Consider the following 104,320-nt stretch of genomic DNA (forward strand, 5'->3'; position numbering starts at 1 on the left):
ACTTTTCTTATCCTTTGGGGAAATCAAATCAGCAATATTAAACCTTTGTCTAACCTGACTAATTTGACTTCTCTTACCCTTTCGTTAAATCAAATCAGCGATATCAAACCTTTGTCTAATCTGACCAATTTGACTTATCTTGACCTTTGGGGAAATAAAATCAGCGATATCAAACCTTTGTCTAATCTGACCAATTTGACTTATCTTTACCTTTTGTCAAATAAAATCAGCGATATCAAACCTTTGTCTAATCTGACTAATTTGACTTTGCTTTTCCTTTCGTTAAATCAAATCAGCGATATCAAACCTTTGTCTAGTCTGACTAATTTGACTTTTCTTATCCTTTCAAAAAATCAAATCAGCGATATCAAACCTTTGTCTAACTTGACTAATTTGACTTCTCTTGGCCTTAGTGAAAATAAAATCAGCGACATAAAACCTTTGTCTAATCTGACTAATTTGACTTATCTTTCCCTTTGGGAAAATCCAATCAGCGATATCAAACCTTTGTCCAATCTGACTAATTTGACTGAACTTTACCTTTGGGAAAATCCATTTACCTTTAAATAATGTCCCCTGAAACCAGAGTCTATTTGAATTTATAGTCTGGTTATATTTTCGTGCGTTATGGACTTACTAACGCACCCTCAAAATACTCAATTTCACTGAATATTACCAGACTAAAAATGTAAATTTGGGCAAAAATCCTATTCCACTAAACCATGTTTAATCGCAAACCTAACTAATTCTGCGCGGTTGCTGGTTTCTGTTTTTCTCAATAAACTACTAACATATTTCTCCACCGTGCGCGGACTCAAATGTAAATGATTACCAATTTCCCCATTAGAAAAACCATGAGTTAATAAGTCTAAAACTTCCTGTTCTCTAACAGTTAACGGTGTCAATACTTGAGATTGTTGCACTTGAGTAGGGATAGAAATATGACCGTTTTTTGCTTTTGTATAAGTGGCAAAACTGATTTCTTCCTGATAAAGAAAACGACATTCTGATTGGATGATTTGCGATCGCTCTAATAAATTACGTATAGCAGCGGCTATTTCCTCTAATTCAAAAGGCTTAGGCAAATACAAATCACAACCAGACTGATATCCCAAAATTCGTTCTTGGGTTTTCGTTCTCTCTGTCAACAAAATCACAGGTAATAATCGAAACGCCGATAATTGACGCACACGACGCACCAACTCATAACCATTCATCTGTGGCATCATAATATCTGTCACCATCAAATCAGGATGACGCTTTTCAATCATATCCAAAGCATCAATACCATTATCAACGGTAATGACACTATACCCAGACAGATCAAGATAATCACTAATAGATAGACGGGTGCCTAAATCATCATCTGCGACAAGAATAGTCAAGGGCATGGATAATACACCCCTATAATTTTTTGACCGAGTAATTTACTGTAATCACAAATATTAATAGACACAAGCAAGAATACTAATTTGATCTTTAATACTATGACAAGATTACTTACTCATGATGACATCATCAATGATTTCTAAAGAAAATATTAAATTTTTAGGAATAGTTAACAAAACTTTACGTAATTTAGAGACTAAACAGGTTTACCTGTCACCTGTCTTTGTGAACTACAATCAATAAAAGAGTTAGTCTAAATAAATTTTTAGGCGTATTTATTAAAACTAAGAAGATTTTCGATGAGTGATAAACAGAGTGAAGGTTACAAAGTTATTTGTGATAATCGGCAAGCACGGTTTTTATATGAAATCATAGAAACCTATGAAGCGGGAGTTCAGTTGACAGGAACTGAAGTAAAATCAATTCGTGCGGGTAAAGCCAATTTGCAAGATGGTTATGCGTTGCTTCGTGACGGTGAAGCATGGTTAATCAACGTCCATATTTCTCCTTATGCCTCCAGTGGTGCATACTTTAATCACGAACCCAGACGAACCCGCAAATTATTACTTCATAAACAAGAACTGCGTAAACTCATTGGGAGGGTACAACAGGAAGGTTTAACCCTAGTCCCCTTAAAAATGTATCTGAAACGGGGTTGGGTAAAAATAGTCATTGCCCTGGGTAAAGGTAAAAAACTCCACGACAAACGCGAAAGTCTCAAACGTCGTGACGACCAGCGAGATATGCAAAGGGCAATGAAGAGGTATTAGGAGGCAGAGGGCAGGGGAAATTCCCACAACCGCCTCCGAATGAATTCGGAGTCTCATAGCAAAAGTCGTCTAAAGACGACTATTAAAGGCTTTGAGTCCACTTCAGTGGACTTGAACTATTAGACTGGGAATTCATTCCCAGGCGGGTTAGGAAACTCTTTTCTAAGCGTGATTATGATTATTGCGGGTTAAAGGTTGCCAATAACTGGCAATTAAAGCCATCATTAACCACCAGAGAGTATTAACTTCAGGACGATAGAAAACTGTATCAAATAAACCCTGAGTTAATAAACCTATTATGGCAGCTATTGCTCCCATTAGCCACAAGCCTTCCATATTCTTAGTTTTTCGTAACCGACTTAATTGCAAATATCCTGTATTTAATGCAACGACAATCAACCACATAAAACAAGTAAAACCCAAAAAGCCAGTTTCTACAATCGTTTCTAGAAACACCGAATAGGCACTTAATGCTGTAAATCTCGAATGTTGGTACAGAGGATAAACTTTATTAAAAGCACCATGTCCTGGTCCTATACCAATTATAGGGCGATCGCGGATCATTTGAAACACCGATTCCCAAACATTTTTCCGAAAGTTATTACTACTGTCTTTGCGGTCGGCAAATATACTCACGATTCGCACCCGGAAAGGTTCGACAAATATCAATCCAATTATCAATAACCCCACTACAGTTCCTAACAATATTGGTAAAGACCAAGTCCGCCAAAATGGGGGCATACTTATACTCCACCAATAAAACAGCAACACCGCTATTGTCAATAATTCCACTAATAAGGCAATCCAACCACCGCGACTAAAGGTCAAAATTAAAACAGTAGCGTTAACCACAAACATTGTTAATGCTAATGATTTCCTAATCCAACCCGGCCAAGCTACAATAGCAACTAAGCTCAAAATTACAGCGGGTAAAAGATATCCAGCTAATAGGTTAGGATTTCCTAAGTAACTGTAAACTCTCGTAGTTTTAGCTAAGGGAGATTCAGGGTCAACCCACGTAGCTAAGGCCTTCGCACCAAAAAACCATTGTCGCAACCCATAGACGCTGACGATTAGGGAAATATGCAAATAGAGGGTAATTAACCAAGACCGAAACCGCGCCACTCTCAACACTCTAGCACAAAGAACAAACAGCAATAAATAAAGTGTTAATGTTTGTAAATCACCTAATGCTGCTTTTTTCACCGGTGATAATGCTGTTGATATGGCAGCAATACTCCAATACAGCAATACTAGTAAATGAATGGGAGTGGCAGTAGGAGCATTAACTGATGTATAATCATCGGATAAGGTCAATAATAACCACAATCCCACACAAGCTACTAACAATAAACCCATTAAGGTGCTAGAAACAAAAGGTGCAAGTCCATAAACAAGGCTAAGTAAGCCAACAGCAATTATATCTCCCCACTGGATGAAAATACTACTTTGTCGCCAAGGTTTTAACAGTCCCACCAAAAACTTATGGAGGTAACTGCTAGACAAATATTCTTTCAGTGGTAAGGAAGATAAAGTTAATCTTTCCCAAACTAAGTTCATGAGGAAATACAGAGTACAGAAGTTATAAAGTATAGCTTATCGCCAGTCTAATTGTAAACCTATTTTAAAAGGAAGAATTGGCAAGGGTTAAGAAGCAAGAGGCAACGGAAAACAGGAAATAAAAACCAGTATTAGCAGATTGCTTAACAAAAGTATTGTCATAGCAACGAAATTTATGGGAATCTTAACGTTAAACATCAGATTGCTAAACAAAGCTATTGTTGTCTTATCCAATAGATTTGTCTGAAAATAAATGCTTTAAGATTAACAGCATTTACTTAAAGATTGCGTAAACGTTCAAGATTATCACGTACAATAATAGTATGAGGGTGATCTACTCCTAATCGTTGTTCACAAATATTTAAAGCTTGTTGGTAGAGAGGTTCTGCTTTATTATACTTACCTTGAGATTCGTAAAGAAATGCCAAATTGTTGAGACTGTAAGCAACATCAGGATGATCATTACCCAGCAGTTTTTGCCAGAGAGCTAAAGCTTGTTGGTAGAGAGATTCTGCTTCGTTGTACCTGCCTTGAGAATCGTAAAGTAATGCCAAATTGTTGAGACTGGTAGCAACAGCAGGATGATCATCACCCAGCCGTTTTTGCAGGAGAGCTAAAGCTTGTTGGTAGAGAGATTCTGCTTCCTTGTACTTGCCTTGAGATTGGTAAAGTACTGCCAAATTGTTGAGACTTTGAGCAACATCAGGATGATCATCACCCAGCAGTTTTTGTCTGAGAGCTAAAGATTGTTGGTAGAGAGGTTCTGCTTCCTTGTATTTGCCTTGAGAATAGTAAAGTGATGCCAAACCATTGAGACTTTCAGCAACATCAGGATGATCATTACCCAGCAGTTTTTCCCTGAGAGCTAAAGCTTGTTGGTAGAGAGGTTCTGCTTCGTTGTACCTGCCTTGAGATTCGTAAAGTTTTGCCAAATTGTTAAGACTGGTAGCAACATGAGGATGATCATCACCCAGCAGTTTTTGAGAGAGAGCTAAAGCTTGTTGGTAGAGAGGTTCTGCTTGATTGTACTTGCCTTGAAAATAGTAAAGTTCTGCCAAATTGTTGAGACTGGTAGCAACATGAGGATAATCATTACCCAGCAGTTTTTGAAAGAGAGCTAAAGCTTGTTGGTAGAGAGGTTCTGCTTCGTTGTACTTGCCTTGAGATTTGTAAAGTGATGCCAAATTGTTGAGACTGGTAGCAACAGCAGGATGATCATTACCCAGCCGTTTTTGAGAGAGAGCTAAAGCTTGTTCGTGGAGAGGTTTTGCTTCGTTGTACTTGCCTTGAGATTCGTAAAGTAATGCCAAATTGTTGAGACTGGCAGCAACAGCAAAATGATCATTACCTAACAGTTTTTGCATGAGAGCTAAAGCTTGTTGATAGAGAGGTTCTGCTTCGTTGTACCTGCCTTGAGATTCGTAAAGTGCTGCCAAATTGTTAAGACTGGTAGCAACATGAGGATGATCATTACCTAAACGCTGTTTTAGCAATAATACACATTTTTTTAGCCAAGGTTCTGCATCATTATATAATCCTTGTCCTTGATAAAATCTTTTTACTCCCACAAAAGGCCAAATTAAATTTTCATCACTCACGGTATCCAGTAAATTATCTGCTACTTCCTGTAAATGGGGTATAGCTAATTTGAATCTTTGAATATCTTTCTGTATTGGTTGGGCAGGAATTTCTTGAGCTATATTAACCATTGCTTGGCAGAAGTGAGATATTTGTTGTTGTCCAGAAGCTAAGTTGTTGTGCTTCTTTTTCAAAAACTCACGAATTAGTTGATGTAATTGATAATAATTATCTTCACTTTGTAAAAGATGTAATTGTTCTAATTCAATTCTGGCATCTTCTAAATCTTCTGTATCTTTTTCAGGTGCAGCACTTTCCACAAGTGACCAAGGAATAGAAGCTAGAGCAAACAAACTCAGTAAACAACCTAATTCTTGAGCAGCAGAACTGAGAACTTCCCAACTTAATGCAAAAGCAGCTTCAACACCACGAGTTATAGATAGAGTCCAGGTTGGGTCATTCATATCAACAACTAAAGCAGGATGACCTAAACCTTTAGCTTCTAATCTTTTCAGCATTTCTGCTAAAGATATCTTGCGTTTTTTAATATAACGGCTAACCAATTGTAAAGCTAGAGGTAAATAACCTAAACGCTGACAAAGTTCTTCTGCTTGTGCTGTTTTTGGAGTTAATTTATCAGCACCAATCAATTCAGATAATAATGCCAGTGCCTCGGATTCAGAAAGGATTTGCAAAGACAAAGAACCAGATAAATCTAGCTTGAGTCTTGTTGTGATCAAAACCCGAAATTGAGATGATTGTGGCGGCAAATAAGGCTGAATCGCCGGATAATTTTGGACATCATCAATAACTAACAAAACAGTACCTTCTTGCCAACGTTGCCAACACCACTTTACTTGTAGTAATACATCAAAATCATCTGGAGGATTTAAACCTAAATGTGTGCGACAAAATTGAATAATTTGTAAACCGAGATTTTGATTTGTAGCCGACAACCAACAAATACCTCCCGGATAAGAATTTAGGAATAAATGCAGAAGAGAATATTGGGTAGCTAATTCAGTTTTACCGATACCACCCATACCTTCAACAGCAGAAATTACAGCATGATTGCTAGTTTGTAAATGTTGATGAATTAAAACTAATTCATTTTCTCGACCAACAAACTTTTTAGTATTACTATTAGGGATATTGTGGGGAAAACTTAGAGGTTTATCCAAATCATTTAAATTATTGACATTTTGAAAAACTTGAGTAATATCTCCCACAGAGATATCACCCCCCGCTTGCACATTTTTGAAAAGCTCTTGAACAATTTGAGGGAGATGATTTGTATTCATGATTAGAACTTAAAGGATGTTTTAAAAGTTTTTAATATGTAAACAGACCCCTTTCTAAACCTTTCCCCTACCAAAAGAGAAGCATTAAAACCCTCATTTTCTTGTAAGGAAGGCTACGGTGTACACACAAGTTATCGAATCACCATTATTCCTCAAATTACCCCACCCTAACCCTCCCCTTACAAAGGGGAGGGAACTAATTTTTCTAGTTTCCCTCCTTTCTAAGGGGGGAGGGAACTAATTTTTCTAGTTTCCCTCCTTTCTAAGGGGGGATTAAGGGGGGTAATTTAACTTAGGTTTTTGGAGATAATGGATTTTATGCAATACTTTTCACACAATCTCTTAACCTTCTTGAGTTAAATCACCTATAATAATATTATTAGCTTTGATATTGGTGAGCATTGCTTGGTCAACAGAACCACTACTTCCTGAAGTTTTTTGAGTGATATTCTGAGCTTGTAAATCACCAGTTAATTGAATATCACTAAGAATAACCTGACGAATTTTAGGATCTTGTGTTTTGAGTTCTTCAACTAGTGACTTGAGTTCAAGAGCGAAAGTTTCATCATTATCAATGTGTGTTTGCAATTCATCTTGTAACTGAAGTTTATTTTTTTCATTTGGATCTTTTTCAGCCCGAATTAATAAACCTTCCATTCCTTCCGTAGTTAACTTTTGTCGAATAGTGCTAACCAACCTTGTAAAAGTATCTGCGACACCTTTAACTGCAAATTTTCCACCTTCCTTGATTGCTTCCGAGAAAAATAAAGAAACAATAACAGCGCCAGTGAGTGGTTCAACCATAAAAACTACCCCTTCTTAATTGTCAGCAGAACAATAACTACTCTAATTGTTTTATTTGTACCATAAATTGGGATAAATACGCGAGTATTATCCTAGATCAAATTAAAACTTCTGATTGAATTAAATATAATTTGCAGAAAAAATTATCTATAAACAGAGAGAACAAAAAAATCCGCGTTTATCTGCGTTTATCTGCGTTCGATGCTATCCTTCAAAATAGTAATTAAATGAGAACTGTTATATATCATTAACTTATTCCTTATTTCCTATTCCCAGTTCCCTAAAACTAAAAAACTTCGTACCTAAGTAGGTCGGCGTTAAAGAATCAATCTATGTAACGAAATATAAATTAACGAATACCTTATAAATAGGGTGTTTCACGGTTTTTACAAAACTAAACATATATCGATTTTATTGGGCCGACTTACTTAAGATCACAAGAACTGCTATATAATATTTGTATATTCTAGATGAGAATAGTCAGTAACCCAGCCCTAAAGGGACTGGGCTTGCAAGAGTAATCAAGCAAGCCGTACTGACCAGACCACCCTGAGTTTACTCTCATGGTAGCCGTTATTTGAGTCACGACACCCTGGAATGCGTAGCTAGTTCCCTGCTCTGTCGCTGGCAATTAAACAGTTTTAAGGTCACTGAAACAGTGTTGCCAGCCTAACAAGCTCTTATAACAGGTCGAAGCTAACATTACCCCGCAAGGGAGTTGGTTTCCAGATTCCAATCAAAAATCTGGTTTCAATTTTAAGATTCACAGCGGTTAAAACCGCTCGTGCCGTTTCCTTCTCAGGGCTAAAGCCACTGAGTTTCCCACTTACCGGGTATTCTTATGATTAAGAGGCAGAGCCTCTGTAATAGCATTCCCAGTCAGAGACTGGGAACGAGGTGATACTATCTTTTTTTGGAATTATGGGGGCGTTGTTGGGGATGATCTCCATTTTTGGGGACATTAGCAGAATTTAATTGTTTGCGGCCATTAGTAATAATTTTTAACATTTCCTGTATATCCTGTTCAATATTAGCCAGAACGTTATCGGCGTATTTATCAGCACCATCTTCAATTTCTTCAGCTTGAGAAATTGCAGTTTGACGCATTTCTTCTAATTCTTGCTGACAAGCGCGACGTTTACGGTCAATTTCTGCAAGAGTGTCTTGCATCATTGTTTCACAATCGTCCTGCACTTGTCGCCGCAGTTGGTCAGCTTCCCGCTGTGCTTGCCTGACAATATCACTTTCTGCCAAAATTTGCGCTCTTTTTGCTTGGGCTACATCTACAACCTGTTGTCCATATTCTTCCGCTTCTAGAAGAATTTCATTCTTTTGTGCCAAAATATCGAGTGCTTCCTGAAACACCGTTGGCAAAGACAGACGGATGAAATCAAGTTGTTCTAGTAATTTATCTTCATCTATTAAAGTTCGTCCTGTCAGGGGAATCCTCAAACTAGAGAGAACTATGTCCTCTAAGCGGTTGAGTTCCTGCTGAATATCTACCCCTGCTGTTGGTTCTGGATTACCAATGGAGGGGATACCATTCACATACTCTCTTGGGGGAGGATTGTTGCCGTTGTAGTTGGATTCGAGGCTAGGGATTTTTGGTTGTAGCATTGGTATATATCTAGGGCAATGTGTGGGGGAACAAGATGATCAACAGAGCCACCAAACCTGGCAATCTCTTTTACCACACTACTACTTAAAAAACTATACTCATTTGATGTTGCCAGAAAAACTGTCTCGATCTGAGTAGACAATGTTTTATTAGTGTGAGCCATTTGTAGCTCAATCTCAAAGTCAGAAACCGCTCTTAACCCCCGTAACAAAACTTGCGCTTGTTGCATTTGAGCATATTTTACAGTCAAACCGTCAAAGCTGTCTACTCCTACATTTGGTAAATGTTTTGTAGCTAGACGAATTTGCTCTAATCTTTGCTCTACTGTAAACAATGGCATTTTATGGGGATTGCGGAGGACGGCAACAATGACTCGTTCAAATAGGCGACTACTGCGCTGAATAAGGTCTAAATGTCCCAAGGTGATGGGATCAAAACTACCAGGATAAATAGCAATCACAAGGTTATTTTAAGTGATTATATTGACGGATTTTCCACAGAACTTTATTAAATCTAACACAGGAAGAAGGAGTCAGGAGTCAGGAGTCAGGAGTCAGGAGTCAGGAGTCAGGAGTCAGGAGTCAGAAGGAAGAAGGAAGGAGGAAGGAGGAAGGAGGAAGAAGGAAGTCAGGAAGTCAGGAAGGCGTACTATATTATTGTGTTTTATCTCCATAGATTTCATACTCCTATAGGTAATTTTGTATGATAGTGGATTTTTCTGTTTTGCCGTTGGGGTTTTTATTTACTTCCCCTGGTCCGATTGTGGTTAAATTGGGACCAATTGTTATTCGTTGGTATGGGTTGTTGATTGCTTCTGCTGTGTTAATTGGTGTTAGTCTTTCTCAATACCTAGCCAAGCGTCGTCATGTTAATCCCGATTTAATCAGTGATTTATCAATTTGGTTGGTGATTGCAGCTATTCCCGCCGCTAGGTTATATTATGTTTTGTTTCAATGGCCAGAATATTCTCAACATCCAGAACGGATAATTGCAATTTGGCAAGGGGGTATTGCGATTCATGGGGCAATTATTGGCGGGGCGATCGCGGCGTTAATTTTTGCTAGACTGAATAAGGTATCTTTTTGGCAATTGACTGATTTGGTTGCTCCTTCATTAATATTAGGGCAAGCAATTGGTCGGTGGGGAAATTTTTTCAACTCGGAAGCTTTTGGCAGACCAACTAGTTTACCTTGGAAGTTATATATTCCCTCAGATCGTCGTCCTTTGGATTTAGTGAATTTTGAATATTTCCATCCCACTTTTCTTTATGAATCGTTGTGGAATTTAATGGTGTTTGCATTGTTAATAACTTTGTTTTTTCGAGCTTTAGCTAAAAAACCCCGGTTGAAAGTAGGGACGTTATTTTTAGTTTACTGGGTTGCTTATAGCTTGGGACGGGTTTGGATTGAAGGTTTACGCACAGATAGCTTAATGCTAGGACCTTTACGGATGGCACAAATGGTAAGTTTAGGGGGAATGACTTTAGGATTATTTGGTTTAGCTTGGCTATATATATTCAAGCGTTCCTTACCTGATGTTGTTGCTGGGGGGAATGGAGAAAAAAATGCCCCAGAGTAATTAATCTCTAGGGCTTAACCAGGGTGCATCTACCATCTATTTCTACTAGGCAAAGTGGCTGAATCCGGAAGGGTACTAGGGAAATGGTAAAAGTTTTTTTGCAGGGTTTTGCAGGGGGAAATTAATGAGTGAATCTACTAATAATTTGAGTTTTTTCAAGTATCCAAATACCTTAGAGCCTGGGGTTTATATTGTTGGTGCTGGACCGGGAGATCCTGATTTATTAACGGTTAGGGCGCAAAAGTTGTTAGCTGCGGCTGATGTGATTTTATTTGCAGATTCTTTAATTCCCGAACAAATTCTAGATGTTTGTCGTCCAGATGCGGAAATTATCAAAACAGCAAATCGGACTTTGGAAGAAATTGTACCACTGATGATTGATGCCGTGCGATCGCATAAATCTGTGGTAAGATTACACTCTGGTGATCCTAGTCTGTATAGTGCTATTCATGAACAAATGCAGCTATTAGCCGATGCTAATATTCCTTTTGAAGTCATTCCTGGTATCAGTGCTTTTCAAGCTGCCGCAGCTAAACTCAAGATAGAGTTAACTGTGCCTGGTTTAGTGCAGACTATCATCCTGACTCGCATTAGTGGCCGTACCCATGTTCCAGATACGGAAGAGTTAGCAGCTTTAGCAGCACATCGTGCCAGTTTATGTTTATATCTCAGTGTGACTCATATCACTGAAGCCCAAGGGAAATTGTTAGAACATTATGATCCAGATACTCCAGTAGCAATTTGCTATCGCTTAGGCTGGCCAGATGAAAAAATCCGGGTTGTGAATTTAGCACAAATGGCAAATTGTACTCATGAAGAGAAATTACGCCGAACGACACTTTATGTGATTAGTCCTGCACTATTACCAGTAAGTGGGCGCTCGCGCTTGTATCATCCTGAACATAATCATTTATTCCGTTCATCACATAGCCTTGGTTCAGATACAACAGAATTGAGGATGTAGAGGCAAAGTTTATCTCGTTTAAATTGACGAATTTTAAATTAGCTCCACCAGCAATAAAACTCCTACTCTCCGTGCCTCTGCGCCTCTGCGTGCAAAAAAATTAACTCTGCATAACAGCATCCAATAGCAACCCAGCCCCAAACCGAACAGGATCTGTACAAGGTAACTTAGTTTCTGCTATAGTTTGAGCGATCGCATTTTTTGCCTCTACTTCCCCCAAATTCCGAGTATTCAAAGCAATTCCCACCACAGGAACAGGACGAAAAGCCCCCGCACCACTAGCAACAATTTCATACATCCGAATTACTTCCGGTAAAGCTGGAATCGGTATATGAGGATTATTACGGTTGTGAGTTTGTCCCGCTTGATGCACCAATATTAAATGTGTAGGCTGAGAACCCCGAATTAGCGGTAAAGTTGCCGTTGAACCAGGGTGTAAAAGAGAACCCTGCCCCTCAATTTGCAAAATGTCGTAATGTTGACCAAAACGCATTACCAACTGTTCCACCGCACCAGCCGCAAAATCTACCCGCACCGCGTCTAAAGCCACCCCTTCCCCTTCTAACATTAACCCAGTTTGACCAGTGGCCAAAAACTTAGAACGGATACCCCGTAACTTAGCCACCCGGTGTAATTCCAGACTGGTGGACATTTTGCCAATGGCCATATCTGTTCCCACGGTCAATACCCGTCTACAGGGTAAAGTTTGCGCCATTCCTGATGCTACCTCTAAATTAGCCGGCTCTTTGCGAACATCCCAAATTAATTGTCCTGGGTTCAGGAGAGCATTTAATTCCGGTATATTTGCCATTGGTGTATGTAATCCATTTACCAAAGACATTCCCGCTTTCAGGGCATCTTTGATATCCAGCCAATAATCATCAGGAACAGCACCACCTTTAGGCGCAATCCCAATTACCAAAACTTCCGGTTTATACTGTAATGCTGCCGTCACAGATGCCACAATTGGCACATCTCGCTGAATACCTGTTAACTCGACTAAAGATTTACCTACAGTTTCTCTGTCAATCACCGCTACAATGGGGGACTCGCTGTAGCGTAAAATTGATAACCCTGTTTTTCCCTGAACTCCAGTAATTCCCTCATGAAGAAGAATTGCTATTTTTTGATTAAGCGACAGACGCACAATGTTTCACTCCCAAACCAGGTAAATTATTCGGTAAAACTCGCCCATTTTCTACCACTGCACCAGTAAAAGGATCATCAATTAGATTTAAGTGACTATCTAAATCCAAATAATCAGCCAGTGGTGCAAGTTGTAAAGCGGCGGTATTAGCAAGACAACTATCAGAATAACAGCCAAACATGACTTGTAAATTATGGGCTTTGGCTGTATGCACCATCCGCATGGCTTCAGTGATTCCCCCAGATTTCATTAATTTGATATTAATGCCATCAACATAATTAGATAATTGGGGAATATCCGCACTGGTAAAGCAACTTTCATCTACAAAAATTGGTAACGGTGAATGTTTTTTTAATTCGGCTAAAATTGCTTCTTCACCTCTTACTAAAGGCTGTTCTACATACTTAATTCCCAAATCAGCTAACCAATTACACATATTAATAGCATCCGTTAAAATCCAGCCTCCATTAGCATCAACAAACACATCTTTTCCGGCGGCTTCTTCCCGGACTGCTAAGAGCATTTTTTGATCTGCTTCTATTCCCTCGGTTGAACCTAATTTTACCTTGAATAACTGCACATCCATAAATTGTAACCAATCTTGCGTCCTTGCCCTTGCACCTGCTGGAGAATTAATACCAATTGTTACCGATGTTGGCACTATAACATTTTTGTCCAGTCCCCACAGTTGCCACAATGGCAAATTCACACGCTTACCCAACCAATCATGTAATGCCATATCCACAGCCGCTTTGACTGCGGAGGAAATTTGCATTTGTTTTAATAGTGCCTCAATTTCCTGTCGTTGCCAAGGGCTATATTTTTGTAAAGCAGGTATGATTTGCTGTAAAGTTTCTTGGATTTTCTCGGTAGATTGCCTGTGGTTGCCTACACCAAAAGGTGATGCTTCTCCCCAACCTGTGATTCCTTCTGCGGTAATTTGTAACCAGATATTTGTTGTTTGTGCTGTTGTGCCGCGACTAATTGTGAGGGGAAATCGTTTGTTGACGGTAAAGGTTTGAAAGTTGATTTGCATAAATATATTCAATAGGGAATAGTAATGAATAAAAATACCATGATTCCAGACAAGAAGATATATAATTTAAAATATACTCTTAATTTGCCAAAAGGAAAATTTGAAATGTCTGAAGATATTAAAAGCTTATTACAAGAATCTCCGAAAGTAACTGAAGCTTATATTCTGTTGACCGAGATAAAAATTTACCTAAATTGTAAAAATGATTTTAGACCACGTATAAAAGTTAGAATTTACGAAAATACTTTTTTAGAATCAGAGCCTTACACCTATGAATTGAGTCATTATGTAAAGACACCTCTACAATTTGGATCATATGTTTCTAATTTGAACAGTCTTGAAACTGAATCTGCTGCTGTGGAAAAGGCTATTGAAGATGTGGTTTCCTACATTAATCGTGCTATTGATGCAGGACATGAGCCATCGGAGAATTGGCTGATTCCAAATGAAAACTGGTAAAATTCAAGAAATAAAGTTAGGTAAAAATTAAATTTTACTTGACTTTAGTTTAGATATACTAGAGGATATGATATTATGTCCATGATTGCGTCTTCTGTGGTAATTTCTTCCCATACATAGTTTTCCAATTTTCAAAACAAAAATACGTTGTTTAGCTTGATTCAATATCTCTTTATTTCTTTCTTTCTCTTCTTTTGTATTCTGTAAATCTACTAGATAACTATAAAGTTCTAAACATTTTTCACGATTCTCTAGCTTTTTCAACAAATCATCACCAGCCTTTAAAGTATCAAAAGCAAATTGATAATTTTCTTGCTCACAATGATGATAAAAAGCCTCAATATAATCTGTTAAATTATCTTCCCAATCCCAATTTTCCAGCCAATCACCTTCTATATCATCAACATAAAGATGAATATAATCAGAACCATAATTTTGTTTATCTAGCTGTAACTGTTGGGATGCTTCTAGATACTTTTCATCTACTTCGGAAGTTGACTGATTATAAATACTTACGTTCTTAGTCATAATACTATCCAGGGAAGGGTATAATCGCAATAAAACTGATGGGGCGTTAGCATCAATTGTATCAAAAACAGGTATTTCAGCTTAATATCCCATCAATACCGTATCTTCTGGAATAGGTTCATTTCTGTCTTGCAAAACTTCAATGTAGAGAGATATTGCCTCTTCTATATTAGCTAAAGCTTCTTCACGAGTTTTACCCTGACTAATACAACCGGGTAAACTGGGTACTTCGACAACAAAATACCCATCTTCACCATGAGATAATAGCACTTTCCGTTGAGATTTTATTGTTACCATAGTTCAATCAGTTTCTCCATAAAATAACAGACATAGTTGAAAATATTTGATTCTAGTAAATCATTTATATCATATAACTTTATTTGCCAGGTTGCTTGGTGTATTTTACATTGAGTTGGGTGTTTGAAACGCTATGTTGATTATGTAGATCACAAATTTTTGAGTATAAACCTCTTATTCAAAAAGGTATATCATCCGAATTTAAATGCTGCTGTATAGACTTAATTAACGGAGGAGTTTTAGAACAGTTGTAACTACAATAACCACATTTCTCACATATTAAACATCCACACTTTGGACAATTCTGATGTTTACCAATAACCAAATATCTAAATCCACACTTTCCGTTGTACTTACCGTTTTTTTTGATAGTTCCACCACAGTAAACCAAAATTGTTGTTTGAGTGTCTGATTCTGAACGTTGACCTTTCAACCATTCTTTACCAATGAATGTAAAAATTTTAAAATCAGTTAATTTGAAGATTGCTTGGGATATTTTTATGTCTTTGTCTCGATTATTCCAAAGAGTGTCTAAAGTTTCGCAAAAATCTTTGATCATATTCAAGGGGTCATATATTTTCAGTGGGTGTTCTTTAGATGAGGTTGTGCATATAATTTCTAAATATTTTTGAGGGTTGTAATCCGAACCTTGATAGGAAAGCATTGATAAAAAATGCTTCAATATAGACAAAAATAAGTATGGTAAAGTTATTTTTTGTGGTGGAAGTTCAATTAAACCTTTAATAAATTCTACCTGCCATTTAGGTAAATTAACAAGCCAACTCTTTGGTAATGGACGTTTTGCAGCTATGAATACAGGTAAAAAATTTTGAGCGACAGATGAGATATCTTCCCAGCTTGGAATATCCTGATCATGTAAGTTTTGTAATTCTGTTAAAATTTGATATTGCTGCTGATAAAAACGCTCATTATAGTCAAATACCCAAGGTGGTAAGTACCTATTTATATCATTATTTCTAGGCATATCTATCTTAATGAATCTGTCACTAAATATTTCTTCTATTTTTATGAGTTGAGTTTTATCAAAAGAACCTAATATCTTAGGATTATCAGCATCGTTTCGCAGGTAAGGTGATAAAACACCAACAATTGTGACATCATGATTACGAAATTCTTTAAAAGAGGGTACACAAAATTCTGAGTAAGAATGTGATTTATTAGATTTACGGCTATTTTTTACATCAAGTAACTCTGTTGAGTTTAATCTGATGTCTCCCTTTTTCCAGTCTTGACTTTGTTGAGTTACTTGATGAATTGAAATATCCTCTACTTCATAACCCAATTTTTGATAAAATTGCATGACTAACTTCTCAGCACCCCGCGCTGAAATCATTTTTTCAGATTTAAATTCGTTATCAATTACACTTGAATCCCACTTTATTATTAACATATTTTCTAATTCGTTCAGTTTATATAATTCATGCCGACTATCCGAAATATCTGCTGCATAAGGATATTCACTATCCTGAAAACGAGAGATAATCTCCAGTATTTTTTTGAAACGTTCTCGGATAATTATTATTTTTCGTTCTAGGGGTGCAATCTCCCAAAGAAAATTATTATATTCTAGATTTTTATTTAGATATTCAACTTTATTCCAATAAATAGAACGTTCATGATCATTGAGTCGTTGCAGTTTGTTAATTAACTCCTTGATTAATTGTTGTTGCAATGATTCTTCTACAATATCAATATATTGATTAATAAAATCAATATAACTTGTACAATCACATTGCATCAAGTTAAAATATGAACGTATTTTATAAGAAGATAATAGGATATTTGGAGCATTCCTGAATATTTCATCTATTAAATCATCTTGATCTTCATAATCTGAAGAATCCAGCTTATCTATGATATAATTCTCAGCTATATCTAATGGTATTAATAATAAGTATTTAGCAAGAAATTTTTTAGAAATTGAGAAAATTTTGCTATTAACACATTTTAAAATAATCTCTTCATCATTAATTTTATTAATATCTTCTAATAAGATAGGAATTTTTTTATTTCTTTCCTCTTTAATGCTAAAATAAATAACATTAGCATTTTTAAAATAGAGAATATCTGCTAGATTATTAAAGTAATCTATGATTCTAAACTCAATTTCACAATCATCATTATACTTAATCCGACAAATTCCCGTTTTAGACCTGTCAACAGTTCCAATAAACTTTGCAATCTTTAAATCAGTTGCTCTATTGCGTGTTGAATCAATCTCAAATTCCACATATACACCCTTGCCTTGTGGACTCTCTATAATAGTTTGTACATCCACTGGAACATTATCTCGATGCAAATAAATACCTTCTGTATTGTCTCCGTCCAATAGAGTAATAAAACCAAAGTCATTAACTCTATTTTCGTTTTTATTAAATCCACCAAACCAAACAATTTTTCCTAGCATAATCTCAAAATTATCTTTCTACTTTTCAGTCAGTTGAGCATAAAAATTTACCTATATATTATAATTATCCGGCTGCTTAGGTTATGAATATGTTATAAATGTTTACATCTTTAATCAAGTGCTTATTTCTCAAATTCTGATAATGTTTCTATATATAATTCAACAGCTTCCTTGATATTTGCTTGTACTGTTTCTAAAGAATCACCTTCAGATTGACATCCAGGAAGTTCAGGACAATAAGCATAATAGCCATGTTCATCTTTTTCAATGACAATACTAACTTTATAGGACATAAGTAACTTCTATTTAATGATTAATGATTGACTATTATATCATAGTTCATTATTTTGCATATCTAAAATCCTTTGTTCTGAACCATAATTTTGTTTATCTAGCTAATATCTAATTCGCTATCAGCATCAAAGACTTTAAATAAAGATTGATTTCCACAGATAGAAATTCACTAAACTGATCATGATTTTTGACAAAATAAGGCTCTTCTTGTCCTTCACAATATGAATAAGTTGGTGGGTTATCACCTTCTGAAAGTTTGAAAAAGCTGAACTGATATCCCTGGTGCATGAAAAATACAAAAGCATCCTCCGGTAAAGTTTGAGGAAAATCATTTTCTACTAAAAGCTGTTTAGCCCATTCTTGAATTTGTGGCAAATGCTGATAAAAGCAATCTGAACCACGTAAAAACTTACCTGCCCCATGCCCCATTATCTTCAAAAAGTCTTTGTAAGTTCTGGGTAGATTAATACCTTTTGTGGCAATGAACTCTAACCAATCCATCTTTTTTTAATTCTATACTATCGTGTATTAAAAAGGGGTATTCCAGATAAATACCCCATCAATATTGTCTAAAATTCCAACTTCCTAAAACACCTTAAACTGATTTTTGTATTGGTTCTAGTGCTGGTATTGGTTTTGCTTCCACTGTTGGTTCTGCTATTACTTCCGGTTCTGGATCTGGTAAACCATAGATAGAACGATAAAGTTTATCGTACTCTTTAGCGGATTCATACCAACTGAAGTTTTCACTCATCCCCCGTTTTTGTAATTCTTGCCATTGAGGTTTGAAACGGAAACCTTCCCAAGCGCGAATCATACAGGTAAATAAGTCCAGAGGTTCATAGCGGTCAAAGCAATAACCTGTACCTGCTTCATTGACTGGATCAAAGTGGCTGACAGTATCAACCAATCCCCCTGTCCGACGAACAATAGGCACAGAACCATAACGCAAAGCCATCATTTGGCTGATTCCGCAGGGTTCAAAGCGGCTAGGCATTAAGAAGGCATCTGTACCCGCGTAAATACGGCGGGAAAGGGCATCATTATACAGCAGGTAAGTGGCCATGCGTCCTGGATAGCGGGATGCGAGTTGCCACATTTGGGTTTCATAATAGCGATCGCCTGTTCCCAACAAGACAAACTGAGCATCTGTATAAGCCATGAAACGGTCAAGGATTTGTAATACTAAATCCATCCCTTTTTGTTCTACCAACCTTGTCACCATGCCGATGAGAAAGGCATTAGAATTAACTTCTAAACCTACTTCTTCTTGCAGAGCTATTTTATTAGCTTTGCGTTGATCAAGGGTATCTATGGTAAAGGTTTGGTTAATGTATTTATCATTGGCAGGATCATAAATTTCCGTATCTATGCCGTTGATTATTCCTGATAATTTGCCGCCAATAAAAGATAATAACCCTTCTATTTGTTCACCATAGGCAGGTGTTTTGATTTGCTCCGCATAGGTAGGAGAAACTGTATTTACCTTATTGGCAAACTGGACTGCGGCTGCCATTGTATTGTGTCCTTGCATATACCAGGGACACCAAGTAATTTTCTCTAAATACCACCGCCAAGGACCCTGATAAGCGAGGTTGTGAATGGTGAATACACTGGTAATATCTGGAGATTGATTCAACCACACAGGTAACATTCCTGTGTGCCAATCATGACAATGGACAATTTCCGGTTTCCAGTAATTCCAGCAAAATTCCGCCGCCCCATTGGAAAATAAAGTAAATCTCCAATCTTCATCTTCCCCACCATAAACCCGCCGAGGTGAAAAAGATGGATGTTGAAATAAATACAAAGGAACATCAGTTCCAGGCAGTACACTTTCGTAAACTGCAAACTCCTGGAACATGGCTGCTCCCTTCCAAATGGGTTCTTTGGGAACTGGCATTTTGTCGGGTACAAAGCCATAGTAAGGCATGAAAATCCGCACATCATGACCCATTGCTCTCAAGACCTTGGGTAATGCACCGACAACATCCCCCATACCGCCAACTTTGGCAATGGGAGCAGCTTCCGCTGCTACAAATAAAATTCTCATGGTAATTGGTAATTGGTAATTGGTAATTGGTAATTGGTAATTGGTAATTGGTGATTGGTAATTGGTAATTGGTAATTGGTGATTGGGTAATTAAACTCTCTTCTCTTGGCTGTTACCTGTAACCTGTCACCTGTCACCTATTACCCTATGATCCTCGTTGAATCTCGGTGAAGATTTTTTCTAAGATTTCTGTAGCGCCTTGTCCCCTGAGAATACTGGCTAGTTGTGCGCCTAACTTTTCAGCATCAGCAGCCGTACCGGTGACGGTATCTTTAACTATTTGTTGACCATCAACGCTGGCAACCAGACCTTTTAGAGTTAATTCGTCACCATTAATTACCGTATTTACACCAATGGGAACTTGACAACCACCTTCTAAAACTCGTAAAAATGATCTTTCTGCTAAACAGCGATCGCGTGTTTGCGGGTGTTCAATCGCTTTCAGTAAGCTAATTACCTCCGTATCATCTGCCCGGCATTCTATTCCTAAAGCGCCTTGTCCAACGGCATGGAGGGAGATTTCAGGAGTCAGAACTTGATGGATGCGATCGCTCATTTCCAATCTTTCTAAACCAGCTACTGCTAAAATTAAAGCATCATACTCACCAGCATCCAGTTTTGCCATGCGTGTGATCAAGTTTCCCCGCACATCTTTGAAGGTAAAATCAGGGAACTTATGGCGTAACTGTGCCAAACGTCGCAGGGAAGAAGTCCCAATTACCGCATTTGCGGGTAAAGTCTCGATTTGCAGACCTTTATGCTTTTCATGCAATACCACCGCGTCTGCGGGGTTTTCCCGTTCTGTAATCGCTGCCAGTGTCAACCCTTCTGGTAGATTGGTGGGAAGATCCTTGAGAGAATGCACAGCAAAATCAATCTCTTTATTGATCATGCCCAATTCCAGTTCCTTGGTAAATAGTCCTTTATCGCCAATTTTAGCCAATGCTACATCCAGGATTTTGTCCCCTTGGGTAGACATGGTATGGACTTCAAAAGTAATGTGGGGAAAGCTTTTCTGGAGTTCCGCTTGTACCCAGTATGTTTGAACTAAAGCTAGTTGGCTTTTACGTGAACCAATACGAATAACGCGTGCAGGACTGGAAACTGAAGTCATAAAACTATTTGTCAAACCAGGCGATAAATTAACATTTATCTAGACTACCGCAGGGAGTGACGTACCGGATTAGATTAACCTAATTCTGTGAAGATTTTATTTGCTAGTAGCTTTACATTTATTTACAATTTTTGAAATATATCCTTGACTTCTCAGAGAAGTCGGGGATCTGGAAATTAGAATATAATCAAGTTAGCAATAATTCGGTTTTAAGGAAATTATATGCTTTTACTTTCAGAATTATCTGAACTATTACAAGCCGAAGATCCAGAAGAACGGCAAACTATCAGTGGTGTTAATTGGAAAAATTATGAAGCTTTACTCAATGATTTGGGTGACAGTTTACAATATAGAGTTACATATTTAGATGGAGTCATAGAATTAATGTCACCAAGTCGCCGTCATGAAATTCGCAAAACAATTATTGGATCTTTGCTGGAAATTTACTTTCAAGAAAAACGCATTCGCTATTTTCCCCTTGGTTCTACCACCTTCCGTAAACAAGGGAAAAGAGGAGGAGTAGAACCAGATGAATCCTACTGTCTAGGCATAGAAAAAGAAATTCCTGATCTTGCCATTGAAGTCGTAGTCACCAGTGGGGGAATTGATAAATTAGAAGTTTACAAAAGATTAGGTGTAGCAGGAGTTTGGTTTTTTCAAAACAATCAATTTGCCGTTTATCATCTGCGCGGTGAAAGTTATGAATTGGTGGCAACAAGTGAATTATTGCCAAATTTAGATTTGTCAATTTTGGCGCAATATGTAGTAGCAGATGACCCTTTAGATGCGGCAATAGCCTTTCGAGATAAAATCAAAGAAATGGTAAATTAGATCATTCCTGGTCCTTTACCTCTTTTATCAAAATCCTCTGTTAATAAACCTGTTTTATCTGCATTTACTTCTCGCAATTCCTGTATTCGTTCAGCTTTTTCTTGTTCTGCTATTTCCCGCGCATCACCAGGAACTTCATAATACATTTCCGGTTCAACTGGATAATTATTCAATAGCCCCTCTTTATCCACAGTATAACCGTCCGTTGTCCGAATACTGTAAATATCAGTTTGGTCATCAGTGGCAGCACTGGCAAGATCCTCTTCCGTCGGCAAGTGTTTATAATTTACTCCCTCTCGTTTCATTCGGGCTGCTGTTTCAGCGGGAATTATGCCTCTATCATAAGTATCTGCGGTAATCTTCTCATTCATACAATTAACCCCTTGTACTTTTCTAGGATTACCAGGACTAGCTTAGAATTTTCTAGCAGATAAATACACTATCTTAGGATATAATTAATAAAAATACTTTGATTAAAATTCTCTATCTATAGATATATTTGACATCCTCCATGACAAAATAAAAAAATGTAAGCTAGTCTAGAACTAACCTACATTTTATTAGCTTGATAAAAAATCTTTAACCTAAAGATTGTTGTTTAAAAGAGTTAAATTTCTGGGATAATTCTTGCCGAGACTCAAATTTGAGGAGATAACGGAAAGCAAACCAGATAAAGTAAAATATGCCAATCAACTCGAAAATCGGTTGTAGCAAAGGTACACCATTCACAGCATCTAGTAATGCGATCGCTACCTTAACTGTGACCAAAGCTGATAAAATTAAAACTAGGGTGATTAAACCCTGTTTATTGTTGTTAAAAATACTGCCTAAATACTCTGGCAGTTGATTTAAGAATTCAAGAATTTGTCTACTAATTTGCTGCCATTGGGATTCAGATTCTTTAGCAGCAGGTAATTTTGGTAAACTGCGATTGTCTTCACCGGAAAAAGATAAACTATCTTGTGGTGAAGAATAATTTCCTTGTTCTGTTTGCTGTGCTTGAGTTTCCATCATAGTTATCATTTAACCTCTTTGTAACTTATCAATATTTTCTTCCCAATTTACACCATCAAAAGGCACAATTTCAAAATTGCCAATTATATTTCCGTCTAAACACCGCACATTAACATCAATACAATCAGGGTGACTACGGGGAATATAAAAGGAATGAATCCCACAAATACTGCAAAACTTATGTTGTGCTACTTCCGTATTAAATTTATAAGTTTTTAAGACATCTTCCCCTTGTAGCAAAGTAAACTTTTCTTGGGGAACAATCAAATGCAAAAATCCTTTTTTAGCACAAATTGAACAATTACAATCATCAACTTTGTGATTATTAACTACTACCCGAAACCGCACCGTACCACAATGACAACCACCCTCATACGTAACATATTTATCTTTACTTGACATTAAGTTCCTCCAGTTGATTAACTCTAATTGTAGGTTGGGTTGACAAAGGAAACCCAACAAATTCACTAATTATTTAAAGTTCTATTTATCAACTTGCAAAGAAGAAAATAACCGTTTCCAATCTAAATCATTAGCAATTACTTCACTTTCCTTAACCTCAAAAGTGAGATTACTGGCTTTTGGTTCTTTAATTGCTTGTACACAAATTTCCGCAACATCATCACGGCTAATTTTCCCTCTAATATTATCACCTTGTTCAAAGATTAATTCCTTCCCTCCTGCTGTTTCCGTCAAAGCACAAGGTCGAATAATTGTATAAGGAATTCCACTAGCTTTGACACTTTCTTCTCCTCGCAATTTCCAAGTTAAAATTCCTCCCAATTGGTCATTTAACCTTACCGCTGGAGGTTCTTCATCTAAATTAATTCCTGGTCTTCCTGGACGAGTTACCCCAGCAGAACTGATTAATACAAATTGAGGTAAAGTTTCCCCACCATAGGCTTGAATTGAGGCAACTTCCAGCGCAAAAATCCCCGGATTAAAAGCAGGATTTAAAGCACCATCATATTCAAACTTACTCAACATTAATTGCAAAGAACAAACTTTACTAACGTCCATTGGTGGACAATCTTTAACAATTTTGGCACGAAATACCGGAACTAAATCTGTAAAAGGAATCTGAATATCTAGCCAATTATTAGCAACAGTATCAAAAGAATAACTATAACCAACACCGTCCCAAGTTGATTCTGTGCGGATAAATATTTTATAACGTTGACCGTCACCTTTAACCCGCAATTTCACACCTTGATAACCAGATAAATCAACTAATGGTGAAAAATTCTTAGTCCTTACTGAAGCAAAACCCCCAGAATTAGCAGTTGAAACATTACCTGTGAATACTGCTGTATTTTCCCTAATTTGAAAACTACTGGAACTGACACCACCCATAACCACATCATCTAAAGCACCCCAGATATTTTTGATTTCATCTGATGGTTTAGTAAAATCAAATATCGGTTTTTCACCCACAGAAACTAGATACTTTGCAGCGGCTGTTACTAAATTTTTCACACCTTGATATTCAACATTTTCTGGTGTATCTCCCACAATTTCCGGTAGATAGAATTTCACCCCTTGATTATATTTTGCCCTATCTGGTGTATCTCCCTCCACAGGTTGAACACGCACCGACGTACAACAAATTACAGCTTGAATATTAGCCATAACTAGACTTGTCAAAGTCTCTGATTTCGTAATATCCCCAACTACCAAATCAATATCATCACCCAGAATTGTCCGCGCTTTTGCAATATCTCGAACTAAACAACGGACATTATAGCCTTGTGCTATCAATTTTTTGACAACTCGTTTACCCACACCACCCGTCGCCCCAGCTACCAGAATTACAGCCATATTTCCTCCTGCTTTTGATATATCTTGATGATCTTTTGGACTACCTTGAAAGAGTTTCTCTATCCAGTTAAGAACCGGAAATACTTCAAAGTAAGTTAGGGTTTTGATAAACCTGCATAAATCCCATTGAGAACGATCATTGTTACTCATAGTTACGATTTAATCATGTTATTTTAGTCTTATTGTATCAACTTTCGAGTATATAGTAGATAAAATATCAACTCCTGGATATAATTCATTTTCCTCTTTCTCTGCGCTCTCTGTGCCTCTGTGGTTGGTTAAAAAGAATATTCTTTAAACTCAAATAGTATTGCTATACAGCCTTTTTGATGTAACTTCAGAAATATCTCGTCTGCGGTTTAAAGGTAATTTATCTAACCACAGAGGCACAGAGGACACAGAGAGAAGAGGTTAAGGAGGAATTTTTATTGTTCTTAAAAATGGTATTATAATTTTTATAAATTAGGATAATTGCGATGAATCAATCTGAAAAAGCCCAAGCTGAATATGAGAAATTTCCCACAGAATTTACTAGCATTATCATTAGTACAGTAAATAAACAAGGAACTCCTAATGCTAGTTATGCTCCTTTTATTATGGACGATGATAAAAATATCTATATTTATGTAAGTGGACTAGCTACTCACACCCAAAATATTCAAAATCATCCTTTTGTGAGTGTTTTATTTATTGACGACGAAGTTAAAACTCAACAAATTTTTGCCCGTCGGCGGTTAAATTTTGATTGTACCGCAAGTTTGATAGCCAGGGAAACAGAGAAATGGCAGGAAGTTGTTGATAAATTTGAACTTCGGTTTGGAGAATTGATTACGACATTACGCAGTTTACCCGATTTTCGGATTTTGCAACTTACACCGAATACCGGACGGTTTGTCATTGGGTTTGGGGCTGCCTATAATATTAATAGTGATAATATCAATCAACTTGTACAAATTACCAAAGATTCACTTTCATAATTATGCTGCAATTTCAACCTCCTGGGTTTGGTAGTAAATTCATTCATACATCTTTAGGGGCAATGGTTTACTATACCCAAATTAGCGCCCCTTGGGAAAATAGCAAAGATCAAGATTTACCACCATTATTATTTTTACATAACTTTGGTGGGGGTGCGTCTGCTTATGAATGGTCGAAAATTTACCCGGCTTATGCGTCAAACTATCGAATTTTAGCCCCAGATTTAATTGGGTGGGGAAAATCTGCTCACCCCGTGCGAGATTATCAAATTCAAGATTATTTAACGACGATTCTTGAATTTATTACTCAAACCTGTAATCAACCTGTAACTGTAGTAGCATCTTCTTTAACAGCGGCTTTAACTATTCGTCTTGCTGTTACTTATCCAGACTTATTTAAAGCTTTGTTTTTAGTTTGTCCTTCCGGTTTTAACGATTTTGGAGAAGGTGCAGGAAGGAGATTACCACTTTCTTTAATTAATACACCGTTGGTAGATAATTTAATTTATGCTTTAGGTGCAGAAAATGAAATTGCAGTTAGGAACTTTTTGCAAAGTTTTCTGTTTGCTAAACCAGAAAGAGTTACCCAAGAAATGGTATCAGCTTATTTAAGTTCTGCACAACAATATCAAGCCAAGTTTGCGGCTTTGTCCTTCTTACGCGGAAATCTTTATTTTGATTTGAGTTTATATATTCAGCAACTTCAAGTTCCAACTGTCATGTTGTGGGGAGAAAAAGCCCAATTTACAAATATGCAATTAGGACGACGGTTAGCAAATTTAAATCCTGGTGCAATTATAGGTTTTCACGAAATACCCGATACAGGAATTCTTCCCCATTTAGAAATACCAGCGGTTGTCATGGGAATATTGCAAAAATACAACAAAACTGGAGAATTAAAAATTTAAATTAAACTTAAAAGGGCAGGGTTTCCCCTCCCCTACTGAATTATAACGATTTAGCGAACATTACAAGATTTGCGTTCATTATCATCTTGAGGATATTGCCAAGAATAAGCAAAATGACTAACACCCTTAATTTGAGGAGATAATTGCCGGAGAGCTTGCATTTGCACTTCCAAAGATGGACGATTACTAATTGATTCTCCCCACTTACCAGCTAAAGCCGGAATCACTTTTGTCCCTGGTTGTGCCATCTTCAAAACCTGTCGAACTTGTGCCACAATACAATCAACATTACCGCAATTTGCATAGGACATGGGATGCCATTGTAAGTTACTAGAAAACCTATCCCAAGGTTGCAAACGGGAATCATACCCTTGTCCTAAAGCTTGATTACCTTCGGGAAAAAATACCACTCCAGCGGGAATACCTTTTTGTTTAGCTGGGTAACTTGCTAAAGCCACAAAATCTAAGATACCTTGCATAGCATGAGCAACAGTGAATAACCATAAATCCAATTGCAAAACCCGCTGTTTTTCCGCTGGGGAAGGCAAAGATTTCTGTTTTTTTCGAGGAATACGCCCTTCCCATAATGGTTCATCTTCTTGAGGATAGCGTTTATCAATTTCTGTTATATCACCAGCACTCACATATCCTCTGGTGAGAAAACGGCGAATTAATTCTAATCCTTTGGAATTTTTGGCGCGACGAAATAAGATTTCTTGGGTAGCAGGGGTAAATAGCCATAAATCATGAACTTTGGTAGCAATAGAATCATTACCAATCTGACGAGGATAGCGAACATAATCGAAGAGAATACCATCTGGACGACGGCGTATAACCTGTTGTATCATGCGGTAGTAATCGTTTTTAGCCTGAGTGTTGTAAGGATCAATGAAGACTTGATAACTATCTTCTACTACGGATAAGCTGGTTTGATTTTTGCCATTACGAGCGATCGCATTTTGTCTATCTGCCCGTTGAGCATAAGTATAACCAAAGTTATTCGTAAACATCCAAGCATAAACTTTCAACCCGCGTTGTTGCCCTTTTTTAATTGCTAATGCCAATAAATCAAATTTTTCTGCACCAAGAATGCGAACCACAGCAGGCCAAACAGTTGGGTTAGCTGCGGCTGGTAATAGTACCCGGCCATCATAAAATACTTCTAAATAAACTTGGTTATAGCCTTGGTTGACAATGCGGTCCATAATTTGATCAACTACTCCCGGCTGGATATCGCAGGGATACAAGCGCAACCAAATAGCTTGAGTTTGTGGCCAAGTCTGACTACGACAGGTTTTTAATTCTTGTGTATGCTGTTTGAGTAATTTCTGATAGCGACTTTCTGCCTCTTTATTGCCTTTAAAAGCTAATAAACGTAATTTTTCTTTTTCTTGAGTTGCTTTTGATGATACCCGACAATCCTGTCCCTTTTGAGCAATAGCTGGTGCGGTAACTAAGTTGAGAATTAATAAGCAACTAGCAATAATTATAGTAAATACACCTTGCCAAGACAAAATTAGTCTTACAAATTTCCAGTTGTAATCAGACATATATAGCAATCAGTTTAAATTTGTAATAGCTTGCATGAAATAGCCTGCACTTAAAATATCCCCAGATTTGGAGAGACATACAACCATCAAAAGCAGTATTCCACACAAACAACTCAAACATTTACATTGAATGAGAAGAATGTGCCATGATTAAAGTTTCCATAAATCGGAACGTAGGGATTTGAACCCTAGACCTCCACTACCCCAAAGTGGCGCGCTACCAAGCTGCGCTACGTCCCGTAAATGTGAACTTGAGATTTTAGACTTTTGGAGTGGGGATGATTCCAAAATTGTCCATCTAAAACTTATTAAGTCACTCTTGTTAATATATCACAAGACTAAAGAAAATAGCAAGGGGTTTTTTGAAAAAATTTTAGAATCCCTGATCTGAAGATTGCTGGCGTTCCGTTGAAGTTAGATCTTCATCTGCGATAAACCTTCTGCCTCCTGCAAAATTACTAATTTTCTATCTTTGGGTTATTCGCGGTCAGATAAAAAATTAAGTAATTCACCGGAGAGATAGAAGTAAAAATTTTATTAATTAAGGATCTACCCAACGTCCGTCGGCTTTAATCAGATTAATCAATTCCTCTACACCTTGGGCTTCTGGAACTTTTTTAATTTCATCCCGACCACGATATAAAGAAATATAACCAGGGTTTTTACCAACATATCCATAGTCAGCATCGGCCATTTCGCCAGGTCCATTCACAATACAACCCATCACAGCAATATCCAGACCTGTTAAATGTTTAGTAGCTTCCCGGACTACGTGCAGCACTTCCTCTAGGTTAAATAAAGTCCGTCCGCAAGAAGGACAAGCCACATATTCAACCATTGTTTTCCGCAAACCCAAAGCTTGCAGAATGCTGTAACAAACCGGAATTTCCTTTTCTGGTGCTTCTGTCAAAGAGACGCGGATTGTGTCACCAATACCGTCAGCCAATAATGTGGCAATACCCGCAGTAGATTTAATTCTGCCATATTCCCCGTCACCTGCTTCTGTTACGCCCAGGTGAAGAGGATAATCCATGCCTAAATCATCCATGCGTTTAGCCATAAGCCGATATGCAGCCACCATGACAGGAACTCGTGAGGCTTTCATGGAAATTACGACATTATGAAAATCCAAAGATTCACAAATGCGAATAAATTCTAAGGCAGATTCCACCATCCCTTCCGGGGTGTCACCATAGGTAAATAGCATTCTTTCCGCCAAAGAACCATGATTTACGCCAATTCGCATAGCTTTACCTTGATCACGCAAGGAAATTACCAGCGGTGCCAAGGTTTCGCGGATTTTTTCGCCAATTTCGTCAAATTCAGTTTTTGTATATTCGGTGCGGCTGGTATTTGCTTTCTCAAATATATACAAACCTGGATTAATTCGCACTTTTTCGATATGTTTGGCAACTTCCAAGGCGATTTTCATGCCATTGTGATGTACGTCGGCTACAATTGGCACATCACGGTAAGTTTGAATTAATTTTTGTTTAATTTCCGCCAGTGCTTTAGCGTGTCCAATACTAGGAACAGTGACGCGGACAATTTCGCAGCCTATTTCATGGAGACGACGAATGCCAGCGACAGAACCATCAATATCCAGAGTATCTTCATTAATCATTGACTGTACCACCACTGGATATCCTCCCCCAACGGTGACATCTCCCACTTGTACAGCGCGGGTTTTGCGGCGTTTGATGGTGGTATCAAAGGTTGGTTGACTAGATGTAGTGTTGGTAATTTCCAAAGTCGGCAGAGTTTGCATAATCTAAATAGGTAGATTTTCTGTAGCTAAAATATCAGATTGCCAGCGGTTATACTTCTCAGATTGCCACAATTTGGGGTATTTTAGGTGCTAAATTGAAAAGTAAATCAAAAAATAACCAAGAGTTTTACAACTAACAACTGTACGGGCGAAGCATTTGGAGAATTATTTTTGGCAATGACCGATAATTTATCTTCCCAATGCTTCGCCCCTACTGACAATTGTACGGGCGAAGCATTTGGAGAATTATTTTTGGCAATGACCGATAATTTATCTTCCCAATGCTTCGCCCCTACTGACAATTGACTAATGACCAACTTAAATTTACTAAATTGATGCGTAAAACGATATGATATAAGACATCACTTCAGTCATCAAATAATGAACGCTCTATGAAAACAGAAACCGTTCGCACGACATTAACCATTCCCAGGGAACTGCTAGAAGCTACAGATAAGGCAGTTATGGAAGGGAAAGCTAAAAGTCGGAATGATTTTGTCGCTCAGGCTTTACGAAGGGAACTAGCCTTACAAAAGCGATCCGAAATTGATGCCGCATTGGCAGAAATGGCTAATGATCCAGATTATCAAGCAGAGGTCTTAAAACTAGAGGTAGAATTTGCTACCGCGCAGTGGGAGGCGTTGCAGTTAGGGGAATCGCCAAGATGAGAAGGGGTGAGGTTTATGATGCGCGTCTAGAAATGACTGAAGGCTCGGAGCAGGGAGGAACTCGCCCAGTGATTATTGTTAGTCGCGATGTAATTAATCTATCCAGCCCAGTCGTTTTAGCAGTACCCTGTACCACCTATCAAGACGGAAAGCGAGTTTACCCTACTCAAGTTTTAATTTTATCACCAGATGGCGGACTCAAGAAAGACTCAATCGCCATGGCAGATCAGGTGCGGGTGTTATCTAAAACCCGCTTTTTGCGTTTAAGAGGAATACTTTCTGAAGTTGTCATGGCACATTTGGAGCAAGCGTTATTAATTGCCTTAGATTTGCCAGGATATTAACTAGTACACAAGGGCGTAAATCAACCAACGTCTCAACTGAGCTACGCCAAACGTCCATTCTAAATCGCCCAAAAGCCTATACCGTCTTAGGCTTGACTTTTGACTTTCGCCTTGCGGTACTAGCTTTTAAGGGAGGGAATGAGGAACAGGAAATCAGGGTAGATAAGTAGGTCGTTTTGTCAGTCCTATCTCATTTCCTGAATTAACGTGACTTGGTATGAGGAAAACGTGGAAAACTTCAAAATTTATTATTGAAATATGTCTAAATCAATAAAAATATCAAATCATTTAACACAACAGTCTCAAGAGAAAGAGAAAGAGAAACAACTAATTAATGAACTTAGGTTATTAGTAAAAACTTTGATTTATCAGGAAGAAATTACAATTAAATCCATCATGGATTGTCTCTATGATGTTGGTTCAACTAATTTAGTAAATCAAAAATTTAAGTTTGGAACTCTCAATAAAACTCTAAAATTTATGACTAAAATATCTAAACCTGCATTTAAAATACTGGCTTGGCAATGGTTTAAGAAAAATTGCCCTGATTTGATTACTGGATGGCTGCAAGGTAAAGTTACATTTATAAGAGTAGAAGAAAAGAGATTGGAGGTGATGACAGAAAATGAAAATCTCAGTTTAGTTAGTATTTCTCAGATTCCAGAGGAAAATCAAATTGATCAGATAAAACGTCTGCATTTACAGGTGAAATTGTTAACAGGTATTTTAGTTATTACAGTAACTTTATTTAGTGGGAGTTTGATTTGGCTAAGTAATTCATTGCACCAATCCCATTTACAAACTTTAGAAAAACTCCAAAATCAAGTTAAAACTTTAGAATCTAGTACAGTACAGCGTAAGTAAGATAACCATTAAAAGTCCCTAAAAAGCTTATACAATCTGCTTTTTAATTTTTAATTGTTAATTTTTAATTCCGCCCTGCGGTACTAGTCAATGAACACAGAGAAACTGGTTAGTATTAGTTAAACTTAAACTGCTGGCTTCAATCCCATTTGTTTTAAATTGATATGTTGCGGGTTTTAATTATCGGTGGAATTGGTGATGCGGTAGAATTAGCTGCTAAGGTAGCAAATATTCCTGGTATTGAGGCTATCTCCTCTCTAGCCGGTCGTACCCGTGAACCTGCTACTCCTGTTGGTAATGTGCGAATAGGCGGTTTTGGTGGTGTAGCCGGATTGGTGACTTATCTGCGAGAAATGCAAATTGATATATTAATTGATGCTACTCATCCTTTCGCTAATCAAATTTCTGAGAATGCAGCCGCAGCGACTCAGGAAGTAGGTATTCCTCGATTAATGGTAATTCGTCCAGCTTGGGAAAAACTCAAGGATGATTATTGGTTAGAAGTAGAAAATAATTTGGCTGCTGCTGCTGTTTTAGCAAATCAAGCTAAACGAGTATTTTTAACAATTGGTAGACAAGAAATTGCGACTTTTGCACATTTACAGGAAATTTGGTTTTTAATGCGGATGATTGATCCACCAAATGCTGATGTTGTCGTTCCACCTGGATTGATTTTATGCGATCGCGGTCCCTTTAGTTTAGAAAACGAACAAGAAATTCTCCTCAAATACAATATAGATACCATTGTCAGCAAAAATAGCGGTGGTAGTGCCACATATCCCAAAATTATCGCCGCTAGGAAACTAGGGATAAAGGTGGTGATGGTAAATCGTCCACCTGTACCCCCAGGAGAACAAGTTGCAGATGTGGAAAGTGCTGTGCAATGGCTAAGAGGATGTTTGAAAAGTATCAGAATTAATCGAGATCCCCCCAACCCCCCTTACAAAGGGGGGCTAAATTCCTCAAAGTCCCCCTTGGAAAGGGGGATTTAGGGGGATCAGATCCCACACGAAAAAGTTTTCAAACAACCTCTAAAGGTTAAACATTAATAACTGAGAAAATCCTGAGGAATAGCCAAGGTTTCGCTGATAATTTCTGATGCTAATTTATCAGATTTGAGTAAGGGATAAGCCGGAAGACCATGATGTTGATGCCCATTGGAGGATGATTGAGATTGTAAATAAATTCCCATAGCTAAACTAGGCAAATAGGTAATATTGTAATTTGCCACATTTACAGAAGATACTGAAGCAAAAGACAGACTAAATAAACTGTGCAAAGGTAATTTGTACAAGTCCCGATGGGGAACTAAAATTATTGTATCTATCCCTGCCAATTCTTGAGTAATTGTGGAAATATTCAAGATATTTTGCAACTGCAATAGTTTTGATAGTGTTGATGATTCTTGCCAATCTGCTAACCAATGTTCAAATTCAATTAAGCGTTTTATTGCTTCGGGAATTCCTTCTGTCTCCTGAATGGGTGTAAACAGTAAAATCGGAGCTGGGGCTTGATCTTTGATAATGAATGTGTGCAAAGCGGCTGGGCTAAGATGCCAATAAATTATGGCTGTGGTGGGATTCAGTAATTGTTGAATAGAGCGATAATCTCCTGACTCAAGTTGATAATTCAAATCAGGCATTAACAACTGTAAACAGTTATTTCTCCCCTGTTCAGCAATTTCCCAAGCTTCTACTAAATCTCCTGTATTTACAGCTAAATCAACTGCTAGTTGTCCCAAACCTGCAAATTTTAGTACCAGTTGTTTTTTATTTTCATCAGTCCGATTCGGCTGAGTGAGTAATTGTTGTAATAATTCAATTCCCCATTTTTGTAATTCCTGTGCCGCTACTGTTTCCCCCAAACAGATAAGCACTTTCGTCAGAGATTGCAAAATATCCAAATGCAATTCTGGAAAATCTTCTGGTGTCAGCGTAGATAGTGCCAGTTGATATTCGGACATGGCATGATGCCAATAATCACGAGGTGTGGTGGCTTTTTTCGCTTGCTCGTAGTAAGTATTACCAATAGCTATACGTAATCTTCCCCAACCTTCTGGGTGAGTATCCGGGCGAAGATGTTTCAAACCTGTCTGATAACTTGCTAATTTACCTTCATAGCCGCCTAAGTTAAGGGCAGGATTGGATGCAGAAATGCTACTAACTACAATTAGTGATGATTGGTGGGGGGTGAGATGACCAGCCGCCGCACCCCTTCCTAGCCAAGCTTCCCAGTAGTCTAGTTTAATTTCTAAAGCCCTGTCATAGCCGGATATAGCTTGGGCAGAACGGTCTAGGTAAAATAGGGCTACGGCTTGGTTATACCAGGCTGGGTGGAAATCGGGTTTGATGGCGATCGCTTGTTGATAGGATGAGATTGCATCTTCCCGACGACCTAAGTGTTCAAAGGACACACCCCGGTTATACCAAGCTAGATAAAATTCTGGCTGAATGGCCAGGGCTTGATCCCATGATTCAATTGCTTCTAACCATTGTTTTAAATTAAATAGCACCACACCCCGATCAATCCACACTTCATGATAGTTGGGTTGGAGATTGAGGGCTTGATCATAACTAGCAATCGCTTCTGCATATTGCTCAACCACAGCCAAAGCTATCCCCCGGTAGTACCAAGTTTCAGAATCTTGGGGTTCTAAATTCAGGGCTTGATCATAACTATCAATAGCTTCCCCAATTAAACCTAACTTGAGTAATGCTAAACCTCTGCTAGACCAAGCTGCTTGGTAATCTGGTTTAATAGCGATCGCTTGATCAAAGGAAGCAATGGCCGCATCAAAGTCTCCCAACTCGCCCAGAATACCGCCTCGGCTATACCAAACCTGATAAAAATCCGGTCTGAGAGCCAGTGTTTGGTCATAAGCAGCGATCGCTTCGGAAAACCGTTGCAAGTAAAATAATACTAAACCCTGATTAAACCAATACTCATAAACATGAGGTTGGATTTGACTTGCCCGTTCATATAAAGCCAAAGCCGTCAACAAATCTCCAGCCTTAGCCTGCCGTAAACCCTGATAAAATAAACTTTCCGCCGGATTAGTAACAACTATTTGTGATGTTGATTGCTGGACAATTTGCCGATCACGAATTGCCAATTCCGACGCTAAATGCTGGACAAGATTGCTACTTTGCTCCAACCGCACCACCAACTCATCTAAAGTGGATGCTAACTGCGGTTCTATATTCATCAAAGACTCGTTCCAGCTTTTCTCCCTGGGAGATTCTGGATCGGCAATTATTTCCGCAGCATTCTGGGAAAATTCCTGAATTCTATACTCATAACTGTGATAGTCATTTTCTGTCTTAGCTGCATTCTCAGCTAAAGACCCATTACTTAACCCTACAGACTGACCAGTGAAGAGATCCTCAACCATTTGGGATACTGATGGATTAGTCACACTTTCCACATTCTGATCTTGCCAGATTTGTTCCTCAAATTGGCGGAGCAATTCCTGACCAGGAGTATCTAACTCCTCTGCTGTGGGGATGGAACTTTCCAACTCCTGTGACTCTTGCTTGCGCTCATACTCCTGATTGAGGTTGCGCCGCAATAGCTGCATCCCAATATCATAGGCCAGGTTGCTAACCTCACCAATACCTAACTCACCCAGTTTCACCATGCGCTTGGCTAAAGGAAGATTCGGTGCAGGAGAAGCTAATAATTTGTCCCCAAATATCAACAGCCAATCTATCCACCGATCAACTGTAATTCTTGGTTCCATCCGCTGCAAATACTTCAACGCCCACTGTTGTCCGCGCGCTTGATGCACACCTTCTAGTAGTTCATTAAATAACAACTCTAGATCCGCATTCGTGAGTTTTGGTGGTTGATCTGCCACCAGATTGCCTTGACTATCCTGGGAATCGGTGATTCCCAGGATAGTCAAGGGGGACTGTAAAAATTTGTTAAGCCACTGCAAGAGCCACCTGAACATCTGCCAATTTATGGGATTTTCTTTCTCCTAGATTGTAGCTATCCTTGTGTCAAAAAAAATTATTAATTACGGAATGGACTAGAAAACCAAATAGACCCACTTGACACTCTCAGCGTCTAAAGACGCGCTCGATTCTTTAATCAATGAGCCAACTTACAATTGCTGGATTACTCCAACAAAAACAGAGGTCGATTCTCCTAAAGCGTTAATGACCGTATCCCTACCGTACTCGTTTTTTGCATTTCATTTTTCACCAAATTTAGCTTTCCTAAACAGCAATACCGTTAGGTATGACTACGCACTCAACCAAATAAGTTAAGTTTTTACGTCGTTTAGTTATACTTAAATTCTAGAATTGTTTACATTGTATCACATCTACTGTTATTGAGTTAGGCTAAATATTTTCGCCCGTGTCGCTTATATCTCAGCACGCTTTGTGACTGAGCTTTACGCTTACCGGGTAATACTGTAAAAATATTGATAGCTACACCGCACAAATCAAACTTATTGACATACTCACCGACCTGAAGGTGCGGGGAAACACTTGACACTTCGCCAGAACCCGCCACAAGTGGTCTTATCGTCCCTCCATGTCCGTTTAAAGTCTCCCAATGCCCTATGGCGACTATGACAAAATTTTAACATAAAGCCGTCCTGGAAGGACCGGGCTTGTGTCCCGTCTTTTCGGTCACTGGGATTTATCCTTGTGATTCAGAAGACTCGTTCGCTTCATTATACTGACTAACTAATACCTGAATAATTTCTTCTGGATTATTTGTTTCCACTCCTAGTTGTTGGGAGATTTGCTCGCATAGGGTTTCATCCTGCTGCAACATTATCAACAATTCATCTAGGCTGACAGTTTTGTATTCCCCTTCTGGTAAATTTTCTTCCGTGTTGGCAGGTATTAAAAGATTGTTTTCTACTGCATCGGGACCTTCGTATTCCCAAACTGGTTCTCCTGGATTGACTGTTAAGACTTTCATGCCTATATCGTAGGACAGATTGCTGATTTCCCCAACCCCTAACTCACCAAGTTGAACTAATCTAGCTGCTAATTCATTATGGGGTTTAGAAGATGCTAATAATCTGTCACCAAAACGATTTAACCATTCTAGCCACTGTTGGGTGCTAACACGATGTTCAAGATTATTTAACCATTTTTGCGCCCAAGTTTGTCCCTTGACCTGATGAACTCCTTCTAGTAGTTCTGTAAAGAGAAATTCTAAATCTGTGTCAGTGAGGGGTGGAACTACTGCTTTGGGGACTTGTTCCCGACTGGGGGTAAAATTTTGTTTACCACCAAACAAGTGCCGAAAAAATTTTTTGAGCCATTGAATTAGCCGCTTAAACATTTGATGCACCATTGATGTTGCTTAATAAAATTTTAGCGGTGTGAGTGACTAGTAGTTCGTCAAATTTATTTTGACTGTATATTAGTTTTGACTTTTGACTTTTGACTTTTGACTTCCGCCCTGCGGTACTAGCGGCTATGTCTGAGGCAAAATTACCATGAGTTGTTAGAATGGTAAAACCCTAAAATTTACCTGGGATATACGGATTTAAACCTGTCTCCATGTCTTACGAACCCCTGCACCATAAGTATCGGCCAAAGAGTTTCGCTGAACTGGTGGGTCAAGAGGCGATCGCTACTACCCTAACTAATGCCATTCTCTCAGCGAAAATCGCCCCTGCCTATTTGTTCACTGGCCCTAGAGGTACAGGAAAAACTTCCAGTGCGAGAATTCTCGCTAAATCTCTCAATTGTCTCCAAGGCAACCAGCCAACCCCCCAACCCTGCGGTGTTTGTGAAATCTGTCAGGGTATTACTAAAGGCTATTCTACTGATGTGATTGAAATTGACGCTGCTAGTAATACGGGTGTTGATAATATCCGTGAACTGATTGAAAGGGCGCAGTTTGCCCCGATGCAGTGTCGTTATAAAGTTTATGTGATTGATGAATGCCTGACTGGAGACTCATTGATTCTCACAGATGCCGGAATTGTCCGCCTTGATAACCCGAATATTCAAGGTCAGAGAGTTCTTAGTTACAATGACTCCTCTGAAAAATGGGAGTTTAAAAAAGTTGTCCGTTGGTTAGATCAAGGGGAAAAGCAGACCTTAGTGATCAAAACAACTCACAGAGAAATTAAGTGTACAATTAATCATTTAATCAGGACTGACCAGGGATGGATAGCAGCCAAAGACGTAAAAGCAGGAATGAAGATACTATCCCCTGTGAATGTGGATGCGACACGCTCATTTACAAGTTTGGTGTTGACGGACGTACCCGAAGATTTGTTAGTGGACACCAGTTCAAAGGTAATACATACGGACAAAAATTATACGATTGGGAATCTATTCTTCAACAAGCGGAATTACTCCGACCTCTGTGTGCTTGCAGATGTGGAGAAAAGCTGGATATCCCAGACTTTTTACGAAAAAAAGGCAAAGGCATCAAAAGTATCCAGTCTCACTGGACAAAACATCCATACAAAAAAGGACACGGAAATTGGGAACTTAGAACGGAAAAATTTCTTGCCAAAGCCGGGTTTATCCAACCAGATCAACTGGGACTCATCTACGGAACATTATTGGGAGATTGCTCAATCACTTACCCCAATAAATGCAGCAGATTTCCTAGATTATGCTGGACACACGCAGACAGTCAAAAAGATTGGTTGGAATACAAAGCTTCCCGACTTTCAGAATTGCGTCCCAAACTACGGGTTACAGTTAATCAAGGCTACGGAAATATTTCTGTCACCTGTAACACAGCTTGTCATCCCCAACTCAAAGATGTTTTTAACATCGTTAAGCCAAGTCGGTCACAAAAAACCGTCTCTATGGACTGGCTTAATAGAATCACCCCAGAAGGGATTGCTTGGTGGTTTTGCGATGATGGTTCACTCAGTCTCAGTCCACAAGGAAGCCCACAAATTCAACTACATACAGAAGGATTCTCTTCCGCAGAAAATCACCTCATTGCTAACTGGCTTACAGCAATGGGATACCCAGCAGCCGCAAAGTTTTACACCAGAAGTAGCACCAGTAAGCAGTACTACTACATCTGGATGGGAGCAACCACTAGTAGAAAATGGGTGGCAGACTTCAAGCAATATTCCATACCCGCAATGGATTACAAATTTGGAGAAGGTCGAATCTGTTCACCTCGCTGGAGTTGAGCGAGTTTATGATCTTGAAGTTGAGGATAATCATAACTTTGTCGCTAATGGATTACTAGTACATAACTGTCATATGCTAAGTACCGCAGCGTTCAACGCGTTACTTAAAACCCTAGAAGAACCACCTAAGCACGTTGTTTTTGTCCTCGCTACAACAGACGCACAAAGGGTATTACCAACAATTATTTCTCGTTGTCAAAGGTTTGATTTTCGACGGATTCAGTTAGAGGCAATGGTAAAACATTTAACGTATATTGCCGCTAAGGAAAGTATTCATATTTCTCATGATTCTCTGACTCTGGTGGGACAAATTGCCCAAGGAGGATTAAGAGATGCAGAAAGTTTACTTGATCAATTAGCTTTAATTGCTGGGGAAGTGACACCGGATAAGGTTTGGGATTTGGTAGGTTCAGTCAGCGAAAAAGACCTATTTGGACTATTAGAAGCGATCGCTCAAGATCAAGCCGAAATAGTCCTAGACTCTACCCGGAAAATCCTAGATCGAGGTCGAGAACCCCTGATCATTCTCCAAAATCTCGCCGCTTTTTATCGAGATTTCCTCATAGCTAAAACCGCTCCCAATCGTCAAGATTTAGTTGCTTGTACTGAATCAACTTGGACATCATTAGTTGACTTTGCCCAAAAATTTGATATTAGTACCATCTTACGAGGACAACAACACCTGAGAACAGCAGAATTACAACTAAAAAACACCACTCAACCTCGTTTATGGTTAGAAGTAACATTATTAGGATTATTACCCAGCGCCAATATTCAAATCCAAACTGCAAATATTTCTCAGCAAGTTAATACAACTGCTGTCACTCCAGCTTATCCTCCCGCTGCTGCACCACCAGCATATCCGCCCACAAATCACAACTCATCTGTGAATTTTGCACCAGTACCCACGTCAGAACCTGTATATGCACCACCACCTACTAACCATCAACCAGAACCAATACAGCCAGTAGGAGAAGGTTCACAATACAATTTAACTCAACTTTGGCAACAAGTCCGTGGACATATTCAGCAGCTACCCACACAAGCATTATTGGGTCAAATGTGCCATTTAATGGAATTTAATGGTGTAGTTGCTCGTGTAGGTGTAAAAGCGGTTTGGTATGACAAAGTGAAATCTTATCTACCGATCATCACTACGGCCTTTAGACAAACCTTCCAGCAGGAAATTCAAGTTACCTTAGAAAAAGCTACCACTGCCAACGCCACATCAACTAAGCGAAATCCACCTCCACAAAATTCTACTCCCGTTCAACAACCACCCCAACCTACATCCTATCAACAACCACCCCAACCTACATCTAATTACCAACCTCCAGCCCCGCAACCCACACCACAGCCACCCTCAGCCGTACCACAGCCAGTAGCTACAGTATCCGCACCACCACCCGTACCAGTCCGAGTTGAGCCTGTTGTTACCAATGCAGCACCAGTGCAACCATCGCCATCAAGTTGGGATCATGATGGTGTGGTTAAAGCTGCGGAAAGTCTAGCAAAGTTCTTTTCTGGAGAAATCATCCGCATGACAGATGATAGTTTTCAATTATCTGATTCTGTTACTTCCACTGAAACGCCTGAAATATATGAATCTTATGTTGATGATGAATATAGTTGAGAAATTCAGAACTGTTGAGATTCTCCCCTTGTTTAAATATTTGACAGTTGCTAATAACGTCTGTAAGGATCAGAAGCAATTTTCATAAGACCTCGCGGTAAGCGGGAAACTCAGTCACTTTAGTGCTGAGAGGGAAGCGACACGGGCGGTTTTAACCGCCGTAATAATTAGACTTGTTGATCTTAGAATCAACTTAACTTTTTTAACAGTGCATTGTCCTAATCTTTTCCAATTAGCGTCACTAACAGAGACTGCTTTTTCAGTATCTCCGCTAACCCAACCAAAGAAAGTTTTACTTCCTTGAGTGGCTTCCACAAAGTCACCTTTTCTAAAGCCATGACGAGTTGTAGTGCCTCCATATTTCCGACGATTACCACCTTCACTAAAAGTCATTAAATGGAGTTGTCTACGACTAATTGGAGGACGACGCACAATGGTGAATTGAGACTCTGTGATATCAACCCCTCCTATCCAAGATGCGCCATGATTTTTAGCACCTTCCCACGTCTGGTATTTAACAAATTCAGAACTTGCTAAGGCAACCGCATCAACTGCGTGTGTTTCTGGTATTTGCAAAGATTTATCGGATTTTTCTTTATGCAATCCCAGGTACTTACGAAGGTTTGAGGTTTCCCAGCCCTTCTTTAAAACGACATTTGTAAGTTTTGATAGTCGGCTAATTTGGTATCTCTGTCCAACCATGACGGGACTAAAGCCTTTGTTACCTCGTGCTTCAACCTCTTCAATAACAACTGTTTTTATTGGGTAAAGTTGGAGGAGTAAACTAATTACTCGATATTCCAAGTCTTTGTTTGCTCTAATACTTGGAGGCAACTTTGAGCCACGACGATTATCAAATCTTGCTTGACGATGATTGCGTTTGTTGAAAGATAGCTTTCTATTAATTCGCCTTCCTCGCCTATTACGCCGCATCATTGATCGTTGATCCATTCGGTCTTTGACCGTTTTGAAAGGCAAAACTAAATGCAACATTTGCAAGGTGAACTTTTTGGACTGAACCGCTATACCTGAAAAGAGTTTACCAGGGTCTAAACCAAGAACTATTTCTTGCGTTTCAGTATTACTTGATTCGGCTAATAACTGGACATAGAAAATGCCAAGTTTATCGAATTTGCCGATTGCTTTACCGCATTTGATCCATCGTCTTGCTCGACTAGGTTTAGTTGGCATTAATGGCGTATTGTCTACTGAAATTACGGGTACTCGCATAAAGAGATAATCCTTCGAGTAAAGTTTAATGTCCCTTCGCTCAACGCAATCAAGATGTCTTGGCTTTAACCAACGCCATTACAAGATAGCTTGAAGATAATCCGAACTAGAGAAGTATTCGGAAGTTCGTACCAAATTGCGTCTCAATGAGCTAGTCAAACACGTAAGTCTTGATTTCTTACAAGCTCAGTCCCTTTAGGGCTGAGTTATTGACATTTGCATTTTCCCTGTTTCTTGATTAAGTGCAAGATATGAGGTAAGGTATAGGTTTACTGATTAAATCAAAAAATGTCTGAACAACAAACCATTAGTCCTTGGCAATCTAAACCTTGGTGGTGTCAACCTTGGTCAATTATCCTAACCAGTTTAACATTAATCAGCGGTAGTTGGTTAATCTTCAAAATTATTTGGTTAACAATTTTAGTTGCTATTCCATTATTGATTTGGATGGGATTTTTTCTGTTAATTTGGCCGCAGATGATGATTCGCAGTGGAGTTTTGCACAAAATCACAGAATAGTTAATTTAAATCTTTTTGTCAACATGAATGCTCAAATTTCTATTATTATTCCCACTCTCAATGAAGCGGGTAATATTAAAGAAGCAATTATTAGCAGTCAATCTAGTAGTAATGTAGAAATAATTGTAGTTGATGGTGGTTCAAAAGATGAAACATTATTAATCGCTAAATCATTGAATGTTAAGGTAATTATTTCTCCTCCCGGACGTGCTAATCAAATGAATACAGGTGCTATGGCTGCTAGTGGGGAAATTCTCCTATTTCTCCATGCTGATACCCGTTTACCGACTAATTTCGAGCAGATGATTCGCACAACCTTAGCAAAACCGGGAATTGTGGCTGGTGCGTTTGCTTTACGGATAAATGCCCCTAATTGGGGGTTGCGTTTGGTAGAATTTGGTGTAAAATGGCGATCGCATCTTTGGCAAATGCCCTATGGTGATCAAGCTATTTTTCTCACCAAAGATGTATTTCAGCAAGTTGGTAATTTCCCGCCAATATCAATTATGGAAGACTTTGCAATGATGAGAAAATTAAAACCTCTGGGCAAAATTCACCTATTACCAACACCCGTAATTACCTCACCTCGCAGATGGTTAAAAAAAGGAATTATCCAAACGACTATTTTGAATCAAATGATTGTCATTGCTTATTTACTCGGTATTTCTCCAACCCAAATTCGTAATTGGTACTCTTCCCCAAAATTATAGAGAATTTTTATGATTATTACCCTTTTATCAGCAATAGATTTTTCTGTAATTCAAGAATCTGTTAAAGTATCTTCTCCCAATCTTCAAGAATTTTTACAGAATGCTTTACAGTGGATTAATAGCCTTGGTGCTATAGGAGGAATAGTATTTATTGGTATCTATATTATAGCTACTCTAGCTTTTTTACCGGCTGCACTGCTGACATTGGGTGCTGGGGTAATTTTTGGTGTAATTTGGGGTTCTATATATGTCTTTATTGGGGCTACATTAGGTGCTATAGCAGCATTTTTAGGAGGACGTTATTTAGCGCAAGGTTGGGTAAAAGAAAAAATATCTAGTTACAAAAAATTTGCCATCATTGATAAAGCAGTTAGTAAAGAAGGATTAAAAATTGTCCTATTAGTTCGACTTTCTCCCCTCTTTCCCTTCAATTTATTAAACTATGCTTTCGGAATTACTAGTGTTTCTTTTCAAGACTATTTAATTGGTTCAGTGGGGATGATTCCTGGAACAATTATGTATGTTTATTTTGGATCTTTAGTAGGAGATATAGCCTTAATTGGCAGTAAAAATCAACCTGGAAACATCATTCTCCACTGGGTAATTCAAATCATGGGGTTGATAGCAACAATTGCTGTCACAGTTTATGTCACGAAGATAGCTAAGAAAGCTTTAGAAGATGAGAACTTATAAAAATTCTTTGTTTTTTATTTTTCAATAATTTTAGTAATTTTGTTAAATATAAAACCGATAAATTTCTGATGATAATGTATTTATAAATAACAGATCATATAATCAAAAACATAGTTTATACTTAACCATTCAGAGGTAATACTAATGTCAACTTCAGAATCTCCAAGAGTCACAATTCGTCCCATGGATGAGTATAATCAAAAACTCCTCAAAAATGTTCATCCAGATAATTGGGTAAATCCCCAAAGGGCTGATTGTTATGATTTAGTAGTAATTGGTGGGGGAACTGCGGGTTTGGTTGTCGCTGCGGGGGCTGCGGGATTAGATTTGGGTTTAAAAGTGGCATTAATTGAAAAAAATCTCATGGGAGGAGATTGTTTAAATTTTGGTTGTATTCCTTCTAAATGTTTAATTCGTTCTTCTCGTGTAGTTGAAGAAATCAGAAAAACCAAAGATTTAGGGATTAATATTTCTCAGAAATTTGATGTGGATTTTGCCACAGTTATGGAGAGAATGAGACGCATTCGGGCGAGTATTAGTCATCATGATTCTGTGGAAAGATTTAAAAGTTTAGGAATTGATGTTTTTTTAGGTGATGGTAAATTTATAAACAAGAATACTATAGAAGTTGATCAGCAAACATTAAAATTTAAAAAAGCTGTCATTGCTACTGGTGCTAGGGCTGTTAAACCGAAAATTCGGGGAATTGAAGCAGCAGGTTATTTAACTAATGAAACTGTTTTTTCCCTAACTCAGAAACCCGAAAAATTAGCCATAATTGGTGGTGGACCTGTTGGCTGTGAATTAGCACAAACATTTCAGCGTTTGGGTTGTGAAGTGACATTATTTCATCGAGGTTCACATATTTTAAATCAGGAAGATTCAGAAGCAGCGGAGATTTTGCAAAAAGTTTTAATTGATGAAGGTATTCGTTTAGTATTAAATTGTCAATTAGAAGAAGTTGTTACAGTTACGGAAGGAAAACGCCTATATTTTTCTGTGAATAGTGAACGAGATTCGGTGACAGTTGATGAAATATTAGTTGGTGCGGGACGGGCTCCCAATGTGGAAAATTTGAATTTAGAGGCAGTGGGTGTAGAATATGATCAAACCTGGGGTGTAAAAGTGAATGATTATTTACAAACCACAAATCCCAAAATTTACGCCGCTGGTGATATCTGCATGAATTGGAAATTTACTCATGCGGCAGATGCGGCAGCGCGAATTGTGATTAAAAATACCCTGTTTTCGCCTTTTGGTTGGGGACGATCTAAACTCAGTAGTTTAGTGATGCCTTGGGTGACATATACCAGCCCGGAAATTGCTCATGTGGGGATGTATGCAAATGAAGCGAAAAAATTAGGTATAGAAATAGAAACTATTAAGATTCCTTTTAAAAGTATAGACCGAGCGATCGCAGATCATGAAGAATCTGGTTTTTTAAAGATTCATCACAAAAAAGGATCAGATCAAATCCTCGGTGCAACCATAGTTGCTAATCATGCAGGGGAGATGATTTCGGAAATTACTACAGCTATTGTTAATAATATTGGTTTAAGTAAACTGAGTAGTGTAATTCATCCTTATCCCACTCAAGCGGAAGCCATTAAAAAAGCCGCAGACGCTTATCGTAAAACTCTACTAACACCAAGAACTAAGCAATTATTGGGATTTTTAACCAAGTTTTCTTAAATTTGAGAGTTTCAGATCCCCGACTTCTCTAAGAAGTCGGGGATCTTGTTCTTGAAGAAAATATTCATGGTAAAATTCATGAAGAAAGAGAAAAAATTGCCCCAGCTATGCCAGGATTATCAGGACATCAAACAAAATGGAATATAAATCTCTGGCTATTGTCAGCAGTATCGTTATATTTGGAATTCTGGAAACCTTAGTTCCTTTCTTTCAATATCGTCAAAATCCCATTAAAAGAGTTATTCACAATTTAATTTTGGGGTTAATAAATTTTTTTGTGGTTAATTTAACTGTTATTTTAATCTTAAATTCTCTCTGGAAACCAACTTTATGGCGGGGATTATTTTATGATATTAATTTACCCTGGTTACATTTTATTCTCTCTTTTTTATTGCTTGATTTGTATATGTATACGTGGCATAGATTAATCCACACTTGGGGTTTTGCTTGGCGTTTTCACAAAGTCCATCATACAGATAGATGGATGAATATATCCACAGCTTACCGCTTTCATACAGGAGAAGTTATTGTTGCCAATATTCCCAAAATTGGGTTAATTTATCTGTTGGGAATTACACCAAACGCTTGGATATTATATGAATCTTTATTTGCGGTATCATTAGTTTTTCATCACAGTAATTTTGCCTTACCTTTTAAAATAGATAAATTCCTGAGTTATTTTATTGTTACACCTAATTATCATCGCGCTCATCATTGTCAATTAACAAAATATTTAAATAGTAATTATACAAGTTTATTAACTATCTGGGATCTAATTTTTCAATCTCGTTATTATCCGCCCCAACCAGAAACTATCCAATTAGGTATATCGGAAGAAACCAGAGATCTTAATTTTATCAGTTTATTAAAATTACCGTTTGTGTCTGTTAATAAACACAATTGATAGGATCAGAGAACGGAATTCAAAAGTAAAACATTAAGAAACTTATCCAAAGATGCAGAAGCTGATTTAAGATTAAAATTAATGAGCTAAATTGTTCAATTTGGAGTTTTTCGCTGTGTTAAGTTCACCTTTACCCACAATCAACGCCCTCAAACAACCTACCAGTGATGCTTGGGTAGAGCAAGCGATCGCTAACCTTGATATTATCTTACTAGATCACTCCCACTGTGAACGCAAAGCCGCAGGAGTAGCATTAAATATGATGTTTCGCTATCCCTCTCATGCTAAAATGGTGAGAGAGTTAACAGCGATCGCTCGTGAAGAACTAGAACACTTTGAACTCGTCAATCAATGGCTAGAACGCCGTAACATCAAACTAGCAGCCCTATCCGCACCCCCCTACGGTGCAGGGTTAAAATCCCAAGTTCGGGGACAAGAACCCCAGAGATTTTTAGACTCCTTACTCGTCACCGGCTTAATAGAAGCCCGTAGTCATGAACGCTTAGGACTCCTAGCTGCTAACTGTCCAGAACCAGAATTAGCCGCATTTTACCGCAGTTTAATGGCATCAGAAGCCCGACATTTTGGGATGTATTGGGTTTTAGCTGACACCTATTTTGACCGAAAAATCGTCATGGAACGGTTAGACGAATTAGCAGAGGTAGAAAGTCAATTATTATCAACCTTACACCCAGAACCCAGAATACATAGTTAGTCAGTTTTTGCCGGAGTATGTATTAACAACCAAGTTTGTAAATCATTCAAACTCTGAAAATCTAAAAGAGCTTCACTCAATTCTTCTAACACAAACAATGGTAAACCAGAAATAGATTTTATCTTTCTCTGAGATATTTTACCAAACCGCTTTGTTAATTGTCGAATCACCAAATTAATTGTAGCTTGTTCTATGCCTTGTTCTATGCCTTGTTCTAGTCCTTCCTCTAGTCCTTCTTCTCTGCCTTGTTCCAGTCCTTCCTCTCTGCCTTCTTCTTTAATTTCTTGATAAACTCTAGTTTCTTTGAGTGTAATTCCTAACATTGATTCTACCTCCCGACGACTCAGATTTTCAAACTTGTAGACCATGATTGTCGTGATCATCTCCATCATAGCTTGACTTGATGGTGTGACAATCTCCTCATGGGTTCTATTTAATAAATATCTAGCTACTGCTGGGGCTTGACTTTCTTCCAGGGTAGTTAGTAACATAACACCTAAACCTAATGGTAATTCTTGAATATCTCCCAATTCATCTAAATATACTCGATGTACTTGAGGACTGTTGAGAAATCCCCGATGAGGATAAATGTCATTTTGTTCCGTATTTCGAGATGGATAAATGATCACTACTTGCCAATCACAAAACCTTTTGCGATTACGATAAAAATATAGTGAAGTTTCCGCGCATATTCTTTCATACAATTCCTCATCTCTTTGAAATTGTACCTCACAAAAATATACTATGCCCTTTCCATCACTTTCTGGTGGTAAAAATACACCATCAATTGCAAAAGTCGGTTCTTTGACAGCCACAGAATCAAAGCGGTAAGCCTGAGCATTAATAGGTGGATCTGTCAACAGTTCAAACAACAAAGATGGGTATTGTTGAAAGAGTTTATAAAAAAGTGAATCTCTTCGCATAAATCATGATTATAATATTTACTGGTTAAAATTCCTCAAACTTTGCGTCTTTGCTCCTTTGCGCCTTTGCGCGAAACATAATTTAACTGTAAAATAGAAAAAAACCCCGGAGGTAGAATTACGGTTTACGCACGTCCCCTAGCCAGATTAATCGAACAATTGCAACGGCTACCCGGAGTTGGTCCAAAAAGCGCCCAACGTTTAGCTTTGCACATCTTAAAAAGACCAGAAGCAGAGGTAGAAGCCTTAGCCCAAGCACTTGTTGACGCGAAAAAACAGGTAGGTTTATGTAAAGTTTGTTTTCACCTTTCATCAGATCCAGTCTGTGAAATTTGTCGTCACCCTCAACGAGATAATACAACTATTTGCGTAGTTGCAGATTCCCGTGATGTGATTGCCTTAGAAAAAACCCGTGAATTTAAAGGTAAATATCATGTTTTATGTGGTGTAATTTCCCCTATGGATGGTATTGGACCAGAACAGTTAACCATTCAAGCTTTAGTCAGACGAGTAAGTGAACAAAAACCCCAAGAGGTGATTTTAGCCATTAGTCCCAGTATCGAAGGGGAAACCACAACATTGTATATCGGTCAATTACTAAAACCATTTACTAAAGTAACTCGTATTGCCTTTGGTTTACCCGTCGGTGGTGATTTAGAATATGCTGATGAATTAACTTTAGCCAGAGCATTAGAAGGACGCAGAGAACTAGATTAAAAGTAGCAAATTTCATTACCAAAATGTTTTTTACCAATTCCTTAGAAAATCAACTTCAAGAGTGTAACAATACCATTAACGTTCAACCAAATAATGTTAATGCTTATGTTCGACGAGGTATGGTTTATTTTAAATTAGGAAAAATTACCGAGTCAATTCAAGATTTTGATCATGCAGAAAAGTTAGATATTCAAATTACTCCTTATCTTTGGCAACGCGGGTTAAGTTATTATTATGCAGAACGATTTGCTCAAGGTGCAAAACAGTTTGAAATTGATTTAACTGTTAATGCTCAAGATGTGGAAGAAACTGTCTGGAGATATCTTTGCATAGCTAGATTATCCGGTGTTACAGAAGCTCGTAATTCTTTATTACCCGTGAAAAATGATCCGCGAAAAATCATGAAATCTATCTATGATTTATTTGCAGGTAATTGTACAATAGATGATGTTTTGAATGTGGGAAAATTGGCAGGATTAAAAGGTAAGTTTTACAGTCATCTTTATTTGGGTTTATATTATGAAGCTGAGAATAATTTAGAGTTAGCGCAGGAATATATAGTTAAAGCGGCTGATGAATATAAAATTGATGATTATATGTGGTATTTAGCCGTAGTGCATAAGCAGTTACGGGAATGGGAGTAATATATGAAATACAGTAGGGCTGATTCCTAGTAAAGAAAGCTGCTAAACAAGCTGAAGCTGCTCTCAAAGTGTTAATCAACTCGTTGTTTGGCTTTTATGGGACTTCTGGTGTTGGTTTTAACGATATGGAAGCTGCTGCACTGGTTACAGCTTATGGTAGACGGATTCTGCGATTCATGATTGATGTGATTGAAAAAGCGGGAGGTATCCAGGTTGAAAGTGATACTGATGGTATGTTCTTCTCCCACTCTGAACCTCTGCTGATATTTGAGAGGCTGCAAAATGCTTTACCTACTGGTATCAATATAGAGTTGGAAAAATATCCAGTTTTCAAGATGGACGGGGTATACATTCCTTTTGATTAATAATTTTTGCTTGGATAGTAGTTTCATCAACGACTTTTTGGTTACGAAGTTGAGTGATCGCTAAGTCAAGAGGATGATATTGCATTTGCAAGCTATTATCTTTATTTAGAAGAAGAGTATATTGAGTTTTTTTGTTTACTAGTTGTTCTCTTTCGTTTAGAAATTTCCATTTCTTCAAGTTCTGCACTTTCAATGAACCGTTAAGAAATATTTGAGCTTTGGGATATTCTTGTTGCCACTGTTTTCGCTTATCATCGATAATAGAATTAATTTTATCTTCACTCTTAAATAGTATATTGACCTCTTGGATAGTAGTACATCCATCTGCAATACTTTTTCCAAATGGATATCCTATGGTGGTGAGCCAGATAGCAATAATCAGTATTACAATAATAGGAACTAAAAAAGCAACTAAATTAACTTTTGGTTTAGTAGTAGGAGGAGTTTGCTGTTTAGAGCTAAAATGGAAGGGTTCTAATTCTTCTAGTTGTAAATAACTACTAGTATTGTTCATACTTAAGGAAAATTTATGCGAAGAAATGGCTGAATTTGGTTCGCTATACTCCCAAAATTGCCTGTAAGCTTCCATTAACAAATTATGAGCTTCTTCAATATCTTGATCAGCAACAAAACAATCTTTTTTGTTCCGAATTCCCTTAATAACAACACCCTCAATTAAATATATTTCTCTACCAAATTGATCCTTCAATATATCATTTTCTTTTTCAGGGTTTAGACATTTTTCCGTTGCCTTAATAACTCGAAAAACTATAGTAAAGTCTCCAGCTTTTGAGCCAGTAATTTGTCTAATCAATCCTCTTTTTGATTCTGTTAAATCTCCCTCAGCTACTCTAGCCAATAAATTAGAAATCTTAGATTGACAGATAAAATCAGGAGCTACCACTGTTCTGTAATCTAGATGGCGATTTCGGCTTACTAAAAAATGCCAAGCTTCAACAATCATACTGCTATACTCCAAATAGGTAGAAATAAAAAAATCAAAATCCTGATACTTATGCTGAAATACTTTCAGCTTTCAGAATCACTACATTTTTCCTATAATCCAGTCTAACCTTGTTTATTTAAAGTGGAAACAAAAAACAATTCCCTAATTTGAAAATACAGATGTAGTTAATATTTGCAATATCTTATTACTAACAAAAATATTTCAAATATTTTGTTAGTAATAAGATATGTAAAAACCTCGTTAAGTAAAAAGATTTCACAAAAATTGCATTGCTGAAAATGCCGAAACCCAAAGATGGCTCATCATGGAGCAAGCCAAGAAAACGGTGGGAAGGGAATGTTCCGCAAAATCCAATAGACCAAAATGATTTTTAGTGTCCACCAAATCCAAGTAGGCTTGATGAAAATTTGGGTAAGTTTACGCCCTGTAAATGCAGGAAAACTGTAGCAAACATAGGAGTAGAAAAGATAAGGTAATGACAATACCATCAGAGGATTTAGATCAAAAGCCGTCCAAAGATGACCATGAAGTAACTGATGAATTCCCCGCAGTGTTCCACAGCCCGGACAATAAAAACCAGTTAAAGTGCGAAAGGGGCTAGGTGGATAAAGTCGCCCCGGTATCGAAGGATTAAAGTAGTATAGAATAACGGCTAAAATCAGAATGATTCCTGATAAAATAGCTACTTTCAATCGTCTTTTGTCTAGAGGAGATAAGGGCTGGGAGGCAAGATTTCTCGATAGCATAAAACTCTTGTGAATAAAGAATAATAGTCGTTGTAATTATGATTGACTTGCTATCATCAAAACAACATACAATATTAAGAACAAAATTCCAGCTACAAAAGAAATCCAGCACCATTTTTTAGCATTATCTGATGCTGTAATTGCGCCTTCATAATCTCCTGCTTGTAATTTTGTATTAACTTGAGCAGCGTAAACAATAGCTACAATACCAAATGGTAGACAACAGAATATAGTTAACAAAATCGCTTGAGTTAAATAATTAGGGACGTTGGCCTTCATAAGTTTAGTTGAACTAATAATTTATACAATTTGCCAAATTTTGATCATGTTGTCTTCAGAACCACTAGCCAATGTTTGATTATCTGGACTAAAAGCTAGAGTTTTAACTATACCATTATGCCCAGTCAAAGTATCCAATAGAGTTCCGGTTGATAAATCCCAAAGTTTGATTGTGCGATCCTCACCTCCACTAGCAATAATCTGACTATCTGAGCTAATAGCGAGCGACATAATCGATCCATCGTGGCCTTCCAAACTATACAGCAACTTGCGGACTTTCCAGTCCCATATATACAAATTGTTACCATAACCTCCGCTAATTAGTGTTTGTCCATCGGGGCTAAAAACCAGAGAGCGAACAAAGCCAGGATGCTTATCTAAGGAATGAAGTAATTTACCATTCTCAATATCCCACAAAAATACTGTCTTGTCGCTGCTACCACTGGCTACAATACGCCAATCAGGAGAAACAGCGAGTGTATAAACAAAACCGTTATGTCCCATTAATGTGTGAATTATCTGACCCCCATCAGTTTCCAATTTCCAAACCTTCACAGTTTTATCCTGACTACCACTGATGAGCGTTCGTCCATCGGGACTAACTATTAAGGCATTAATTCTATCAAAATGACCCTTCAACGGATTATGTAAGCGTTTTCCTGTATTAGCATTCCAGACCTTAATGCTTTTATCTTCACTGGTGGTAAATAATAGTTGTCCATCTTTACTAAGACTTGCCAGTACAAGCCCTGATGTTTCATTAACAGTTCCTTTTAATTTTCCTGATGCAACTTGCCAAAATCGAATGCTTTTATCGTGACTGGAACTAAAAATAATTTGACTATCGGACGTAAAACCAACAGAAAGCACCACCTTTTGATGTCCAATCAGAGTCCGAGTTAGAGATGCCTTTGATCGAGTAGTCTGGGGAGATGTTACAGATGGATTTGGAGAAGGAAAAAGAATTTCTCCACCTAGATTAGCGTCAGCAAAATCTTTCTCAAATTTCTCAAGATGCTCTAAAAAAACACCAACTAAGTAATTGAGTGCTGTTCGGTCATTTTTGACTTCCTTCAGTCGTTCTTCTTTATCTCGAAGTAGCAGTTCAGCTTCTTTATTTAAAAAAGACTGAATTAGCCTGGTTAAAAAAACAAAATTATCTTTAAATTGATCTGATTCTTGAATGTATTCTTTGTCTGGTTCTAAAGAGTTAATATAAGCTTTTACTCTATCAATTAGAACACAAACCAGAGGAATTTCTACCTGGAATGGTTTAGGAATAACTCCAGGATTCTTTTTCATTGAACCATCCGGTTGGAGAGTTGCGAATTTACTACCAACAGAACTGACAGGAATTATGCGTATTGGGCAGCCTGCTTTTTGTCTACTATCAACCACATCCTTAAACTCTTGAACTTTAGCTAACAGGCAATTTCGCACTTCTGATAAATTGTAGTGATTTTCCAGCAAATCCCATTTACTAATAATAAAGTGAACTGGAGTGTTCTTGCCACAATTGTCTACTAGTTGCATTATGCTAGGCAAATCCGTATGTAACCATAGCGATCTATCCCTATTTGACCATAGTGATCTATCCTCATTATTTTGACTCTGCTCCTCCATAAACTGATAGACTTTGAAACCATCTATAATTGCCAAAACTGCATCAGCTTTGCTAACTTCTTCTTGAATATTCAAAATAATGCTGTCGTCTTCTTCACCTATATCTGTAAGGAGTCCTCCTTTATAGTCAATATAGGTAAACTGACAAACTGGATATTTATCTAAATTGGAATTCTTGACACAACAAGTAAAAGTCCAATCAGTAACATCTCTCGTTCCATCAGGCCAAATATCTCCAGCACTTATTTCTGTGTAAATCTTTCTGAGCTTTTGTTCCTTTTTAATGTCGGCTACTTTTAGAAAAAAGCCCTCTTCACCTTGGATTGATAACTGGTTAAAAAGACTTCCCAAAAATACAGTTTTACCAGCACCAGATGTTCCTAAAGTAATAATTTTATAGTTATTCATGAAAATTAGTTTTCGATTCGATTATTGAAGAATAAGTTCAGATTCAGGAAAGTCTAATTCAAGTTTATCTTGAATATATAAAAAGCTATCAATTGCATGAGTTAAAGCTGTTGCGTCATCTGTTACTATTTTAAGAGAACTATCTCTCTCAGCGCGTAATTTATCAAGATTTTCTTTGTTTTTTATTCGTGCTTGAGAAAATAATAAATCATCTAATTTATTTAGTAATGGTTTAGCAATTTTAAGCTCACCAGGTAAATATTGATCTAACATTTGTTCTAAAAGAACATCAACAACAAAACTACCAGCAGTTTGCATGAATTGTAATAATGGATTTTGTTGGACTATTTTTTGTTTTTGATTTTCCAGTTGTTCTCTTTTCTGTAATAATTCACCAAGTTGCGCTTTCATTCCATCTGGAAAAACACAAGAAATAGGTACTTCAACTTGAAAAGGCTTAGGAATTGCACCAGGTATTTTTTTCATACTTCCATCAGATTCAAGATTTGCAAAATTTGACCCAACAGAACTAACTGGAATAAGTCGAACTGGAGAATTTGCTAGATTGCGTTTGTGGACTAACATTTGAAATTCAGGAATTTCGATAAGGCGATCGCGTATCTGTTTTAAAGAAAACGTTTTTTCAAGTAAGTCCCATTTACTAATCACAAAATGAATTGGTACTTGACAATCTGACATCCATTGAATAATGTTGGGTAAATCTTTATTAAGAAACGAATCAATATCTGATTGGTTGTCATTAGTCATTAAAGCCTGGATTTTTTTTCCATCAATCAGACCCAAAAGAGCATCAGATTTTTTAATAATATCTTGCAACTCTGTGTCCTCTTCATTCATATCAGTTAGTCGTCCTCCAGCATAATCAAAATAGACAAACTCACAAGCATCATAGTATTTAAGATCGTCAGGATTTTTAACACGACAGATATACGTCCACTCAGATATCTCACTGTATCTCGTTCCTTTAGGCCAAATATCTCCAGCAATTATTTCTGTATAAATAGCATTGAGTAATCTTTGCTGTCTGGGATTTTTAACATGAAGGTAGAAACCATGATCTGCTTGAATTCCTAGTGCCCTAAACATACTTGCTAGAAATACAGTTTTTCCTGATCCTGATGCACCCAAAGTAATAATTTTGTATGTTTTCATTTGTATTTATTTTGCTAATTTGTTTACTATTATATAATTCTCACAAAAATGTGCAAAAGTCAATATGTTATAGCAAAAAATAGTGTAAAAGGAACAACATTTACCGTGGTGAAAACGAATTCTTTCTAACTCGCACCATCAAACAACTAAAAACCCACACTCTAGATCAACAATGGGCAAACTTCAACTATACAGAATACCCCCCAGAATCTAAAGAAACCATTCCTCAAGCATTATCCGATATCATGACACCACCAGTTGGGAGTGGAGGAAGATTAGTACACCAACAGCACATTACTGGGAGTTTGTTCAAAAGAAATTTTGTTGCAGTTAGAGTCCATTCTCCCCAAAATTCCCTCAACAAATACCCTCCTGATCACCAACACTCACAAACCTGACGCGAGAAATAAATCAGTCAAATTACTACTGGAGTACGCACAGGTACAGGAATTTCCTCTCATTCCCCAATGGCAAACCCAAGCATTAATACAGCAAGCTCGTACTTTAGCTGACGAAGTAAGTGTAACACTCACCACCGATGCTTACAAAGTATTGATTGATTACACAGGCAATCATACACGACTGATATTCACCGAACTAGAAAAGCTCAAAACATAAGCTTTGGGTAAAACAGTCAATGGGGATATGGTGAAAGAATTAGTCTCCGAAAGTGCTGCTAATAGTTTACAACTAGCCAACGCCATTCGCTTGGGTAACATTGCTCAAGCATTAGAATTAGGCGATCGCTTAATTAACTGTAACGAACCAGCTTTAAAGATTACCGCTATATACTCAACACGGCTTAATTATTTGATTCTGTGGGTAGGGGTTTAGCACTGCTCATTGGTGTCAACTTAACGTAAAACCCATAACCCGCCTGGGAATAAATTCCCAGTCTAATAGCGGAAGTCATCTAAAGATGACTGAATACTAGGAAAATTTATTAGTCCGTTTTAACGGACTTGAGCTATTAGACAGGGAATTTATTCCCTGGTGGGTGTGAAAGCCAATAGATAAGCCATTTCTAACTTAAGTTGACACCAATGAGCAGTGCTAAACCCCTACAAATCTAGGTTTTTCATGATTTCGTAAAAGTCCATTTCCCAACCGTGTTTAGTATAAATCGTGAGTCAGCTTTTAGAAATTAATGCGGCGATAAACTTCAGCAAGGGGGACTTCTACGTTTAAACTATGTACTAATATAGACTGATCAAGATGATCGTAAACTTGCCATTGCCAGCGAACTGCTTGCAGCAGCGCTAGTTCCCTCCGGGACGCTCCGCGAACGCTATCGCTACTATCATCAAGTTTGTGATAATGCTCAATATAGGGTTCAGTTTGGCTAACTAGCAGATATTCGCAAAAGCTAGGAAGTGAGCGATATTTTCTAAATTTATCACCTCTATCATAACCTTCAGTAGAGGGTGATAAAACTTCCACAATTACCAGAGGATTGAGAATTTCGTCAGTGCGCTCACCGTTAAACTCCGGTTCACCATTAATTACAAGAACATCAGCATAAGTACCATGATTAAACTCAGAAATCCAGATTCTTAAGTCCCCATTATAAGTTTGAAAATTAGTGTCTCTGAGAGCTACATTAAGTAAAGTAGTAATATTGACGGTAAGACGGCTATGAACTTCTGAACCTCCAGCCATTGCAATAATTTCTCCGTTACAATATTCATGTCTTTCGGCTGCGGTTTCCTCCATCACTCGATACTCATCTGGAGTGAAGTGAGTTGTTGTTATATCCTGAGTAATATTGGGGGGACTGGTTTGAGTAATAACCACGATCAAACCTCACGAATAATTGGTTTTATTTCAAGATAGTTCTTCCTTATCAACTTCATGATAACAAATTTTAAATCAATTGTCAAGCCCCAAATACAGTTTTTTGCGATCGCTATTTCTGGGTAAAGGAAATGAGCTAAATCAGGTCTAAATTGAAAGCCATAATTTTTTATAAACAGAGTCAAGGTCAGATAAAATTATATAATAATTTGGTTTTGATGAGGTAAAATGTTTACTCTATTGAAGCACACATTTTTTAAATATGGATGCTAGAATGGACGCTTTTGGGATCAGAGTTCGCTATTTCAGAAAAAGTTTAAAACTTTCCCAAGATGAATTGGCTGAAAAATCTGACTTACATCGTACATATATTGGTGCTGTAGAGCGAGGTGAACGAAATATTAGTTTAATGAATATTTTTCGTTTAGCTGATGCTCTTCAAGTTACAGCTAAAGATTTGTTTGATAATCCAATAGAAAATGGAGAAAACACAAAATGATAAATGAAGATGAGTTACTGAATATAGCTATAGGAAATATTAGAAAAGTTTCAAAATTTAAACCTTATAAAAGCTATTCTGGTGTCAATAACAAAGAGGAATTTCAGCAATTAATAGCTAATGATCCTGCTTTTGGCTCTTTAGGTTTGGACGACGAAAGATACATTATTGCCAGAGTGGGAGGAAATCTTGTAACCTCCTTACATCGCAAACTTGGTGATATGTATGAGAATTTATTTGCCTATTTATTAAAAGAGAGTTTTGGATTAAATGAGAATGAACTACACTTTAGTGTCAATGTTAAAATTGGTAAACGTGACCAGGTTCGATCCACTGATGGATTAATCAGAAAAGATAAGTTCAATCAAAATATTCCCTCAGATTGGATTAAATATGAAGGAATAGGATTTGAAGTCCGTTCATGCTATCAAATTGGTGATTCTAAAAGAATTCAGGCTGATTATGATACGTCCTTAGCTTTGAAGTCTTACGAAATTCTGCCTGTAATGTTAATTTTCTGCAATACATCTTTAAAAAGCCCTGTACTTAGATTATCAAAGAGTTGGGAACTCTATGAAGGAAGAAACAGTTTTGATTTAGTTCATACTATTACTGGTTTCGACCTTTATAATTTCCTTCAGAGAAATTCAGAGTTGTTGAAAAAAGAGATAGATAATATTTTCTCATATTTTCTCTAATTTTTAATACATACTGCTGTTTCATACAAACGTTTTTTACCACCCCTTTTCCTAAAGGAAATTATTTTCTCAACTTCAAAACCCTCGTGTTGAAAAAGCTGCCCCAAAATCACCTCTGTAAATATCTCTACATTTGAGAGCCTAGAATTACCCACAACGTAAACACCTTGAAAATTTCTGGATACGCTCTGTTTTAAACATTTTATATGTTTCCACAAATCAATAAAGTATTTGGTGGCATAATTACACATCAAGATATTTTGATTTTTAAGCTCATCATAGTAAGAAAGATATGGCTTAATCTCATCAGGAACTATAATTAAATCCTTCTGTAAAATTGAAGTCGCTCTACCCCATGTTCCACCTATTGCTTGTAAATCTATTTCCGTAGCTTCACTAATATCTTCTAATAGTTCTAAGAAATGCAATTGAGGTCTGGTTTGATGAATATAACTATAACGATTTGGATAGGGAGGTGAAGTAATTACAAAATCTATAGAACGATTAATAATCGTATTTTGTAAGTTGTTTGTGGAATTACCGACTATAATGGAGTTAAAATTTGAAAATAATATTTGCTTTTGATTGAGCTTGATCAAATCTTCCTTTATGTTCTGGAGATTTGTACTAATTTCCAAATAAACATCTATCTCCCTCTGATGATTATCATCAAATGTAATAGTTGGATGATTTCTATGAATATTTGCACAATCTAAACACGCTTTATTCAAAGATAACCAGATATATTCAGAAATAGGATTATATTTTTCCTGATTCATTATCTCACGGCAAATAATCAAATTCTTTAACACATGAATTTTCCACCAACGAAAGACATTATGAATAATTGGAACTCTGGTATTGAATATCTCAATAACATCTTCTAGTGAAAATGTCTGATATTTTTTAATCGTATCAAATATTTCTTCAAGATAAATATTAATTAAATGCGTATTATCAATATTCCATAGTAACGACTTATTTCCCACTTGCTGAAGTAGAGGATTAATCTCAATTCCCATAGCCTTAATTCCATGCTTCTGACATTCAATAACTGTTGTGCCTCTACCACTAAATGGATCAACGACAAAATCATCTTTACTAATTTTAAATATATCAATAAAAAAGCGAACTAAATTTGGCGAATAGCTAGGGGTCAGCCGATACCATCTATGTACTGACTCTGTTTGTCCTGCTTTAAATGTGATATCACCTATATCAATTTCTTGATAGTTAAAACCAGACTCCTCAATGCTTCTATAAAAACAGTTAGCAATATGAGTATTTCTATCTTCAAATAGTGATAGTTGTTGAAACATGATAACTTTAATAGTAAATTGCTACTTAAAAGTAGCACAAAATGTTCATATTGGCAATACTGCTTCAACTATAAATTTAGACTCTCCTGCCACCCACCACTATAGTACATAAGTTCTATTTTGGCTAATTTACTACCATCTCAAAAATTCATCCCTAAGATTCTTTGATCCCCCTTTATCAGTTGTTACATACAGTCCTAAACTGGAGATGAGAGTGAAAGGCAGTTGGGAGAAATTTTGTGAAAAAAGTTTTAGCAATTATTCTGGGTGGGGGTGCGGGGACTCGGCTTTATCCGTTAACTAAACTCCGCGCCAAACCAGCAGTACCAGTGGCCGGGAAATATCGTCTCATAGATATCCCTGTTAGCAACTGCATCAATTCCGAAATATTCAAAATCTACGTTCTGACTCAATTTAACTCAGCCTCTCTGAATCGGCACATCGCCCGTGCTTACAACTTCAGTGGGTTTAGTGATGGGTTTGTAGAAGTGTTAGCAGCACAACAAACCCCAGAAAACCCCAACTGGTTCCAAGGTACGGCTGATGCTGTGCGTCAGTACATCTGGATGTTACAAGAGTGGGATGTAGAAGAATTTCTGATTCTTTCCGGTGATCACCTTTACCGCATGGATTACCGGCAGTTTATCCAGCGACATAGAGATACAAATGCTGATATTACACTTTCCGTCATTCCCATGGATGATCGTCGAGCCTCCGATTTTGGCTTGATGAAAATTAATGAATCGGGTAGGGTAATTGATTTTAGCGAAAAACCCAAAGGTGAAGCTTTAGCACAAATGCGTGTTGATACCACCATATTGGGATTGACAAAAGAACAAGCCGCATTACAGCCATATATCGCCTCCATGGGGATTTATGTCTTTAAAAAAGATGTTTTGATTAAGTTGTTGAAACAATCTTTAGAACAAACTGATTTTGGTAAAGAGATTATTCCCGAAGCTGCTAAAGATCACAACGTTCAAGCCTTCTTATTTGATGACTACTGGGAAGATATTGGGACAATTGAATCTTTTTATGAGGCTAATTTAGCCCTGACGAAGCAACCCCTTCCTCCCTTTAGCTTCTACGATGAAGCAGCACCAATCTATACTCGCGCTCGTTATTTACCACCTTCTAAACTGCTGAATTGCCAAATCACAGAATCTATGATTGGTGACGGTTGTATTTTGAAAGATTGTCGCATTCAACATTCAGTTTTGGGAGTGCGATCGCGCATAGAATCAGGATCTGTAATTGAAGAAACCCTGATCATGGGCGCTGACTATTATCAACCATCTGTTGAAAGACAATGCAGTTTAGAGGAAAATGATATTCCCGTCGGTATTGGTACAGACACCATTATTCGCCGTGCCATCATTGATAAAAATGCCCGCATTGGTCACAATGTGAAAATTATCAATAAAGACAACATCCAAGAAGCAGAACGAGAAAAGCAAGGCTTCTACATCCGTAGCGGCATTGTTGTTGTTCTCAAAAATGCTGTAATTCTTGATGGTACAATCATTTAGTTAGTAGTGATTGGTAATTGGTAATTGGTAATTGGTAATTGGATGATTTATCTTTCTTGTCCCCTGTTCCCTGTTCCCTATTCCCTATTCCCTATTCCCTATGACTAAATTAATTTTGCTAATTGGTCTTCCTGGTAGCGGTAAATCAACCCTAGCAAAACAATTATTGACAGAATGCCCCCAGATGCAGCTAATTTCCACAGATGCTATCCGGGGGCAGCTTTTTGGTTCAGAAGCAATTCAAGGACCTTGGCTGCTAATTTGGCGGGAACTGGAACAACAATTGCAAACAGCCATAACCGCAGATAAAGGGGTTATTTTCGATGCTACCAACGCCCAAAGGAAAAATCGCCGGGAAGTGATTACCCTAGCCCGTAATTGTGGCTTTAGTTATATTATGGGGGTTTGGGTGAGAACTCCTGTTTGGCTATGTTTAGCAAGGAATCAAAGCCGGATTCGCCAAGTTCCTGAAGAGATAATTCTCCGAATGTCCCGTCAACTCCGGGATGCTCCCCCCAGTAAAGAAGAAGGAATAGATGAACTTATTTTCTGTTCATCATGGCAAGAGTACGGGAATTGCGCCAGTACATTCAGCAAGAACCACACTTAATTTTGGCAATTGTTTGTTAGTTTAACATCAGAATCTTTTGCCTGGCACTAGTACCGCAAGGCGGAAGTCAAAAGTAATATTCAGCAAGCTTTTTGGCGATTAAGAATGGTTGGTTTATTTGCGCCGTGCTGTACTAGACCAAATAAAAGGAAACAGGCCACAGAAAAAACTCAGCCCCCACAAAGGTTGATTAATAGTAAATTTCATATCTTAGAAAAAAAACATAACCTAAACTTCTACAGGAGGCTAGTAGATGGCTGCAACCGACTTTAAAGACTATTATGCAATGTTAGGAATTAGTAAAACTGCCACTTCAGAAGAAATTAAACAAGCTTTTCGCAAACTAGCCCGTAAATTTCATCCTGATGTTAACCCCAATAACAAACAGGCTGAAGCCAAATTTAAAGAAGTTAATGAGGCTTACGAGGTATTATCTGACCCAGATAAACGCAAAAAATACGACCAATTTGGTCAATATTGGAAACAAGCTGGTCAAGGTTTTCCCGGTGGTGGTCCTGGGGATATGGGCGGAGTTGATTTTGGTCAATACGGCAGTTTTAATGACTTCTTAACTGAATTATTTGGTGGTGCAGGTCCTGGCAGCGGACGACAAAGTTACTCTTATCGAACTTCTCCAGGTAGACCAGGTGGCGGTTTTAACGATTTTGGTCTTCAAGATGGCGGTGCTGGTGGTACACAAGATACAGAAGCTGTAATTATTTTAACTTTTGCCGAAGCATTTTCCGGTGTTCAAAAACGGTTTAGTTTAGGCAACGAAACTATTGATGTGCGTATTCCTGGTGGCGCTAAAACTGGGACTCGTCTACGGGTGAAAGGAAAAGGCCAAATTAACCCCATGAGTCAACAACGGGGAGATTTATACTTAAAGGTAGAATTACAACCCCATACTTTTTTCCAAATAGAAGGGGACAATCTGGTTTGCGAAGTCTTAATTACCCCTGATGAAGCCACATTAGGTGCAGCGATAGATGTACCCACACCCGATGGTCATGTTAGTGTTAAGCTACCTGCGGGAGTTCGTTCTGGTCAATCTCTGCGCTTACGTGGTAAGGGTTGGCCTGTAGCTAAAGGTGGACGTGGTGATCAATTTGTGAAAGTAGCGATCGCTCCCCCAAAAGACCTCACACCCCAAGAGCGGGAATACTATGAAAAAATCCGAGCTATCCGTACCTATAACCCCCGTAGTCATTTAGCACAAGTTAAATTGTAAAGATTATTGAGGGTATTTCCGTAAACAACGATCCATAAATGTTATTTTCTATTGCTTGTAGGATTTTCACCATTTTATGATTTATGCTATCCCTGTTCCTTAAATAATCGCCTCTGAAAGCCTTCTGGAATGATCATAAATTTTAAGAATCATTACAGAATTACTTGAAAATCACTGAGTTCCTTTTGCATCAAGGCTTTAATTCCCCTTTGGATCTCAAAATCAGCAAACGGACAGTATCTAATGCTTGCCTTTAAAGTTATATTCCCTGTATAATCACAAGTGTCTGCCCAAGTCTTTGTCGGTCTATACACAAAATAGTTAGTTATTTTGCCTGAATGTTAATTCAGTCAGAGTTAAACATTTTTTTGTACCTAGCTATATCTGTTTATAGATTTTTGCCACTGCATAACATCTTGTGAGGAGTAATATTTTGAAGATAAAAAAGCATTCTATTAGACTAGTCAATTATTTAAGACATTTTGTCTACTTGAGTTTATGGCTAACCTTACCAAGCTTACTGCTGGGAACAACTATCTCAGTTAATTCCGCATCTGCGGCAGATGACATGGTAGCAGCAAATCTCAATAATGAATTAATTACAGATCAAACGACAACAACCACTTCTTTAGCCGATACCAAACAAGTATTCACAGCCGCAGACTTAAAACCAAAGGTTGAATCTACTCCTGGGCAAAAACAACTAATTGCCCAAAATGCCGACAGTGATACCAATGATCTCAATAAAATCCGCCAAGAGTTATTAGTTGAACCCCTAATCAAAGCCAAGATAGTATTACCTAAGCCAACTTACCCACCCGGACTCAGTTTTGCTGCTCCCAGTGCCTTCGGAGCTAACATGGGTGACGCTTTTATAGGAGCATCAGGGGCAACCGCTGGTACGAGAGGTAACAGTCTAAATGATATAGACGGAAGTACCAGTCTCGGTTTTGGCTTAGGAAATTCCCAAAAAACAGTTGGTTTGGAATTATCCTTCAACAACGGTAGTATCAAAAGATTTGGTAGTAATGGAACTTTTGACCTCAAAGCTCACCGCATTGTCTATGCCAAAGGAACCAATCAAGTCGGTGTAGCTGCTGGCTGGAAAACCTTTGCTCAGTATAAGACTGAAGCTAGTATTGAACCTATTAGACCTTCCAGCGTTTATGGCGTGGTAACAACTTACTCCCTTTTAAAGCCTAATGATCCTGTTAATAAAATGCCTATCTCCTTCTCACTAGGGGCTGGGGGTGGCGATTTCAGGCAAGGTAATGCCAGTACGGGTGTATTTGCTGGAGCAGGTGTGCAAGTTCATCCCCAAGTAGGTGTAGGTCTAGGTTGGAGTGGAATTGGTTTCAACGTTGGGGCTTCCTTTGTTCCTGTGCCGACTTTACCCTTAACAATTACAGCCCAAGCTTCGGATCTCACTGAGAACACCGCAGGCGGCACAGTATTCTCCTTGAGTGTAGGTTATGGTTTCAATTTCTTGCCTAAATAAACACTTCAATATTTAAAGAATCATTATCATGTTGAAAATCAGAAATCTCCTTTTTGCCCTCAGTCTTAGTCCTGTACTATCCGTTATTTGGCAATTACCAAACCAAGCCCAAGTTAGTAAAGGTACGGCTGGAGTTGACAGTGGTGCTGCTACTGGTGCTTCACAAACTAGTGGTTTTTCCACGCCCCCAACAACAACGATAGGAGGAACAACAACAACAACGATAGGAGGAACAACAACACCAGCAGTAACAGCAACAACAGCAACAGGAATTTCTATCACCATTCCCATCATATCTGGTGTTTCACCCGCCATTACAACTGGCGTTTCCACAACAGGTACTCTGTCGGCGGTTAGTACAACTGGTGACGCAACTACGGCATTACCTACAATTACCGTTTCAGCAGCAACCGTAGAACCAACTTCACCTGGTATCACTGTAACAAACGGTGCAACGGCAAACACTATTGTGATCACTCTTTCACCGCAAGTCCAGGTTACTGTGAATCAGGTGGCTGCTGCTATTACTCAGGCTCTTAGTACAACAGGTGGTACAACAGGCGGTACAACAGGCGGTACAACAGGTGGTACAACAGGCGGTACAACAGATGGTGGTACAACAGGCGGTGGTACAACAGGTGGTGGTACAACAGGTGGTGGTACAACAGGTGGTGGTACAACAGGCGGTGGTACAACAGGCGGTGGTAGTGCTGCTAACGTTGCTTCACTGCTGACAGGCGGTGCTGGGTCACAACAAGTTGCGGTAGCTCTGACAAACAGCTTCACTGCTGCGGGCATTTCCCCACAACTAGCAACAGCACTAGTCACATCTCTCACAGGTTTGTTTGGTTCTACTCAAGGTTCCTTACCAAATCAGCCCCTAGCCCAAGCAACATCAGGACAGCTAGTAGCCAGCACTAAAGCTTTGAAACCTATTCTTGTTATTGCTCAATCTGGTGCAGCAATAAATGTAGATATCAACAAGCTGAACGATGCCATTGTTGCCTACAATGGCATTATTCTCACCAGCGAGGCAGAAAATCTCAGGAAACTTTATAAGGATACCGACTTCGTTGGTATTGGTAAAGTTCTCAAAGAACTAAGAAAGTCAGTTCAATAGCACTCTATCACAAAAGTATCACCAAATAGAACGAAAGGCACGGAAGCCACTTGGCTTTAGAGGGTGTTTGAAAAGTTATGGTTGATGTATCAAATATTTTTTACCCCACCCTAACCCTCCCCTTGTAAAGGGGAGGGAACTGGATTTTTATTGTTTCCCCCCAAAGCATAGGGGAAAGGGGGGTAGCAATGTGATGAAAATTACGGAATACCACTTTTCAAACATCCTCTTAGACAGTGGAGGAAGTGCCAACGGCGAATTTATTCGCGGTGACATGATAGAATTAATTAGCAAGTAGGAATAACCATCAGCGCAAAGAAGTGTTTTATTAAGGAGAAACCCCTGATTTATCTCGTCTCGGCATAGCCGTAGCCTGGGTAAACAAGCAATGGTAAATCATGGAGCGTTTAACATTAAAAATTGATGGACTCACAAAAGCAGCAAAAAAAAATCAAAAGTAAGCGCAATTGCAATACCTGTCGTACTGGTAGTTGCCTTGAGCGTCTAGGAGGATAATTGACTATCCTTTTTAAGCAAGTCTTAAAGAATCTGCGTGTCTTTAGACCGCAGAGTGTCAATAAAAAGCACTGCTTCCACTTATCTGTTTCATAGTCGGGGCAGTGCTAATGCTATGAGATTATTAGATTAGCGATTGAATTTAAGTTCCCACAGCACCAGAGTAAATTAAACCTCGCTGCATATCCAAAGTCAAAATCGCCCCATCCTTAATTACCTGTGTCGCTTCCTTGACACCCACAATCACAGGCACACCAAGACGTAAACCAATAACAGCGGCGTGACTTGTGAGACTTTCTTCCTCAGTAATAATCCCCCCGGCTTTGCGAATTGCTTCTACGTAATCAACACCAGTGCGGGATGCCACCAAAATATCACCAGGGTTGAAATTACTGGCATCCATAGCATTATGAACTACCCTAGCGCGGCCACTTACAGAACCTTGTCCTAGACCAATTCCCTGACCGAGTACGGCAGTGACTATTTCTACTTTAATCAAGTCCGTTGACCCAGAAACGCCTTGAAGTGTACCAGCAGTCATGACGACTAAATCACCTTCAGTTAAGAGGTTTTTTTCCTGGGCAACATTAATAGCCGCTTGGAATGTCTGACCCGTAGAAGGTAATTCCAGCACCAACAGCGGTCTTACTCCCCATACCATCTGTAACTGTCTTGCCACATTGACATGAGGTGTAATGGCTAAAATTGGGGTTTTGGGACGGAACTTAGAAACGTTGCGGGCTGTAGCCCCGGTTTGTGTCAAAGTCATAATTGCCGCCGCGCCCAAATTTTCCGCAATTTGACCAACGGCTTGGCTAATCGCATTGGGAATAGAACGCCTGTTATCTCGTGACAGACGGGAGTTGGTGTTCAGGGTTTCTTCTTGTTCAATCCGTTCAGCAATTCTGGCCATAGTAGCTACAGCTTCCACTGGAAAACTACCAACAGCGGTTTCATTGGAAAGCATGACCGCGTCTGTACCGTCTAAAATCGCGTTGGCGACATCAGATACTTCCGCACGGGTGGGACGGGGGTTGCTGACCATGCTATCGAGCATTTGGGTGGCGGTAATGATGGGAATACCCAAACGGTTGGCTGTCGCAATGAGCCGCTTTTGCAGTACGGGTACATCTTCCGCCGGTAATTCTACCCCTAAGTCACCTCTAGCCACCATCACCCCATCACACAAAGATAGAACTGCTTCCATTTGTTCGATAGCTTCATGCTTTTCGATTTTGGCAACCACAGGCACATTTTTGCCAGTGCTGGAAATTAGTTCTTTAATTTCGATAATGTCCTGGGGATTGCGGACAAAGGAAAGGGCTACCCAGTCAACACCTTGGTCTAGACCAAACATCAGATCCTCGCGGTCTTTGTCGGTCATGGCTTTAATGGATAAGTAAACTCCCGGAAAGTTAACACCTTTGTTGTTGGAAAGTTTACCGGGAACTGTAACCCGACAATGTAAATCACCTTTTTCGCGGTTAATTTCCTCTACTACCATTTCGACTTTGCCATCATCGAGGAGGATATTTGAACCAACGGGAACTTCATCTGCTAAGTAATCGTAGGTAACGCAGCTTATTTGCTGTGTTCCTTCGATGAGGCGATTTGTTAACGTGAAGCGATCGCCTTTTGCTAGAATTATAGAGCCAGTTTCAAACCGCCCCAAGCGAATTTTTGGACCTTGTAAATCTTGCAGAATTGCTACTGGTCTATTTAGTTCAAAAGCGGTTTGCCGAATTAACCGAATACTACGCTGATGATCAGCATGAGTTCCATGGGAGAAGTTTAGCCGCAGGGTTGTTGCGCCCGCTTCAATAATCGCTTTTAGCATTTCTGGGCTGCTGGTAGCAGGTCCAATAGTAGCAACAATTTTAGTTCGGCGCTGAGAATCTCTTAATTTCGTCATGGGCTGGGTTCAAGATTTTTGGGATCTACCTGGGAATTAATCGTCATGTTGTCTCATACCATTTGAAATTTGAGATTTTGGATGATGAAATACTGACTGTATCAGCAAATCATTTTTCGGACTTGCTGAAACCAAGTATGAATTGAGGTGTAGAGACGTTCCATGGAACGTCTCTACAAGAGTTTTCACATCATTAAAAATCACGTTCATACCTCAAATCAGCAACACCCATTTTTCCATTAATCGCCATCATTTTACAAATTGGTATGAATTAAACGGACTCTCTTTTTGAGTAACTGCTATATCAATGTTATAAGCGGTTAGAGAGGTAATTATGGTATAGATTTGATATCGTACACTAATCTGATCGGCAACCTGCTTCTGGGAGAGTTTTTTGTCTACAGCGCTGGTTTAGCAAAGAATCATAGCCTGATTTATTGATTCTGCAGCCAGACTGTGAATAAATCTTGCTTTACATAACTTTACTCTTAACTAAGATTAATAGTATGATTCGTAAAGATTGATTATTAAAGGAGTTAGTAATGCTCACGTCGGAGGCACAAAAGCCACTGACAATCCCCCCAAAAGAACTTTTATCACCTCCTGGTGATTTTAACCCGACGTTACTACTGTTTTTAGTAGTGGTGATCATGTTGGTTTTATCCAACTTTGGGTATTGGTGTTGGGAATGGCCAGATTGGTTATGTTTTAGTATAAATACTCTGGCGTTACATTGTTCAGGAACGGTGATTCATGATGCTTGTCACCAGTCTGCCCATCGCAATCGCATTGTTAACGCTATTTTAGGGCATTGTAGTGCCTTAATCCTAGTTTTTGCTTTTCCAGTATTTACACGAGTACATTTACAGCATCATGGTAATGTAAATCACCCTAAAGATGACCCAGATCATTATGTTTCTACAGGTGGTCCCCTGTGGTTAATTGCGGTGAGATTTTTGTACCATGAGGTATTTTTCTTCCAAAGACGGTTATGGCGGAATTATGAACTACTAGAATGGTTTATTAGTCGCTTAATTGTCATTACTATTGTTTATATTTCTGTCCAATATCATTTTTTGGGCTATATTCTTAACTTTTGGTTTATTCCCGCTTTTGTGATTGGAATAACTTTGGGGTTCTTTTTTGATTATTTACCCCACCGTCCCTTTGTGGAGCGAAATCGCTGGAAAAATGCCCGCGTCTATCCTGGTAAGGTTCTCAATATCCTGATTTTGGGACAGAATTACCATTTAATTCATCATCTGTGGCCTTCGATTCCTTGGTATAATTACCAGCCAGCTTATTATTTGATGAAGCCGTTGTTGGATGAAAAGGGGAGTCCGCAAACTTCCGGGTTATTGCAGAAGAAGGACTTTTTTGAGTTTGTCTATGATGTTTTCATAGGTATTCATTTTCATCACCATTGATGTGTTTTTCTACATCTGAAGTTGTAAGTATTCATCTGTGATACTTGTTGATACCCAGATCCCCGACTTCTTTTATTTATTCTGTCCATAAATAATAAATTGATCACAGAAGTCGGGGATCTTATCACCTTACCTGAATTATTAAACTTTTATTGGGTATAAGCTATTATTCTTACACACTAAATCAACACAGAATGTGATGTTTCTGGTAATGTAACATTCATTGCAACTGAACCATCTTTGATAGCATCATAAAGTCCTGATGTAGTTGCCCATTCTAAACTATCTTTGGAGCTTTGAGAATTAACTAAATCTCTTAACCAATCATAAACTAATAACTCAAACTCTTGTGGAGACATTTCTTCTAGAGAAATTTGTCTTTTCTCTGCATAGTTTTTAATAGTATTCTTGGCATTAAATTGATAGTCTGCTGATTCGTGATCTCTATCAGGTGTTTCTTCTTTCCATAAATAGAAATTATCAGGAAAAGCAATGAGAAAGAAGGGAGTATTTCGTATGGCTGAGTGTGCTAGTAAATTACGTCTGATTTCAGTTGCACGCCGAAGTTGGGCAGATGTTGCGGATAGAGATATCTTCTTAACTTCTGCTATTAGCTGAATTTTTCCTTCTGCATCAAAAATAGTTATATCAGGGCGAGGACTTAACCTAGCACCTTTAACCTCCCATTCTCCCCTGCGTACCATTTCATCGAGACAGGAGCGACATACATTAACCTGTTTACGTCCTGGAGAATACCATACAGCCGTAATAGCTGCTGGTGAATCTTTGGCAACACACTTTTCTGTTTGAATCTCACAGATATCTTTTAGGATTACACCACTTGGCTCTACTCTTGTAATCATAGTTATTCTCTTGACTGGGATTGATTATCTAACCATTCGATTAGTCTATCTCTTGCATCTTCTATTAAGTCTTCTCTATCTTTTGAACCGAGCGCAATATGAAAAGAAGCATTCAAACTTGTTTCAGCTTCATCAATAAGTATATCAGGCATATCCAAAGGTCGCCTATATTCCCTATCAAAACGTTGCATATGTGATAATTCGTGAGCTAAACAGGCAAGGACAGACATTCGAGAATTTGCACTAGAGTTATTTCCAGGATAAGCATCTGCTCCTAAATCAACAACATTTCTATCTTCTACAAAACGCGTTCGAGAACTATTTATATTGGCTTCATCTGTAATTAGGATTCTATCCTCATCACCACATAAGACTTGCCAAGCCTCAATACAATATTCTATTTGTCTATCGGTTAACCCGTTACGATTTCTTTGCCCTAAGTAAAGTGACATATATGCTGAAACTCCTGCTAGATAAAGCAGCAGAAGCTTTAATTATCTTTTTAACACAATGTCGAATATAAATGATAACCAGCAAGGGATTAATATTTATCCGCCATCTGATTTATTTTATCAAATATCCGTCCCTAAACTCTGAGCATAAATCACCTCAATATTGCTACCAAAATCCAATTTATCTAAGGATTCTGTAACCAAGGATCGCCCGATTTTGTATTTAAGACAACAACAGTGAGTATAATGTATTAACTATTGGCTTAGTAACATACAGTAATTATACGTAATAATATGATTTAATAAACCCAAAAACCAGGTCAGAAAACCCAACCAGCATTGTTGGGTTATTTTACTTCAATGCTTGCCTATGCCGCATTACAAACTGTCGGTTTTGGAAGTGCATCACCCGCAGCTTCGTAAGCAATAATAAGAGAGTCTAAGGCTTCAATTCCATTGGTTACGGCTAACTCGTAAGTATCCCCATGAGTGCGCCATTTTTGTCCTGGAAAATCAGGGAATCCTACTAAGAAGCAATTATCTTCCTCAGACCACTGAATTATCATTTGGTACTTGAGTTTATTCATCTTCTTTCTTATCCACTATTGACTCAATTGCCTGTTTTACTTCCTTTTCTTGGTAGCGTTTAGCATCTGCTCCATCTTTGCCTGAAATCGTTACCTTTCCATAATATAGGGGATGTATCCAGTTAGTATGACTTCCTTTTCCTGGTAGTTCTGTAAAACCAGCCTGGACAAGCATTTGCTTAAGCTCTCTAATTTTTTTTGGCATCTTTTTTCAAAATTAGTCTTATATATGCCAATCTAGTCAGATATTGAAAGACAACCAAATTTTTCCAGTTAAATAGTTATTTTCAATATTTTACCTTGTCAATTGTCACTTCAAATATCCGTCCCTAAACTCTGAGCATAAATCACCTCAATATTGCTACCAAATTCCAATTTATCTAAGGATTCTGTGAAAAACACAAAACCCTTATACGCCGTCACATACTTATATATTTTCGTAAAATAACCTTCACTGGTGACAATGACAAGCGGCTCTTCACCTTTGGTGAGAATATTTAAAAAAGCGTCTAATTTCACACATACACCAGTACCCCGATGAGTGAAAATACTCCCACCAATAGCAGCAGGTTGAGCAGCCGCGTCACCACTGTAATAGCTCATGAATGCGCTAACTTTAATTATGTTATTGACCTGCTAATTTTAAACTTTCGTCTCCAATACGTGCTGTGAAGTTTGTAACGTTTGGGGTAAACTCCAATCTGGACGCAGTTTAGCTGCTTGACGTAAATAAATATGGTGAATGGGGGTAGATGTTGGTAAATTAGCGTGAATTAAAAAGCGAATGCAGCGCGGTAAACTGCCCTCAACGTGCATTTGTTGAACATCCAACATAGCTACACTATCCCACAAAGGACGACTGCGAGCGATCGCTGCTGGGAAAATAGCATCTAAATCTTTTGTTACTGAAAAAGTCACACTAATCATATCGTCTGGTTGGAGTTGATTTCTTTGCTCCAATTCATCTAATAATTCTGTCACTGAATCTCGAATTGCTTCGACGCTGTTTTCTGCAACGGTTGTTGCACCCCGAATTGCTCGCATTTGCCATTCCACTTCTAAAATCCTCCTTTTGTCAGTTGTCAGTTGTTAGTTGTCAGTTGTTAGTTGTCAGTAGGGGCGAAGCATTTGGAAGATAAATTATCGGTCATTGCCAAAAATAGTTCTCCAAATGCTTCGCCCGTACAGTTGTCAGTTGTCAGTTGTCAGTTGTTTCCTACTTCTAATGACTAATGACTAATGACCAATGACAACTTTACTATGGACGATATAACCACATAGGTAAACCACTGGTAGAAACTTCAAATTCTAGCCAATTGATTCCCGCACCAATAACCGATTTAGCTTGACGACTTCCCGGTAAAACACGACTCAAAAATGGTTTCCGTTCTTCTAGCGTATAGCAAAGAGTTTTCTCCGGATCAAGTCCTACTAATTCTGCTGTCCACCGTCGTGCATCTTCTTCTGTTCCTAAGCGGTCGACAACGCCCAATGCTAAGGCTTGCTGTCCGGTAAAAATCCTGCCGTCAGCAAAGCTTTTTACCTTTTCTACAGTCAGTGAACGAGCTTCTGCTACCGTTTCCACAAATTGTTGATAGCTACAATCAATCAAGTCTTGCAGAATAGTTTCTTCTGGTTCTGTTAGTTGCCGATCAAAAGCTAATATATCTTTGTAGGGTCCTGACTTAATGACCTTAAAAGAAACGCCAATTTTTTCCAGCAGCACTTCTAGGTTATTTCCTCGCAAAATCACCCCAATACTGCCTGTAATCGTGCCTGGATTCGCCATGATATGTTCTGCCCCCATACCAATATAAACGCCACCAGAGGCGGAAATATTGCCAAAACTGGCGACAATTTTGGTTTTTTTAGCTAATCTCTTGAGGGCGCTGTAGATTTCTTGGGAGTCTCCCACTGTACCCCCAGGACTATCAATGCGTAGTAATAAAGCGGGAAATTTACTTTCTTCTACTGTTTTCAAGGCTTCTAGGACGTGCTTACGGGTTGCACCAGCGATAGCACCGCTAACTTCAATCCGCGCAATTTGTTTCCGAAAGTTGGGCTTAAATGGCCAAATCATGGGCAATCAAATAACTTTTTAATCTTTGTGAATATCTTTAATATAGAACGCCTAGGGTGAAGCTAACGGGCTTTACCTTTAATCCGATTGGGAATTAGGGCTTGGGAAGGGGACAGGGAGTAACAATTTTTTATTTTGAATTGTTTTGTCCTCTCCTGGCTATGAATAAAAGTTAGCAGCTAGATCATTATTGAAAAGCTTTAGGAAATTTTTAGATTTGATGTGTAGTTTTATTTGGTATGTTTAAGGAGCAAAAGACAAGTATTGAAAAATATTTGCTTTTACTAAATATAGACATCTAAAAATATTGTGTCGTACCACTGCACTGCACAAGCATTTGGGAAAATAAGGACATTAAAAAACAGAATTTTCCAGCCCAAGGCCAATAGCTTTTAGAAAAATTAGCTAAAATTCACGACTGGTTAAGATTACTTGTTTTTGATTGTGTAAATAATCAACACTGGTTTAATGCGTTATTAACTTTTAAGAGTCAGTGCGGAGAATTTGATAGCGGTAATAAACATAGATATCAAATAACGCCCCGACAAAGCCACAAGTCAGACCAATTGTCAAGAGACCGTTGAAGGAACTACCACTGCCGAAAGTGGCGAGAAAATACAGAATTTGGATAGAGACATCGGAAATTATCCCTTGTAGCCCAGGGACATAGCCAAAAAGGCATAAAACCACCAATAAACCCCCAATGAAGAAGACAGGGACAAGAAAACTAAAAATGGTGGTGAGGACGAGAGAGCGAAAAAAGTTACTAAAAATAGTCATTGTGAGACCGGGATAGTGGGTAACTTGAGAGATAGCCGAAAATTTATCTGCCACTCTCTACAATACTGGCGATCGCTCCCAAACATTCATTTCGTCAAGAATCTTAAGTTTTCATTAAGTTGTACTGGTAATAGTTACTCCAGGTGCATTTAGTGTTTGCGATGTTTCAAATCTGTAAAACCATGAAATAATCAGGGTTTGTATCTCAGTGTGCAGTTTACTAGAAGTAAAAACACTGTAAAAACTCGCTCAATTTTATGAGACTAGTCGTAAACTAAGTTAATAATTTGCATATTAGTAATGTTAATTCCATTCCCCACTACCAGTGACCAATGGCTAAATCCAGTTTAGAAACATGGAGTCAGCGATTGCTGGCCGCGATATTTTTAGGTGGACAAGTCTTATTTCACCTAATCCAAGGTAAAATTCACCGTCGGAACACCCTAGAACAATTGGCAATAGTTGGACCCGATTCCTTCTTTATTGCCCTATTAACAGCCATATTCGTGGGTGCAGTATTTACAATTCAGGTAGCAAGGGAGTTCATCAATTTTGGGGCAGGAAACCTCGTTGGTGGCGTGTTAGCAGTAGCATTGACGAGAGAACTTACCCCCGTATTAACAGCAGTAGTTTTAGCTGGAAGGGTAGGTTCGGCTTTTGCGGCAGAAATCGGCACAATGAAAGTTACAGAGCAAATAGATGCTCTGTTAATGTTAAAAACAGATCCTATTGATTATCTAGTCATTCCCCGGCTTCTGGCTTGCTTCATCATGCTGCCGATTTTAACTTTGTTATCCTTAATTACAGGAATGTCTGGGGGAATGCTTATAGCCACTCATATTTACAACCTTTCAGATACAGTATTTCTAGACTCAGCGCGTGACTTTCTCGATATCTGGGATATTGGCAGTGCTATGATTAAAGCCGCTTGCTTTGGTGTGTTAATTGCCATTATCGGTTGTAGTTGGGGCTTAACCACTACTGGAGGTGCTAAAGGTGTGGGACAATCAACAACAACTGCTGTTGTCACTGCCTTATTAGTTATATTCATTAGCAACTTCTTTCTGTCTTGGGTCATGTTTCAGGGGCCGGGTAGTGGATTAGTAAAATGATTTAGAGGCAAGATAGAGTCGTTAAGAATTACGAATTATGTAAAGTAGGAGAAAAGATTTTGACCAGTTCATTGACACCTAACACCATATCAACAGTAGAACTAAAGCCAAGTTACAATATTCCTGTTGTCTTAGTCTTGGGCGCTATTCCCGTACTATTAGTACAACCTTGGTTGGGAGGAATATTGACGTTATTGGGTTTGTTTTTGATGTTGCAAGCTGTAACACTACGCTTTCAATTTACCGCTACCGATTTTGATCTTTATAGAGGAGAAAAGTTAATTAAGCGTTTTCCTTACCAAGAATGGCAAAATTGGCGAATATTCTGGAATCGAGTTCCCATTTTGTTCTATTTTAAAGAAGTGAACAGTATTCACTTTTTGCCAATTTTATTTGACCCCAAAACCTTAAAATCTTGTTTAGAAGAACGTTGTCCACGCATTGATTAGATTTTGTTGTTTCGCGCAGAGTCGCAAAGGAGCAAAGGCGCAAAGGGAAGAGTTTTGATAGTGCGGTGTCAGCCATAAATTAAAGTAAGAGAATTTCATAGCTGAATTCAGTAAGTCTGAAAATTTATATTGTTGTTTATGAACCCAGAAGAATCTCAAACTCCAGAAACCATAAATAAGTGGTTAGAAAAAATAGAAGTGCAACCTCCTACAGATGAAATACTAGAAAAACCATCTGCTGATTTAGAATTAGAAGCTGAAGCATCTGGTGAATTGGTAACGTCATTAACCACAGAAACAACAGCATTAGAATCGGCAGATTCACTATATACACAACCAGCGCAAAAAGTAATCCAGTTGCAGCATAGGTCAGCAGACTTAAAAGCAGAAATTACTCAATTGGAAATTACTTATGAAACCCTTCAGAAGCAAGTAAGTGTAACCCAAATCGCACTTTCGCAAGTTGTCCAAGAGTCATTATCGCAGTTAGAACAACGCAAACAAACTTTACAAATTTCTGTAGAACAACTCGAACGTCGTCAAGAACGCATTCGCAATGAAATGCGGACTACTTTTGCGGGGACTTCTCAAGATATAGCAATTCGGGTACAGGGTTTTAAGGACTATCTCACAGGCAGTTTACAGGATTTGGCATCAGCGGCGGAACAAATGCAACTGGTACAACCTGTCCGAGAACGGGAAAAACCACCACAGGGAGAAGCAAAACCTGTTAAAGAACAATTAGAAGCCCCACAACTTGGCCAACAGCAGTTTCAGGATACTACTAAAAAAATCCGCCGCTTGCTTGACCAATATCGTAACCAGCCAGATTATTATGGACCACCCTGGCAGTTACGCCGGACTTTTGAACCAATTCACGCCGAAAAACTATCAAATTGGTTATTTACCTTAGGTGGACGGGGTGCTTTGCGGACAATGGGTAGCCGCTTACAGAATATTTTAATTGCTTCGTCGGCAGTTTCTATATTACATCAACTATATGGGGACAGGGTGCGAACTCTGATTTTAGCAAATACTCCAGAACGTTTAGGCGAATGGCGACGCGGTTTACAAGATTGTTTAGGTATTGGTCGTCCTGATTTTGGCCCCGACAGAGGAGTGGTATTATTTGAAGCACCGACAGCTTTAGCCCAAAAAGCCGAGAGATTAGTTACAGCCAATCAAATGCCTTTTATTATCATTGATGATTCTGAGGAACAAATTAGTTTAGCTTTACTGCAATTCCCTCTCTGGTTAGCTTTTGCCCCTGACCCGAAAACTATGAAAGATCGGAATTTTGACGATGATTTTTAATTAGTCATTGGTGATTGGTGATTGGTGATTGGCAAAACAACTAACAACTGTACGGGCGAAGCATTTGGAGAACTATTTTTGGCAATGACCGATAATTTATCTTCCAAATGCTTCGCCCCTACTAACAACTGACAACTGTACGGGCGAAGCATTTGGAGAACTATTTTTGGCAATGACCGATAATTTATCTTCCAAATGCTTCGCCCCTACTGACAACTGACAACTGTACGGGCGAAGCATTTGGAGAACTATTTTTGGCAATGACCGATAATTTATCTTCCAAATGCTTCGCCCCTACTGACAACTGACAACTGTACGGGCGAAGTATTTGGAGAACTATTTTTGGCAATGACCGATAATTTATCTTCCAAATGCTTCGCCCCTACTAACAACTGACAACTAACAACTGACAAATTTATGTTTCTTTGGTTAAGTTTGTGTGGAGTGGTGATTTTATTAGCTTACCTTTTTGGTTCTTTTCCGACTGGATATCTGGCAGGTAAGCTATTAAAAGGAATTGATATTCGGGAAGTTGGTTCTGGTTCAACTGGTGCAACTAATGTTCTGAGAACTTTGGGAAAACTTCCCGGGGCATTTGTATTATTAATTGATGCTTTGAAAGGAGGATTAGCAATAAATTTAGGTTACGCTTTATTTAGTATTGCTACTACTCAAAACTTAATTCCACCAATTGTCAATATCGAAATTTGGCAACCTTATTTAGTCACTTTAGCTGGTTTAGCTGCCCTTTTAGGACATAGTAAATCAATCTTTCTCGGCTTTACTGGTGGTAAATCTGTGGCTAGTGGTGTGGGAATTTTGTTAGCTATTAGTTGGCAAGTAGGATTATCAACATTAGGGGTTTTTGCAGTAGTAATTGCCATTTCGAGAATTGTGTCTTTAAGTTCTATTGCTGGGGCTGTAGCGGTTTCTATTTTAATGGTAATTTTTCATCAACCTTTAGCCTATATTCTTCTTGGTTTTGCTGGCGGCTTATATGTAATTATCCGTCACCGCACCAATATTGAGCGATTAATTGCGGGTACAGAACCAAAAATTGGACAAAAGGCAGAAACGTCAACAGAATAAACTACTTATTGACTTTTTCAGCCCTGTCCCTACTTTGAAGCGTAGTTTTAACTGTCTCCTGTTTTTTCAATGGTTTCAATCACGGCTAAACCTATACTTGAAACGGCGATTAGCATGATAGCTGACGCAAGAAAGGCACTGACAAGCATCTGAAGAGCTTGGTCAAAAAAAATATAGGTGGTCATTTGTTCACCTTCTGAACTTTATACAGCTACTGGTACTATCTAATTTTTCTTCACAGCCAGGTGACTGAATTCCTTGTAATCGGATCTTAACAAAACTTTAGCTCTTTCATGACATGATGACAAAATTTTATTACTAAAAATTTGATAACTTTTAACTATATTCGGTTAAGTACAATACTAAAAAACACTGAAAGTAAAAATTGGATCTACTTTGATAGCAGTATTGTTGTAATTTTGATTGTTCTAATAATTACTTAGCTTTTGGTGCTAACTATGGAACTCCTCCAATTCAAGATATCTACACACCGTCTGTTATTACAGCCTATATCAATGGAATATAAGGCAGATATTTTTAGAGAATTTACTCAGGAAGTTACGACTTATTTATATTCAAAACCATCGAAAAAAATTCAGGATACTGAAATTTTCATTCATCAATCTTTACTAAAAATGGAAAAAGGAGAAGAGTTAGTAATTGTGATTTTAAAGAAAGATTCTCAAGAGTTTTTAGGATGTAGTGGGATACATAAAATTAATAGTAAATACCCCCGATATGGAATTTGGCTGAAAAAATCAGCATATAAACAAGGTTACGCCACAGAAACAATTGCAGCCCTGAAATTATGGGCTGAAGAAAACTTAGATTATGAATATCTTAGATATGATTTGGATAAAGCAAATACCGCCAGCCGTAGGGTTGCGGAAAAAATGGGAGGTAAAATTGGTAGAGAGTATGATCTGATTAACGAGAGTGGTAAAGTCTTAAATCTAGTGGAATATAAAATTAGTAAAAAACAAAATTCTGAATTTTACTAACTAAAAAATACTAACATATACAAGGTTTAATAGTAGCAATTACAGATTCAGCCAGACTTGGTAAATCATAACCACCTTCTAAACCAAACATAATTTTTTTGGTTATACCTAAACAGTATTCTGTAAATAAACCAAAATCTTCTGGTTGCAAATTTACACTCGCTAAAGGATCATTAGTATTAGCATCATAACCAGCACTAATAATCAGTAAATCTGGCGAAAAATTAGTTAAAAAGGGTAAGATTTTTCTTTCCCACAATGGTTGATAGACGGTAATATCGCTACCAGGGGGAACAGGTAAATTTAAGACATTATTATGTGAACCTTGTTGAGAAGTTTTCCCTGTACCGGGATAAGCTGGATACTGGTGAAGAGAAACATAAGCAATTTCTGAGTGAGTTTCTACTATTGCTTCCGTCCCATTTCCGTGATGTACGTCCCAATCTAGGATAGCAACGCGCTGAATTCCAGGCTGTTGCAAAGCATATAAAGCTGCAATTGCAGCATTAGAAAATAAACAAAATCCCATTCCTGTATCACTTACCGCATGATGCCCAGGTGGGCGTGCTAATACAAAAGCTTTATTTGCTGTATCAAGAACTGTATCTACTCCATCTAACCAAGCACTAACTGCCAATAATGCTACATCATAACTGCGGGGAGAAATGGGAGTATCTCCGTCTAAATAACCACCACCGTCAGCAGCGATATCTTTAACTTTGTTAATATAGGTTGTAGAATGAACATTTTCTATCCAAGACATTAAAGATGGTTTTGATGTTACGGGTGTAGGTAGTTTCCAGGTAATTTTCTCGGCAAAATTTGCAGCTTTTAAAGCATTGACTATTGCTGTCAACCGTTCAGGTTTTTCTGGGTGGTAGATTCCCGTTTTGTGATCTAAAAATTCGTCAGAATAAATAACTTGTAACATACATTTCTATATCCAGAATCCGCAATGTAAGATAGGTGAAAGTCAAGAAACTGATTAAAATGATATATTACACCAATAGGTGAAGTATAGATCGTATAGATACCCGACTTCTTCAAGAAGTCGGTGATCTGGGGGATAATTATAAGAGGTGATATGAATAATCTTAGTCTTAAACTTAAAGGGATGAGTTGTGCTTCTTGCGCTAATAATATTGAACAGGCAATTTTAGCCGTTGCTGGAGTTATTGATTGTCATGTTAATTTTGGTGCAGAACAGATAACTATTAATTATGAACCTAAACAAACAAATTTAGCGAAAATTCAAGCTGCAATTGTAGATGCTGGTTATTCATCTTTTCAGTTAGAAACAGAAGGTGAGGATACAGCAGAAGCAGCGAGTAAATTAGCAGCAGAACGGGAACTCATTCTCAAGTTAACAACCGGGATTGTAATTAGTATTATTCTGTTTTTTGGTTCCTTACCGATGATGACGGGATTACATTTGCCTTTTGTTCCTAAATTTCTTCATCATCCTTGGTTGCAATTAGCATTAGCAACACCTGTTGAATTTTGGTGTGGGGGATCTTTTTTCCGTAATGCTTGGAAGTCTTTAAAACGCCGCACTGCGACAATGGATACTTTGATTGCTTTGGGAACGGGTACGGCTTATTTCTATTCTTTATTCGTGACGCTTTTTCCTGATTTACTTATTTCCCAAGGCTTAGAAATTCATGTTTATTATGAAGTTGCAGCGCTGGTTATAACTTTGATTTTGTTAGGACGATTTTTAGAACATCGTGCTAGGGGAAAAACTTCGGAAGCTATTCATAAATTAATGGGAATGCAGGCGAAAATAGCCAGGGTAATAAGAGATGATTTGGAAATGGATATTCCTATTAATCAAGTAATAGTTAATGATTTAATTTTAGTCCGTCCTGGTGAAAAAATTCCTGTAGATGGTGAAGTAATTGATGGTAATTCTACGGTAGATGAGGCAATGGTAACAGGTGAAAGTGTACCTGTGAAAAAACAACCAGGAGATGAGGTGATTGGATCAACAATTAATAAAACTGGTAGTTTTAAGTTTAAAGCCACGCGAGTTGGTAAAGATACTTTCTTAGCGCAAATTGTCAAGTTAGTCCAAGAAGCCCAAGGTTCAAAAGCACCAATTCAAAGGTTAGCAGATCAGGTAACTGGGTGGTTTGTGCCGGCTGTAATTGTGATAGCTATTCTTACTTTTATGATCTGGTTTAGTATTACAGCTAATTTCACCTTAGCAATGATGACAATGGTAGGGGTTTTAATTATTGCTTGTCCCTGTGCATTGGGTTTAGCTACTCCTACTTCTGTGATGGTAGGAACTGGTAAAGGTGCAGAAAATGGCATTTTAATTAAAAGTGCTGAAAGTTTAGAATTAGCACATAAAATAAATATTATTGTTGTTGATAAAACTGGAACTTTAACTCAAGGTAAACCCACAGTTACAGACTTTATAACTATCAAGGGTACAGCGAATGGGAATGAACTTCAATTATTAAAATTAGCTGCTAGTGTAGAACATAAGTCTGAACATCCTTTAGCGGAAGCAGTGGTGAAATATACGATTAATCAAGCTGTGAGTTTGGCTGATGTTAAGAATTTTGCAGCCATTGTTGGTAGTGGTGTTCAAGGAATTGTATATGATCAATTGGTACAAGTTGGCACACAACGCTGGTTTACAGAGTTAGGAATTGATACGGATGTTTTAGAACCACATCAAACAATTTGGGAAAATGAAGGAAAAACAGTCATTTGGTTAGCAGTAAATGGTAAATCAGAAGCTATTATGGCTATTACTGATGCCCTTAAACCTTCATCATTAACAGCAGTCAAGGCTTTGCAAAAGTTAGGTTTAGAAGTGGTAATGTTAACGGGAGATAATCAAAAAACTGCCCAAACTATTGCAAATCAAGTGGGGATTACTCAAGTTTTTGCCCAAGTGCGTCCAGACCAAAAAGCCGCAATGATTAAATCATTGCAACAAAAAAAAGTAGGAAATAAAATTAAAATTGTGGCTATGGTGGGAGATGGAATTAATGATGCACCAGCATTAGCACAAGCAGATGTGGGAATTGCCATCGGGACAGGAACAGATGTGGCGATCGCTGCTAGTGATATTACTTTAATTTCTGGAGATCTACAAGCCATTGTGACAGCTATTCAACTCAGTCGCGCTACCATTAATAATATCCGTCAAAATCTATTTTTTGCCTTTATTTACAATATCATTGGTATTCCCATTGCTGCGGGTATTCTCTATCCTTTCTTGGGTTTGTTACTGAACCCAATTATTGCCGGTGCAGCAATGGCATTTTCTTCCGTTTCTGTAGTTAGTAATGCTTTAAGATTGCGTAATTTTCAACCAGGAGTTAGGTAATTGGTGATTGGTAATTGGTAATTCAATTTTTAACTTTTAATTTTTAATTTTTAATTCATTTCTGCTGACGGTACTGAAAATAACTGTTTTTTCAAGTTGTTCATGATAGGAATAGATCAACCGCTTCACTGCAAGTGAAAACCCTAAAAATGAACACACATATAGATAATCTTAACTCGGTTCGTAAACCTAAAATTTTCAACCAATCAATGAGTTTTGTTGAAGGTTGGTATTGGGTATTACCTTCTCAATCTTTGCAGATAGGTGAAATTAAAGCTGTGACAATTTTTGGGAAGGATTTAGTCGTATATCGTGGTAAAGATAGACGTGCAGTTATTTTAGATGCTTACTGTCCTCACATGGGTACGAGTTTAGCTGAAGGTAAAATTGAAGGTAATGAATTACGCTGTGTTTTACATCGGTGGAAATTTGATGCAGAAGGTATTTGTGTTGGTATTCCTAATGTAGATGAACCTGTATCTCTTAAAGCTAAAACTTGGCCAGCAGCAGAACAATATGGAATGATTTGGGTTTGGACAGGGGAAACTCCCCAGCAACCTTTACCTTTTGTTTTAGATTGGGAAAACCAAGATTTTGATTTTTCTCTCGGTTCGCAATTTAGTATTGATTGTCATCCCAATGTGTTACTTCTTCAGGGTATTGATACTCAACAAATTAATTTAGTTAATAAATTACCATTAAAAATGGTTTTGGAGAAACAAGAACTCAATCAAAATGCGATTATTTTTAGCACGATTACAAATATTAATGGAAAGTCATTTTGGCTAAATCTCTACCGGCGGTTTTTTAATAATTCTTTTAATTACAGTGTTTGCTATTGGTATGGGACAACAAGTATAGTTTCCTTTACTAATGACTCTACCCAGCTACATATAATATTTACAACTCGGTTATTACCAGGGGGAAAAACAGCAGGTCAAACCCTATTTATGTGCAAAAAACGTCAAGGTATTTTAGGAAAGTTAATTAATAAATTGATATTAAAGATAGGGGAAAAAATTAGCGATCGCTTACTCAAAACTAATGATAAAATTTTAGAAACCATGCAGTTTGATTTAAAAACTCCCCTCAAAGCAGATTTATCAATTATGCAATTTATTAACCATTTAGAACGACAAAAACCCCTGACATGGGAAAGTTGGCTATTAGTGCGGTCACGGGAACGGGAAGAAGAAGTGCGTGAAGAGAGAGAAAAACGTGAAAAATGGCGAGATGAATTAGTTAATGACTGAAAAATCTAGATTTTGACAATAAAAATGAAGTGGACTGGCCACTTCATCAATTCCCAGGTAGAACCTAATCATAAGTATAACGACCAAAAAATTTCAAAATCGTATAAATACATACTAATTTTGTGTTTAGCTGTTATTTAGTGGTTACACTTTGGGGAATGAGAATATTTTTCAGCAATTTAGGAATTTGAGAGGGACTATCAGCGACAGGAATTTTTGCAGATTTAAAAGCGGCCAATTTACTTTCTGCTGTACCAAAATTCGCAGAACGTCCAATTACACTGGCTAAAGTCCCTGTTTCTTGCCAACTTTGTGTCGTTGGTGCGTGTCTACCAGCAATATAGGCAATTACAGGTTTATCAATTGCTTCTGTAATATATTGTGCTGCTGCTTCTTCGCTTTCTCCACCAGGTTGTCCGATTAAAACAATTGCTTCTGTGGTCTCATCTTCATCAAGAATTTGCAACCATTGCAGGAATGAAGAACCAACAATCGCATCACTACCAATACTAACACCAATTGATTGCCCCAAACCCGCCTTTGTTAATTCCCAAGCGACTTCATAGGTAAGTGTACTGCTACGGCTAACAATTCCCACAGAACCAGGGATATAAAATTCGCGTTCGTGAGTCCCCAGGAGAATTTTCCCAGGAACGATAATTCCTGGACTATTGGGGCCAATAATTAAAGTCTCACCAGCTTCTGTTTTGCGAAGGAGTTGTACCATATCCAAAGCTGGGACACCAGCGGTGGTAATGATGATTTGGGGGATGTTAGAGGCGATCGCTTCTAATGCTGCATCCAAAACCTGATAAGGTTGAACACAAATGATTGTGGTGTCAATCTGTCCAAATTTGGCCACAACCTCCTCTACCAAATCAAACACTGGTAGATTATATATTTGTTTTCCACCATACCCAGGATTAACACCAGCTACTAAATTTGTGCCATAAGCCTGCATTTGAGCAATATGAGTTGCTGAGATAAATTCACAAAATCCCTGAATTAAAACTTTACTTTCTGTTGTTAAATTCATAGTTTATCAGTTGTCAGTTGTCAGTTGTCAGTAGGGGCGAAGCATTAGGAAGATAAATTATCGGTCATTGCCAAAAATAGTTCTCCAAATGCTTCGCCCGTACAGTTGTTCGTTGTAATTGGTAAAAATCTTGCTTTTTACCTATTCCCTTTTTTCTGCACAGATAACTTAGCTAAACGAACTGCTTCCTTAACTGCTTCATCTAAATTTTCTACAACTATCAGCGATTGATTAGAGGTTTGTAGTGGAACTAAATTTTCTCTAACATGATTAAATTCAGAACCTGCCAAACGGAGGACTAAATAGGGTAAATTTAATGGTTGCTGATTTTTATTTCCATTGGAAGATGACATTTGAGATGTAATTTCAATTCTGTCCAAATGGAGGAATTTGGTAATAATTTCGGGGAGTTGGTCAACTTGAGGAATAGTCCCCAAAAAGTTGACTAAAATAACTTGACCATTCACATCACTGGCCAAACTTGTTAAACTGCTAATCAGGCGATCGCCAAAAGTTTTCAGTTTAGTATCACTCATAAAAGAATGGCGCAAATTGACACATTTACCAGGTTTACCATGAGCATTAACAACCTCATCCAAAGTTGTTAACACAGAACCTTTCCCATTACCTAATATACAAATCTTACCTGGCATTTCTATCCCATCCCAGCTACTCAACAAGCCGCTCCCTTTTTTATTACCATGAAGAAGACCAACCAGTTTCGTAGCCATTTCAGCTATTTCAGGATGACGATTAATAGCTTGTTTATTCACCCTAACCTTGCCATTGAGCGCCATCACTTGACCAGCAGAGTTCACACCCAGAGGATGAATCTCCACCAAATCCAAATCCTTTTGCACAAATAACTGGTACAACTTCTCGACAATATCGCTCACAGTTTGCATCAACTCACCCTGCAAACCCATTTTCAAAGCCAGTCGTCTGGCATAAAATGGCGAAAATTCCTGTTCTACCACCACGTGCTGAATTTTTTCCCCTGCTGTCTCCCAGTCAATATTGGTTTCTGTGCAACCCAATAAAACGGGACGACACAGCGCAGTATCTAAAACTACAGCTAGATAAAATTCCTCCTGGGCATCATACTTCGATTCTGCCAGTAAAACCTCCGGCAATTGTCCCCAAATTGGTAAATTAAATATATTCTGTGCAGCAGCGATCGCATCAATCGTAGTTTCTACAATCCTAACTCCACCAGCTTTTTCCCTTTCCCCTGCTTGTACCTGAGATTTTAGAACAATCGGATAACGAATTTTTAACCGTTTTAAATCTGTGGGATGGTCTATTCTTTGAGATGGTAAGACCGGAATCCCGATTTTACCAAACCATTCTTTAACTTGATACTCCAATAAATCCATTGAGACACACCTTGTATTGACAAGTCTAACGCACTTTCTTAGATGCTATCTGATATTTTGCCCAATACCGAAAATTATAGAATTTGGTTTTGCTTAACTGAAAATTTATTTTGTCATTGGATTGTCTAATTTATAATCTAGCTGTATAAAAAAATAGAAGTCTAAATTATCACCCTTGACTGTATTCTTCGTGACAAATTTAACCTTCTGCTAGAAACTGATTCTATTGGATGTAAAACTAGTAGTTTGTCAAGATAAAAATGATGGACTGTAGTGTGAGCGTCTCGCTCACGCGGGCAAGACTTATACTGAGCAAGCGATGCCCTGAGCCTGCGATGCCCTGAGCCTGTCGAAGGGTCGAAGGGTCGAAGGGTCGAAGTATGCCCGCACTACCAAAAACCCGTCAAAATGTCTTTGACAGACTACTAGTACACTGCGGCGTAAGTAAGATAACCATTAAAAAATCCCTAAAAAGCTTATACCATCTGCTTTTTTAATTTTTAATTGTTAATTTTTAATTCCGCCCTGCGGTACTAGTCTCTAGTCCTAAATTCCCAGTCCCCTTGATAATCAAAACTATATAGAAAGAGTGGCAGTAACGCTTTATGGAAGCAACAGTTCAACAACAATATCTACAGGTTTTAAGCGATATCTTGCAGGAAAGATTAGTGGCTCAACTGCTTGATAGTCAGGATTTCCAGGTCAAATGCGCCATCAGAAATGATGAATTGATGATTTTAACTCAACATCCTGCCGATGTGTTAGTTGACACACAGCAAGTTTTTGAGGTGTTAGAACAAGCACTGCAATGGCAATTCAACTACCAAACTCAACGGGTACAATTTTTCTTGAGAATTGCTGGAGAAAGGCGTCCCTATGCTCAATATTTCCTAGATTTTCAAATTCCCAGTATAGATTCAGAACAAGAAACTGAGGATGAATTTCCAAGTCCTACAGTAGACAGAGAAAGAGAAACAGTGAACATAGAAAATGAGAGAGACAGTCTCTTTATTTCTGCTGATCTTCAAACACCATCATCTCCAATTACAGACACCGAAGACGAACCCATTATTGATTCATTTCTTCCCAGTTCCGAAGAATCTTTCTCAGATTATTTACTACTAGATTCACATTTATCTCTGGATGAAAACGAAGTTGAGAAAATTGAAGACATTGAAGAAAAGTTTGCTCCTTTTGCGAATATCGCAGACAAACCCAGAAACAGACAATTATCACTATCACTTCCCCCCGTACAAATAATGATTGGTACGGCTGTAGTTATCGCCCTCCTTGCCAGTAGTGGTGCTTTCGTTCTCCATCGTGGTTGTGTAATTTCTGAATGTAAGGAATTACAAACAGCACAGCAATTTAAAAGTGAGTATCAGCAGCAGATCAAACGGACAAAATCACAAAAAGACTTATTAACAATGCAACAAAAACTAGATAAAGTAGTTGCAGATTTGCAAGAAATTCCTGAGTGGTCTCCCCGTTATCAAGACTCTCAGGTATTGGTTAATAGTTTTTCTGAACAGTCAACAAAAATCAACCAGGTGCTAAAAGCCTTACAAATAGGATCTTCAGCCCAGAAAAAAACTCAAACTCCTCCTCAGAGTTTAGATGAGTTACGCAATAGACAAAAGTTGTGGAGAGAGGCAATTACCTCATTAGAGATAATTAACCCAAGTCATGAACTCTATGGATTGGTAACAGCTAATTTATCAAATTATCAAAATACTTTAAAAACTGTTAATGATCAGTTGCTTAAAGAGGAAACATGGGTACAAAGAATTGCCAATGCCAAAACTTTAGGAGAAAACGCTACTAAACGCCAAGCCACTGCTAAATCTGCACCCGAATGGCAAAAGGTAGAATCTGATTTCCAGACAGCAATTAATACCTTAAAGATTATCCCTATAGATAGTTTGGAAACTGAGAATGCCCGCAAGCTATTAGCAGAATACCAACCAAAAATTATTGTAGCCCGCGATCGCGCCAAAAAAGAACAATTAGCAGCCACATCCTATCAACAAGCTATAAAAGCCGCTAATCAAGCTCAAGCCTATAGTAATCAAAATCAATGGCAAGGTGCGGTCAAGTCTTGGGAACAGGCTTTAGAAGCTGCTAAACAAGTGAGTCAAGATAGTTTCTATTTCAATCAAGCTACAGCCCTGATTGAACCCTATACAGCATCTCTAAAACAGGCACAAGAACAATTCCAACTCTATGGTGATTTAACTCAAACTCGCGCTGAACTCAATAGGACTTGTACCAATACCATTAAGATTTGTACTTTTACTATCAAGAATCAGAAAATTAGTGTCCGCTTAACTCCTAAATATGACCGATTATTACAAGCTAATAATCGAGAAATACAAAGTCATTTCCAAAGCTTGAAATATGCTCTTGCTGTCATTGGTCAAAATGCTCAACTTCCTGTATTTATCTATAATGCCCAAGGACAGGAAAGGGATATGCGGTAACCACAGTAGGGGACTGGGGAGCAGGGGAGAAATTTTCTTCCTGACAACTGACAACTGTACGGACGAAGCATTTGGAGAACTATTTTTGGCAATGATCGATAATTTATCTTCCAAATGCTTCGCCCCTACTGACAACTGACTCCTCATATCCCCAGGTGATTTTGCAATGCTTGACGCATTTCGTTGACGGGGACTGTTTCCTGTTGTAACCAGATTTTTAAGGCTGCTGCACCTTGTTGGACAAGCATTTCTAAACCATCAATCATAATTGCTCCTTGTTTTTCGGCTAGGTGCAAAAATTTGGTGGGTTTAGGGATATAAATTAAATCATAGACAATGGCATCACCAGGCAAATAACCCATTTCTTGACTACTCAATGGCGATTCATCAACATGGGGATACATTCCCATCGGGGTTGTATTTACCAGTAGGTTAGCTTGGTGGAGTAGGTTCGGTAATTCTTGCCATTCATGCACCTGAAATTTATCTGCAAAGGGTGAATTTTGCCAACTTTGAGTAAATGCTTGTAATTTTTGTAAATTCCGCCCTACCACGTGAATTTCTGCCAAACCCAGTTGAATACAACCCGCTACCACAGCCCTCGCTGCCCCACCATTCCCTAAAATTACCGCTTTTTTCTGACTCCAATCTTGATGATATGTTGTTTGTAAAGGGGCAATAAATCCTGCCACATCTGTGTTTGTCCCCACCCATTTATCACCTTGACGAGTGACGGTATTCACTGCACCGATAGCTTGAGCAATCGGGGAAATTTCGGATAATAACGGCAATATTGCTTGTTTATGGGGAATTGTGATGCTAAATCCTACAACACCAATACTAGCAAAACCTGCGATCGCTCTCTCTAAATTTTCTGGTGCAACGGGAAAAGGCAAATACACATAATCTAATCCCAGTTTAGCCAAAGCCGCATTGTGCATCAATGGTGAAAGGGAATGTGACACAGGATGTCCAATAACTCCCAAAAGTTGCGTTTTTCCAGTAATCATTTTTATTAGTTGTCAGTTGTTAGTAGTCAGTTGTCCGTTGTCCGTTGTCCGTTGGTTAATAATTTGATTTACAATTATTCACAGTAACTTAATATTTCTTTGTAATATGCAAACAAGTATCGCTTCCTCCACAAATCCGATTCCTGGTCAATACTGGCAATGGCGCGGACACAATGTGTACTATGTACAAGCAGGAGAACCACACCTTCAGCGTCCACCCTTGCTATTAGTACATGGTTTTGGTGCTTCCACAGACCATTGGCGCAAGAATATCACAGAATTAAGTGCAGATTTCCAAGTATTTGCCATTGACCTGTTAGGATTTGGGCGTTCCGCCAAACCTAATTTACAGTATAGCGGTGACTTGTGGCGCGACCAACTCCATGATTTTATCAGTGAAGTCATCGGTCAAAAGACAATTTTAGCAGGTAATTCTTTAGGTGGTTACGCTTGTTTATGCGTTGCTTCCCAACGTCCTGACAGTGCTGCTGGTGTGGTATTACTTAATAGTGCTGGTCCATTTTCCCCACCAGAAAATCAAATTCAACCTGCTATCAATCCTCTACAAAAAGTTTTAGGTAAAACTGTTAAATGGTTTTTTAAACAACGTTTAGCCCAGTCTTTATTATTTCAATATACGCGCCAAAAGTGGGTAATTCGCCGAACCTTAGCAAAAGTTTATCTTGATCAAAGTGCAATTACAGATCAATTAGTAGCAGAAATTCAGCGTCCAGCTTTTGATCAAGGGGCGTTAGATGTATTTGTTTCTGTTTTTAGTAGTCCTCAAGGGGCAAAAGTTGACATTTTACTTAAACAATTAACTTGTCCATTATTGTTATTATGGGGAGAAGCAGATCCTTGGATGAAAGCGCGAGAACGTTCCCAAAAATTCCATGAATATTATCCCCAATTAACAGAATATTTTCTCACAGCTGGTCATTGTCCCCATGATGAAATTCCTGAACAAGTGAACTCACATTTACGGGATTGGGTAATTAATTTGAGTTAAAAATAAAATGGGCGGGCAATATGCCCAGCCCAAAGTATTTTAATTATAATTTTATCTAATTGACATCTTCTTTAAGGTATATTTATTTAGTTATAAATTGGTAATAGCAGATTTTGATAATTACTTCTTTAGACTCATGTATATAAATCGAAAACCTTTAACACTAAAAATGTAACTCATGTCCATAACACTAAAATTATAGATATAATGACACAATCTGTAGACACAAAACCACAAGTTCAAGAATTGCGTAACCTGCTTGCAGGTTTTGAATGTGGGATGTTAACCACAGTTGATGATGATGCCACTTTACATAGTCGTCCTATGTCAATTTGTAATGAAATTGACAATGATGCTACACTCTGGTTTTTTACATTAGTCAATTCCCATAAAGTAGTAGAAATCGAACATCATCAACAGGTGAATATTAGTTTTTCCGCACCTAATCAACAACGATATGTTTCCATATTAGGAACAGCCCAATTAACAAGAGATCGTAATCAACTGCAAGGAAAATGGCAACACAAATTACAAACTTGGTTTCCAAAAGGAATAAATGAACCAAATCTTGCATTACTGAAAGTCAAAGTTAATCAAGTAGATTATTGGGAGAGTTCATCTAGTTCTAGTCCGCAAACGATTAGTTTTTTGGAACTATCACACCGTTAATTATGTAAATTGCCATAATCCCAATAAAACCAAAATTACAGCAATTTTCACATACTTAAACCACAGCTTAAATTAATTAATTTCTTCCTTTGCGCCTTTGCTCCTTTGCGCCTTTGCGCGAAACAAAAATAAGATGTGGTTTATTTACTTAAAAATAGCTGAAATCATCCTAAAAATAACTTATATGCCGGATTATCGCTTTCATTGCAATAATGATAACCAAGATTATCTAAGAATGATTGCCATTCTGTTGTTTCATGGGGGGGAACTTGCATTCCTACCACAATTCTTCCATAGTCTGCGCCATTATTGCGATAATGAAATAAGCTAATATTCCAATCAGGAGACATAGAAGTTACAAATTGCATTAAAGCCCCTGGACGTTCGGGAAATTCAAAGCGATAAAGTAGTTCGTTTTCTGCAAGGGGAGAATGTCCTCCTACCATGTGACGCAAATGCAGTTTTGTTAATTCATCATCTGTTAAATCTATGGTTTTTAAACCGTGAGATTCAAAATTTTCGACCATTTTAGCAGCGTCGGCACGATTTTCTATTTGCACACCTACGAAAATATGCGCTTCTTTTTGGTCAGCAATGCGATAGTTAAATTCTGTGAGATTGCGCTTACCAATACATTCACAAAACTTTCTTAAACTACCTCTTGCTTCGGGAATTCTCACTGCAAAGATTGCTTCTCGACGTTCTCCAAATTCTGCCCGTTCTGCCACAAAACGTAAACGATCAAAATTCATGTTAGCACCACAAGCAACGGCAACGAGGGTTTTATTTTGAATTTGTTCACGTTCTGCGTAGAGTTTTGCGCCAGCGATCGCTAATGCCCCCGCAGGTTCTAAAATAGAACGAGTATCCTCAAACACGTCTTTAATTGCCGCACAGGTGGCATCTGTATCCACTAAAATAATTTCGTCTACATATTGCTGACAGAGGCGGAAGGTTTCTTCTCCTACTTCCCGCACCGCTACACCGTCAGCAAATAAACCCACCTGAGACAATCGCACTCTTTCGCCAGCTTGCAATGATTGATACATTGCGTTAGCGTCTACAGGTTCAACACCAATAATTTTAATATCGGGACGCAACCGTTTAACATAAGCTGCAATACCAGAAATCAAGCCACCACCACCAATAGCCACAAATATGGCATGAATGGGTTGCTGATATTGGCGCAGGATTTCCATACCGATTGTTCCCTGGCCAGCAATCACTTCCGGATCATCAAAGGGATGTATAAAGGTTAACCCTTTTTCTGCTTCCAGTTGTCGGGCGTAGGCGTAAGCATCATCATAGTTATTGCCATATAAGACAACTTCTCCTCCCCGCGCTTTGACTGCATTTATTTTTACCTGGGGCGTAATCACGGGCATAACGATGATGGCTTTTGTTCCCAAGCGACTGGCAGCTAAGGCTACACCTTGGGCATGATTTCCCGCAGAAGCCGCTATGACACCCTGTTCAAGTAAGTCTGGGGTGAGATTGACCATTTTGTTATATGCGCCCCGCAGTTTGAAGGAGAAGACTGATTGCATATCTTCCCGTTTCAGGAGGAGTTGATTATTCAGCCTCGCGGAGAGGTTCGGGGCATATTCTAGTGGTGTTTCTTGGGCTACATCATAGACGCGGGCGGTGAGGATTTGTACCAGGTAGTCGCAATACATATCAAGGGGTGCAATTGGGGTTGGTTGTTAATTCTACCGCTTGTTGGTTAGTTGGAGAGGATGGTTTTGGAAAATGATTTTGCCCCTCTATTAGCAGGTAAACTCGCTATAATAGAGATTTTTGCGGCTGTTAGTCGCTGATAAAAATCCCAATTGACAACATTTCTGGGTAAGATAATAGTTCTATTTAATAGAGGGTAAATTAATGAAGCAACAGTTAAATATCGCGTTAGGTCAAGCGTCAAGCCGGGGATTAATATTACTACTCCCTATTTTGGGAAATTTTCTCTTTTTAGCTAGTGCTAAAGCAGATTTGACTAGTAGTCTGACGATTGAAGTAGAAGGATTGAAAAACAAATCTGGACAAATTTGTGCTACTCTTTTTGATCAAAGTAAAGGATTTCCTGGTGATAGTAAAAAGGCTTGGCAATCCGAGTGTACTAAAATTACAGAAATGCCTCAAAAACTGATTTTTAAGGATTTAAAACCAGGTAATTATGCTGTTGCATTAATCCATGATGCCAATGGCAATAGTAATCTTGATACTAATTCTTTTGGTATGCCCACAGAAGGTTTTGGATTTTCTCAAAATCCAGAGGTTTTAACCGGACCTCCTAAGTTTAATGATTCGGCTGTTACTGTATCTAAAACTAATACTGATATTAAGATTAAGATGAAATATTTCTTTGGTTCTTAGCTAGAGACAGCGTAACCTACAATTATTAATTAACAGTGGGTTACGCTGCATCAAATTTATATTCCTTCTTAATCCTTTTTCCCTAGGAAAAAATGAACAGTTACACCATTTATTCCAATTCTAAAACTTTTTGAGTATTCTCACGACGACGCTGTTCTTTCTTTTCAAACTCAGCTACACAGCTACCTTTATCAACCATTACACAGCTTAGATAATTGGTGATTTCGACCAATCCTGCGCGAAGTGCTTTACCGACAGGGGCTTTGGTTGTTTTTTGATTATCACCACCAATATTAATACCAGAAAAACTGATACCACCAGCATTGCTCTTAGATTCACTAGTAGCAAGTCCTTCAACAGTACGGGAATAAACTACTTCTCCATTACTGGAATCCACAACACGCAAATCAATAGCAACATAAGCTTTTTCCTTTTCTTTCCTGGTGCCACCACCTAGACCAAAACGACCTATTCTAATCCCGCTTATCCCTAGTCCACCGGATTCCTTCTTAACTCCTTCTTCATAAGCAGTTACTTTGCCCAGAATAATATATTTTGCCCCGGTCAGTTCTCCCTTTTTTGCCCCGGTTTCTTTGCGAACTAATCCAGCTTGAGCAAGTTCTTGTTCGGAAAGGACTGCTCCTAACTTTTGTCGCTCAACAACGGTGAATTTTCCTGTTGATGTTAATTCATTGCTCAAGGCATCTGCTAACTGTTGAGATGTATTGCTGTTCCACCACCACCAGTTGGAGTTAGTTTCATTCTTGAAGTCTGGTACTGAAATTCTAGGTTTTTCTTGAGCAAAAGCATTCAGGCTACCAATAGACAAACTCAAAGTTACGGTTGCTAATGCAATTGCAGTGTTACGACTTAAGCTCTGATAAAGAGAAGATGTTTTCATGATTTATAGTCATTCCAAATAGGAAGCAGATGGGATGGTATGAGCAGAATGAACAAACTATAGAATTCGAGCCATATAGCAATGAAGCCAGAATTGCTATAACAATGATCAATAGCTAGAGACTGTATCATAATCTACGGTAAATAACAATACCTTCGCCATTTTGTCAAAGTGCTAACAAAATATGGGTTTCGGACTATGGGTTCAAGGTTATATTCAAACTTTCCCTGTTTTAATTTTTGTATCCCCATATCCAGCAAACAAATCCTAAAACAAAATGAAGAAATCCAATTTTCAACTACCAGAACTATAGAATAATAGTAGTAGTCAGCAATACATAAAATCTATATTTACTGTCATCAAGACAACGGTTATCAGCAAATGAGTACAATTGAAGATATGGAAAAATATCTTGCCTAAATAGCTGTAAAGGCTGACAGGTTAAGAGATTTATTTTGAGTGCAAAAAAGCTGCATCCCTAAGCCGAAAATACAAGTACCCCTGTAATCAAAAGCTAGTACCCCTACCCCAATAAAAAATGTAAATTTCTGTTACATAGGGGTTTAAACCTATTGAGTACAAGCTTAATAAATTTAATAAATCTAATCTGCATTGATAATTTCTGCTGCTGGGGAGTTATCTGATATAAGCATGAAAACAGTACAGGATTTTTTTACCTAACAGTACCAATGCACCAGTCATTAAACAGGATCAGTAAAACCGAGACTGTAAATACAAAGCTCCGAAAAAATGAAAGTTCTAGACTTTTTTTAGAACCATTAATCAGTGATTTTCAGATTATTTTTGAGCGTGATCCAGCAGCACGTAATTGGTTAGAGGTTATATTTTGTTATCCGGGATTTCATGCTCTTTGTTTACATCGTCTTGCACATTGGTTACATATCCACAAGGTGAGTTTTATTCCCCGGTTGATTTCTCATTGGGGACGGTTTTTCACAGGTATTGAAATTCACCCAGGGGCAAAAATTGGTAAGGGTGTATTTATTGATCATGGCATGGGTGTTGTGATTGGTGAAACTGCTATTGTGGGAGACTATACACTCATTTATCAGGGTGTAACATTGGGAGGAACTGGCAAAGAAAGCGGTAAACGTCATCCAACTTTAGGTAATAATGTGATAGTTGGTGCGGGTGCGAAAGTATTAGGAAATATTCAAATTAGCGATCGCGTCCGCATCGGTGCAGGGTCAATTGTCTTGGGTGATGTGCCTCCAGATGCCACTGTAGTCGGCATTCCTGGACGGATTATTGCTCCTAAGTCTCATAATCGCATTTCTCCCTTAGAACATGGCAAATTACCCGATATAGAAGCAGGTATGATTCGTTCTTTACTCTTGCGGATTGAGCAATTAGAACAACAAGTCCAAACTCTCACCAATCATCACCAAGATGATCAATAACGTCAATTTCATAAATCTTGAATTACTAATGTCACACAATTGTAAGTTTTTAACTGTCGGTGAACAAGTTTTGCAGATTCCTTTAGGTGATAGATGGTGTATTTATCACCGTTTGCAAGAGTTGATGATTTCCTGTTCCTGTCCCCCGGATGGGTCTTTGCGCGTGCAAGTTAATAACCTCCAAGAAGCGATTCTTGTTCGCAGTACATTAATGCAATTTTTTGCTTCTCGTCATCAATTGGTGAAGTGGTTAGAGAATTGTTTGTGTAACGGTGTTGAGTAAAGATTGCTGGAAACAATCATGTTTTTTTGATTGGTATTACCAATTACCATTGATGATTTTGAGAATGTCTAATCAAAAGCATATCAAAGATTAATTCTTGATGCAAGTCTGATTTATCTCAAGTCATTATTCACTCACAAACTATCTTGCATATTCAAGATAATTCACATAAGCTAAGGTTCACCCAGTTTGCTAAAACTAAAAAAAATTAGTAATTGCTGATGGGAATAACTTGTACCTTATGTTGATTTCAATTGTCAATGTCCAATTATGGTGATTAATAGTATTGATAGAAAGTTACTGCAATTTCTTCAAAAAGAACTAGCACTTTCCCAGGCTGATATTGCGGTAGCAACGCGACATCCTGAGTTCAATCATGGACCCTTACCGATGCTGCTTTGGCAATATGGTTTAGTGGATTTACAACAACTAGACAGGATTTTTGATTGGCTGGCAGAACACCATGAATTAAGGTAGATGAAAAATTACCAGTACCGCAAGGCGGAATTAAAAATTAAAAATTAATAATTAAAAAAGCGGATCATACAAGCTTTTTAATGGTTTTTAATGGTTATCTTATTTCCGCCGCAGTGTAATAGTGAAACTATGAGGTGAAAATTATGATTACTAGCTTAATTGCTGGCATAAGTATGTTATTTTTTACAGGATTTACTAATATTTGTATGGGTTATTGGCTACTAACAAAATTCACAAATAATACCACGAAAAACATTGGATAAATTATACTTATTTTTTGTTTCTTGTCATACAGATGCAACAGCAATATTTGATTAATAATTAAGGATCGTAAATCATGAATCATGATTTATTCGCTCAATTAAGAATTTATTGCCCATCTACCACCATGAAAAATTGTAGCGAACAAGGATATTACAAAAAACTCCGCTAGAGGGACCTTGAAAATGTATCAAATCATGATTAATGATACGACATTACGTGATGGGGAACAGGCAGCAGGTGTTGCTTTTAACTTAGAAGAAAAAGTAGCGATCGCACAATTTCTCGATGCCATTGGTGTCCATGAATTAGAAGTAGGAATTCCGGCAATGGGAGAAGAAGAAATTCGCGCCATTGTTGCCATTCGTAACTTAGATTTACAAGCTAAATTATTAGGTTGGAATCGGGCTGTTATCTCAGATATTAAAGCTTCTATAGCCTGTGGACTCGAACGAGTACATATTGCTATTCCTGTGTCTGGAGTGCAAATTGCCGCTAAATTTCATGGGCAATGGCGAGTAAGTTTACAAAAACTAAAAGACTGTATTAGCTTCGCATTAGATCAAGGTCTTTGGGTATCAGTTGGTGGCGAAGATTCTTCTAGAGCCGACGAAAACTTTCTCCAAGATGTTGCCATGTTATCACAAGAATGGGGAGCATCTCGGTTTCGGTTTTGTGATACAGTTGGGGTACTTGATCCCTTCCGAACTCACCTTAAAGTTAAGCATTTAGTATCAACTCTATCAATTCCTGTTGAGATTCACACTCATAATGATTTTGGACTAGCAACTGCTAACGCTTTAGCCGGAATCAAAGCTGGTGCTGTATCTGTAAATACTACCGTTAATGGACTAGGAGAAAGAGCCGGAAATGCAGCTTTGGAAGAAGTAATTATGGCTCTAAAATGTATTTACGGTGTTGATTTGGGAATTCAGACTCAACACTTGTTAAAACTATCTCAATTAGTCGCTAAAGCTTCCGGCGCTAATGTTCAACCTTGGAAAGCAATTGTGGGTGAAAATACCTTTGCTCATGAGTCTGGTATTCATGCTCATGGTGTATTACAAAACCCAGTTACTTATGAACCTTATGCTCCTGAAGATGTAGGTTGGGAACGGCGTTTAGTCATAGGTAAACATTCTGGTCGGCATTCATTATCTAATCTATTAGAACAGCATGGCATCTTTCTCGATTCTCAAGAAACCCAAGCTGTTTTAGATGTAGTCCGTCAGCAATCAATCCTCAGAAAACGCAGTCTCACTACAGAAGAATTATTAAATTTAGTCAGCGAAAAAAGGTATTCCCATGCAACGTGATGAAATAGAACTGGACTCGCAACCCATTTTTGAAATTGGTCAAAAAGTTCGAGTTAAGAAACTAATCAAAAACGATGGAACTTTTCCAGGTAGAGAAATTGGGGAAGTTTTAGCCAAAATTGGTGATGTTGGTTATGTCTCCAGCATTGGTACATTTTTGCAAGCTTATTATATCTATGCTGTACATTTTTTGGAAACAGGGTACATCATCGGTTGTCGAAAAAGAGAACTAGAATCTGCTGAGGAAACACATGAAAGTAATGCTCCGAATGAATGATGCTGGTACTTTAGTTGTCTACGTCCCTAAAAAAGACTTAGAAGAAGAAGTAGTTAAAGAAACAGATGGTGCAGCAGGTAAAATTCTCACTTTAACTAATGGTTGGGAATTAGAATTTAGTGAATTTCCCGATAAAAGTCGTTTACCAGTAACAGTGGAAGCTAAACGTCTTTCTTAAAATTCCCATCAATACCAAGAAGGTAAAAGGTAAAATCTCTTTTCCCTCTTCCTTCTTTCTTCTTGCTTCTGACTACTGACTCCTGACTCCTGACTCCTAAGTTATTAAATTTTCTCTTGAAAAAATTGGGTTATCGCAAATGGGTGAAAAATATTTGGCTTTATCGGAATTGAATATTGAAGGACAGTTTTTAGGTTTTGCAGGTAAAAAAACCGAGAAATGTAAACATTTACAGTTAGCAATTCCTGGGGGAAATATCAAAATTAAAATTCCTAAAAATTTACGTTGTTCTATAGGTTTATCTTTAGTCCCTGGTGAGCAAATTCATATAGATGCTATTAGTAAATTAAACCCCCGTAACAGGAAATTAAAACTCGAAGCTTATCAAATTCAAGCAGTGGGTTTTTGTCTGATCAAAAATCCGCTTCCTCTTCCTCAACCTAAAGCCAAGATTATGGTATGTCAAAAATCTGGTTGTCTGAAACGGGGTGGAAAGGGGTTATTATCAGACTTAGAAAAAACTTTGGGCGATCGCGGTTTATCTGATAAAGTAACTATTGAACATACCGATTGTCAAAAACGCTGTAGCAGCGCCCCCAATTGTGTTTTAATGTTAGGTAAAAAACAATACAAAAAAGCTCATCCAGAAGCCATAGCGTCCTTGCTAGAGAATCATTTGAGTTAACTTGTCAATATATCTGATAAAATCGTTGCCAAAAGTACATCGCATTATCTCGTTCCCAGTCTCTGACTGGGAATGCTATAACAGAGGCTCTGCCTCTACTATTATTGAAGGCACAGAATCAGGATACCCAGGATTAAAGGATTTACAGGATAATTTTATTCACAATATTCTTAGCTATTAATACTTTGAGGATGAATAATCGTAATTTCTGGAACAGCTATAAAATCTTTGGGGTTTAAAGTTAAAATATGGCTGATATTATGAGCAAGCATCACGGCTAATATGTGTATATCGTGAGTGCGTTTACCAGAAATATTATATGTTGTCACCAAGTTCAACCAAATAGAAAATACATCTGGTATCTCTTCTAGTAAATCAAATTGATTTATTAGCATTTGTACTGCTTGAGTTGTTTGTTTTCCAGTCCATCCTAATCCATTAACATTAACAGGACGAGTAGCAACAACCCAAAATTCAATGATTACCTGAGAGGTAATAAAACATTGATGATTATTAGATATTAAATATTTAATTGTTTTATCAACTAAATGAAAATCTGGAGATGTTATATCTCTTGAACGTAACAGAATATTGGTATCTAATAAGTAATTACTCATCTTCCTCTATCATCATAAATGTTTTCTCGACGTAGTGCTTCATCAGGAAGATTAACAGAACTTTGAGGAGCTTTTTCTATCCACTCTTGCCAAAGTTTTAATCTTTCTTCAGAGGTTAAAGGCTTTTTAGTTTGTTTGTTGAAATCCTGATAAATCAGCCTTTCTTGGAAAAGTTGTTTTTCGTCGGGAGTTAATTTGGAAACAATTTCTACAAGGGAGTCAACAAGTTGTATATTCATAATTATTTATGTCATTTACTAGGTTATAGGCAATATTACACTGTATATCAATTATAAACCCTAAACTGTAAGAATCAGGATATCCAGGATTAAAGGATTTACAGGATGTTTATTGCAAAATTCTTTTAGTCCATTTTAACGGACTTTCGCTATAAGACTGGGAATAAATTCCCAGGCGGGTGATGATGCTTCATGAAGTATAATTTCTCTATCCTAATTATCAACAACTAATAAATAAGCAAAAAATTACATCCTGAAAATCCTCAAATCCTGGATATCCTGATTCTGACAAGATTAAAATTATGTAAACAACTAGCCAAATTACCAAAAAATCATCCCTTCTCCACCAAACCCTCCAAAACCTGCTGCAAATCACTCGTCAACTCAGCCACAGATTGTCTAGCAGCAACCCGACTACCTTTATAAACCGGATAACGTTCAGAAACAGAAATTGGTGTACCCACAGTTATCTTCACCTGCTGCTTACCCAATTGTGGACGATTTAAAGGAATATTCCCCTTAATTTTATTCACCATATCCCATAAAAGTAAAGTCATTTCTGCAAATCTTTCCACCGTTGGTTTTTCGCGGATATAAATCCCAGAAACAGCTACAAAACTCTCAACTAACCTCATGTGCCACATCCGAAAATATGCTTCCTCAGCAATTCTATCTCCCAAACTTTTATCAATAGATGATAATAATTTAATATCCTTAAAATCTTCCCTAAATATATAATTCCAACCTGCTTGTTCTACCCGTCTACATCTATCATTCCAATTTCCTCTAGATGGTAAATCAAAATATTGTTCAGCAATAAATAAAGCGATATTCATTACAGCTTGTAACCGATAAGCTAAAGCCTCATTTCTATCTGTAATTTCCTCATTAGTAATCTTTTCATCTGGCAATGTTTGATGATAAAATTTAGTATAAAATTGCTCCATTACCGATAATAAATGTTCAGCTAACCCTAATAATCGGGGATAAAGCGCAGCAAAAGAAGCCTCAGTTTTCTCTTGATTTACCAATAAACCACTAGCCGCTTCTAATTCAGTTAACAAATTTGCTATATTATCCCAAGGCTGATTAACATAACTATATTTAATGCCAATTGGTACAATTAAAACTTCCTCATCTCTTCCCGCTTTTTGTAAATCTTCCGCACACCAAAAACCCATCTGTGCGATACCCGGTTCTAAAGGACTAATAATCTCCGATAAACCATTTGTAGCACCTTCTGGCGCAGCAGCCATCGGAAACTGACCATTAGCATACAAATCCCGTGCGGAACGCAACCCAGTCCAATCGGCTTTACCGCGTTGAATCGGAGTTCCCCCCAAGTGAGAAATTACCCAACCCACGTGAGAACCAGCCCAAAGAGGAATTCCCCGATCATAGATAAAATGGGCATGAAGTGGATATTGTAGCCGTGTACCCCCAACTCGTGCTACTTTAGGCAAGATTTGGGACAATAAATAAGTTAAACAAAGAGGGTCTACTGTTTGAGGATGACGAAACGCCAACATAAACCGGATTTTACCATCCTGAAACCGTTGATAGCAATCCGCCAAAGTTTCAACGTTGTCTGCTTCAATGTTGCTAATCGGTGTTTTCCACCGAATCCAGTTAGGTAGCACTAGATGTACCAAATTTAACAACAAGGGGTTAAAAGCTGGCGGAATAAATTCTAAGGGTGGTTGTGCTTGATACATTGCTTCAGACAAGGTAGTTATCTCCTCAAGTTAGATGGAAAGAGTATTGTTTCGCGCAAAGACGCAAAGGAGCAAAGACGCAAAGAAATAGATGAATTCATTTTGTGGTTTAGGTTGTAAGTCCTGACTACAAAACTTTTTTGACTAGATGAAAATATTTTAGATGTAACTGATTTGAAAAATTAGCAAGTAAAGGTAAAAAGAATGCGATTATCACAAATGTTATTTGTTACACTACGGGATGATCCTGCTGATGCGGAAATCCCTAGTCATAAATTATTACTCCGTGCCGGATATATCCGTCGCATTGGTAGTGGGGTTTATGCTTATCTTCCCCTAATGTGGCGAGTTTTGCAAAAGGTTTCTCAAATTGTGCGCGAAGAAATGAATGCTACTGGCGCACAAGAATGTTTATTACCGCAGTTACAACCTGCGGAATTATGGCAAGAGTCGGGAAGATGGGATACTTATACTAAGGCTGAAGGAATTATGTTTTCTTTGGTTGATAGAAGAGAACAACAATTAGGATTAGGACCAACTCATGAGGAGGTAATTACTACTGTTGCCCGTGATATGATTCGTTCATATCGTCAATTACCTGTACATTTATATCAAATCCAAACTAAATTTCGTGATGAAATTCGTCCCCGGTTTGGTTTAATGCGCGGACGAGAATTTATTATGAAGGATGGTTATTCTTTTCATGCTGATGAGGAAAGTTTGCAGAAAACTTACCGGGAAATGTATACTGCTTATAGTAATATGTTGCGGCGTTCTGGTTTAGCTTTTCGGGCTGTGGAAGCTGATTCTGGGGCTATTGGTGGTTCTGGTTCGACAGAATTTATGGTCTTAGCAGATGCGGGAGAAGATGAGGTTCTCTATACTGAAGATGGTAAATATGCGGCTAACGTAGAAAAAGCAGTTTCTTTAGCAGCGGAAGCGGAAACTTCACCTTTTACAACTTACGAAAAACGGGAAACTCCGGGAATTGATACAATTGAAAAACTTTGTAATTTCCTCAAGTGTTCTCCTACCCAAATTGTCAAAAACGTTTTATATCAACTTGTCTATGATAACGGTTTAACTGTTTTGGTGTTGATAAATATTCGCGGAGATCAGGAAATCAATGAAGTTAAATTACAAAATGAATTAACTAAATTAGCTCCTCAATTTGGTGCTAAAACCATTCTGACTTTAACTGTACCCAATGCCGAAGCCCAAGAAACGTGGCAAGCTAAATCTTTACCTTTAGGTTATATCGCACCAGACATTGCTGATGATTATATTGCGGGAAGTAAACAGGTAAATTCTCAATTTGTGCGGTTGGTAGATCAAACTGCGGTGGAGTTAAAGAATTTTGTTACTGGTGCAAATGAAAGCGGTTTTCACGTAGTTGGCGCAAATTGGAATGAGCAATTTAAATTACCTGCTCTAACCGTAGATATTCGTAAGGCAAAATTAGGTGATCGCTCACTTCACGACTCAAGCCAAACCCTACAAACAGCTAGAGGCATCGAAGCCGGTCACATCTTCCAACTAGGGATAAAATACTCCCAAGCCATGGGTGCAACCTATACCAACGAACAAGGAGAAGAAAAGCCTTTAGTTATGGGTTGTTATGGTGTGGGTGTGTCTCGGTTAGCACAATCAGCCGTTGAACAATCCTATGATAAAGATGGCATAATTTGGCCAGTAGCGATCGCACCATATCACGCCATTATCACAATTCCTAACATTAAAGATGCCCAACAGATCGCCGTCGCCGAAAAACTTTACACAGAACTGAACAAAGCAGGGGTAGAAACGTTATTAGATGACAGAGATGAACGTGCAGGAGTTAAATTCAAAGATGCAGACTTAATCGGGATTCCCTTTAGAATAGTGACGGGAAGAGCGATTACAAATGGTAAAGTTGAAGTCGTAAAACGCGCAAATCGTGAATCTCAAGAAATTGTCATTGAGGAAGTCATCAATACATTGCAACAATGGATTAATGAGGCAATAGAACGTTAAAATTCAACTCTTGTGGGGTGGGCATACTATGGCTAACGCCACGCTGCGCTATCGACAAGCTCAGTACAAGTCTTGCCCGCCATCATCATAGATCATTTTCACTCAAACCGGCAATTTTTAAGTAAGTAGGCTGAGAAAAACCAAAATGTGTCAAGAAAAGTAAAATCGCCCAAAACTTCTTCACTCTTGCATGAGTGCCTCTTTCCTGTTTCCTTGCCATAACGACAATAATTTTTAACGCCAACCTACTTAATAGATTTAGGGTAGTATTAGATATACCTGTAAATACGCAATAAATGATCGGAAAAAACTTCTGTTTTTCCCTCCCCTACTCCCCCTGCCCCTCTTCTCCCCCTGCTTGCCTTTACCCGTCATTTTTGGATTGACAGACTACTATCATTGTTTCACCCTCGTAAATTGGCTAAGGTATTGCCTAAAAAAAATATTTTCCCAACCCCCTTGACAGGAAAAGAAAGGATTGCTATATTAGTTGAGTGCCGGAGAAAGAAAACAACTCACGGCAACTGAACCGAGAAAAAATAATACTTTGAAAGAATAGATTAAACCAATCCTCGTCGTCAAGATAATTGAAAGAGGATTCGAGATTTTAACTAATTTCGGAGCCGACAAACTCGAAAGAAACAAAATGGAGAGTTTGATCCTGGCTCAGGATGAACGCTGGCGGTATGCTTAACACATGCAAGTCGAACGGAATCTTTAGGGATTTAGTGGCGGACGGGTGAGTAACGCGTAAGAATCTACCTTC

The 104,320-nt window shown here is 38.1% G+C and carries 110 protein-coding genes, 1 tRNA gene, 1 rRNA gene and 1 pseudogene; 55 read left to right on the plus strand and 58 right to left on the minus strand.

The features are described from left to right. The coding region (locus FJR09_RS24605) for a leucine-rich repeat domain-containing protein (RefSeq protein WP_217361113.1) at positions 1-570 on the plus strand (570 nt) is incomplete at its 5' end. Positions 571-707: 137 nt separating this feature from the next. Here FJR09_RS24605 and FJR09_RS07420 read toward each other — a convergent pair. Then, entirely contained in the window at positions 708-1,391 is a 684-nt protein-coding gene (locus FJR09_RS07420) for a response regulator transcription factor (RefSeq protein WP_168653482.1), read from the minus strand. Positions 1,392-1,688: 297 nt separating this feature from the next. Here FJR09_RS07420 and smpB point away from each other — a divergent pair, with 297 nt between their 5' ends. Continuing rightward, the gene (smpB, locus tag FJR09_RS07425; RefSeq protein ID WP_015078954.1) at positions 1,689-2,159 is read left to right on the plus strand and encodes an SsrA-binding protein SmpB; all 471 of its coding nucleotides are present in this window, start codon (positions 1,689-1,691) and stop codon (positions 2,157-2,159) included. Between the two features lie 162 nt (positions 2,160-2,321). Here the strand turns inward: smpB and FJR09_RS07430 are convergent, their stop codons facing one another. The 5 genes from FJR09_RS07430 to coaD all read right to left on the minus strand — a co-directional run bounded on the left by FJR09_RS07430 (position 2,322) and on the right by coaD (position 9,480). Further along, positions 2,322-3,719: an IctB family putative bicarbonate transporter gene (locus FJR09_RS07430; protein WP_168653481.1), complete on the minus strand. Its 1,398-nt coding sequence runs from the start codon at positions 3,717-3,719 to the stop codon at positions 2,322-2,324. A 278-nt stretch (positions 3,720-3,997) separates the two neighbouring features. Next, positions 3,998-6,598, minus strand: a complete 2,601-nt coding sequence (locus FJR09_RS07435) for a tetratricopeptide repeat protein (protein ID WP_168653480.1) — start codon at positions 6,596-6,598, stop codon at positions 3,998-4,000. 342 nt (positions 6,599-6,940) lie between these two features. Continuing rightward, the gene (locus FJR09_RS07440; protein WP_168653479.1) at positions 6,941-7,402 is read right to left on the minus strand and encodes a hypothetical protein; all 462 of its coding nucleotides are present in this window, start codon (positions 7,400-7,402) and stop codon (positions 6,941-6,943) included. A 903-nt stretch (positions 7,403-8,305) separates the two neighbouring features. Next, positions 8,306-9,019 (minus strand): DivIVA domain-containing protein, encoded by a 714-nt coding sequence (locus tag FJR09_RS07445; RefSeq protein ID WP_041457704.1) that lies wholly within the window; start codon positions 9,017-9,019, stop codon positions 8,306-8,308. Continuing rightward, entirely contained in the window at positions 8,947-9,480 is a 534-nt protein-coding gene (coaD, locus tag FJR09_RS07450) for a pantetheine-phosphate adenylyltransferase (RefSeq protein WP_015078948.1), read from the minus strand. The genes FJR09_RS07445 and coaD overlap by 73 nt, the downstream gene beginning before the upstream one ends. A 22-nt stretch (positions 9,481-9,502) precedes the next feature. On the opposite strand from coaD, the gene FJR09_RS07455 reads away from it, so the two are divergent. The 3 genes from FJR09_RS07455 (at position 9,503) to cobM (ending at position 11,562) form a co-directional block, all read left to right on the plus strand. Beyond that, positions 9,503-9,712 carry a hypothetical protein gene (locus FJR09_RS07455; RefSeq protein WP_168654057.1) on the plus strand — a complete coding sequence of 70 codons (210 nt, stop codon included), beginning with the start codon at positions 9,503-9,505 and terminating at the stop codon, positions 9,710-9,712. Positions 9,713-9,722: 10 nt separating this feature from the next. Beyond that, the gene (gene lgt, locus FJR09_RS07460) at positions 9,723-10,598 is read left to right on the plus strand and encodes a prolipoprotein diacylglyceryl transferase (protein ID WP_015078946.1); all 876 of its coding nucleotides are present in this window, start codon (positions 9,723-9,725) and stop codon (positions 10,596-10,598) included. 124 nt (positions 10,599-10,722) lie between these two features. After that, positions 10,723-11,562, plus strand: a complete 840-nt coding sequence (gene cobM, locus FJR09_RS07465; protein ID WP_015078945.1) for a precorrin-4 C(11)-methyltransferase — start codon at positions 10,723-10,725, stop codon at positions 11,560-11,562. Between the two features lie 100 nt (positions 11,563-11,662). Here the strand turns inward: cobM and FJR09_RS07470 are convergent, their stop codons facing one another. Both FJR09_RS07470 and FJR09_RS07475 read right to left on the minus strand, forming a co-directional pair. Beyond that, entirely contained in the window at positions 11,663-12,709 is a 1,047-nt protein-coding gene (locus tag FJR09_RS07470; RefSeq protein ID WP_015078944.1) for a DUF1611 domain-containing protein, read from the minus strand. Beyond that, complete coding sequence (locus FJR09_RS07475; protein ID WP_168652813.1) at positions 12,693-13,745, minus strand: dipeptide epimerase; 1,053 nt, start codon at positions 13,743-13,745, stop codon at positions 12,693-12,695. Before FJR09_RS07475 ends, FJR09_RS07470 begins: the two co-directional genes overlap by 17 nt. Before the next feature lie 24 nt (positions 13,746-13,769). Between FJR09_RS07475 and FJR09_RS07480 the strand changes: the two genes are divergently transcribed. Next, positions 13,770-14,204, plus strand: a complete 435-nt coding sequence (locus FJR09_RS07480; RefSeq protein ID WP_168652812.1) for a hypothetical protein — start codon at positions 13,770-13,772, stop codon at positions 14,202-14,204. Positions 14,205-14,231: 27 nt separating this feature from the next. Here FJR09_RS07480 and FJR09_RS07485 read toward each other — a convergent pair whose 3' ends face one another. The 8 genes from FJR09_RS07485 to hemC all read right to left on the minus strand — a co-directional run bounded on the left by FJR09_RS07485 (position 14,232) and on the right by hemC (position 20,918). Further along, positions 14,232-14,732 carry a hypothetical protein gene (locus tag FJR09_RS07485; RefSeq protein ID WP_254433056.1) on the minus strand — a complete coding sequence of 167 codons (501 nt, stop codon included), beginning with the start codon at positions 14,730-14,732 and terminating at the stop codon, positions 14,232-14,234. An 81-nt stretch (positions 14,733-14,813) separates the two neighbouring features. Continuing rightward, positions 14,814-15,029, minus strand: a complete 216-nt coding sequence (locus FJR09_RS07490) for a type II toxin-antitoxin system HicB family antitoxin (protein ID WP_168652811.1) — start codon at positions 15,027-15,029, stop codon at positions 14,814-14,816. A gap of 178 nt (positions 15,030-15,207) precedes the next feature. Continuing rightward, complete coding sequence (locus FJR09_RS07495) at positions 15,208-17,457, minus strand: hypothetical protein (RefSeq protein ID WP_168652810.1); 2,250 nt, start codon at positions 17,455-17,457, stop codon at positions 15,208-15,210. Positions 17,458-17,579: 122 nt separating this feature from the next. Next, positions 17,580-17,750: a type II toxin-antitoxin system HicB family antitoxin gene (locus FJR09_RS07500; RefSeq protein WP_168652809.1), complete on the minus strand. Its 171-nt coding sequence runs from the start codon at positions 17,748-17,750 to the stop codon at positions 17,580-17,582. Between the two features lie 109 nt (positions 17,751-17,859). After that, positions 17,860-18,252, minus strand: a complete 393-nt coding sequence (locus FJR09_RS07505) for an SMI1/KNR4 family protein (protein ID WP_168652808.1) — start codon at positions 18,250-18,252, stop codon at positions 17,860-17,862. 94 nt (positions 18,253-18,346) lie between these two features. After that, positions 18,347-19,804 (minus strand): glycogen synthase GlgA, encoded by a 1,458-nt coding sequence (glgA, locus tag FJR09_RS07510; RefSeq protein WP_168652807.1) that lies wholly within the window; start codon positions 19,802-19,804, stop codon positions 18,347-18,349. Then, positions 19,801-19,941, minus strand: coding sequence for a hypothetical protein (locus FJR09_RS25045; protein WP_015078928.1), 141 nt, complete (start codon positions 19,939-19,941; stop codon positions 19,801-19,803). Before FJR09_RS25045 ends, glgA begins: the two co-directional genes overlap by 4 nt. 8 nt (positions 19,942-19,949) lie before the next feature. Further along, positions 19,950-20,918 carry a hydroxymethylbilane synthase gene (hemC, locus tag FJR09_RS07520; RefSeq protein ID WP_168652806.1) on the minus strand — a complete coding sequence of 323 codons (969 nt, stop codon included), beginning with the start codon at positions 20,916-20,918 and terminating at the stop codon, positions 19,950-19,952. 222 nt (positions 20,919-21,140) lie between these two features. On the opposite strand from hemC, the gene FJR09_RS07525 reads away from it, so the two are divergent. Next, entirely contained in the window at positions 21,141-21,749 is a 609-nt protein-coding gene (locus FJR09_RS07525; protein ID WP_168652805.1) for a Uma2 family endonuclease, read from the plus strand. Here FJR09_RS07525 and FJR09_RS07530 read toward each other — a convergent pair. The 4 genes from FJR09_RS07530 to FJR09_RS07545 all read right to left on the minus strand — a co-directional run bounded on the left by FJR09_RS07530 (position 21,746) and on the right by FJR09_RS07545 (position 24,731). Continuing rightward, a complete protein-coding gene (locus FJR09_RS07530; RefSeq protein ID WP_015078925.1) occupies positions 21,746-22,120 on the minus strand; it encodes a hypothetical protein in 375 nt (124 codons plus the stop codon). The genes FJR09_RS07525 and FJR09_RS07530 overlap by 4 nt on opposite strands. Before the next feature lie 208 nt (positions 22,121-22,328). Further along, positions 22,329-22,772, minus strand: a complete 444-nt coding sequence (locus FJR09_RS07535) for a CAAD domain-containing protein (RefSeq protein WP_168652804.1) — start codon at positions 22,770-22,772, stop codon at positions 22,329-22,331. Next, the gene (locus FJR09_RS07540) at positions 22,773-23,165 is read right to left on the minus strand and encodes a GFA family protein (RefSeq protein WP_015078923.1); all 393 of its coding nucleotides are present in this window, start codon (positions 23,163-23,165) and stop codon (positions 22,773-22,775) included. It lies immediately after the preceding gene. Between the two features lie 81 nt (positions 23,166-23,246). After that, positions 23,247-24,731, minus strand: coding sequence for a CIA30 family protein (locus tag FJR09_RS07545; protein ID WP_015078922.1), 1,485 nt, complete (start codon positions 24,729-24,731; stop codon positions 23,247-23,249). A gap of 326 nt (positions 24,732-25,057) precedes the next feature. Here FJR09_RS07545 and FJR09_RS07550 point away from each other — a divergent pair, with 326 nt between their 5' ends. Both FJR09_RS07550 and FJR09_RS07555 read left to right on the plus strand, forming a co-directional pair. Beyond that, positions 25,058-25,558 (plus strand): HugZ family protein, encoded by a 501-nt coding sequence (locus FJR09_RS07550; RefSeq protein ID WP_015078921.1) that lies wholly within the window; start codon positions 25,058-25,060, stop codon positions 25,556-25,558. A gap of 2 nt (positions 25,559-25,560) precedes the next feature. Continuing rightward, positions 25,561-26,466, plus strand: coding sequence for an alpha/beta fold hydrolase (locus FJR09_RS07555; protein ID WP_168652803.1), 906 nt, complete (start codon positions 25,561-25,563; stop codon positions 26,464-26,466). Positions 26,467-26,516: 50 nt separating this feature from the next. On the opposite strand, the gene FJR09_RS07560 is transcribed toward FJR09_RS07555, so the two are convergent. From FJR09_RS07560 to FJR09_RS07575, 4 genes are all read right to left on the minus strand, one after another. Then, a complete protein-coding gene (locus tag FJR09_RS07560; protein ID WP_168652802.1) occupies positions 26,517-28,016 on the minus strand; it encodes a family 10 glycosylhydrolase in 1,500 nt (499 codons plus the stop codon). Between the two features lie 166 nt (positions 28,017-28,182). Then, positions 28,183-28,256: transfer RNA gene (locus FJR09_RS07565), tRNA-Pro, on the minus strand. A gap of 301 nt (positions 28,257-28,557) precedes the next feature. Next, the gene (ispG, locus tag FJR09_RS07570; protein WP_015078918.1) at positions 28,558-29,784 is read right to left on the minus strand and encodes a (E)-4-hydroxy-3-methylbut-2-enyl-diphosphate synthase; all 1,227 of its coding nucleotides are present in this window, start codon (positions 29,782-29,784) and stop codon (positions 28,558-28,560) included. A gap of 107 nt (positions 29,785-29,891) precedes the next feature. Then, entirely contained in the window at positions 29,892-30,086 is a 195-nt protein-coding gene (locus FJR09_RS07575) for a hypothetical protein (RefSeq protein ID WP_083881501.1), read from the minus strand. A gap of 90 nt (positions 30,087-30,176) precedes the next feature. Here FJR09_RS07575 and FJR09_RS07580 point away from each other — a divergent pair, with 90 nt between their 5' ends. The 4 genes from FJR09_RS07580 to FJR09_RS07595 all read left to right on the plus strand — a co-directional run bounded on the left by FJR09_RS07580 (position 30,177) and on the right by FJR09_RS07595 (position 32,652). After that, positions 30,177-30,452, plus strand: coding sequence for a ribbon-helix-helix domain-containing protein (locus FJR09_RS07580; RefSeq protein ID WP_015078917.1), 276 nt, complete (start codon positions 30,177-30,179; stop codon positions 30,450-30,452). Then, complete coding sequence (locus FJR09_RS07585; protein ID WP_015078916.1) at positions 30,449-30,796, plus strand: type II toxin-antitoxin system PemK/MazF family toxin; 348 nt, start codon at positions 30,449-30,451, stop codon at positions 30,794-30,796. The genes FJR09_RS07580 and FJR09_RS07585 overlap by 4 nt, the downstream gene beginning before the upstream one ends. Positions 30,797-31,054: 258 nt before the next feature. Next, positions 31,055-31,660 carry a hypothetical protein gene (locus FJR09_RS07590; RefSeq protein ID WP_015078915.1) on the plus strand — a complete coding sequence of 202 codons (606 nt, stop codon included), beginning with the start codon at positions 31,055-31,057 and terminating at the stop codon, positions 31,658-31,660. Between the two features lie 164 nt (positions 31,661-31,824). Further along, on the plus strand, positions 31,825-32,652 hold the full coding sequence (locus FJR09_RS07595) for a cobalt-precorrin-6A reductase (protein ID WP_168652801.1): 828 nt from the start codon (positions 31,825-31,827) through the stop codon (positions 32,650-32,652). A gap of 53 nt (positions 32,653-32,705) precedes the next feature. On the opposite strand, the gene FJR09_RS07600 is transcribed toward FJR09_RS07595, so the two are convergent. Continuing rightward, positions 32,706-35,597: a tetratricopeptide repeat protein gene (locus FJR09_RS07600; RefSeq protein WP_371725184.1), complete on the minus strand. Its 2,892-nt coding sequence runs from the start codon at positions 35,595-35,597 to the stop codon at positions 32,706-32,708. A 713-nt stretch (positions 35,598-36,310) separates the two neighbouring features. Continuing rightward, the gene (locus FJR09_RS07605) at positions 36,311-36,979 is read right to left on the minus strand and encodes a hypothetical protein (protein WP_174782875.1); all 669 of its coding nucleotides are present in this window, start codon (positions 36,977-36,979) and stop codon (positions 36,311-36,313) included. Positions 36,980-37,188: 209 nt separating this feature from the next. Between FJR09_RS07605 and dnaX the strand changes: the two genes are divergently transcribed. Continuing rightward, entirely contained in the window at positions 37,189-40,431 is a 3,243-nt protein-coding gene (gene dnaX / locus FJR09_RS07610) for a DNA polymerase III subunit gamma/tau (protein ID WP_015078911.1), read from the plus strand. A gap of 114 nt (positions 40,432-40,545) precedes the next feature. Here dnaX and FJR09_RS07615 read toward each other — a convergent pair whose 3' ends face one another. Next, positions 40,546-41,661 (minus strand): RRXRR domain-containing protein, encoded by a 1,116-nt coding sequence (locus tag FJR09_RS07615; RefSeq protein WP_015078910.1) that lies wholly within the window; start codon positions 41,659-41,661, stop codon positions 40,546-40,548. A 288-nt stretch (positions 41,662-41,949) separates the two neighbouring features. Here FJR09_RS07615 and FJR09_RS07620 point away from each other — a divergent pair, with 288 nt between their 5' ends. From FJR09_RS07620 to FJR09_RS07645, 6 genes are all read left to right on the plus strand, one after another. Then, a complete protein-coding gene (locus FJR09_RS07620) occupies positions 41,950-42,180 on the plus strand; it encodes a DUF6737 family protein (RefSeq protein WP_015078909.1) in 231 nt (76 codons plus the stop codon). Between the two features lie 23 nt (positions 42,181-42,203). After that, on the plus strand, positions 42,204-42,890 hold the full coding sequence (locus FJR09_RS07625) for a TIGR04283 family arsenosugar biosynthesis glycosyltransferase (RefSeq protein WP_168652745.1): 687 nt from the start codon (positions 42,204-42,206) through the stop codon (positions 42,888-42,890). 9 nt (positions 42,891-42,899) lie between these two features. Beyond that, positions 42,900-43,583, plus strand: coding sequence for a TVP38/TMEM64 family protein (locus FJR09_RS07630; protein WP_015078907.1), 684 nt, complete (start codon positions 42,900-42,902; stop codon positions 43,581-43,583). A 144-nt stretch (positions 43,584-43,727) separates the two neighbouring features. Then, the gene (locus FJR09_RS07635; RefSeq protein WP_015078906.1) at positions 43,728-45,275 is read left to right on the plus strand and encodes a mercuric reductase; all 1,548 of its coding nucleotides are present in this window, start codon (positions 43,728-43,730) and stop codon (positions 45,273-45,275) included. 136 nt (positions 45,276-45,411) lie between these two features. After that, positions 45,412-46,179 carry a sterol desaturase family protein gene (locus tag FJR09_RS07640; RefSeq protein ID WP_015078905.1) on the plus strand — a complete coding sequence of 256 codons (768 nt, stop codon included), beginning with the start codon at positions 45,412-45,414 and terminating at the stop codon, positions 46,177-46,179. A 115-nt stretch (positions 46,180-46,294) separates the two neighbouring features. After that, the gene (locus FJR09_RS07645; RefSeq protein ID WP_168652746.1) at positions 46,295-46,894 is read left to right on the plus strand and encodes a tRNA isopentenyl-2-thiomethyl-A-37 hydroxylase MiaE; all 600 of its coding nucleotides are present in this window, start codon (positions 46,295-46,297) and stop codon (positions 46,892-46,894) included. Here FJR09_RS07645 and FJR09_RS07650 read toward each other — a convergent pair. After that, positions 46,891-47,817: an Rpn family recombination-promoting nuclease/putative transposase gene (locus tag FJR09_RS07650; protein ID WP_168652747.1), complete on the minus strand. Its 927-nt coding sequence runs from the start codon at positions 47,815-47,817 to the stop codon at positions 46,891-46,893. The genes FJR09_RS07645 and FJR09_RS07650 overlap by 4 nt on opposite strands. 117 nt (positions 47,818-47,934) lie before the next feature. Between FJR09_RS07650 and recR the strand changes: the two genes are divergently transcribed. From recR to FJR09_RS07665, 3 genes and pseudogenes are all read left to right on the plus strand, one after another. Beyond that, the gene (gene recR, locus FJR09_RS07655) at positions 47,935-48,534 is read left to right on the plus strand and encodes a recombination mediator RecR (RefSeq protein WP_015078902.1); all 600 of its coding nucleotides are present in this window, start codon (positions 47,935-47,937) and stop codon (positions 48,532-48,534) included. Between the two features lie 23 nt (positions 48,535-48,557). Then, positions 48,558-49,178 (plus strand): hypothetical protein, encoded by a 621-nt coding sequence (locus tag FJR09_RS07660; protein ID WP_168652748.1) that lies wholly within the window; start codon positions 48,558-48,560, stop codon positions 49,176-49,178. A gap of 62 nt (positions 49,179-49,240) precedes the next feature. Continuing rightward, a pseudogene (locus tag FJR09_RS07665) lies at positions 49,241-49,543 on the plus strand (DNA polymerase domain-containing protein); the annotation flags it as partial. Here FJR09_RS07665 and FJR09_RS07670 read toward each other — a convergent pair. From FJR09_RS07670 to FJR09_RS07690, 5 genes are all read right to left on the minus strand, one after another. Beyond that, positions 49,509-50,507 (minus strand): hypothetical protein, encoded by a 999-nt coding sequence (locus FJR09_RS07670; RefSeq protein ID WP_041457683.1) that lies wholly within the window; start codon positions 50,505-50,507, stop codon positions 49,509-49,511. The pseudogene FJR09_RS07665 and the gene FJR09_RS07670 sit on opposite strands and share 35 nt — an antisense overlap. Before the next feature lie 305 nt (positions 50,508-50,812). Then, positions 50,813-51,202 carry a DUF2752 domain-containing protein gene (locus FJR09_RS07675; RefSeq protein ID WP_235081950.1) on the minus strand — a complete coding sequence of 130 codons (390 nt, stop codon included), beginning with the start codon at positions 51,200-51,202 and terminating at the stop codon, positions 50,813-50,815. Between the two features lie 90 nt (positions 51,203-51,292). Further along, a complete protein-coding gene (locus FJR09_RS07680) occupies positions 51,293-51,535 on the minus strand; it encodes a CD225/dispanin family protein (protein ID WP_015078898.1) in 243 nt (80 codons plus the stop codon). Between the two features lie 21 nt (positions 51,536-51,556). Next, a complete protein-coding gene (locus tag FJR09_RS07685) occupies positions 51,557-53,566 on the minus strand; it encodes a WD40 repeat domain-containing protein (RefSeq protein WP_015078897.1) in 2,010 nt (669 codons plus the stop codon). A 21-nt stretch (positions 53,567-53,587) separates the two neighbouring features. Continuing rightward, positions 53,588-54,739, minus strand: a complete 1,152-nt coding sequence (locus FJR09_RS07690; RefSeq protein WP_015078896.1) for a hypothetical protein — start codon at positions 54,737-54,739, stop codon at positions 53,588-53,590. Between the two features lie 137 nt (positions 54,740-54,876). Between FJR09_RS07690 and FJR09_RS25050 the strand changes: the two genes are divergently transcribed. The 3 genes from FJR09_RS25050 to FJR09_RS25060 are packed head-to-tail and all read left to right on the plus strand — an operon-like array spanning position 54,877 to position 55,573. Then, entirely contained in the window at positions 54,877-55,137 is a 261-nt protein-coding gene (locus tag FJR09_RS25050) for a hypothetical protein (protein WP_256380203.1), read from the plus strand. Continuing rightward, positions 55,061-55,357: a hypothetical protein gene (locus tag FJR09_RS25055; protein ID WP_254433057.1), complete on the plus strand. Its 297-nt coding sequence runs from the start codon at positions 55,061-55,063 to the stop codon at positions 55,355-55,357. The genes FJR09_RS25050 and FJR09_RS25055 overlap by 77 nt, the downstream gene beginning before the upstream one ends. 3 nt (positions 55,358-55,360) lie before the next feature. Beyond that, a complete protein-coding gene (locus FJR09_RS25060; RefSeq protein WP_254433058.1) occupies positions 55,361-55,573 on the plus strand; it encodes a hypothetical protein in 213 nt (70 codons plus the stop codon). A gap of 303 nt (positions 55,574-55,876) precedes the next feature. On the opposite strand, the gene FJR09_RS07700 is transcribed toward FJR09_RS25060, so the two are convergent. Next, positions 55,877-56,533 carry a Uma2 family endonuclease gene (locus tag FJR09_RS07700; protein ID WP_015078895.1) on the minus strand — a complete coding sequence of 219 codons (657 nt, stop codon included), beginning with the start codon at positions 56,531-56,533 and terminating at the stop codon, positions 55,877-55,879. A 262-nt stretch (positions 56,534-56,795) separates the two neighbouring features. Between FJR09_RS07700 and FJR09_RS07705 the strand changes: the two genes are divergently transcribed. After that, positions 56,796-57,032 carry a helix-turn-helix domain-containing protein gene (locus FJR09_RS07705; RefSeq protein WP_041457682.1) on the plus strand — a complete coding sequence of 79 codons (237 nt, stop codon included), beginning with the start codon at positions 56,796-56,798 and terminating at the stop codon, positions 57,030-57,032. After that, positions 57,029-57,730, plus strand: a complete 702-nt coding sequence (locus FJR09_RS07710; protein WP_015078893.1) for a hypothetical protein — start codon at positions 57,029-57,031, stop codon at positions 57,728-57,730. Before FJR09_RS07705 ends, FJR09_RS07710 begins: the two co-directional genes overlap by 4 nt. Here FJR09_RS07710 and FJR09_RS07715 read toward each other — a convergent pair. Next, positions 57,727-59,049, minus strand: a complete 1,323-nt coding sequence (locus tag FJR09_RS07715; RefSeq protein ID WP_015078892.1) for a DNA methyltransferase — start codon at positions 59,047-59,049, stop codon at positions 57,727-57,729. The genes FJR09_RS07710 and FJR09_RS07715 overlap by 4 nt on opposite strands. Positions 59,050-59,288: 239 nt before the next feature. Between FJR09_RS07715 and FJR09_RS07720 the strand changes: the two genes are divergently transcribed. The 5 genes from FJR09_RS07720 to FJR09_RS24610 all read left to right on the plus strand — a co-directional run bounded on the left by FJR09_RS07720 (position 59,289) and on the right by FJR09_RS24610 (position 65,037). After that, entirely contained in the window at positions 59,289-60,578 is a 1,290-nt protein-coding gene (locus FJR09_RS07720; RefSeq protein ID WP_168633325.1) for a glucose-1-phosphate adenylyltransferase, read from the plus strand. A 100-nt stretch (positions 60,579-60,678) separates the two neighbouring features. After that, on the plus strand, positions 60,679-61,188 hold the full coding sequence (locus FJR09_RS07725; protein ID WP_168633326.1) for an AAA family ATPase: 510 nt from the start codon (positions 60,679-60,681) through the stop codon (positions 61,186-61,188). Positions 61,189-61,441: 253 nt separating this feature from the next. Continuing rightward, entirely contained in the window at positions 61,442-62,419 is a 978-nt protein-coding gene (locus FJR09_RS07730; RefSeq protein ID WP_168633327.1) for a DnaJ C-terminal domain-containing protein, read from the plus strand. Between the two features lie 433 nt (positions 62,420-62,852). Further along, positions 62,853-63,917 (plus strand): hypothetical protein, encoded by a 1,065-nt coding sequence (locus FJR09_RS07735; protein ID WP_015078888.1) that lies wholly within the window; start codon positions 62,853-62,855, stop codon positions 63,915-63,917. A 28-nt stretch (positions 63,918-63,945) separates the two neighbouring features. Further along, on the plus strand, positions 63,946-65,037 hold the full coding sequence (locus FJR09_RS24610) for a hypothetical protein (RefSeq protein WP_217356990.1): 1,092 nt from the start codon (positions 63,946-63,948) through the stop codon (positions 65,035-65,037). Positions 65,038-65,695: 658 nt separating this feature from the next. Here FJR09_RS24610 and pyk read toward each other — a convergent pair. Beyond that, positions 65,696-67,465, minus strand: coding sequence for a pyruvate kinase (gene pyk / locus FJR09_RS07750; RefSeq protein ID WP_015078885.1), 1,770 nt, complete (start codon positions 67,463-67,465; stop codon positions 65,696-65,698). Between the two features lie 542 nt (positions 67,466-68,007). Here pyk and crtR point away from each other — a divergent pair. Beyond that, complete coding sequence (crtR, locus tag FJR09_RS07755) at positions 68,008-68,892, plus strand: beta-carotene hydroxylase (RefSeq protein WP_015078884.1); 885 nt, start codon at positions 68,008-68,010, stop codon at positions 68,890-68,892. Between the two features lie 179 nt (positions 68,893-69,071). On the opposite strand, the gene FJR09_RS24615 is transcribed toward crtR, so the two are convergent. The 6 genes from FJR09_RS24615 to aroH all read right to left on the minus strand — a co-directional run bounded on the left by FJR09_RS24615 (position 69,072) and on the right by aroH (position 71,850). Further along, positions 69,072-69,755, minus strand: a complete 684-nt coding sequence (locus FJR09_RS24615; RefSeq protein WP_015078883.1) for a hypothetical protein — start codon at positions 69,753-69,755, stop codon at positions 69,072-69,074. 2 nt (positions 69,756-69,757) lie between these two features. After that, the gene (locus FJR09_RS07765; RefSeq protein WP_015078882.1) at positions 69,758-70,207 is read right to left on the minus strand and encodes a hypothetical protein; all 450 of its coding nucleotides are present in this window, start codon (positions 70,205-70,207) and stop codon (positions 69,758-69,760) included. Between the two features lie 368 nt (positions 70,208-70,575). Further along, positions 70,576-70,794 (minus strand): type II toxin-antitoxin system HicB family antitoxin, encoded by a 219-nt coding sequence (locus tag FJR09_RS07770; RefSeq protein WP_015078881.1) that lies wholly within the window; start codon positions 70,792-70,794, stop codon positions 70,576-70,578. Then, positions 70,787-70,999 (minus strand): type II toxin-antitoxin system HicA family toxin, encoded by a 213-nt coding sequence (locus FJR09_RS07775; protein WP_015078880.1) that lies wholly within the window; start codon positions 70,997-70,999, stop codon positions 70,787-70,789. Before FJR09_RS07775 ends, FJR09_RS07770 begins: the two co-directional genes overlap by 8 nt. Positions 71,000-71,109: 110 nt before the next feature. Next, complete coding sequence (locus FJR09_RS07780) at positions 71,110-71,397, minus strand: hypothetical protein (protein WP_168502202.1); 288 nt, start codon at positions 71,395-71,397, stop codon at positions 71,110-71,112. Positions 71,398-71,436: 39 nt separating this feature from the next. After that, positions 71,437-71,850, minus strand: coding sequence for a chorismate mutase (aroH, locus tag FJR09_RS07785; protein ID WP_015078878.1), 414 nt, complete (start codon positions 71,848-71,850; stop codon positions 71,437-71,439). Positions 71,851-71,901: 51 nt separating this feature from the next. Between aroH and FJR09_RS25800 the strand changes: the two genes are divergently transcribed. Beyond that, a complete protein-coding gene (locus FJR09_RS25800) occupies positions 71,902-72,027 on the plus strand; it encodes a hypothetical protein (RefSeq protein ID WP_256370245.1) in 126 nt (41 codons plus the stop codon). 25 nt (positions 72,028-72,052) lie between these two features. Here FJR09_RS25800 and sppA read toward each other — a convergent pair whose 3' ends face one another. Both sppA and FJR09_RS07795 read right to left on the minus strand, forming a co-directional pair. Continuing rightward, entirely contained in the window at positions 72,053-72,874 is an 822-nt protein-coding gene (sppA, locus tag FJR09_RS07790) for a signal peptide peptidase SppA (RefSeq protein WP_015078877.1), read from the minus strand. A gap of 483 nt (positions 72,875-73,357) precedes the next feature. Beyond that, positions 73,358-73,654, minus strand: a complete 297-nt coding sequence (locus FJR09_RS07795) for a hypothetical protein (RefSeq protein WP_168633352.1) — start codon at positions 73,652-73,654, stop codon at positions 73,358-73,360. 332 nt (positions 73,655-73,986) lie between these two features. On the opposite strand from FJR09_RS07795, the gene FJR09_RS07800 reads away from it, so the two are divergent. From FJR09_RS07800 to FJR09_RS07810, 3 genes are all read left to right on the plus strand, one after another. Then, a complete protein-coding gene (locus FJR09_RS07800; RefSeq protein WP_015078875.1) occupies positions 73,987-74,766 on the plus strand; it encodes an MlaE family lipid ABC transporter permease subunit in 780 nt (259 codons plus the stop codon). A 59-nt stretch (positions 74,767-74,825) separates the two neighbouring features. Then, positions 74,826-75,215: a DUF3119 family protein gene (locus FJR09_RS07805; RefSeq protein ID WP_015078874.1), complete on the plus strand. Its 390-nt coding sequence runs from the start codon at positions 74,826-74,828 to the stop codon at positions 75,213-75,215. Between the two features lie 138 nt (positions 75,216-75,353). Then, the gene (locus tag FJR09_RS07810; protein ID WP_015078873.1) at positions 75,354-76,529 is read left to right on the plus strand and encodes a DUF3086 domain-containing protein; all 1,176 of its coding nucleotides are present in this window, start codon (positions 75,354-75,356) and stop codon (positions 76,527-76,529) included. Here FJR09_RS07810 and FJR09_RS25065 read toward each other — a convergent pair. From FJR09_RS25065 to FJR09_RS25075, 3 genes are read right to left on the minus strand one after another with little or no spacing between them, the layout of a single operon-like run. Further along, positions 76,526-76,681 (minus strand): hypothetical protein, encoded by a 156-nt coding sequence (locus FJR09_RS25065; RefSeq protein WP_254433059.1) that lies wholly within the window; start codon positions 76,679-76,681, stop codon positions 76,526-76,528. The two genes, FJR09_RS07810 and FJR09_RS25065, sit on opposite strands and share 4 nt — an antisense overlap. Continuing rightward, positions 76,626-76,769: a hypothetical protein gene (locus FJR09_RS25070; protein WP_168694533.1), complete on the minus strand. Its 144-nt coding sequence runs from the start codon at positions 76,767-76,769 to the stop codon at positions 76,626-76,628. Before FJR09_RS25070 ends, FJR09_RS25065 begins: the two co-directional genes overlap by 56 nt. A gap of 32 nt (positions 76,770-76,801) precedes the next feature. Beyond that, positions 76,802-76,942 (minus strand): hypothetical protein, encoded by a 141-nt coding sequence (locus tag FJR09_RS25075; protein ID WP_254433060.1) that lies wholly within the window; start codon positions 76,940-76,942, stop codon positions 76,802-76,804. Between the two features lie 4 nt (positions 76,943-76,946). Between FJR09_RS25075 and plsY the strand changes: the two genes are divergently transcribed. Beyond that, the gene (gene plsY / locus FJR09_RS07820; RefSeq protein ID WP_168650723.1) at positions 76,947-77,618 is read left to right on the plus strand and encodes a glycerol-3-phosphate 1-O-acyltransferase PlsY; all 672 of its coding nucleotides are present in this window, start codon (positions 76,947-76,949) and stop codon (positions 77,616-77,618) included. 47 nt (positions 77,619-77,665) lie between these two features. On the opposite strand, the gene FJR09_RS07825 is transcribed toward plsY, so the two are convergent. Next, positions 77,666-77,803, minus strand: a complete 138-nt coding sequence (locus FJR09_RS07825; protein ID WP_015078871.1) for a hypothetical protein — start codon at positions 77,801-77,803, stop codon at positions 77,666-77,668. A 273-nt stretch (positions 77,804-78,076) separates the two neighbouring features. Here FJR09_RS07825 and FJR09_RS07830 point away from each other — a divergent pair, with 273 nt between their 5' ends. Beyond that, the gene (locus tag FJR09_RS07830; protein ID WP_168650725.1) at positions 78,077-78,619 is read left to right on the plus strand and encodes a GNAT family N-acetyltransferase; all 543 of its coding nucleotides are present in this window, start codon (positions 78,077-78,079) and stop codon (positions 78,617-78,619) included. A 10-nt stretch (positions 78,620-78,629) separates the two neighbouring features. Here the strand turns inward: FJR09_RS07830 and FJR09_RS07835 are convergent, their stop codons facing one another. Next, positions 78,630-79,550 carry a histone deacetylase gene (locus FJR09_RS07835; protein WP_168652789.1) on the minus strand — a complete coding sequence of 307 codons (921 nt, stop codon included), beginning with the start codon at positions 79,548-79,550 and terminating at the stop codon, positions 78,630-78,632. A gap of 153 nt (positions 79,551-79,703) precedes the next feature. Here FJR09_RS07835 and FJR09_RS07840 point away from each other — a divergent pair, with 153 nt between their 5' ends. Continuing rightward, entirely contained in the window at positions 79,704-81,965 is a 2,262-nt protein-coding gene (locus FJR09_RS07840) for a heavy metal translocating P-type ATPase (RefSeq protein ID WP_168652790.1), read from the plus strand. 149 nt (positions 81,966-82,114) lie between these two features. Next, complete coding sequence (locus FJR09_RS07845; RefSeq protein WP_168650719.1) at positions 82,115-83,218, plus strand: aromatic ring-hydroxylating dioxygenase subunit alpha; 1,104 nt, start codon at positions 82,115-82,117, stop codon at positions 83,216-83,218. Between the two features lie 133 nt (positions 83,219-83,351). On the opposite strand, the gene FJR09_RS07850 is transcribed toward FJR09_RS07845, so the two are convergent. Both FJR09_RS07850 and FJR09_RS07855 read right to left on the minus strand, forming a co-directional pair. Beyond that, positions 83,352-84,254: a succinyl-CoA synthetase subunit alpha gene (locus tag FJR09_RS07850; RefSeq protein WP_015078866.1), complete on the minus strand. Its 903-nt coding sequence runs from the start codon at positions 84,252-84,254 to the stop codon at positions 83,352-83,354. Between the two features lie 137 nt (positions 84,255-84,391). Next, positions 84,392-85,630 (minus strand): ATP-grasp domain-containing protein, encoded by a 1,239-nt coding sequence (locus FJR09_RS07855; RefSeq protein WP_168652791.1) that lies wholly within the window; start codon positions 85,628-85,630, stop codon positions 84,392-84,394. Positions 85,631-86,235: 605 nt separating this feature from the next. On the opposite strand from FJR09_RS07855, the gene FJR09_RS07860 reads away from it, so the two are divergent. After that, positions 86,236-88,110: a hypothetical protein gene (locus FJR09_RS07860; protein WP_168652792.1), complete on the plus strand. Its 1,875-nt coding sequence runs from the start codon at positions 86,236-86,238 to the stop codon at positions 88,108-88,110. 143 nt (positions 88,111-88,253) lie between these two features. On the opposite strand, the gene FJR09_RS07865 is transcribed toward FJR09_RS07860, so the two are convergent. Beyond that, positions 88,254-89,120 (minus strand): shikimate dehydrogenase, encoded by an 867-nt coding sequence (locus FJR09_RS07865; protein ID WP_148766439.1) that lies wholly within the window; start codon positions 89,118-89,120, stop codon positions 88,254-88,256. Between the two features lie 106 nt (positions 89,121-89,226). On the opposite strand from FJR09_RS07865, the gene FJR09_RS07870 reads away from it, so the two are divergent. Together FJR09_RS07870 and FJR09_RS07875 are read left to right on the plus strand one after the other, a co-directional pair. After that, positions 89,227-90,129: an alpha/beta fold hydrolase gene (locus FJR09_RS07870; protein WP_015078862.1), complete on the plus strand. Its 903-nt coding sequence runs from the start codon at positions 89,227-89,229 to the stop codon at positions 90,127-90,129. A gap of 207 nt (positions 90,130-90,336) precedes the next feature. Continuing rightward, positions 90,337-90,798: a pyridoxamine 5'-phosphate oxidase family protein gene (locus tag FJR09_RS07875; protein ID WP_015078861.1), complete on the plus strand. Its 462-nt coding sequence runs from the start codon at positions 90,337-90,339 to the stop codon at positions 90,796-90,798. A 164-nt stretch (positions 90,799-90,962) separates the two neighbouring features. Here FJR09_RS07875 and ilvA read toward each other — a convergent pair whose 3' ends face one another. Then, positions 90,963-92,474: a threonine ammonia-lyase, biosynthetic gene (gene ilvA, locus FJR09_RS07880; RefSeq protein WP_015078860.1), complete on the minus strand. Its 1,512-nt coding sequence runs from the start codon at positions 92,472-92,474 to the stop codon at positions 90,963-90,965. A 205-nt stretch (positions 92,475-92,679) separates the two neighbouring features. Here ilvA and FJR09_RS07885 point away from each other — a divergent pair, with 205 nt between their 5' ends. Further along, a complete protein-coding gene (locus FJR09_RS07885) occupies positions 92,680-93,171 on the plus strand; it encodes a DUF2141 domain-containing protein (protein ID WP_168633343.1) in 492 nt (163 codons plus the stop codon). A 109-nt stretch (positions 93,172-93,280) separates the two neighbouring features. Here the strand turns inward: FJR09_RS07885 and FJR09_RS07890 are convergent, their stop codons facing one another. After that, positions 93,281-94,072, minus strand: a complete 792-nt coding sequence (locus tag FJR09_RS07890; protein ID WP_148766451.1) for a CsgG/HfaB family protein — start codon at positions 94,070-94,072, stop codon at positions 93,281-93,283. A gap of 689 nt (positions 94,073-94,761) precedes the next feature. Here FJR09_RS07890 and cysE point away from each other — a divergent pair. The 7 genes from cysE to FJR09_RS07925 all read left to right on the plus strand — a co-directional run bounded on the left by cysE (position 94,762) and on the right by FJR09_RS07925 (position 98,970). Further along, positions 94,762-95,493 carry a serine O-acetyltransferase gene (gene cysE, locus FJR09_RS07895; protein WP_168650715.1) on the plus strand — a complete coding sequence of 244 codons (732 nt, stop codon included), beginning with the start codon at positions 94,762-94,764 and terminating at the stop codon, positions 95,491-95,493. 28 nt (positions 95,494-95,521) lie between these two features. Next, complete coding sequence (locus tag FJR09_RS07900) at positions 95,522-95,776, plus strand: Asr1405/Asl0597 family protein (protein ID WP_041458242.1); 255 nt, start codon at positions 95,522-95,524, stop codon at positions 95,774-95,776. A 270-nt stretch (positions 95,777-96,046) separates the two neighbouring features. Further along, positions 96,047-96,253: a DUF2949 domain-containing protein gene (locus FJR09_RS07905; protein WP_015078855.1), complete on the plus strand. Its 207-nt coding sequence runs from the start codon at positions 96,047-96,049 to the stop codon at positions 96,251-96,253. Positions 96,254-96,699: 446 nt separating this feature from the next. Then, a complete protein-coding gene (nifV, locus tag FJR09_RS07910; protein ID WP_015078854.1) occupies positions 96,700-97,830 on the plus strand; it encodes a homocitrate synthase in 1,131 nt (376 codons plus the stop codon). Then, positions 97,820-98,107: a nitrogen fixation protein NifZ gene (locus FJR09_RS07915; RefSeq protein ID WP_015078853.1), complete on the plus strand. Its 288-nt coding sequence runs from the start codon at positions 97,820-97,822 to the stop codon at positions 98,105-98,107. Before nifV ends, FJR09_RS07915 begins: the two co-directional genes overlap by 11 nt. Next, positions 98,082-98,285, plus strand: coding sequence for a putative nitrogen fixation protein NifT (nifT, locus tag FJR09_RS07920; RefSeq protein ID WP_015078852.1), 204 nt, complete (start codon positions 98,082-98,084; stop codon positions 98,283-98,285). The genes FJR09_RS07915 and nifT overlap by 26 nt, the downstream gene beginning before the upstream one ends. Before the next feature lie 139 nt (positions 98,286-98,424). Further along, positions 98,425-98,970 (plus strand): (2Fe-2S) ferredoxin domain-containing protein, encoded by a 546-nt coding sequence (locus tag FJR09_RS07925; RefSeq protein WP_015078851.1) that lies wholly within the window; start codon positions 98,425-98,427, stop codon positions 98,968-98,970. 170 nt (positions 98,971-99,140) lie between these two features. Here the strand turns inward: FJR09_RS07925 and FJR09_RS07930 are convergent, their stop codons facing one another. The 3 genes from FJR09_RS07930 to FJR09_RS07940 form a co-directional block, all read right to left on the minus strand. Continuing rightward, a complete protein-coding gene (locus FJR09_RS07930) occupies positions 99,141-99,587 on the minus strand; it encodes a type II toxin-antitoxin system VapC family toxin (RefSeq protein WP_015078850.1) in 447 nt (148 codons plus the stop codon). Then, positions 99,584-99,826, minus strand: a complete 243-nt coding sequence (locus tag FJR09_RS07935) for a hypothetical protein (protein WP_015078849.1) — start codon at positions 99,824-99,826, stop codon at positions 99,584-99,586. Before FJR09_RS07935 ends, FJR09_RS07930 begins: the two co-directional genes overlap by 4 nt. A 332-nt stretch (positions 99,827-100,158) precedes the next feature. After that, entirely contained in the window at positions 100,159-101,541 is a 1,383-nt protein-coding gene (locus tag FJR09_RS07940; RefSeq protein WP_174782874.1) for a 1-acyl-sn-glycerol-3-phosphate acyltransferase, read from the minus strand. Between the two features lie 204 nt (positions 101,542-101,745). On the opposite strand from FJR09_RS07940, the gene FJR09_RS07945 reads away from it, so the two are divergent. After that, the gene (locus tag FJR09_RS07945; RefSeq protein WP_015078847.1) at positions 101,746-103,554 is read left to right on the plus strand and encodes a proline--tRNA ligase; all 1,809 of its coding nucleotides are present in this window, start codon (positions 101,746-101,748) and stop codon (positions 103,552-103,554) included. Between the two features lie 85 nt (positions 103,555-103,639). On the opposite strand, the gene FJR09_RS25805 is transcribed toward FJR09_RS07945, so the two are convergent. Then, complete coding sequence (locus FJR09_RS25805) at positions 103,640-103,774, minus strand: hypothetical protein (protein WP_256369476.1); 135 nt, start codon at positions 103,772-103,774, stop codon at positions 103,640-103,642. Between the two features lie 423 nt (positions 103,775-104,197). Between FJR09_RS25805 and FJR09_RS07950 the strand changes: the two genes are divergently transcribed. Next, positions 104,198-104,320 (plus strand): 16S ribosomal RNA (locus tag FJR09_RS07950); the annotation flags it as partial.

This window comes from Dolichospermum sp. UHCC 0406, assembly GCF_009712025.1.
Classification (GTDB): Bacteria; Cyanobacteriota; Cyanobacteriia; order Cyanobacteriales; family Nostocaceae; genus Dolichospermum; species Dolichospermum lemmermannii.

Bases quoted from the DNA above. Each gene is read 5' to 3' on its own strand.
- FJR09_RS07420 (WP_168653482.1), bottom strand. From the start codon at position 1,391: ATGCCCTTGACTATTCTTGTCGCAGATGATGATTTAGGCACCCGTCTA.
- smpB (WP_015078954.1), top strand. From the start codon at position 1,689: ATGAGTGATAAACAGAGTGAAGGTTACAAAGTTATTTGTGATAATCGG.
- FJR09_RS07430 (WP_168653481.1), bottom strand. From the start codon at position 3,719: ATGAACTTAGTTTGGGAAAGATTAACTTTATCTTCCTTACCACTGAAA.
- FJR09_RS07435 (WP_168653480.1), bottom strand. From the start codon at position 6,598: ATGAATACAAATCATCTCCCTCAAATTGTTCAAGAGCTTTTCAAAAAT.
- FJR09_RS07440 (WP_168653479.1), bottom strand. From the start codon at position 7,402: ATGGTTGAACCACTCACTGGCGCTGTTATTGTTTCTTTATTTTTCTCG.
- FJR09_RS07445 (WP_041457704.1), bottom strand. From the start codon at position 9,019: ATGCTACAACCAAAAATCCCTAGCCTCGAATCCAACTACAACGGCAAC.
- lgt (WP_015078946.1), top strand. From the start codon at position 9,723: ATGATAGTGGATTTTTCTGTTTTGCCGTTGGGGTTTTTATTTACTTCC.
- cobM (WP_015078945.1), top strand. From the start codon at position 10,723: ATGAGTGAATCTACTAATAATTTGAGTTTTTTCAAGTATCCAAATACC.
- FJR09_RS07475 (WP_168652813.1), bottom strand. From the start codon at position 13,745: ATGCAAATCAACTTTCAAACCTTTACCGTCAACAAACGATTTCCCCTC.
- FJR09_RS07480 (WP_168652812.1), top strand. From the start codon at position 13,770: ATGAATAAAAATACCATGATTCCAGACAAGAAGATATATAATTTAAAA.
- FJR09_RS07485 (WP_254433056.1), bottom strand. From the start codon at position 14,732: ATGACTAAGAACGTAAGTATTTATAATCAGTCAACTTCCGAAGTAGAT.
- FJR09_RS07490 (WP_168652811.1), bottom strand. From the start codon at position 15,029: ATGGTAACAATAAAATCTCAACGGAAAGTGCTATTATCTCATGGTGAA.
- FJR09_RS07495 (WP_168652810.1), bottom strand. From the start codon at position 17,457: ATGCTAGGAAAAATTGTTTGGTTTGGTGGATTTAATAAAAACGAAAAT.
- FJR09_RS07500 (WP_168652809.1), bottom strand. From the start codon at position 17,750: ATGTCCTATAAAGTTAGTATTGTCATTGAAAAAGATGAACATGGCTAT.
- FJR09_RS07505 (WP_168652808.1), bottom strand. From the start codon at position 18,252: ATGGATTGGTTAGAGTTCATTGCCACAAAAGGTATTAATCTACCCAGA.
- glgA (WP_168652807.1), bottom strand. From the start codon at position 19,804: ATGAGAATTTTATTTGTAGCAGCGGAAGCTGCTCCCATTGCCAAAGTT.
- hemC (WP_168652806.1), bottom strand. From the start codon at position 20,918: ATGACTTCAGTTTCCAGTCCTGCACGCGTTATTCGTATTGGTTCACGT.
- FJR09_RS07525 (WP_168652805.1), top strand. From the start codon at position 21,141: ATGCTTTTACTTTCAGAATTATCTGAACTATTACAAGCCGAAGATCCA.
- FJR09_RS07530 (WP_015078925.1), bottom strand. From the start codon at position 22,120: ATGAATGAGAAGATTACCGCAGATACTTATGATAGAGGCATAATTCCC.
- FJR09_RS07535 (WP_168652804.1), bottom strand. From the start codon at position 22,772: ATGATAACTATGATGGAAACTCAAGCACAGCAAACAGAACAAGGAAAT.
- FJR09_RS07540 (WP_015078923.1), bottom strand. From the start codon at position 23,165: ATGTCAAGTAAAGATAAATATGTTACGTATGAGGGTGGTTGTCATTGT.
- FJR09_RS07545 (WP_015078922.1), bottom strand. From the start codon at position 24,731: ATGAGTAACAATGATCGTTCTCAATGGGATTTATGCAGGTTTATCAAA.
- FJR09_RS07550 (WP_015078921.1), top strand. From the start codon at position 25,058: ATGAATCAATCTGAAAAAGCCCAAGCTGAATATGAGAAATTTCCCACA.
- FJR09_RS07555 (WP_168652803.1), top strand. From the start codon at position 25,561: ATGCTGCAATTTCAACCTCCTGGGTTTGGTAGTAAATTCATTCATACA.
- FJR09_RS07560 (WP_168652802.1), bottom strand. From the start codon at position 28,016: ATGTCTGATTACAACTGGAAATTTGTAAGACTAATTTTGTCTTGGCAA.
- ispG (WP_015078918.1), bottom strand. From the start codon at position 29,784: ATGCAAACTCTGCCGACTTTGGAAATTACCAACACTACATCTAGTCAA.
- FJR09_RS07580 (WP_015078917.1), top strand. From the start codon at position 30,177: ATGAAAACAGAAACCGTTCGCACGACATTAACCATTCCCAGGGAACTG.
- FJR09_RS07585 (WP_015078916.1), top strand. From the start codon at position 30,449: ATGAGAAGGGGTGAGGTTTATGATGCGCGTCTAGAAATGACTGAAGGC.
- FJR09_RS07590 (WP_015078915.1), top strand. From the start codon at position 31,055: ATGTCTAAATCAATAAAAATATCAAATCATTTAACACAACAGTCTCAA.
- FJR09_RS07595 (WP_168652801.1), top strand. From the start codon at position 31,825: ATGTTGCGGGTTTTAATTATCGGTGGAATTGGTGATGCGGTAGAATTA.
- FJR09_RS07605 (WP_174782875.1), bottom strand. From the start codon at position 36,979: ATGGTGCATCAAATGTTTAAGCGGCTAATTCAATGGCTCAAAAAATTT.
- dnaX (WP_015078911.1), top strand. From the start codon at position 37,189: ATGTCTTACGAACCCCTGCACCATAAGTATCGGCCAAAGAGTTTCGCT.
- FJR09_RS07615 (WP_015078910.1), bottom strand. From the start codon at position 41,661: ATGCGAGTACCCGTAATTTCAGTAGACAATACGCCATTAATGCCAACT.
- FJR09_RS07620 (WP_015078909.1), top strand. From the start codon at position 41,950: ATGTCTGAACAACAAACCATTAGTCCTTGGCAATCTAAACCTTGGTGG.
- FJR09_RS07625 (WP_168652745.1), top strand. From the start codon at position 42,204: ATGAATGCTCAAATTTCTATTATTATTCCCACTCTCAATGAAGCGGGT.
- FJR09_RS07630 (WP_015078907.1), top strand. From the start codon at position 42,900: ATGATTATTACCCTTTTATCAGCAATAGATTTTTCTGTAATTCAAGAA.
- FJR09_RS07635 (WP_015078906.1), top strand. From the start codon at position 43,728: ATGTCAACTTCAGAATCTCCAAGAGTCACAATTCGTCCCATGGATGAG.
- FJR09_RS07640 (WP_015078905.1), top strand. From the start codon at position 45,412: ATGGAATATAAATCTCTGGCTATTGTCAGCAGTATCGTTATATTTGGA.
- FJR09_RS07650 (WP_168652747.1), bottom strand. From the start codon at position 47,817: ATGCGAAGAGATTCACTTTTTTATAAACTCTTTCAACAATACCCATCT.
- FJR09_RS07660 (WP_168652748.1), top strand. From the start codon at position 48,558: ATGTTTTTTACCAATTCCTTAGAAAATCAACTTCAAGAGTGTAACAAT.
- FJR09_RS07670 (WP_041457683.1), bottom strand. From the start codon at position 50,507: ATGATTGTTGAAGCTTGGCATTTTTTAGTAAGCCGAAATCGCCATCTA.
- FJR09_RS07680 (WP_015078898.1), bottom strand. From the start codon at position 51,535: ATGAAGGCCAACGTCCCTAATTATTTAACTCAAGCGATTTTGTTAACT.
- FJR09_RS07685 (WP_015078897.1), bottom strand. From the start codon at position 53,566: ATGAATAACTATAAAATTATTACTTTAGGAACATCTGGTGCTGGTAAA.
- FJR09_RS07690 (WP_015078896.1), bottom strand. From the start codon at position 54,739: ATGAAAACATACAAAATTATTACTTTGGGTGCATCAGGATCAGGAAAA.
- FJR09_RS07705 (WP_041457682.1), top strand. From the start codon at position 56,796: ATGGATGCTAGAATGGACGCTTTTGGGATCAGAGTTCGCTATTTCAGA.
- FJR09_RS07710 (WP_015078893.1), top strand. From the start codon at position 57,029: ATGATAAATGAAGATGAGTTACTGAATATAGCTATAGGAAATATTAGA.
- FJR09_RS07715 (WP_015078892.1), bottom strand. From the start codon at position 59,049: ATGTTTCAACAACTATCACTATTTGAAGATAGAAATACTCATATTGCT.
- FJR09_RS07725 (WP_168633326.1), top strand. From the start codon at position 60,679: ATGACTAAATTAATTTTGCTAATTGGTCTTCCTGGTAGCGGTAAATCA.
- FJR09_RS07730 (WP_168633327.1), top strand. From the start codon at position 61,442: ATGGCTGCAACCGACTTTAAAGACTATTATGCAATGTTAGGAATTAGT.
- FJR09_RS24610 (WP_217356990.1), top strand. From the start codon at position 63,946: ATGTTGAAAATCAGAAATCTCCTTTTTGCCCTCAGTCTTAGTCCTGTA.
- pyk (WP_015078885.1), bottom strand. From the start codon at position 67,465: ATGACGAAATTAAGAGATTCTCAGCGCCGAACTAAAATTGTTGCTACT.
- crtR (WP_015078884.1), top strand. From the start codon at position 68,008: ATGCTCACGTCGGAGGCACAAAAGCCACTGACAATCCCCCCAAAAGAA.
- FJR09_RS24615 (WP_015078883.1), bottom strand. From the start codon at position 69,755: ATGATTACAAGAGTAGAGCCAAGTGGTGTAATCCTAAAAGATATCTGT.
- FJR09_RS07765 (WP_015078882.1), bottom strand. From the start codon at position 70,207: ATGTCACTTTACTTAGGGCAAAGAAATCGTAACGGGTTAACCGATAGA.
- FJR09_RS07770 (WP_015078881.1), bottom strand. From the start codon at position 70,794: ATGAATAAACTCAAGTACCAAATGATAATTCAGTGGTCTGAGGAAGAT.
- FJR09_RS07775 (WP_015078880.1), bottom strand. From the start codon at position 70,999: ATGCCAAAAAAAATTAGAGAGCTTAAGCAAATGCTTGTCCAGGCTGGT.
- FJR09_RS07780 (WP_168502202.1), bottom strand. From the start codon at position 71,397: ATGAGCTATTACAGTGGTGACGCGGCTGCTCAACCTGCTGCTATTGGT.
- sppA (WP_015078877.1), bottom strand. From the start codon at position 72,874: ATGATTTGGCCATTTAAGCCCAACTTTCGGAAACAAATTGCGCGGATT.
- FJR09_RS07795 (WP_168633352.1), bottom strand. From the start codon at position 73,654: ATGACTATTTTTAGTAACTTTTTTCGCTCTCTCGTCCTCACCACCATT.
- FJR09_RS07800 (WP_015078875.1), top strand. From the start codon at position 73,987: ATGGCTAAATCCAGTTTAGAAACATGGAGTCAGCGATTGCTGGCCGCG.
- FJR09_RS07810 (WP_015078873.1), top strand. From the start codon at position 75,354: ATGAACCCAGAAGAATCTCAAACTCCAGAAACCATAAATAAGTGGTTA.
- FJR09_RS25065 (WP_254433059.1), bottom strand. From the start codon at position 76,681: ATGCTTCGCCCGTACAGTTGTCAGTTGTTAGTAGGGGCGAAGCATTTG.
- FJR09_RS25070 (WP_168694533.1), bottom strand. From the start codon at position 76,769: ATGCTTCGCCCGTACAGTTGTCAGTTGTCAGTAGGGGCGAAGCATTTG.
- plsY (WP_168650723.1), top strand. From the start codon at position 76,947: ATGTTTCTTTGGTTAAGTTTGTGTGGAGTGGTGATTTTATTAGCTTAC.
- FJR09_RS07825 (WP_015078871.1), bottom strand. From the start codon at position 77,803: ATGACCACCTATATTTTTTTTGACCAAGCTCTTCAGATGCTTGTCAGT.
- FJR09_RS07830 (WP_168650725.1), top strand. From the start codon at position 78,077: ATGGAACTCCTCCAATTCAAGATATCTACACACCGTCTGTTATTACAG.
- FJR09_RS07835 (WP_168652789.1), bottom strand. From the start codon at position 79,550: ATGTTACAAGTTATTTATTCTGACGAATTTTTAGATCACAAAACGGGA.
- FJR09_RS07840 (WP_168652790.1), top strand. From the start codon at position 79,704: ATGAATAATCTTAGTCTTAAACTTAAAGGGATGAGTTGTGCTTCTTGC.
- FJR09_RS07845 (WP_168650719.1), top strand. From the start codon at position 82,115: ATGAACACACATATAGATAATCTTAACTCGGTTCGTAAACCTAAAATT.
- FJR09_RS07850 (WP_015078866.1), bottom strand. From the start codon at position 84,254: ATGAATTTAACAACAGAAAGTAAAGTTTTAATTCAGGGATTTTGTGAA.
- FJR09_RS07855 (WP_168652791.1), bottom strand. From the start codon at position 85,630: ATGGATTTATTGGAGTATCAAGTTAAAGAATGGTTTGGTAAAATCGGG.
- FJR09_RS07860 (WP_168652792.1), top strand. From the start codon at position 86,236: ATGGAAGCAACAGTTCAACAACAATATCTACAGGTTTTAAGCGATATC.
- FJR09_RS07865 (WP_148766439.1), bottom strand. From the start codon at position 89,120: ATGATTACTGGAAAAACGCAACTTTTGGGAGTTATTGGACATCCTGTG.
- FJR09_RS07870 (WP_015078862.1), top strand. From the start codon at position 89,227: ATGCAAACAAGTATCGCTTCCTCCACAAATCCGATTCCTGGTCAATAC.
- FJR09_RS07875 (WP_015078861.1), top strand. From the start codon at position 90,337: ATGACACAATCTGTAGACACAAAACCACAAGTTCAAGAATTGCGTAAC.
- ilvA (WP_015078860.1), bottom strand. From the start codon at position 92,474: ATGTATTGCGACTACCTGGTACAAATCCTCACCGCCCGCGTCTATGAT.
- FJR09_RS07885 (WP_168633343.1), top strand. From the start codon at position 92,680: ATGAAGCAACAGTTAAATATCGCGTTAGGTCAAGCGTCAAGCCGGGGA.
- FJR09_RS07890 (WP_148766451.1), bottom strand. From the start codon at position 94,072: ATGAAAACATCTTCTCTTTATCAGAGCTTAAGTCGTAACACTGCAATT.
- cysE (WP_168650715.1), top strand. From the start codon at position 94,762: ATGCACCAGTCATTAAACAGGATCAGTAAAACCGAGACTGTAAATACA.
- FJR09_RS07900 (WP_041458242.1), top strand. From the start codon at position 95,522: ATGTCACACAATTGTAAGTTTTTAACTGTCGGTGAACAAGTTTTGCAG.
- FJR09_RS07905 (WP_015078855.1), top strand. From the start codon at position 96,047: ATGGTGATTAATAGTATTGATAGAAAGTTACTGCAATTTCTTCAAAAA.
- nifV (WP_015078854.1), top strand. From the start codon at position 96,700: ATGTATCAAATCATGATTAATGATACGACATTACGTGATGGGGAACAG.
- FJR09_RS07915 (WP_015078853.1), top strand. From the start codon at position 97,820: ATGCAACGTGATGAAATAGAACTGGACTCGCAACCCATTTTTGAAATT.
- nifT (WP_015078852.1), top strand. From the start codon at position 98,082: ATGAAAGTAATGCTCCGAATGAATGATGCTGGTACTTTAGTTGTCTAC.
- FJR09_RS07925 (WP_015078851.1), top strand. From the start codon at position 98,425: ATGGGTGAAAAATATTTGGCTTTATCGGAATTGAATATTGAAGGACAG.
- FJR09_RS07930 (WP_015078850.1), bottom strand. From the start codon at position 99,587: ATGAGTAATTACTTATTAGATACCAATATTCTGTTACGTTCAAGAGAT.
- FJR09_RS07935 (WP_015078849.1), bottom strand. From the start codon at position 99,826: ATGAATATACAACTTGTTGACTCCCTTGTAGAAATTGTTTCCAAATTA.
- FJR09_RS07940 (WP_174782874.1), bottom strand. From the start codon at position 101,541: ATGTATCAAGCACAACCACCCTTAGAATTTATTCCGCCAGCTTTTAAC.
- FJR09_RS07945 (WP_015078847.1), top strand. From the start codon at position 101,746: ATGCGATTATCACAAATGTTATTTGTTACACTACGGGATGATCCTGCT.
- FJR09_RS25805 (WP_256369476.1), bottom strand. From the start codon at position 103,774: ATGGCAAGGAAACAGGAAAGAGGCACTCATGCAAGAGTGAAGAAGTTT.